Consider the following 114,098-nt stretch of genomic DNA (forward strand, 5'->3'; position numbering starts at 1 on the left):
CCACGTTCGCCGACCTCGGCGTTCCCTCTGACCTGCTCGCCGTCCTGACGGCCGACGGGATCACCATCCCCACCCCGATCCAGGCCGCGACGCTGCCGGACTCCCTGGCGGGACGCGACGTCCTCGGCCGCGGTCGTACCGGCTCCGGCAAGACCTACGCGTTCGGCCTCCCGCTCGTCGCCCGGCTCGCCTCCGCGAACCGCCGCCCGGCCCCCAAGAAGCCGCGTGCCCTGGTGCTCGCGCCGACCCGTGAGCTCGTCTCGCAGATCGCCGCGACCATCACCCCGCTCGCGAAGGCCTCCGGCCTGAGCGTCACGACCGTCTTCGGTGGCGTCGGCCAGGGCCCGCAGGTCAACGCCCTGCGCCAGGGCGTCGACATCGTCATCGCCTGCCCCGGCCGGCTCGAGGACCTGATCCAGCAGCGCGCCTGCGACCTCAGCGACATCCAGGTCACCGTGCTGGACGAGGCCGACCACATGGCCGACCTCGGCTTCCTTCCCGCCGTACGACGCCTGCTGGACCAGACGCCGAAGAACGGCCAGCGGATGCTGTTCTCCGCCACGCTCGACGGAGCGATCAACGTGCTCGTCAAGCGCTTCCTCGCCAACCCGGCCGTCCACGAGGCCGACTCGGCCCAGTCGCCGGTCGCCAAGATGGACCACCACGTACTGCACATCGAGCGCGAGCAGCGCCTCGCCGTGCTGATCGACCTGGTCAGCGCGCCGGGCCGCACGGTCGTCTTCACCCGCACCAAGCACGGCGCGAAGGGGCTGGCCCGCCAGCTCAACAGCAACGGCGTGCCCGCGGTCGACCTGCACGGCAACCTGAGCCAGGGCGCCCGCACCCGCAACATGGACGCCTTCCACAGCGGCACCGCGACCACCCTGGTGGCCACGGACATCGCTGCCCGAGGCATCCACGTCGACGACGTCTCGCTCGTCGTCCACGCCGACCCGCCGGCCGAGCACAAGGCCTACCTGCACCGTTCGGGCCGCACGGCGCGCGCCGGTGCCGCGGGCACCGTCATCACCCTGATGACCAGCGACCAGCGTCGTGACGTCAGCGACCTGACCCGGGCGGCCGGCATCAAGCCGACCACCACCCGGATCGACAACCCCAACCACCCGATGCTCAAGGAGCTCGCCCCCGGCGAGCGCTCGCGCCCCGGTGGCATCGACCTCGGCCCGGCCCCCTCGGCCGGTGGCGGCGGCAACGGTGGCGGCGGTCGGAACCGCGGCAAGTCCGGTGGTGGCCGTCCGGCAGCCAAGACGGGCACCAAGACGGGCGGCGGCCGCTCCGGCGGAGCCCCGCGCGGCAACGGTGGCGCCTCCGCTGGTGCCAAGTCCGGCCAGTCCAGCAAGACCGGCCAGTCGGCCGGCGGCAACCGCGGTCGACGCAGCGGTGGCGGCGGCGCGGCTCGCAGCGCCAGCAGCGCGGGTGGCAGCAGCCACAGCGCGGCGAACTTCAGCGGTCGCCGCTGACGCCCAGTCAGCACAGCGTCAGCACGACGACCAGCTGGAACTGGCCCGACTCGTCCAGACGAGTCGGGTCAGTTCGACTTTTGCCGCGGCGCCCGGGCGACGCGGCCCACGGCTGCTTCGTACGCGGTCACCAGTCCACCGACCGACAGCGGCTTGAGCCGCTCCATCACCTCGCGGAAGTGGTCGGACTTGGTCGCGTCGTCGTACAACGGGGCGAGCTTGGCGTTGATGACGTCGTAGAGCTCCTTGGCCATCTGCTCGCCGTGCTCCTGGTAGACCGCCGCCGCCGCAACGGCGACGTCGCGGGGGAAGCCGAGCTCGAGCAACCGGACGCCGATGGCCAGCTGGTTGCTCGCCACGAGGTACGACGTCCCGCGCAGCCGCAGCACGCCGAGCGCCTGCAGCGTGGCGATGTCCTCGGCCGAGAGTGCGCGCCCGGCACGGGTCTCCAGCTGCTCCAGGTCCATCTCGACCGGGAGGTCGGACTGCCAGGGCGCGAGCATCGTGCGGGCCAGCGAGATGTCCTCGGGGGTGGCGTCCTCGGGGATCCCGGCGACGTACCGCTCGATGGCCGACAGCGTGAAGCCGTGGCTCTGCAGCTCGAGGACCAGCTCGATCCGGGCGATGTGGATCGCGGAGTAGTAGCCGGACCTGCCGCGCCGGATCGGCGGCGGCAGGAGGCCGCGTGAGGTGTAGAACCGCACCGTCCGCACGCTCAGTCCGACCCGGGCCGTGAGCTCGTCGAGGGTCAGTGCCGCAGGCTCCGATGCGGCGTGTGTCACACGTCCGTCCTGACCGTCGCTCTTGACCATGACAGTAATAGTGTCACAATCGTCTGCAGGGACACCCCATTCCGGTACGGCGCGCCCGAACGGCGCCGTACCACCACCCGAGCAACGCCAAGCAACAAGGACGGTCATGGCAGAAGCATTCGTGTACGACCACATTCGCACTCCGCGAGGACGAGGCAAGGCCAACGGCTCCCTCCACGAGTCCAAGCCGGTCGACCTCGTCGTCGGGCTGCTCGACGCACTCCAGGAGCGCAACCCCGGTCTGGACCCGAACCGCATCGACGACGTCGTGCTCGGCGTCGTGTCCCCGGTCGGCGACCAGGGTGGCGACATCGCCAAGACCGCGGCGATCGCTGCCGGCCTGCCCGACACCGTTGCCGGCGTGCAGCTCAACCGCTTCTGCGCCTCGGGCCTCGAGGCCGTCAACCAGGCCGCGAGCCGCGTCCGCGGTGGCTTCGAGGACCTGATCGTCGCCGGTGGCGTCGAGTCGATGAGCCGTGTCGCCATGGGCTCCGACGGTGGCGCCTGGGCCTCTGACCCGGCCACCGCGTTCAAGGCCGGCTTCGTCCCGCAGGGCATCGGCGCCGACCTGATCGCGACGATCGAGGGCTGGTCGCGCGAGGACGTCGACGCGTACGCCGCCGAGTCGCACCACCGCGCCGCCAAGGCCTGGGCCAACGGCTACTACGACCGGCCCGTCGTGCCCGTCAAGGACATCAACGGCCTGGTCCTGCTCGACAAGGACGAGACCGTCCGCCCCGACACCTCGGTCGAGGGCCTGTCCGGCCTCAAGCCGAGCTTCGCCTCGCTCGGTGCCGACGCCGGCTTCGACGACGTCGCCCTCGAGAAGTACCACTGGCTCGAGAAGATCAACCACGTCCACCACGCCGGCAACTCGTCGGGCATCGTCGACGGCGCCGCGCTCACCCTGATCGGCACCGAGCAGGTCGGCAAGGACCTCGGCCTGACCCCGCGCGCGAAGATCATCGCGACCGCCGTCTCCGGCGCGGACCCGATCATCATGCTCACCGGTCCCGCTCCGGCCGCCCGCAAGGCGCTGGCCAAGGCCGGCCTCGAGGTCGGCGACATCGACCTGTTCGAGATCAACGAGGCGTTCGCCGCCGTCGCCATGCGCTTCATGCGCGACATGGGCATCAGCCACGACATCACCAACGTCAACGGCGGCGCGATCGCGATGGGTCACCCGCTGGGTGCGACCGGCGCGATCATCCTCGGCACCCTGATCGACGAGCTCGAGCGACGCGACCTGCGCCGCGGCCTCGCCACGCTCTGCGTCGGTGGCGGCATGGGCATCGCGACGATCGTCGAACTGGTCTGAGACCAGCTCGCCTCGAACCCTCTTACGAATCTCAGACTGAAGGACACACATTGAGCACCGAGACCCAGAGCGCGGTCCGCTACGACCGTGACGCCGACGGCATCGTCACCCTCACCCTCGACGACCCCAACCAGAGCGCGAACACGATGAACGAGCTCTACCGCGAGTCCATGGCGGCCGCGGTCGAGCGCCTGTACGCCGAGCAGGACGACATCACCGGTGTCGTCATCGCCTCCGCGAAGAAGACCTTCTTCGCCGGCGGCGACCTCAAGCTGATGGTCCAGACGACCAAGGAGAACGCGGGCGACGTGTTCGCCCAGTGCGAGAGCATCAAGCACGCGCTGCGTCGCCTCGAGCTCTTCCCCAAGCCGGTCGTCGCCGCGATCAACGGTGCCGCGCTCGGCGGTGGCTACGAGATCACCCTCGCCACCCAGCACCGGATCCTCGTCAACGACCCGAAGATCAAGGTCGGCCTCCCCGAGGCGACCCTGGGCCTGCTGCCCGGCGGTGGCGGCGTGACCCGCACCGTGCGCAAGTTCGGCCTGCAGAGCGCCCTCATGGACGTGCTGCTCCAGGGCACCCAGTTCAACCCCGAGACCGCGCTGAAGAAGGGCATCGTCGACGAGCTCGTCGCGACCCAGGACGAGCTGGTCCCCGCTGCGAAGGCGTGGATCAAGGCCAACCCCGACGCCGCGCTCAGCCCGTGGGACGCCCCCGGCTACAAGATGCCCGGCGGCACCCCGAAGTCCCCGGCCCTGGCCGGTTTCCTCCCGGCGTTCCCGGCCCTGCTGCGCAAGCAGGTCAAGGGAGCCGACTACCCCGCCCCGCGGGCGATCCTGTCGGCCGCCGTCGAGGGCGCGAGCGTCGACTTCGACACCGCGTCGCGGATCGAGTCGCGCTACCTGGCCAACCTGGTGGTCAACCAGGGCTCGAAGAACATGATCCAGGCGTTCTTCTTCGACCTGCAGGCCATCAACTCCGGCTCGCTCCGTCCGCAGGGCATCGAGCCGTGGAAGCCCACCAAGGTCGGCGTCCTCGGCGCGGGCATGATGGGTGCGGGCATTGCCTACGTCTGCGCGAAGGCCGGCTTCGAGGTCGTCCTCAAGGACGTCGCCGTCGAGAACGCCGAGAAGGGCAAGGCGTACTCCGAGGCCATCCTCGACAAGGCGATCTCCCGCGGCAAGTCCACCGAGGAGAAGAAGGCCGAGCTGCTCGGCCGGATCACCGCGACCGCCGACCCGGCCGACCTGACCGGTGTCGACCTCGTCATCGAGGCCGTGTTCGAGGACCCGGCCCTCAAGGCCAAGGTCTTCGCCGAGATCGCGCCGTTCATCAACAAGGACGCGCTGCTCTGCTCCAACACGTCCACCCTGCCGATCACCCAGCTCGCCGAGGGCGTCGACCGTCCGGCCGACTTCATCGGGCTGCACTTCTTCTCCCCCGTGGACAAGATGCCGCTGGTCGAGATCATCACCGGCAAGGAGACCAACGACGTCGCGCTGGCCAAGGCGTACGACGTCGTGCAGCTGATCCGCAAGACGCCGATCGTCGTCAACGACAGCCGCGGCTTCTACACCTCGCGGGTCATCGGCTACATGGTCAACGAGGGCATGGCGATGCTCGCCGAGGGCGTGGCGCCGTACTCCATCGAGCGGGCCACCACCTCGGCCGGCTACCCGGCCCCGGTGCTGCAGCTGTCCGACGAGCTCAACCTCGAGCTGATGGGCAAGATCGCCAAGGCCACCCGCGAGGGTGAGGAGGCGGCAGGCAACACGTACGTCGAGCACCCGGGCATCGCCGTCGTCCAGAAGATGCTGGACGCGGGTCGCCCCGGTCGCCTTCGTGGTGCCGGCTTCTACGACTACGTGGACGGCAAGCGCGGCTCGATCTCCGCCGAGCTCGCCACCCTGTTCCCCGTCGCCGAGGTGCAGCCGCCGATCGAGGACATCCGGGACCGGATGCTCTTCGCCGAGGCGCTCGAGACCGCGAAGTGCTTCGAGGAGAACGTCATCACCTCGGCTGCCGCCGCGAACATCGGCTCGATCATGGGCATCGGCTTCCCGCCGAACACCGGTGGTGCCGCGCAGTTCATGACCGGCTACGAGAACAAGGCGACCGGCGAGATCGGCCTCAACGCGTTCCTCGCGCGCGCCGACGAGCTGGCCGCGAAGTACGGCGACCGCTTCCAGGCCACCGCCTGGCTGCGTGACCTGGCCGCTTCGGGCGGTTCGTTCCCCGCCTGATCCTGCTGGATCAAACTACGGCGCGGTTCCCGTCAACCTGGTTGACGTGAACCGCGCCGTTGTCGTTGTCAGACGGCGACGACGGCCTCGGCAATCGCCGCGGCGACGTCGGCCGCGTCGTCGGGGGAGACCAGGCCGGTGGTGACGCGCACGAACGCCTCGCCCGGGGTCGTGGCGTCGCCGGCGAGGAAGGGTGTACCGCCCGCTGCCCGGATGCCCGAGGCGGACAGGTGCACCAGGGCAGCTCGCTCGTCACGGACGGCCAGCCACAGGTTGATGCCGTCGGGCGGCGGCATGTCGATGCCGTGGGCGGCCAGCTCGGTGACGATCGTGCGCTGGCGGGCGAAGTACTGGCGGCGGGCCTCGCCGACCTCGTCGAGCGACTGCGAGGACGTGAGCAGGTCGAGCAGGATCGTCTGCACCATGCGCGAGGTCCAGGCCGGACCGAGCATCCGGCGCGCGACGATCCGGTCGATGAGCTCCGCCGGACCGGACATGGCGGCGATCCGCAGGTCCGGTCCGTGGGACTTGGAGTAGGACCGGATGTGCACGACCTTCTCGGGCAGCAACGAGGCGAGGGTGACGTCCGGCGAGGTGCTGATGCCGGCCGAGTGATCGTCCTCGATCACCCACGGCACCCCGTGGGGGGCTCGCTGCAGCACGCGGGCCAGCTGCCCGACGCGGGTCGCATCCATCGCCACGCCGGTGGGATTGTGCGCCCGCGGCTGCAGGACGACGGCGACCGGACGAGACGCCAGGGCCTTGCGCAGGGCATCGGGCCGGATCCCGCGATCGTCGAGCTCGACCGGCACGATCTCGCCGCCCAGCGCCTCGACGAGGTCGAAGAAGGGCGGGAAGCTCGGTGACTCGAGCACGACCCGGTCGCCGTACTGCACGATCTGTTCCAGGGCCCGGGTGAGGCCGTCGGTGGCACCGTCGACGACGGTGAGGGCCTCGGCGGCGTACGGCCAGGATGCCGCCAGGACGGTCCGGAGCTCGGGGAGCACGGGCTCGTCCTGGTAGGTCAGCGTCCCTGCGCGCTGCGAGACCCGTTGCAGGGCGGGCGCGAGCGACGGCAGGAGCTGGGGGTCGGGCGTGCCGCGCGACAGGTCCAGGCGCAGCCCGTCCGGTCCGGCGCCGACCAGCTCGCGCTGTCGCGGTGAGAGCCACGGGGTCGGGATGTCGTGGACGTAGGTCCCGGCCCGGCCCCGCGAGACCACCGCGCCCGTACGACGAAGCGCCTGCCAGGCCGCGGACACGGTGGCCGGTGACACGCCCAGCTCGGCGGCGACGGCGCGCACGGTCGGGAGCCGGTCGCCGGGCAGCAGGTCGCCGGCGCGGATGGCCCGGCTGAACGCGCCCGCGATCCCGGACGGGGTCCGGTCCTCGAGGGAGGCCAGGTCGGGTGCGTGGGCCACGACGGCGACCTCCTCAGTGAGCCGGATTTGCAGGAGAACCTTGACAGAAGGGAAATGAAAGCGAAATGTTCAACCCGAAGGATAACGAAACATCCGAACTCCTGCTTGCCCCACCCGACCCCCCTTGGAGGTGGACGTTGACGATCGTGCGTGCAGCCATCAGCCAGACGACCTGGACCGGCGACAAGGACTCGATGCTGGACAAGCACGAGCAGTTCGCGCGGGACGCAGCCGCGCAGGGCGCCCAGGTGATGTGCTTCCAGGAGCTCTTCTACGGTCCCTACTTCGGCATCACCCAGGACCAGAAGTACTACCGCTACGCCGAGCCGGCCGACGGGCCGATCGTGCAGCGCTTCGCTGCCCTCGCCAAGGAGCTCGGCCAGGTCATGGTCCTCCCGATCTACGAGGAGGAGCAGACCGGCGTCTACTACAACACCACCGTGACGGTCGACGCCGACGGCACCATCCTCGGCAAGTACCGCAAGCACCACATCCCGCACCTCGACCGGTTCTGGGAGAAGTTCTACTTCCGGCCGGGCAACCTCGGCTACCCGGTCTTCGACACCGCCGTCGGCAAGGTCGGCACCTACATCTGCTACGACCGGCACTTCCCCGAGGGCTGGCGCGAGCTCGGCCTCAACGGCGCCCACATCGTGTTCAACCCGAACGCCACCAAGCCCGGGCTGAGCAACCGGCTGTGGGAGGTCGAGGGACCGTGCGCGGCGGTCGCGAACGGCTACTTCGTGCTGCAGCCGAACCGGGTCGGCCGCGAGGACAACGAGTACGGCGACCTCGCCGTCGACTTCTACGGCACCAGCCAGGTGATCGACCCGCGCGGCAACTTCGTCGGCGAGCGGGGGTCGGCCGAGAAGGAGGAGCTCCTCGTGCGCGACCTCGACCTCGGCATGGTCCAGCAGATGCGCGACGACTGGCAGTTCTACCGGGATCGTCGCCCGGACTCCTACACCCACATCGCGCAGGCGTGAGGGGGCGACGATGACCATCCTGATCCAGGGCGGCACGGTCGTGAACGCCACCGGCACCGTCGCCGCCGACGTGCTCGTCGACGGCGAGAAGATCGTGGCGCTGCTGACCCCGGGGGACCGGACTCTCGGCACGATCAACGCCGACAAGGTCATCGACGCGACCGGGAAGTACGTCATCCCCGGTGGTATCGACGCCCACACCCACATGCAGCTCCCGTTCGGCGGCACGGAGGCGAGCGACACCTTCGAGAGCGGTACGACGGCCGCCGCATGGGGCGGTACGACGTCGATCATCGACTTCGCGGTCCAGAAGTACGGCGAGCGCGTCGAGGACGGGCTCGCCGCATGGCACGAGAAGGCGCGCGGCAACTGCTCGATCGACTACGGCTTCCACCAGATCATCGGCGGTGTCGACGAGGAGTCGTTGAAGGCGATGGAGGGCCTGATCGACGAGGGCATCACGTCGTACAAGCTCTTCATGGCCTACCCCGGTGTCTTCTACAGCGACGACGCGCAGATCCTGCGCGCGATGCAGAAGGCCCGGGAGCTCGGGCTCCTGACGATGATGCACGCCGAGAACGGCCCGGCGATCGACGTCCTCGCGGCGCAGCTGGCGGAGTCGGGCAAGACGGGTCCGTACTTCCACGGCATCGCGCGCGCCTGGCAGATGGAGGAGGAGGCCACGCACCGGGCGATCATGCTCAGCGACCTCACCGGGGCGCCGCTCTACATCGTGCACATGAGCGCGAAGCAGGCCGTCGAGCAGGTGGCGTGGGCGCGCGACAAGGGCCGCAACGTGTTCGGCGAGACCTGTCCGCAGTACCTCTATCTCTCGCTGGAGAAGCAGCTCGGCGCCCGCAGCGAGGAGTGGGGCGACTTCGAGGGCGCGAAGTGGGTCTGCTCGACGCCGCTGCGCTCCGAGGAGGAGGGCCACCTCGAGGCGATGTGGCAGGGGTTGCGCACCAACGACCTCCAGATGGTGTCCACCGACCACTGCCCGTTCTGCATGAAGGACCAGAAGGAGCTCGGCAAGGACGACTTCCGGGCGATCCCCAACGGCATCGGCTCGATCGAGCACCGCGTCGACCTGCTCTACCAGGGCGTCGTCGACGGCCGGATCACGTTGTCGCGATGGGTGGAGCTGATCGCGACCACGCCGGCGCGGATGTTCGGCCTCTACGGCAAGAAGGGCGTCATCCAGCCGGGAGCGGACGCCGACATCGTCGTCTACGACCCGAACGGCCACACGTCCATCGGCCTCGGTGAGGGCAAGACCCACCACATGAACATGGACCACTCCGCCTGGGAGGGCTTCGAGATCGACGGCCACGTCGACGTCACGATCTCCCGCGGCACCGTCCTCGTCGAGGACGGCCAGTTCAAGGGGACCAAGGGCCACGGCCAGTTCCTCAAGCGCGACCTCACGCAGTACCTGGTCTGACCGGCGTCTCGGTCACTCGACGAACTCAGGGAGTGAACATGGATTTTGGTGTGGTGCTGCAGACCAACCCGCCGGCCTGGCGGACGGTCGGCCTTGCGAAGCAGGCCGAGGAGCACGGGTTCGACTACGTCTGGACCTTCGACTCGCACCTGCTCTGGCAGGAGCCCTACGTCATCTACTCGGCCATCCTCGCCGCGACGAGGCGGATCATCGTCGGGCCGATGGTCACCAACCCCGCGACGCGGGACTGGACCGTGACCGCGTCGGTCTACGCGACGCTCAACGAGATGTACGGCAACCGCACGGTGTGCGGCATCGGCCGGGGCGACTCCGCCGTACGGGTGCTCAACGGCAAGCCGACCACGCTCAAGGAGGTCCGTGACGCGACGCACGTGATCCGTGAGCTGGCCAACTGCCGCCCGGTCGAGCACAACGGCTCGACGCTGCAGTTCCCATGGGCCCGGACCTCCTCGCTCGAGGTGTGGGTGGCGGCGTACGGCCCGCTGGCGCTGAAGACGGCCGGCGAGGTGGGCGACGGCTTCATCCTCCAGCTGGGCGATCTCGACGTCGCGAAGTGGATGATCGATCAGGTCAGGACGGCGGCGTCGAACGCCGGCCGCGATCCCGATGCGCTGACGTTCTGCGTGGCCGCGCCGGCGTACGTCGGCAGCGAGGACGAGATCGACCACATGCGTTCCCAGACGCGCTGGTTCGGCGGCATGGTGGGCAACCACATCGCCGACATCGTCGCCAAGTACGGCGAGGACGCGGAGTTCCCGAAGGTGCTCGTCGACTACATCAAGGGCCGCACCGGCTACGACTACAACACCCACGGCAAGGCCGACAACGACCACGTCGACTTCGTGCCCGACGAGATCGTCGACCGGTTCTGCATCCTCGGCACGCCCGAGCAGCACATCGAGAAGCTCAAGGCGCTGAAGGAGATCGGCGTCGACCAGTTCGCGGTCTACCTCCAGCACGACAACAAGGAGGAGACCCTCCGGGTCTACGGCGAGTCGATCATGCCGGCCCTGCGCGAGCACGTGACGGCGAAGGCCTGAGGACTTGGCGCAGATCTGGAGGCGCTCTCGCGCCGTGGTCCTGGGGATCCTCGGCGTCGCTGCCGTCGTCGCGACGTGGGACCTCTACAAGGCGCTCGGGCCCGAGCAGGGCGTGTTGCTGGGCGACACGCGGATCCTGCCGCGCACCACCGACCTGGCGATGCCGCACTCGTGGGAGATGGTGCAGCGCTTCACCGAACCGGTGACCTCGCTCGCCGGAGCGCCCGACGCCTTCTCCGCGGTGTACGACGCCAGCATGTTCTCGCTCGGACTGGCGGCCCGCGGCTGGCTGATCGGCGTGGTGGTCGGGCTCCTGCTGGCCCTGGTGATGAGCCGGTTCCGCATCGTCGAGTCTGCGCTGCTGCCGTGGGTGGTGCTGAGCCAGACGGTGCCGCTGATCGCGATCGCCCCGCTCGTGCGGCGCTGGGGGTCGGAGATCGAGATCGGCAGCCACGTGTGGACCAGCCAGGACTCGGTGGCGGTGATCGCGGCGTACCTCGCGTTCTTCCCCGTCGCGGTGGGGGCGCTGCGCGGACTGAAGTCGCCCGAGGCCACCCATCTGGACCTGATGCGCGCCTTCGGCATCGGCTGGTGGCGCACCCTGCTGACCCTGCGGATCCCGGCGAGTGTTCCCTACTTGCTGCCGGCGCTGCGGCTGGGGGCCGCCAGTGCGGTGATCGGTGCCGTCGTCGCCGAGGTGTCGATCGGGCTCAAGGGTGGCCTGGGCCGGATGGTCATCGACTACGCCGTGGCCGCCAGCGGCGACCCGGCCAAGCCGTGGGCGCCCATCTTCGGCGCCGTGGCGATCGGGCTCCTGGCCGCCGGCGCCGTCGGCCTGCTGGGCCTGGCCCTCCGACCCTTCCGACTGACAGGAGTCGCCCGATGATCAACCCGATGAGCGAGCTGGTGCACGACCCGGCGATCCGGGCCCGCAGTGTGAACCGCGTGTTCGGCAAGGGCCGCAAGCAGGTCGACGCCCTCAGCGACGTCGACCTGACCGTGGCCGACGGCGAGTTCGTCTCGCTCATCGGCCCCAGCGGCTGCGGCAAGAGCACGCTGTTGCGTCTCGTCGCCGACCTGGACGCCGCGACGTCGGGGGAGATCACGGTGTTCGGCAAGACGGCCCGCCAGGCGCGTCTCGACCAGGAGTACGGCATCGCCTTCCAGCAGTCGGGCCTGCTGCCGTGGCGCACGGTCGCCGGCAACGTCGAGCTGCCGCTCAAGCTGCACGGTGTCCCTTCCGAGGTACGACGCAGTCGGGTCGCCGAGCTGCTCGAGCTGGTGGGCCTGAGTGACTTCGCGAAGAGCCACCCCGACCAGCTCTCCGGCGGCATGCAGCAGCGGGTCGCGATCGCCCGGGCGCTGGCCGAGAGCCCGCGACTCCTGCTGATGGACGAGCCGTTCGGTGCGCTCGACGAGATCACCCGCGAGCGGATGCAGAACGAGCTGGTCCGGATCTGCGCGGAGACGGGGGCCGCTGTCCTGTTCGTGACCCACTCGATCCCCGAGGCGGTGTTCCTCTCCGACCGGGTGGTCGTGATGTCGCCACGACCCGGTCGCATCACCGGCATCGTCGACGTACGCGCCGACGGCATGGCGCCTGCCCATGACCGTTCCGCCGGCGCCCGGGACGAGGAGGGCTTCTTCCACGCCGTCAGCGATGTCCGCAGCCTGTTGCACGGCACGCCCGAGGCAGCCGTCACCGCACGCGGGGTCGACTCACGATGACGACGGTCGCCGATGCGTCGCCCGCCAAGGACACCCGTGCCCGGCTGCCCATCGCCGAGGTGCGGTGGAGCACGGTGCTGGCACCGCTGGTGGTCGGCGTCCTGGCGATCGCCGCGTGGGAGTGGCTGGTCGACTCCCACGAGATCGAGCCCTTCGTCCTGCCGGCACCCAGCGCGATCTGGGACCAGGTCACCGCGAACTTCGACAGCATCGTCAAGGGCGCCGGCGTCACCGGTCGCAACGCCCTGATCGGGACGGTGGCCGGTGCGCTGATCGGTGTCGCGGGGGCGATGCTGGCCGGCACCTTCCGGTTCCTCGACCAGATGGCAGCACCCGTGGTCGCCGCGCTCGCGGTGATCCCGATCGTCGCGCTGGCGCCGGTGCTCTACTCGATGTACGGCGCGGCCGTCGACACCGGCCGGATCATCGTGGCGGGGCTGTCGGTCTCGATCCCGGTCTACCTGAACACCCTTCGCGGACTGCGCCAGGTGCGCGCCGTGCACCGCGACCTGATGACCGCCTACGCCGCGGGGCCGTTCCAGGTGATCCGCAGCGTCACGTTGCCGACCGCGACGCCGTACGTCTTCACCGGGCTGCGGGTCGCCTCGTCGCTGGCCGTGATCGCTGCCCTGATCGCGGAGTACTTCGGCGGCCCGATCGGCGGCCTCGGCAAGTCGATCACGTCGTCGGCCGCCAGCAGCAACTATCCACTCGCCTGGGCCTACGTCTCCGGCGCCATCGTGCTCGGGCTGTTGTTCTACGTCGTCACCCTGCTCGTCGAGCTGTGGTTCTCACGGCACCACCGAACCCCCTGAGGAAACAGGAGATCCAATGAAGACAACACTGAAACTGGGCGCCGCCGCTGCCGTCCTCGCACTGATCACGTCCGGATGTGGGAGCGACGACGGGAAGAACTCCTCGGAGGTCGACGTCGCGGCCAACAAGGACTGCGCGGAGCGCACCCAGGAGGCGCGGGACGCGGGGAAGCTGGACGAGGTGTCGTTGCAGCTCCAGTGGGTCTCGCAGGCCCAGTTCGCGGGGTACTACGCCGCGGTCGCGGAGTGCTACTACGTCGACGAAGGCCTCGACGTGAAGATCGTCGAGGGTGGCGTCGACATCGTCCCGCAGGACGTGCTCGCCTCCGGCGACGTCGACTACGCGATCTCGTGGGTCCCGAAGGTGCTCGGTTCGATCGAGCAGGGCGCGAAGATCACCAACGTCGCCCAGATCTTCGAGCGCAGCGCGACCACCCAGATCTCCTTCAAGGACAAGGGCATCACCAAGCCCGCGGACCTCAAGGGCAAGGCGGTCGGCAGCTGGGGGTTCGGCAACGAGTGGGAGCTCTTCGCCGGCATGCAGGAGGCCGGAGTCGGCGTCGGTGACATCAACCTGGTCCAGCAGGCGTTCGACATGAACGCCTTCCTCGCCGGCGACATCGATGCCGCCCAGGCGATGACCTACAACGAGTACGCGCAGGTGCTGGAGACCGTGAACCCGGACACGGGCAAGCTCTACACCCCCGAGGACCTCAACGTCATCGACTGGAACGACGTCGGTTCGGCCATGCTCCAGGACGCGATCTGGGCCCAGACGGAGAAGCTCTCCGACGCCGCCTACGAGGAGCAGACCGTTGCCTTCATCAAGGCATCCATCAAGGGCTGGGCGTTCGTCCGCGACAACCCCGAGGACGGCGCGCGGATCGTGGCGGAGTCCGGGTCCGAGCTCGGCACCAGCCACCAGCTCTGGATGACGAACGAGGTCAACAAGCTCCTGTGGCCCTCCACCAACGGTGTCGGGATCATCGACGACGCTGCCTGGAAGCAGACCGTCGACATCGCGCTCAACACGAAGAACGAGACGGGCGCGTCGATCATCAGCAAGGAGCCGCCGGCCTCGTCGCACACCAACGAGTACGTCGAGAAGGCACTCGCCGAGCTCGAGGCGGACGGCGTGGACACGAAGGGCGCGGGCTTCAAGCCGATCGACGTGGAGCTCAAGGAAGGCGGCAAGTAGCCATGTCCCAGGACCGAGACACCCTCACGACGGAGCTCGATCGGGAGCACGTCTTCCACTCGTGGAGCGCGCAGGCCGCGCTCGCGCCGCTTGTCGTCGCGGGGGGTCTCGGTTCCCGGGTCTGGGACCACTCCGGTCGTTCCTACCTCGACTTCGCCAGCCAACTGGTCAACGTCAACATCGGGCACCAGCACCCGCGCGTGGTGGCTGCGATCCAGGAGCAGGCCGCCACCCTGGCCACGATCGGACCGGCGACCGCCAACCTGGCCCGGGGGGAGGCGGCGCGCCGGATCACGGCGCACGCGCCCGACGGGTTCAACAAGGTGTTCTTCACCAACGGCGGCGCGGACGCCAACGAGAACGCCATCCGGATGGCCCGGCTCCACACCGGGCGCGACAAGGTCGTGTCGACGTACCGCTCCTATCACGGCAACACCGGCGCGGCGGTCGTCTCGACGGGGGACTGGCGGCGGCTGCCCAACGAGTACGCCCGAGGTCACGTCCACGTGTTCGGTCCGTACCTCTACCGCTCGGAGTTCTGGTCCACGACGCCGGAGGAGGAGGCTGAGCGCGCACTGCAGCACCTGCGTCGGGTGATCGAGTGCGAGGGCCCCGGCGACGTGGCCGCGATCCTCCTGGAGACCGTGCCGGGTACGGCGGGCGTGCTCGTGCCGCCGCCGGGCTACCTCGCCGGCGTGCGCGCGCTCGCCGACCAGCACGGCATCGTCCTGATCCTCGACGAGGTGATGGCCGGCTTCGGGCGGACCGGGGAGTGGTTCGCGTTCGACGCCCACGACGTCACGCCGGACCTGATCGTGTTCGCCAAGGGGGTCAACTCCGGCTACGTGCCGGTCGGCGGCGTGGTCATCAGTGACCCGATCGCGAAGACCTTCGACGACCGGGTCTTCCCGGGCGGACTCACCTACAGCGGCCACCCCCTCGCGGCCGCGTCCATCGTCGCGTCGATCGATGCCATGCAGGACGAAGGCATCGTCGACCACGCCAGGAAGATCGGGTCGGAGTCGATCGGACCCGGTCTCGCCCTCCTGGCCGAGAAGCACCCGGTCGTCGGGGAGGTCCGTGGCACCGGAGTCTTCTGGGCCGTCGAGCTCGTGGCCGACCGGGCCACCCGCGCACCGCTGCCCCCCGCACTGGTGGGGCGGGCGAAGACCGCACTGCTCGAGCGCGGCCTGATCCCCTTCATTGCCGACAACCGCATCCATGTCGTACCGCCCTGTGTCGTGACCGCCGACGAGGTGGCCGAGGCCCTGGCGGCGTACGACGCCGTACTCACCCTGCTCGACGAGGAGCTCTGAACACGATGACTGCCATCGACCCGACCCTGCCTGTTCTCGACCACTGGATCGCCGGAGGACCCGACGCCGGCGTCTCGCCCCGCACGGGGGAGGTGTTCGACCCGGCCCTGGGCCAGGTCTCCAAGCATGTCCGCTACGGCAGCGCCGAGGACGTCGCCCATGCGGTCGCCGTGGCGAAGGAGGCGTTCGCGACCTGGGGGCAGGCGTCGATCACGCGCCGCCAGCAGGTGATGTTCGGCTTCCGTGAGCTGCTCAACGCCCGCAAGGACGAGCTCGCCGCGATCCTGACCTCCGAGCACGGCAAGGTGCTGTCGGACGCCGCGGGCGAGGTGGCCCGCGGCCTCGAGGTCGTCGAGTTCGCGTGCGCGATGCCGCAGCTGGCCAAGGGCGCGTTCTCGCAGAACGTCTCGACGGATGTCGACGTGTACTCGCTCAAGGAACCCCTCGGCGTCGTCGGCATCATCAGCCCGTTCAACTTCCCGGCGATGGTGCCGCTGTGGTTCTTCCCGATCGCGATCGCGACGGGCAACACGGTCGTCCTGAAGCCGAGCGAGAAGGACCCGAGCGTCGCGAACTGGATGGCCGGACTGCTCAAGGAAGCGGGCCTTCCCGACGGTGTCTTCAACATCGTGCACGGCGACAAGGAGGCCGTGGACGCGCTGCTCACCCACCCCGACGTCGCATCGATCTCGTTCGTCGGGTCGACCCCGATCGCACGCTACGTCTACGAGACCGCGACCTCCCACGGCAAGCGGGTGCAGGCGCTCGGCGGTGCGAAGAACCACATGCTGGTGCTGCCCGACGCCGACCTCGATCTGGTCGCGGACTCCGCGGTCAACGCCGGTTTCGGCTCGGCCGGTGAGCGCTGCATGGCCATCTCCGTCGTGGTCGCCGTCGAGCCGATCGCCGACGACCTGATCAGCCGGATCAGCGACCGGATGGGCAAGCTCGTCATCGGTGACGGCCGCCGCTCCTGCGACATGGGCCCGCTCATCACCCGTGAGCACCGCGACAAGGTGGCGGGCTACCTCGACGTCGCCGCGACCGACGGCGCCACGGTCGTCGTCGATGGGCGCGAGGTCGAGATCGACGGTGCGGCCGAGGGGTTCTGGCTCGGCCCCACGCTGATCGACAAGGTGCCGACGACCTCCACCGTCTACACCGACGAGATCTTCGGGCCGGTCCTGTCCGTGGTGCGGGTGGCGTCGTACGCCGACGGGGTGGCGTTGATCAACGCCGGGCCCTACGGCAACGGCACCGCCATCTTCACCAACGACGGCGGCGCGGCCCGACGGTTCCAGCGGGAGGTCGAGGTCGGGATGGTCGGCATCAACGTCCCGATCCCGGTGCCCGTCGCCTATCACTCGTTCGGTGGCTGGAAGGCGTCCATCTTCGGCGACGCCAAGGCCTACGGACCGCAGGGTGTCGAGTTCTTCACCCGCGAGAAGGCCGTCACCTCGCGCTGGCTGGACCCCTCGCACGGCGGGCTGAACCTGGGCTTCCCGCAACACACCTGATCGGTCGCCGGGACCGGCCCGAACGGACTACCCGGGCAGGACGCTCGGCCCGATTTGGTCCCGGCCTCTGGTCTTCTGGCCGAATCGGCCGGACAGTGGACTCGTGATGGGGAGGGAGACCCACACCGCGATCGAGGTGTCCGGCCTGCGGGTGCAGTTCGGCACGGTAGAAGCGGTGACGGGCGTGGATCTGAACGTCGAGCCGGGCCAGGCGATGGCGCTGCTCGGCCGCAACGGCGCGGGCAAGTCCACGACGATGCGCGTGCTGGCCGGCGTGGTGCCGCCGACCGAGGGCACTGCCTTCGTCGGTGGGTACGACGTCCGCGACGCGACGCTCGAGGCGAAGCGTGTCGTCGGGTACTGCCCGGATGTCGGCGGCCTGGTGCCGCGCGCGACGCCGTGGGAGCACCTGCAGCTGAGCGCGCGACTGCGCAACCTCGAGGGCTGGGAGTCGCGGGCGAAGGCGCTGCTCGAGCGCTTCGACCTCGGGCTGGTGGCCCACCGGGTGACCGCGGGCTTCAGCCACGGCATGTCGCGACGCCTGAGCGTGGTGCTCGCCGCCCTGCACGAGCCGTCGGTGCTGCTGCTCGACGAACCGTTCGACGGGGTCGACCCGGTCGGTGTCAAGGCCACGTTCGAGGTGATCGAGGACGCCCGCGCCCGTGGTGCCGGTGTGCTCGTCTCCACGCACCTGCGCGACCTCGCGGTCCAGGTGTGCGGCGAGGTCGCCGTCCTCCGTGGCGGGACGCGGATGGCGACCATCTCGTCCGGCTTCATGGCGGGCGAGGACGGGGCGCGTGCGTACCGCGCTCTCCTCGCCTGATCGTGTCGGGCCCGATCGCTGGGGGCCCGATCGCTGGGGGCCTGATCGCTTGAGCGACGTCAGCCGTGCCGTCGCGGACGTGCGGCACCTGCTGTGGTTCCGGGCCGCGACCCTGCGTCGCCCACGGGCCGTCGTGGTGGCGCTGGCCGTCTTCGCCGTGGTGACCGTGCTGTCGGCGACCGTGCCCGCGTGGGTCACCCTCGACCCGGACACGATCTCCCGGGCCGCGCGCGCCCTGCCGGCTGCCCTCGGCGCCGTGGTGGCGATCAGTGTGGCGAGCGCGGTCGCCGGTGGCGGGGGACGCGAGCTGCTCGCCCGCGACCCGGCCTCGATCCACCCGATCAGCCCGGTCACCGACCACCTCGGCGCCCTGGTGCTGGCGCCCCTCAACACGGGGTGGCTGCTGCAGACCTGGCTGCTGCTGGGGTTCACGGCGGTCGTCGCCGGTCCGTCGCGGCTCCTCGGCGTCCAGCTGCTGACACTGGCCTGGGTGGTGGCGGCCACCGCCCTCGGCCAGGCGGTGGCGTGGGGCGTCGAGTGGGCCCGGCGTGGTCCTCGCGGCGTTCGGCTGGTGCGCTTCGGCATCGTCGTGGCGCTCGCGGTGCTCGCGGGCGTCGGCGCGACCCCGGACGTCCGCCAGGTCCTCGTCTCCGGCCCGGCCCGGATCACGGCCACCGCCATCGAACGCGGCGGCGCGACGTCCCTCGCCCTGCTCGCTGGCGTCGTGCTGGTCGGCGGGGTGGCGCTGGTGGTCCTTGGCGCCCGGCTCGCCACCCTGGCCGCCACCCGGATGCCGCGCGACGAGGGCCAGCAGGAGACCCGCATCCATGCCGCGCGGACGACGCCTCGGTCCGGACTCGTCACGTTGATCCGGATCGACCGCGCCTCGGTGTGGCGGAGTGTTCCCCTGCGTCGCGGGACCCTGCTGCTCGCCGTCGCCCCGGGCCTGGTGGCCCTCGCTGGTGGTCTCCTGTGGGAGACGCTGATCCTGCTGCCCGGCCTCGTGGCATCCGGCTGCGTGCTGCTGTTCGGCGTGAACCTGTGGTGCCTCGACGGCCGCGGGATGCTGTGGCGCGAGACGTTGCCGGTCGCGCCCCGCACCGTGCTGGTCGCGAGGGCCTGGGTGCTCGCCGAGGTGCTGCTCGGCGCTGCCCTGATCACGATCGCCCTCGGCGCCGTCCGCGCCGGGAAGCCGACACCGCCCGAGGCACTGGCCGTCGTGCTCGCCCTGCTCACGGTGGTCGGCCAGGCCCTCTCGGCCGGCCTGCGGTGGTCGGCGAAGTCGCCGCACGCCGTCGACCTCCGTTCGGCGCGCGCGACGCCGGCTCCGCCGCTGACGATGGTCGGCTACTCGCTCCGGCTCGCCCTGACCACCACGTTCACGGGACTCTTCTTCGCCACGCTCGCTGCCATCGAGCGGCCGCGCCCGATGCTCGCGGTCGCCGCCGTCCTGCTGGTCGTCTCCACCGTCCGGATCGTGCGCGCCGCCCGCCGCTGGTCGGATCCGGAGCACCGGGCCGCGGTCGTGGCGGTCGTCGCTGCCTGATCGCAGCGACGGCGGAATTCGAATCGTCCGGCCGCAGGCCCTTGACGCGGCGGATCTTCGCCGCTTGGGTGACGGAGGCGGAACGATCTCCGCCTCACGACAGGACCCCCACCCTGTCGCATCCCTCTCGGACCCGGAGGACCCCCATGCACGTCCTGCGCACGCGCGACCGCGCACGCCGCCTTCCCCCGCTCCTCGTGCTCGCCCTCGCGGCGACGCTCGGACTCACCGTCGCCCTCGGCGCACCGGCGCTGGCCGATCCCAGCGACCCGGGCCCCGGTGCCGCTGACGGTGAGGGCCAGTCAGCAGCCAAGGCCGACCTGACCCGCTACAAGGCCGGGCGCTACGTCGTGATGCTCGCGGCTCCACCCGCGTCCACGGCCAACCCGACCCGCGCCGCCGCGGGCGAACAGTTCGATGCGAAGGGCGCCGGCGTGGCGTCGTACACGAAGAAGCTGAGGGCCACCCACGACAAGCTGGGCACGGACCTCGGCTTCGACGTCAAGGTGCACTACACGATCTCGGCCAACGGCTTCGTCGCCGACCTGACGGCCAAGCAGGCGACCGAGCTCGCCACGGACCGTCGGGTACTGACGGTCCAGAAGGACTCGATCGTCTACGCCGACACGTGGAACACCCCCGACTTCCTCGGCCTCTCCGGCAAGAAAGGCGTCTGGAAGCAGACCGGCGGCCAGGACAAGGCAGGCGAAGGCGTCGTCGTCGGCGTGATCGACAGCGGCATCTGGCCCGAGTCGAAGTCGTTCAAGGGCAGCCCCCTGACCGCCGACCCGCAGGGCAGGTGGGGCACGAAGATCACCGGTTCGATCACGTCGATGAAGAAGTCCGACGGCAACCTGTTCCGCGGTGAGTGCGAGACCGGCGAGGAGTTCACCCTCGCCAACTGCAACACCAAGCTGATCTCGGCCCGCTCCTTCGTCGAGGGGTACGGCGAGAGCCGCACCATCGAGGAGGACTACATCTCGGCGCGCGACGGCAACGGCCACGGCTCGCACACGGCGTCGACCTCCGCGGGCAACCCGGTCAAGGACGTCTCCACCGAGGGCGTGGACTTCGGCAGCATCAGCGGTGTCGCCCCGGCGGCCAAGATCGCCGTCTACAAGGCCCTGTGGGCCACCCCCGACGGTCGCGCGTCCGGTACGACGTCCGACCTCGTCGCCGCGATCGAGCAGGCCGTGACCGACGGTGTCGACGTCCTCAACTACTCGATCTCCGGTCCGACCGGCACCGTCCTGGAAGCCGCCGAGATCGCCTTCGAAGGCGCGGCCGAGGCAGGCGTCTTCGTGGCTGCCTCTGCCGGCAACGAGGGCCCGGGTGCCTCGACCGTCGCGCACAACAGCCCGTGGGTGACCACGGTCGCGGCGAGCACGCACACCAGCTTCGAGAACACCGTCGTCCTGGGCGACGGCCAGGAGCTCGTCGGTGCCTCGATCAGCCGGACCGCGCTGCCGGCCACCAAGCTGGTCGACGCCGCCGAGGTCGGCAACGGCTCGGCGCCCGACACGGCGCTGTGCCCGCCGAACAGCCTGGACCCGGCCAAGGTCGCCGGCACCATCGTGGTCTGCCAGCGCGGCGTCTACGACCGGGTCGTGAAGAGCGAGGAGGTGAAGCGCGCCGGTGGCGTGGGCGTCGTCCTCGCCAACATCACCGAGGGCAGCCTGGACGCCGACTTCCACGCCGTGCCGACGATCCACGTCTCGCACGTCGACGCTCCGAAGGTCTACGACTACCTCGAGTCCGCCGGTGCCGGTGCGACCGCGCGGTTCGAGCTCGGCAACCTGACCGGCACCGTGACGCCCGTGCCGCAGATCGCCGGCTTCTCCTCGCGTGGCCCGGCCGCGTCCGACGACAGCGACCTGCTGAAGCCGGACATCTCCGCGCCCGGAGTCAGCGTGCTGGCCGCCGTCGCGCCGCCGTCCAACCATGGCCGCGACTACGACCTCTACTCCGGTACGTCGATGTCGGCTCCGCACATCGCCGGGCTCGCTGCGCTCATCCAGGGCGAGCACCCGAAGTGGTCGCCGATGCAGATCAAGTCGGCCATGATGACGACCGCGACCGACCTGAAGACCGCGTCGGGAGGCAGGTCGAACGACCTGTTCGCGCAGGGCGCCGGCCACGTCAACGCCAAGGCCTTCCTCGACCCGGGCCTGTTCGTCCTGTCGGACTGGGAGCAGTGGTACGGCTACATCACCGGCCTGGGCCTCGACACCGGCGTGCCGGCGATCGAGCCGAACGCCGTCAACCTGCCCTCGCTCGCCGAGGGCCACGTGATGACCGAGGTCACCCTGAAGCGGACCTTCACGGCCGCCCGCAAGGGCACCTGGAAGGTGAAGGTCGAGGTGCCCGGCTTCAAGAGCACCGCCAGCCGCTCCTCGGTGAGTGCGAAGAAGGCCGGCCAGGAGACCACGGTCGGGTTCAGGTTCGAACGCACCACGGCGCCGCTCAGCCAGTGGGCCTTCGGCCACGTGACGCTGACCGGACCGACCACCGTCCGCCTGCCCGTGGCCCTGCGCCCGGTGTCGGTGAAGGCGCCGACGTCGATCGCCGGCACCGGCACCGACGGCTCCACGAACGTGCCGATCACCGGCGGGTTCACCGGTGACCTGCAGGTGTCGACGGCCGGCCTCGTGAAGGGCCAGGTCGCCGAGGGCGCCCTGGCCGTCGGGGACTACGCCCTGGAGTGCGTCACGATCGGTTACGGCAACGACCTGGCCCAGTTCGACCTCGTCGCTCCCGACCAGACCAGCGACCTCGACATGTTCGTGTACGCCGCCGCGTCCTGCGACCCGGGCACGATCTTCGCGGTCGCCGGCGAGGCAGCCACGCCGTCCCCGGGCGAGACGTTCTCGCTCGAGGGCGCACCGGCCGGCACCTACATCGTCGAGGTCGATGCGTTCGCCGCCGGCGACCAGGGTGCTCCGGTGTCCTACTCGTTGCGGGTCTACGATCTCGGCGGCAGTCCGTCGGTCGGCAACCTGGCTGTCGACCCCAACCCGGTGCCGGTCACGACCGGGGGCGACACGTCCTTCGACGTGTCGTGGACCGGCCTCGACCCGGACGCCCACTACTTCGGGTTGCTCGGGTACGACGGCGCACCGAACTCGACGTTCGTGTACGTCGACACGGCCACTCCGTAGCGGTCTCGCTCGGCCGGAGGTCGAGGAGGGCCGTCTGACGGCCCGTCTCGAGACCAACCTCCTCGACCAACGATGAGGAAGGGTCGGTCCCGCACGGGGCCGACCCTTCGTCGTACGGAGGTGACATCCTGTTGTGCATGGGCTTCGAAGCACGCGATCACGCCGATCACGCCGAGGTTGACGACGTCGCCGACGTGGTCCGTGTCGCCCACGCGGCGGGTGACCACTGGGCGTCCACCTCCGTGGCCGAGCGGGTCCGGCTGCTCCGTGCCTGGCGTGGCCGCCTGTGGCGCGCCTCGGACGACCTCGCCGGATCGCTCCATCATGAGAGTGGGTTGTCGATCGACGAAGCGATGCTCGAGGTGCTCCAGAGCATCGAGCACCTGAAGTGGGTCGAGGCGAATGCTGCCCGCGTGCTCAGCGCGACGGCACAGGGCGCCGGGCTGCTGAACCCGGAGCTGGCCACCCGGACCAGCTACGCGGCTGAGGGTGTCGTCGCGGTGATCGCGTCGTCGTATGCCCCGCTCTACGGCCCGTCGAGCGCGGTGGTCAACGCCCTCGCCTCGGGCAATGCGGTCGTCCTCAAGCCGGCGTTCGGCCACGAGTCGGCGCTGCTCGCCTATGCCGATCTCCTCCGCGCCGACTTCCCCCTGCTCCAGGTGGTGACCGGCGACGACGCCACGACGTCGGCGCTCGCGGCGGCTCCCGTGGACCGGGTCTGTGTCTTCGGCACCGCGGCGGCCGCCGCGCGGATCAGCGCCGTGAGCGCGCGCTCGCTGGTGCCGGTCACGGTCGTGCCGGTGGGACCCGCGGTCACGGTGGTCGCACCCGACGCCGACCTGCGGGCTGCCGCAGCCAGCGTCGCGCGCGCCGTCGGACGGGCGGGGACGGTCGAGACCGGTGCCGTTCCGGAGGTGTTCGTTGCGCCCGACGTCAGCGCCGATTTCGATGTCGAGCTGCGCGAGGCCCTGGCCGGCGACGGCACTGCGCCGCTCGGCCTCGGCAGTGGGCTGGCGCGGGCACTGGGCGTACGACGACCGCGCGTGCCCGCCAGGGAGCTGCCCGCCGGCCCCACGGCCTCCGACCCGCGGCTGCGGGTGCACGGCCAGGCGGAGTTCGGCGACGTTCTCGCCCGCCTGCGTGATCGCCCCTACGCCCACGTGGCCGTCTTCTCCCGCGAGAAGGGAGCACAGATCGGCGAGGCGCTGCGAGCCGCCCAGGTGAGTGTCAACGTCGGCGTCGCCTCCGTCGCCGGCGCCCTGCCGCGCCAGGTGGTCGGGGCTCGCGGGTACGGGCCCCTCTCGGGCGATCACGGGCTGCGCACCTTCGGGCGGGCCGTGTCGCTGACCACGCGGCGCCGGCTCGCGGTTCCCCTGCCGGGCAACCCGGCCGACGTACTCCTGGCGACACCGGCGGGCAAGCTCGCGGCCCGGCTGGCCTTCCACCTGCGCCACTCACTGGGCTGACCTCGCCTGGCCACCGGGCCCTGGACGTCATACGAGACGGAGGCGAGAGCCCACGTTCCGTGTGACGTCCCGAGCCCTCGACACCTGGTGCATATCGGGTATACAGTCCGGTATACCGAGTATGTAGGCCACCCGAGGGGGCACGATGTCCGTCAAGCACGCACTACTGGCACTGCTGGAGCAGGAGCCGATGTACGGCTACCAGCTGCGCGCCGAGTTCGAGCAGCGCACCGGGGAGACCTGGCCGCTGAACGTCGGGCAGGTCTACACGACGCTCACCCGCCTCGAGCGCGACGGCTTCGCCGAGGCCGAGGCCGAGAACGCCGAGGGGCACGTGGTCTACCGGATCACCGCGGCCGGGCGCGAGGAGGTCGCCGCGTGGTTCACGACGCCCGTGGCCCGCACCCAGCCCCCGCGCGACGAGCTCGCGATCAAGCTGGCGCTGGCGGTGACGGTGCCCGGCGTCGACATCGGCACGGTCATCCAGCAGCAGCGCAGCGCGACGATGGCCGCGCTCCAGGACTACACCCGGTTGAAGCGGCGCGCGGTCGGCGCCGACCCGCGCGAGCTGGCCTGGAGCCTGGTGCTCGACTCGCTGGTCTTCGGTGCCGAGGCGGAGATCCGCTGGCTCGACCACTGCGAGGCGCGACTGCGACGAGCTGCCCGCGAGCCGGCGCCGGGTGCCGCGGCTCCGATCGCGCAACCGACTCAGGACCAGCGGGCGCACGACGAGAGGGCGCCGCGATGAGCGACACGGTGCACGACCCCGCGAGCCGGCTGGCCCGCGCCGAGCGCCGTTGGCTGCTCGATGCCCGGGCGCGGCTGCGGAGCACGGCCGCCGTACGCCCGGCCCCGGCCGTGACGAAGCCGGACCAGACCGAGGAGTCGCGATGAATCCGATCCTGAAGCTCACCGACGTCACCCGGGTCCACGGTGACGGCGCCACCCAGGTCCATGCGCTGCGGGGCGTCTCGTTCACCGCGCACGCCGGCGAGCTCGTCGCCGTGATGGGCCCGTCCGGCTCCGGCAAGTCCACCCTGCTGACCATTGCAGGGGGCCTCGACCAGCCGACCGCCGGCACGGTCCAGGTGGAAGGCACCAGCCTGGGCGGCCTGGACCTCCAGGGCCGGGCGCGGATGCGTCGTACGTCGATCGGGTACGTCTTCCAGGGCTTCAACCTGATCCCGGCGCTCACCGCCGCGGAGAACGTCGCCCTGCCGCGCGAGCTCGACGGTGTCAGCGCCCGGACCGCACGCCAGGAGGCGCGCACGGCGCTGGCCGAGGTCGGCATCGGCGAGCTCGCCGACCGGTTCCCCGACGACATGTCCGGGGGCCAGCAGCAGCGGGTCGCGATCGCGCGCGCCATCATCGGCGAGCGGCGCCTGATCCTCGCCGACGAGCCGACCGGCGCCCTCGACACCGAGACCGGCGAGGAGATCCTGCAGCTGCTGCGTGCGCGCTGCGACGCGGGCGCTGCCGGCGTCCTGGTCACCCACGAGGCGCGCCACGCTGCCTGGGCCGACCGGGTCGTGTTCCTCCGTGACGGTGTCGTGGTCGACGAGACCGGCGCCGACCGGGTCGACGTCCTCACCGAGCACGCCGCGCGATGAGCCAGAGCCTGTCGACCAGCGGAGGCTGGCGGGTGGCCCTGCGCCTGGCCCGCCGCGAGGCGCTGCGCCGCAAGGGCCAGACCGCGCTGATGCTGGTGCTGATCTGCCTGCCCGTGCTCGCCGTCAGCGCCGCCGCGATCGTGTGGCGGACCGCCGACGTGTCCAGCATCGAGGGCATCGACCGGCGGATGGGCTCGGCGCAAGCTCTCATCGAGACGAGCTGGAGCGACAACATCGTCCAGAGCCCCGACCCCGAGGCCGGCGGCTACGGGAGTGCCGACAACGAGGACAACGAGGAGGCCATCCTCGACGGGACCGACCTCGCTGCGGTGCGCAAGGCCGTGGGCCGCGATCGCCCGATCACCACCTTCGGGCAGGAATCGCTCGGCTTCCGGACCGACAAGGGCATCGGCGACTTCGAGGCGTTCACGACCGATCTCGCCAACCCGCTCACCGACGGCCTGTTCCAGCCGATCAGCGGCACGTACCCGCCCGGCCCCGGCGAGGTCGTCGTCAACCAGGCCCTCGCCGAGCGTGGGTCCGGCGTCGGCGACACACTGACCGCGGTCCGCAAGCTCATGGACGGGACCGAGCAGACCTTCGAGCTCAAGGTCGTCGGTATCGCGGAGAGCGCCGGATCCAGGGGGTATCCCCTCGCAGCGGCCCTGCCCGGAGCGTTCGGAACGGGCGACAGCACGATGGGCCGCTGGCTGGTGGGCGGTGCCCCGGTGAGCTGGGACGACGTCAAGGAGCTCAACAGGATCGGCCTGCTGATCACCTCCAGGGCCGTCCTGACGGACCCGCCGGATTCCACCGGTCCCGATGGCGTCCCTGCAGAGGACGGCATCGACGACATCACGATGACCGTGCTCGCGCTGGTCGTGGCGATGGTGCTCCTCGAAGTGGTGCTGCTGGCCGGCCCCGCGTTCGCCGTACGGGCCAAGGCGCAGGCGCACACGCTGGCCCTCGTCGCTGCGGCCGGGGGCACCCCGCGCCAGGCGCGTCGCACCGTCCTCGCCTCGGGGGTGGTGATCGGTTCGATCGGCGGCGTCCTCGGTGTCGTGCTCGGCGTGGTCGTCGGGGCCCTTGCGGTGCCCGTGGCCCAGCGGTTCGACACGACGCGGTTCGGACCGTTCGAGATCCCGTGGCTGTTGCTGCTCGTGGTCGCTGCCTTCGGCCTGATCTCGGCCCTGCTCGCTGCCGTCGTGCCGGCCTTCTCGGCGTCCCGGCACGACGTGGTCGCGGTCCTGGCCGGACGTCGCGGTGAGGGCAGCCCGTCGGTTCGCTCGCCGATCCTCGGGCTCGCCCTGCTGGGTGGCGGGATCGTCAGCGCCGTCCTGGGCTCCGGCGGAGGACGGGACACGGCGCCGCTGTTGATCGCGGGATCCGCGATCGTGTCCGTGTTCGGAATGATCCTGCTGGTGCCCATGGCCGTCGCGCTGGTCTCACGCCTGGCCGCGCGGTGGCCGCTCGCGCTGCGGTTCGCCGCCCGCGACGCCGCTCGCCACCGGACCCGCACCGTGCCCGCCGTGGCCGCCGTCGGCGCCACCGTCGCCGGCGTGGTGGCGCTCGGGATCGCCGTCAGCAGCCAGGAGGCCGCCAACAAGGACGCGTACGCCCCGCAGCTCCCCATCGGCCAGGCATCGGTCGCCTACGGCTTCGACGCGGACAAGGACGCTGTCGACGAGACCCTCGCGCGCTACCTGCCCGGCCAGGGTGCCGAGCAGGTCACGGGGGTGCAGACGTCGGGCGAGGCCGGTGAGCTGGAGATCGAGTTCAGCGCTGACGGCGAGGCGCTGATGCTGGAGTACTGGTCCTCGATCGGCTCGCCGTACCTCGTCGGCACGGAGGTGCCCGACTTCATCGAGATGGACGCCGCGGACAGGGAGCGGGCCAACGCCCTGCTCGGCGACGGTGGACTCGTGCTGCTTCGCGGCGCCGACGACAACGGTGCCGACGCGAGCAAGGTCCGTGTCGACGTACGGCAGTACGTCGCGACGGAGGAGCTGCCGCAGCCCATCGCCTCGGCAACCGCGAAGGCCGACGTCATCCAGGTGCAGCGGCCCACGCCACCGGCTCCGGCGCTGATGTCGCCCGAGGTCGTCAAGGAGCTCGGTCTCAAGGTCGAGACGGTCGGCGTGGTGCTGGCCGGGCCGATCAGCGAGAACACGGAGAAGGACATCCAGGAGGCGTTCGGTGCGCTGCCGGTCCAGCCCTACTTCTACGTCGAGCGCGGCTACCAGGCTGACTCGGCCGTCCGGATCATCCAGTTCGTCCTCGGTGCCCTCGGCGCGATCCTGATGCTCGGCGGCACGCTCACGGCGACCTTCCTGGCCCTGTCCGACGCCCGACCCGACCTCGCCACGATGGCGGCCGTCGGAGCGCGCCCCCGCGAACGGCGTCGGGTCGCAGCCGGCTACGCGCTGTTCGTCGGCGGCATCGGCGCCCTGTTGGGAGCGCCGGTCGGCTTCATCCCGGGACTGGCGATCAGCCAGCCGCTGACCCGGCAGTTCGAGACCGGCGCCACCAGCATGGACGTGCCGTGGTTGCTCATCGTGTCCGTCGTGGTCGGGTTGCCCCTGCTCACGGCGGCGGCCGTCGGGGCGTGCGCGCGAGGCCGCCTGCCGCTGACCGCCCGGGTGGAGTGATCCGGTGGGCCCAAGCGGAACGCTGGGCCCACCGGGCCGGTCACTTGCTGGTGGTGAGGCGGTACTGCCGCACCGCGAGCGGGGCGAAGACGACCAGGATGATCGCTACCCAGATCAGCGTGTAGAGCACGGGGTTCTGCATGGACCACGCATCGGTGGGCTCGAATCCGCCGGTGTTGCCGAACAGCTCGCGCGACGACTGCGTCAGCGTCGACACCGGGTTCCACTCGACGATGGTGCGCAGCACGCCGTCGAACGACTCGGTGGGGACGAAGGCGTTCGACACGAACGTCAGCGGCATGATCACGATGAACGAGGCGTTGTTGATGACCTCGACGCTCGGTACCAGCATCCCGACGAACGCCATCACCCAGCTCACCGCATAGGCGAAGAGCAGCAGGAGGGCGAAGCCGAGCATCGCGTCGACGAAGCCCTCGCGGATCCGCCAGCCGACCAGGAGGCCGGTCAGCGCCATGATGATCAGCGACAGGATGTTGTAGACGACGTCGGACGTCGTACGACCGACCAGGACCGCGGAGCTGGACATCGGCAGCGACCGGAACCGGTCGATGATGCCCTTCTGCATGTCCTCGGCGAGGCCGGCGCCGGTGAACGTCGCACCGAAGACGACGGTCTGGGCAAAGATGCCCGCGATCAGCCATTCCTTGTAGTTGACCGATCCCGGCGGGTCGATCGCTCCGCCGAACACGAAGGCGAAGAGCAGCACGAACATGATCGGGCTGATCAGCACGAACACGAGCACCTCGGGCACGCGCTTGATCTTGATCAGGTTGCGCTGGGCGACGACCCAGCCGTCGGTGAGGGCCTGGACTGCGGTGCTCATCGGGCGACCTCCTTGGTGTCGGCGGGGGCGTCGGCTGTGGTGTCGGCCTCTTCGGCCGCGTGACCGGTGAGGGAGAGGAAGACGTCGTCGAGGGTCGGCCGGCGCAGGCCGACGTCGAGGACGGTGACGGCGTCGCGCTCGAACCCCTGCAGGACGTGCAGCAGGTGGCCGGCACCGCGCCCGGAGACGGCGGCACTGAGCTCGCGCCCGTTGTCGCTGACCCGGACGTCACCGACCGCCACCTCGGCGACGGTGCGGACCGCGGCCTCGCGGTCCTCGACGTCGGCGAGGACGACCTCGATCCGCTCGCCACCAGTCGTCGCCTTGAGCTCGTCGGCCGTGCCGTGCGCGATCGCGCGGCCGTGGTCGATCACGACGATGTCGTCGGCGAGGCGATCGGCCTCCTCGAGGTACTGCGTCGTCAGCAGCAGTGTCGCCCCACTGGCGACGAGCTCGCGGATGACGTCCCACATCTGCTGGCGGCTGCGCACGTCGAGCCCGGTGGTGGGCTCGTCGAGGATCAGTACCGGCGGCTCAGCGACCAGTGCACCGGCGAGGTCGAGCCGGCGGCGCATGCCGCCGGAGTAGGTCTTGGAGGGTCGGTCGCCGGCCTCGGTGAGGTCGAAGCGCTCGAGCAGCTCGCGGGCGCGGGCCTGCGCCCGGGCCTTCCCGAGGTGGTAGAGCCGGCCGACCATGACGAGGTTCTCGTAGCCGGTGAGGTGTTCGTCGACAGCGGCGTACTGCCCCGAGAGTCCGATCTTGGCGCGTGCGCCGGCCGGGTCGGCCAGCACGTCGACGCCGGCGACCGTCGCCGAGCCGGAGTCCGGCTTCAACAGCGTCGTCAGGCAGCGGACCGCGGTCGTCTTGCCGGCACCGTTGGGGCCCAGCAGCGCGAGGACCTTGCCCTCGGGGACGGCCAGGTCGAGCCCGCCCAGGGCCTGCACCGTCTTGTAGCTCTTCGTCAGTCCGCTGGCGCGGATCATTGCTTCGCTCATGGTTCGCGTGTTCTTTCTCGTCGTTGCGGGTGCCCTGCCTCGAAGACTAGAGACCGCCACCGACAGCCGGACTCATCGCGACGGCACTGGACAGATTCCCCGATCTGTCTCATCATCGACACATGTCAAACCAGACGTCCAGCGTTGCGTACCGCCCCGGAGGTGGTGAGGCGTGGCGCGACCCGTGGTCGTCGTACGCCGTGCTGCGGGAGCAGGATCCGGTCCACCACGTCGTGCCGCCGGATCGCCCGGAGGCGGACCACTACGTGCTGTCCCGCCATGCCGATGTGCTCGCGGCGGCCGTCGACGTGGCCACCTTCTCCAGCGCGCAGGGCCTGACGGTGGAGTACGACGAGCTCGAGCGGATCGGGCTCGTCGACAACCCGCCGTTCGTGATGACCGACCCGCCCGTCCACACCGCCTTCCGGCGCCTGGTCGCCCGCGGCTTCACGCCCCGGCAGGTGCGCGACATCGAGGCGGAAGTGCGGGCGTTCGTCGTCGAGCGGGTCGAGGGGCTGCGCGCCGCGGGAGGTGGTGACATCGTCGCCGGGCTCTTCAAGCCGTTGCCGAGCCTCGTGGTCGGGCACTACCTCGGTGTCCCCGAAGCGGACCGGGCCCGGTTCGACGAGTGGAGCACCGCGATCGTCGGCGCCAATGTCGGCATTGTGGGCACCGATGCGGCGAGCGCGACCGTCGAGCTGATGGGCTACTTCTCCGAACTGATCGAGCGACGCCGTCGCGAACCCGGCGACGACACCGTCTCCCAGCTCGTTGCCGCAGGCGTGGCCGACGGGCCGGACGCCGACGCCGGCCTGCTCTCGATCCTGGCGTTCGTCTTCACCATGGTGGCCGGGGGAAACGACACGACCACCGGTGCGCTGGGCGGTGCGGTGCAGCTGCTGTCGTCGCGTCCGGACCAGCGCGCCCTGCTCGTCGCCGACCCGTCGCTGCTGCCGGACGCCGTGGAGGAGTTCCTCCGCCTCACCTCGCCGGTCCAGGCCCTCGCCCGGACGGCGGTTCGCGACGTCGTACTCCACGACACGGTCATCCCCGCGGGTCGCAAGGTGCTCCTCTTGTACGGCGCCGCGAACCGCGACCCGCGTCGCTACGGGCCGGACGCCGACGAGCTCGACGTACGCCGCCGTCCGTCGCAGATCCTGAGCTTCAGCCAGGGCCACCACCACTGCCTCGGCGCCGCGGCCGCGCGGATGCAGATCCTGGTGGCGCTCGAGGAACTGCTGGCGCGGATCCCCGACTTCACCGTCGACGACGCGGCGATCACCTGGGCTCCCGGCCCCTATGTACGACGCCCGCTGGGCGTCCCGCTGGAGGCGAGATGAGCGACTGGGTGGATCGGCGGGCGCCCGCTGTCGAACGGATCCTCGACGCGGCCGGTGGCCTGTTCGCGGAGCGCGGCGTCGACGTGGTCGCGATGTCCGACATCGCCACCGCCGCGGGGTGCTCGCGCGCGACGCTCTACCGCTACTTCCCCGACCGGCCGGCTCTGCAGGCGGCGTTCGTGCAGCGGGAGGCGATCCGGGTGGGTGGCCTGGTGGCAGCGGACCTGGCTGCCCTGCCTGGCAGCAGGGACGTGGTGACGGAGGCAGTGCTGTCGTCGCTGCGCCACGTGCGCGAAGCGCCCGCGCTGGCGGCGTGGTTCGGCGGCGGTGACGCCGGCCGTACCGCCGACCGGGCCATCGAGTCCGAGGTGATCGAGGCGCTCGGCCTGACCATGGCGCCCGATCCCGACGCCGCGCGCTGGCTGGTCCGTGCGATCGTCTCGCTCCTCACCGTTCCCGGTCGCGACGCCGCGGAGGAGCGGGCGATGGTGGCGCGGTTCGTGGCGCCGGTGGTGCGGGTTCATCAAGGTATGTAGCCGAGTTGTCACTTCCCACGGTGGGCACGCCGTGGGAAGTGCCGGGCCGCCGACATACCTTGATGAACCCGCAGCCGCTCCGAAGACGAGGCGAGCGAAACCCGGTCGACGCCGCCGTCGGCGATGCGGTTCGATCGGGGCATGATCCTTTCCCACGACGACGAGGGCTCCGGCCCGGCAGTCGTCCTCCTGCACTCCGGCGTCTGCGACCGACGGATGTGGGCGGACCAGGTCGCTGCACTCGCGCCCTCGCACCGCGTCATTCGTCCGGACCTGCGGGGGTTCGGGGAGACCCCGTTGCCGGCGGAGCGGTTCTCGTTCGCCGCCGACGTGGTCGCACTGCTCGACCACCTGCAGGTCGACCGCGCCGCGATCGTCGGGTCCTCCTTCGGCGGACGCGTGGCGCTCGAGGTTGCGGTCACGGCTCCAGAGCGAGTCGCGTCGCTGGCCCTGCTGTGCCCGGCGCTCCGGGGAGTCCCGAGCACCCCGCGCGCCGATGCCTTCGACGAGGAGGAGGACCGGCTGCTGAACAGCGGGGACGTGGCGGGGGCGGTGGAGCTGAACGTCGCCACGTGGCTGGGGCCGGAGGCCTCGGCAGCGACGCGTGACCTCGTCCGCGCGATGCAGGCACACGCCTTCGAGGTCCAACTGGCCGCCGACGAGCTCGATCCGGGCCCCGAGGCGACGCGGGTCGACGTGGACCTGGCGCTGGTGTCCGCACCCACGCTGGTCGTCAGCGGTGGCCTCGACGTGGACCACTTCCAGGACGTGGCCCAGCACGTGGCCGACTCCGTCGCGGGTGCGCGACTGGAGAAGCTGGCATGGGCCGGACACCTCCCCAGCCTCGAACGGCCGGCCGAGGTCAACGCGTTGCTGGCTGGCTTCCTAGCGTGACCCGGTAGCGCACGAACGACGGCACCGCGAGCGCGGCCACCACGGTCAGCACGACGACGAGCACGCCGCCACCGGCAGCCGCGGTCGCCGTACCCACCATGGCGGCGGTGGCGCCGTGGGCGACGTCCGCGATGCGTGGTCCACCGGCGACGACGACGATGAAGATGCCCTGCAGCCGGCCGCGGACCTCGTCGGCCGCGGCGCTCTGGAGCATGGACGTGCGGAACGCGGCCGAGGCCATGTCGGCTGCGCCGCCGATCACGAGCATGAGGACAGCGAGCCCGAGCCACAGGTGCGGCGAGCCCGGGAGCTCGTCGGCACCGAACACCGCCAGGCCGAACCCGACCATCGCCAGGCCCCACACCACGATGCACCAGATCACGGCGCGCCCCTGGCCGGTGACGCGCGAGACCCAACCCGAGAACACGCCGCCGATCACCGCACCTGCGGGGATTCCGGCGAAGAGCAGTGCGAACGCGAGTCCGCCCTCCTCCGGTCCGAGGAAGCTCTCGTGCGCGATCTGCGGGAACAGCGCGCGCGGCATGCCGAAGACCATCGCGATGATGTCGACGACGAAGGACATCATCAGCACCGGCTGGGTGCGCAGGTAGGTGATCCCCTCGATCACCGAGCGCAGGCCGGGGGTGCCGGTCACGCCCTGGATCGGCAGGGACGGCAGGCGGATGACCGCGAACAGGGTCGCGAAGAGACAGACCGCGTCGGCGAGGTAGAGCCACGAGAACCCGACGAACGGGATCAGGATGCCCGCCACGAGGGGGCCGCCGATCGCACCGGCCTGCATCACCGTCATGTTCAGCGAGTTCGCCGCCGGCAGTTCGTCGGGCTCGAGGAGGCGCGGCAGGACGGCCGAGCGGGTGGGCTGGTTGACCGCGAAGAACGCCTGCTGCACGGCGAACAGGCACAGCAGCAACCAGACGTTCTCCAGTCCCAGAGCGGCCTGCAGCCAGAACAGCACCGCCGTGCCGATCAGCCCGGTCGTGGTCACCAGCAGCAGCGTGCGCCGGTCGAAGTGGTCCGCGAGCGCCCCGCCCCAGAGGCCGAACACGACCAGCGGCACCAGGCCGAAGAGCCCGGTCAGGCCGACGTACGCCGACGAGCCGGTCTGCGCGTAGATCTGGGCCGGGACGGCGACGACCGTCAGCTGCGCGCCGACGACCGTGATGATGTTCGCGGTCCACAGCCGCCGGAAGTGCTGGTTGCGCAGGGGCCGGGTGTCGGCCAGCAGTCCGCGCATCCTCACCCGGCAAGGCTACGGACCCGTTGGTCGACCTACTGAACCGGAGGCCAGCAGTACCGGTAGTGCGGGATCTTGTCGAAGTCGGTGCTCACCCAGCCGTAGCCGCTGACGACGTCGCCGACGACCTCGGCCGTGCGCACCAGTGCCCCGAGGACCCCGCGGTCCAGGGCGCTCTGCCTGTCGACCGGAGCCCGAACCGCCGTACCCACGGACAACTGGGCCTGCAGGACGTCGCGTTCGTACGACGCCCAGCGCTCCCGCCCGGCGACGTACTCCGGCGCGTCGCGGTAGGCGACGACCACCCGGCTGCCGCCGCGGAACCGCTTGCGCAGCTCGCCGTCGGCCGCCGGTTCCTTCTCGGCGCCGGTGGTGACGGTGTGGGCGCTGCGGCCGATGAGATTGCCGGGCTGGTCCTGGGTGACCTGCGCGCTGTAGCAGTCGCGCGGCTTGATGCCGACGATCGACAGGTAGGCCTGGAGCAGCTCGGCCGCGGTGCCCGGCAGGTACGGGAAGGGCGAGGGAACGAGTGGCCGCTTGTCGGGGCGCGGCATCACGACCCGCCGGATCTCCAGCCAGTTCAGGACGGCGACCTGCAGGTCGGGCGGCGGGACCACCTGCAGTGGCCGGGCCGCCCGCATCCGGTCGACCGCCCCGACGGCGAGTCCGGCGGGATGCAGGACCACGACACCCGTGACCCCGGCCAGGACGTAGGGATCACTCCCGCCACCGTCCTCGCCACCGCTCCCTCCGCTGGCGTCGACCGCCACCCGGCGCGCGATGCCCAGGCACTGCTCGGGTCCGAGGTCCCCGGCCCGGAGGTACTCCACACCGAGGTCCTCGTCGAGCACCGACGGCTCTCCGGGACGACGGGCGGCCCACGTCTCGCGGGCGTCGAAGGAGACGGCGGTCGGGGGTGGCGCGGGAGGCAGTGCCGCCACGGAGGCGTGGGTGATCTCCCACTCGACGATCGCCGCCCGCCCGATCCCGAGCTTGCCGGGGACGTGGTCGGGTACGCGCGCGACGCCGTACACGAGGTCGGGCCGGCCGGCCAGGCCCGACGTACCGAGCCAGGCGCACAGGTCGTCGAGGGGCTTCTTGCGGTCGGCGGCGATCCGTGTGAACACGACGGGGCTGCGATCGGCGGCCAGGTACGGCGTCCGTGCCTCGTCGCGCATCGCTCGCTCGGCGGCGGATTGCTCGGCCGGGTCGTTGCTGACCGGGGGGAGCGGCGGCGGGGGGATGGGGCGTCCCTTGACCGTGTCGCGCAGGGCCTGCTTGAAGCCGTCCCTGGCCTGCGCGATGTGTGCGCCGATGTCGGTCGACGTCATCTGCTCGCGGTCGGGCATCGGCCCGTAGTGGTAGTCGCCGGCCGGGCCGAGCAGGACGCGTCGGGCACGCTCGTTGGCGATCGTGTCGTCCACCGACTGCTGGGCCCGTGCCATCGCCTCTTCGTACTGCGCCCGTTGTTCGGGCGGCAGCGCGGCCAGCTGTTCGGGCGTGAGGCGCCCGCCGTTGGCCATGGCCTCGCGGCTGGCGGCGAGTCCCTGCCTGATGGCGTCGGGGCTGAGGGCCTGCCCGATCTGCTTCAGCTTGTTGAACACAAGCCGAGCGTCCTCCCGTCGCCGCCCGCTGTCATCGAATCGCGTTGAAAAGTTTCGTGGCAGGGTGTCGTATCGGCACCACCCCCTTCGTGGTGAGGGTGAGAGGCGGTCATCGGGCCGTCCTGGACACACCGGCTCAAGGAGTTCGCGATGACGCAGTACCTCATGTCCGTCCACGGCAGCGAAGAGGAGTACGCCAAGGTCCCCGAGGACCAGTGGCCCGTGATGTTCGAGGCCGTGGACAGGTTCAACAAGCAGCTCGAGGCCGACGGGGTGTGGGTGTTCGGCGGTGGGCTCGAGGGTGCGGAGACGGCGACCGTCGTCGACGCCTCGGGTGACGCCCCGGTGTTCGCCGACGGCCCCTACCTGGAGACCAAGGAGCACATCGGTGGCTTCTGGATCATCGAGGTGCCCGACCTGGACGCCGCGCTGAAGTACGCCGCCGCGGGCTCGAAGGCATGCCAGGGCAAGGTCGAGGTCCGTCCGTTCCAGGCCGAGCCCCCGACCGAGTGACCGGTTTCGATGGTCGAGGAGGGCCGTCCGACGGCCCGTCTCGAGACCCAGTCGAGCGGATCTTCCGTGAGGAGTACGGCCGCCTGATCGCCTCCCTGGTCCGCCGCTTCGGTGACATCGACATCGCCGAGGACGCGGCCGGGGAGGCGCTGGTGACCGCCCTTGAGAAGTGGCCGGAGAGCGGCGTGCCGCCGAACCCCGGTGCGTGGTTGACGACCACCGCCGGCAACCGGGCGATCGACCGACTCCGTCGCGAGAAGCTCCGCGAGAGCAAGCACCAGGCGGCCGAGATGATGCATGACGACACCCCCCACGAGCCGACCGGCGTCATCACCGACGACCGGCTCCGGTTGATCTTCACCTGCTGTCACCCGGCCCTGGCGCCGGAAGCGCGGATCGCGCTGACGCTGCGCCTGATGGGCGGTCTGACGGTGGCCGAGATCGCGAGCGCCTTCCTCGTCCAGGAGACGACGATGGGCCAGCGGATCACCCGCGCCAAGGCCAAGATCAAGGGCGCGAAGATCCCGTACCGCGTCCCCGCGGCCGAGGACCTGCCCGAGCGGATCGGCGCCGTGCTCGCCGTACTCCTGTTGATCTTCAACGAGGGCTACCTCTCCAACAGCGACGGTGACCCCATCCGTGCCGACCTGACGGGCGAGGCGATCCGGCTGGCCCGGATCCTGCACGAGCTGCTGCCCGAGGACCGCGAGACGACCGGCCTGCTGGCGATGCTGCTCCTGACGGAGTCGCGGCGCGCGGCACGGGTCCGCCACGGTGAGCTGGTTCCGCTCGACGAGCAGGACCGCGGTGGCTGGGACCGGGCGCTGATCACCGAGGGACATGCGCTGGTCCGCGAGTGCCTGGCCGCCAACCGCCCCGGCCGCTACCAGATCCTCGCGGCCGTCAACGCCGTCCACACCGATGCGCCGTCCGCCGCCGACACCGACTGGTCACAGGTCGCGGCGCTGTACGACCAGCTGGTCCGTCTGGACCCCTCGCCCATCGTGGCCCTCAACCGGGCCGTGGCGATCGCCGAGCTCGACGGCCCCGAGGTCGCCCTCGCCCAGGTCGACCGGCTGCCCCTGTCCGGCTACCACGCCTGGCACGCCACCCGCGCCGACCTCTTCCGTCGCCTGGGTCGCAGCGCCGAGGCGCGTCAGGAGTACGACGCCGCGCTCGCCTGCTGCGACAACACCGCCGAGATCGCCTACCTCACTCGCAAGCGCGGAGAGCTGGTCTGATTGCGCGAGCGCCGCAGTTGCCTTCCGTAGGACCTCGGCCGGTCTGGCGGCAAGCCGACAGTGTCGGTCGAGCGGTGCTCCTAGGCTGTGCCCCATGACCACGGAGCCTCTCGCCCTGCCGACCTCGCCCGACGCCTGGCCGGCGTGGATCCGCGATCGGGCAGCGTCCGAGCTGGCGCTGGCGACCGGGCTGGTCGAGGGACTGCGCACCGACCCGCCGGCCGATCCGGTCGCGGTGCTGCGGCAGTGGGACCGGGCGGGTGGGCACCTCGGCAACGTCGCGGCGGTCGGCTCGCTGTTCGGCAACGTGCACCCCTCCGAGGAGGTGCGGGAGCTGGCGGACAACGCCGAGCAGGAGGCCTCGCGGGTCGGGACCCGGTGGAGCCTGGACCGAGAGTTGTACGACGTCTTCGCCGCCATCGAGGACAGCGCGGTCGCCGACGACCCGCTGGCCGCGCGGCTGCTCGCGAAGGTGCGCGCCGACTTCCGCCGCTCCGGCGTCGACAAGGACGAGGCGACGCGCGACCGGATCTCGGCCATCCGTGAACGGATCACCGAGCTCGACCAAGAGTTCAGCCGCGTCATCCGCGACGACGTGCGCACCATCCAGGTCGCGCCGGACCAGCTCGACGGGATGCCGGCGGACTGGCTCGAGGCGCACCCGGCCGACGAGGAAGGCCTCGTCACGGTCACCACCGACTACCCCGACTCCGTGCCGGTGCGGATGTTCGCGCACGACCAGGACGTCCGCCGCGACATCACCATCGCGTTCCAGGAGCGTGGCTGGCCGACGACCGAAGCGCTCCTCGACGAGCTGTTCAGCCTGCGCCACGAGCTCGCCACCACCGTCGGCTACGCCGACTGGCCGTCGTACGACGCCGACGTGAAGATGATCCGCACGGGACCGGCGATCCCGGAGTTCATCGACAAGATCGCCGCCGCTGCCGAGGAGCCGATGCAGCGCGACCTCGGGCAGTTGCTCGAGCGGTACCGCCGAGACTTCCCCGACGCCACCGTCGTCCCCGGCTACGACTACAACTACTACGCCGAGCTCGTCCGGGCCGAGAAGTACGACGTCGACTCCCAGCGGGTGCGCACCTACTTCGACTTCGGCAAGGTCCGCCAGGGGCTGCTCGACGTGACCGGCCGGCTCTTCGGGCTGCGCTACGAGCAGGTCGACGTACCCGTGTGGCACGAGGAGGTGACGGCGTACGACGTCTCCACCTCGACCGCCGGGGAGCCCATCGGGCGGATCTACCTCGACCTCCACCCGCGCGACGGCAAGTACAAGCATGCGGCGCAGTTCACCCTCGTCGACGGCGTGGAAGGGGAACAGGCGCCCGAGGGCGTCCTGGTCTGCAACTTCGCGCGCGGCCTGATGGAGCACGACCACGTCGTCACCCTCTTCCACGAGTTCGGCCACCTGCTGCACCACGTGCTGGCAGGCCACGGTGACTGGTTCCGGTTCGCCGGCGTGGCGACCGAGTGGGACTTCGTCGAGGCGCCGAGCCAGATGCTGGAGGAGTGGGCGTGGCACGCCGACGTCCTGCAGACGTTCGCGACCAGTGCCGACGGTGAGCCGATCCCGGCGGACCTCGTCACCGCGATGCGCGACGCCGACGACTACGGCAAGGGGATCTTCGCGCGCACGCAGATGTTCTACGCCGCGATGTCGTACTGGTTCCACGCCGACCGGGCCCGCGCCGAGGTCCCCGACCTCACCGCCCGGATGGTCGAGCTGCAGGAGAAGTACGCCGCCCTGCCGTACCTCCCCGGCACCCACATGTTCGCGAGCTTCGGCCACCTCGGCGGCTACAGCTCGGGCTACTACACATACATGTGGTCGCTGGTGATCGCGAAGGACATGTTCAGCGCGTTCGACGAGACCGACGTGTTCGCGACCGGGGCCGCCACCCGCTACCGCGACCGGATCCTCGTCCCGGGCGGGACCGGCGATGCCGCCGACCTGGTCGCCGACTTCCTCGGTCGGCCGTTCTCGTTCGACACGTACGCCGCCTGGCTGGCGCGCTGACGCAAGGGGGTCTTGTGCTCCGGGTTTCGTCGGCGTACGCTTGCGATATATCGCGATAGCAACACGAACCATCACGCGATATTCACGAACCAGGGGCCGATCGCCCCGCCCGATACAGAGGAGGTCCCCACCATGGGACGCCACAACTTTCAGCAGAACTTCGATTCATCCGATGACCGCGACCCGTTCGGACGCGGAGAACCCCGCGGCTTCCAGCGTCGCGGTCGGGGCAGCTTCGGCCCCGGCGGCGGTCCCTGGGGCGGTCCCTGGGGTGGCTGGGCCCAGTGGGGCGAGCCCGGACGCGGTGGCCACAGCCACGGCCCGGGCGTGCCCCCTCCGTGGCTGGCCGGTCTCTTCGGCCAGGGTCGCCCCGAGGGCGCCCGCGGTCCGCGGGTCCGCCGCGGCGACGTCCGCTCCGCGATCCTCGACGTGCTCCGCACCGCGAACGAGCGGGAGGAGTCGCCCAACGGCTACCAGGTGATCCAGCAGATCACCGAGCGCAGCGGTGGCGCGTGGAAGCCGAGCCCCGGCTCGGTCTACCCCCACGTGCAGCAGCTCCAGGACGAGGAGCTCGTCGAGCTCGACGACGCCCAGGGCCGCCGCTCGCTGCGGCTGACCGCCAAGGGAGCGGCCTGGTGTGCCGAGCACGCCGATGAGCTCGCCGCGGTCTGGGTGCCCTTCGACCGGAGCCGGGAACGTGCCGAGGGTGCTCGCGCCGCGGGCACCGGCGGCCACGCCGACCTCAAGTCCGAGATCGGACAGGTCATGGGTGCGGTCTGGCAGATCGTCAGCGCCGGTTCCGACGCCCAGCGCCGGGCCGCCGTCGACGTACTCGTCGAGGCCCGCAAGGGGCTCTACGGCATCCTCGCCGCCGGTCCCGAGGCCGACCTCGGGGACAACGCCGGGGACGACGCCGAGGACGACGACACCGACGCCTGAGCATCACCCTCACGCAATCCCCCGCCGGGATCACTCGGCGGGGGATTGCGCATGCCTCGGCGCGGATAGGCTCCCTCCGTGTTCTCCCGTCGACTTCCCGCCGCCTTCGTCGGCGTCGTGTGCCTGTCCTGGCTGACGCTGACGACCGGGTACGGCGCCGCGTCGGCCCTGGCGCCGTCCGATCCCGTCGACCTGGGTGGCGCGAAGCTGTCCGGCACGCCGAGCACCAGCCCCGCCGAGCCGACCCCGCTCGCACCCGGCCTGTGGAAGGCCACGCTCGCACCGGAGTTCCCGCAGTACTTCAGCTACCAGCGGCGGATCAACGAGAGCACCGTCCACGTCGGCGTGCTCGGTGCGCCGCAGGGCACGACCAGCGACGGCATCCGCGTCAACGCGGGCGTCCGGACCGAGGGCAGCACCGACCTCACCAGCTGCGGCGACGAGACCGACTCGACCGACTACGCCTTTCCGCACGCCGTGGTCGGCAACCGGGTGACCATTGGCGACGAGGACAGCAGCACGGGCGACACCTGCCGCGCCGCCGACACGGTCGTCATCGCCGTGAGCCGCTCCTCGAGCAGCCCCGACGACCTGCCGTACGTCATCAAGGTCGTCGAGGAGGCGCCGGTCTCCGACGCCGGCGGCATCGAGCCCGACGAGAAGCCGGCGTACGACGTCCCCGAGCCGGTCGGCACCACCGACGAGCCGGGCGCAGCGTCCTTCGACGACGCACCCCGGGTCGACGCGCGCTCGGGCACGGTCACGATCGAGACGACCATCAAGGAGGGGACCGAGCTGCTCTGGCGGGTCCCCCTCACCTGGGGCGACCTTCCGGTGGTCCGCGTCGACGTACCGGCTGCCTCGAAGGAGCACGCCGAGGACTTCGCCTACAGCGGCCCGGACCTGACCCTGCACTTCATCGACCCGCTGCGTGGTCGGTTCCGCTACGTCAACACCGAGCGCGAGGACTCCGCCACCGGCGAGTACAAGGCCAGCGAGACAGGCGAGACCGACCAGCTCCTCGCCGCCGGCTTCCCCGTCCGGCGCGCGAACGGCCGCCTCCCCGGCGACTACTGGATCTCGCTGGCGACCGAGGCAGCCGCCGAGGGCCGCGACCCCGTCGACATCCCGGTGACGATCACGTTCGTCGTCGAGAGCAGCGGTGCCGATGCGCCGACGTACGACGGTGTGGCGGTCTCCCACGACAAGTCGACCAACGTCGACGGCTACTCCCCGGACAAGCCGTTCCTCGTCGCTGACGACACGTTCTCCGCTGCCGCCTCGGGCAACCCGGTGGTCGACGGCGACGACTCCGACAGCTGGCTCAACGGCCGCCACCTGGCCGGACTCGGCCTGGGCGCAGCGAGCCTCGCCTGCCTGGCTGGCGGTCTGCTGCGCCTCCGCTCCCGCCGCTGACGTCAGCCCAGCAGCAGGATCAGCGCGACGACCAGGCCCACGAGACCGAGACCGAGCAGCACGAACGCGTCGACCGGCGGACCCGTCCGGGCGCCGTGCTGCGGGCGGGGCGCGTCGAGCCGGGTGGGCGCTGCGGCCGGGTGCGGCGGCAGCACCGCGGTGCCGATCGGCGGCGTAGAAGGCGGCGTAGAGGGCGGCGTCGAGGGCGGCGGGCTGTAGCCCGGCGGCGGGGGCGGCGGTGGGTACGACGTCGTGGGCAGGTTGGTCGCGGAGATGTCCGGCGTGGGCGTCGGGTACTCGTCCGGCACCTCCAGGTCGTCCAGCAACGCCGGGTCGTCCCAGCGCGCGGCGAGGGACTGGAGGGCCGGGTGGGCGCGCAGTGCCGCCGCGCTCGGGCGGGCCAGGGCGTCGTACGACGTCGCGGCCTCGACCACGTCGAGGATCGCATCGTGCTCGGGGTTGCCGTTGCGGAGCGCACCCACGTCGATCGCCGGCGGCTCGCCGTCGCTCGGCGGGCGGTGTCCGGTGAGCATCTCGAGGACCACGACACCGAGGGCGTAGATGTCGGCGCTCGGGTCGGGGTCCGAGCCGCGGTACTGCTCGGGCGCCATGTAGCCCGGCGTGCCGATCACCATCGCGACGTGGGTCAGTCGCGGTTCGTCGCTGGGGACGGCGATGCCGAAGTCGGTCAGGCGCAGGTGCGGCCGGGTGCGTCCGGTGGGTTCGAGCAGCAGGTTGCCGGGCTTGATGTCGCGGTGCACGATGCCCGCGGCATGCACGGCCTCGAGGGCCTGCAGGGTCTGGTCGGTGAGCACGGCGATCCAGCGCGGGGGCAGGCGGCCGCCGTTGCGCCGGGTCAGGTTCGAGACCGAGCCGCCACGGACCAGCGGCATCGTGAAGAGCACCCGGTCGTCGACGCCGGCCCACGACTGCGGGGTCACGACGTGCGTGTGGTCGATCCGCACGGACTGCTCGCGCACGAATCGCAGCAGCATCGCGGCGTCGGTCTGGCGCAGCATCTTGGCGGCCTTGACCTCACCGGCCGTGCGGTCCAGGACGCGCCACACCGTTCCCATGCCACCGGTGGCGATGGGGTCGAGCAGCTCGTAGCGTCCCGCGAAGACCTCACCCATGGCAGGGAGCCTATCCAGCGCGGAGCGCGTTCACTCCTCGCCGAGCGGGATCGCCCGGTGCAGCCACACGGACGCCGGTCGCATGCCGACCTTCTCGTACAACGACAGCGCCCCGGTGCGGGAGTCCGTGGAGAGGCTGGACGACGTCGCGCCGCGTTCCCGCCCGGCAGCGAAGACGGCCACCAGGAGTGCCTGCGCCAGGCCCAGGTTGCGGTGCGAGGCGGCCACGGCCAGCTTCGACACGTAGGTGTCGACGCCGTCGTCGGTCGGCGCGTTCCACGCGTTGGCCACGGCCACGACCTGCTCGTCCGGAGCAGTGACGACCTGCAGGTGCCACGGTTCGAAGCCGGGCCGCTGCCAGACCCGCGCCGCGAAGTCCTCGAAGGACGTACGTGCGCGGACCGCCCATTCGAGGAAGGCGTCCTCGGTCACGGTCCACACCTGCTCGTGATCAGCCGGCGTCGCCTCCCGCAGCACGTAGCCGTCAGGCAACGGGCGCTCCCCGACACTCGCCCCCTCGGGCAGTCGCAGCACCCAGCTGGTCCACCGGACGTCGTACCCGAGAGCGGTGAGGAGGTGGTCGCCCGCCGAGCCCTGCGGCACGGGCATGCCGAGCATCGCGGCGCCGCGGCTGCGGGCCAGGTCCTGCACCCACGCGGCGAGCCAGGTGCCGATCCCGCGTCCGCGGTGGGACGGCAGTACGGCGGCGTCGTACCGCTCCTCGCCCATGTACTCGACGTACGCGACGACCTGCTCGCCGTCGAGGACGCCGATCGAGTTGCCGGCGAGGTCGTACGACGGTTGCTGCCACTCGCTGACGAGGTCGTCCTCCTCGATCTCGGCGACGCCGACGTCGGCGCGTTCCTGCTCGGCGATCAGCTCGAAGACGGCGCGGGCGTCACTCGGGACCAGCGGGCGGGTGGTGAGGCCGGGAGGGAGAGCAGGTTCTGGCACCCCGGGAGTCTCGCCGATCCGTCGCCGGAGGCGCACCGCATTTCCCGCACCAGGTCAGGCCGGAGCCAGCTCGAGGACCAGGTCGCCGCCGTCGACCGGCTTCGTGCCGGTGAAGGCGAGCCGCTGGACGACTCCGCTGACCGGTGCGGTGATCGAGGCCTCCATCTTCATCGCCTCGATCGTCGCGACGACCTCGCCTGCCTGCACCGTGTCGCCGACTGCGACGGTCGGGGTCACTGCTCCCTGGAAGGGGGCCGCGACGTGGCCGGCCTTCGTGCTGTCCGCCTTCTCGGCGGTGGCGACCTCGGCGGCGACGGACCGGTCGCGCACGCTGACCGGCCGCAGCTGTCCGTTGATGGTGCACATGACGGTGCGGAAGCCACGCTCGTCGGGTTCGCCGATGGCTTCGAGCCCGAGGAGCAGCTTGACGCCCTCGCCGAGGACGACTTCGTGCTCCTCGCCCTGGCTGAGCCCGTAGAGGTAGTCGCGGGTCGGCAGCACCGACACGTCGCCGTGGGCCTGGCGTGACTCGTCGAAGTCGCGGGTCGGGCCGGGGAACAACAGCTGGTTGAGGGTACGACGGCGACCGAAGTGATCGCCGGTCGCGAGCGCGTCCTGCTGCTGGAACGTGAGGGTCGGCTCGGACGCCTTCCACGTGCGTCCCGCCAGCGCCTTCGTGCGGAACGGCTCGGGCCAGCCGCCGGGCGGGTCGCCGAGCTCGCCGTTGAGGAACCCGATGACGGAGTCGGGGATGTCGAACTTCCCGGGATCTGCCTCGAAGGCGTCGGGGCTGGCGCCGGCGCCGACGAGGGCGAGGGCGAGGTCGCCGATGACCTTGGACGACGGGGTGACCTTCGGGACGTTGCCGAGGATCCGGTTGGCGGCGGCGTACATGTCCTCGACCTGTTCGAACTTCTCGCCGAGGCCGAGCGCGATCGCCTGCTGGCGCAGGTTGGAGAGCTGGCCGCCGGGGATCTCGTGCGTGTAGACGCGGCCGGTGGGCGCCGGCAGCCCCGACTCGAACGGGGCGTAGAGCCGGCGGGTGGCCTCCCAGTAGGGCTCGAGGGCGTTGACGTTGTCCAGGGACAGCCCGGTCTCGCGGTCGGAGTGGTCGGTGGTGGCGACCAGGGCGGAGAGCGCCGGTTGCGAGGTCGTGCCCGACATGGAGGCGCAGGCCGCGTCGACCGCGTCGACACCGGCCTCGATGGCGGCGAGCAGGGTGGCCAGCTGGCCGCCCGGGGTGTCGTGGGTGTGCAGGTGCACGGGCAGGTCGAACTCGTTGCGCAGGGCGGTGACCAGGGTCCGGGCAGCGGGAGCGCGGAGCAGGCCGGCCATGTCCTTGATCGCCAGCACGTGCGCGCCGGCGTCGACGATCTGTTCGGCCAGGCGCAGGTAGTAGTCGAGCGTGTAGAGCTTCTCGTCCGGCGAGGACAGGTCGCCGGTGTAGCAGAGGGCGACTTCGGCGACCGTGGTGCCGGTTGCGCGTACCGCCTCGATCGCGGGGCGCATCTGGTCGACATCGTTGAGGGCGTCGAAGATCCGGAAGACGTCGATGCCGGTCTCGGCGGCCTCGGTCACGAACGCCTGCGTCACTGCCTCCGGGTACGGCGTGTAGCCGACCGTGTTGCGGCCGCGGAGCAGCATCTGCAGGCAGATGTTGGGCACCGTCTCGCGCAGGGCGGCCAGCCGCTCCCACGGGTCCTCGGCGAGGAAGCGCAGCGCGACGTCGTACGTCGCCCCGCCCCAGCACTCGAGCGACCACAGCTCGGGCGTCAACCGGGCGACGTGCCCGCCGACACCGAGCAGGTCGATGGTCCGCACCCGGGTGGCGAGCAGGGACTGGTGGGCGTCGCGGAAGGTCGTGTCGGTGACCGCGACGGTGGTGCGGGCCCGCAGGTCGCGGGCGAACTGCTCCGGACCCGCGGCGAGCAGCTGCTGCCGGCTGCCAGCGGGCGGCGGGGTCGACAGGTCGATCGCCGGGAGCTTGGCGACCGGGTCGACCCAGTCGTCGGAGGAGGCCCGCGCTGCGCCGTACGGCTGGTTGACGGTGACGTCCGCGAGATAGGCGAGCAGCTTGCTGCCCTGGTCGCCCGACGCACGGGTCGCCAGCAGCCACGGGTGGGTCTCGATGAACGAGGTGGTGACGTGCCCGGACGCGAAGTCCGGGTCCCGCAGCACGGCCTCGAGGAAGGCGATGTTGGTGGAGACGCCGCTGATCTTGAACTCCGCCAGCGCGCGCCGGGCCTTCTCGACGGCCTTCTCGAAGGTGCGTCCACGACACGTCAGCTTGGCGAGCATCGAGTCGAAGTGGGCGGACACCTCGGCACCGGTGTAGGTCGTACCGCCGTCGAGCCGCACGCCCGGTCCGCCCGGTGAGCGGTAGGTCGTGATCTTGCCGGTGTCGGGACGGAACCCGTTGGCGGGGTCCTCGGTGGTGATCCGGCACTGCAGGGCCGCGCCGCGCAGCCGGATGGAGTCCTGGGTGAGCCCGAGGTCGGCGAGCGTCGCGCCTGCCGCGATCCGCAGCTGGGACTGGACCAGGTCGACGTCGGTGACCTCCTCGGTCACCGTGTGCTCGACCTGGATGCGCGGGTTCATCTCGATGAACACGTAGTTGCCGTCGGGGTCGAGGAGGAACTCGACCGTGCCGGCGTTCCGGTAGCCGATCTCGCGGGCGAACCGGACGGCATCGGCACACATCCGGTCACGGATCGCGGGGTCGAGGTTCGGCGCCGGCGCGATCTCGACGACCTTCTGGTGGCGTCGCTGCACCGAGCAGTCGCGTTCGAAGAGGTGGATCACCCCGTCGGCGCTGCCCGTCCCGTCGGCGAGGACCTGCACCTCGATGTGGCGCGGATCGACCACGGCCTGCTCGATGAACACGGTCGGGTCACCGAAGGCGCCCTCGCCCTCGCGCATGCACGTCTCGATCGCCTCGCGCAGCTGTGCCCGGTCGTCGACCCGACGCATGCCGCGCCCGCCACCACCAGCGACGGCCTTGACGAACAGCGGCGCCGGGATCGCCTCGGCGGCCGCCAGGAGTGCGTCGACATCGGTCGACGGGTCGACCGACTGCAGGGTCGGCACCCCCGCCGCCCTTGCCGCCGCGATCGCCCGCGCCTTGTTGCCGGTCAGGGTCAGGACCTCGGCCGAAGGCCCCACGAAGGTGATGCCGGCGTCCACACATGCCTCGGCCAGGGCCGGGTTCTCCGACAGGAAGCCGTAGCCCGGGTAGATGGCGTCGGCGCCACAGGCCAGCGCCGCCGCGACGATGGCGTCGGGATCCAGGTACGTGCGGACCGGATGGCCGCGCTCGCCGATCTCGTAGGCCTCGTCCGCGCGGAGCCGGTGCTCACTCCACCGGTCCTCGTGCGGGAACACGGCGACCGTACGGGCGCCGATCTCGTGGGCGGCGCGGAAGGCGCGGATCGCGATTTCGCCGCGGTTGGCAACGAGGACCTTGGTGAACATGGGACTCCCGTGGTGAGGAAGAGGCGCCCGGGCGCAGGGTGGTCCCGGACGGCGCAAGATTATTCGCGCGTGCCGTCACCGCGTGGGGCTGTCCGTACTCCGGAGCAGCAAAAACCCACCGGGGCAGGTCCTTGCGGACTCGCCCCGGTGGGTTGGGCTGCAGCTGTGCTCAGGCGTTCTTGATCGCCGAGATGTCGAACTCGAGCTTGATCTTCTCGGAGACGAGCACGCCGCCGGTCTCGAGCGCGGCGTTCCAGGTCAGGCCCCAGTCCTTGCGGTTGACGGTGACGTCGCCCTCGAAGCCCACGCGGATGTTGCCGAACGGGTCCTTGGCCGAGCCGTTCTCCTCGAAGTTGATGGTGACCGGCTTGGTGACGTCCTTGATGGTCAGGTCGCCGGTGACGGCCCAGTCGGTGCCGTCGCGGGAGACGTCGGTCGAGACGAACTTCCACTCGGGGAACGTGGCGACGTCGAAGAAGTCGGGGGAGGAGAGGTGGCCGTCGCGGTCGGCGTTGCCGGTGCTGACGCTGCCGGCGTTGATGGTGACCGTCACCGAGGAGTTGGCCGGCGTCGCGGTGTCGATGTGGGCGGTGGCGGACCAGTCGCCGAACTGGCCGCGGACCTTGGTGACGACAGCGTGGCGGGCCACGAAGCCGAGGCGGCTGTGCGCCGGGTCGAGCGTGTAGTCGCCGGTGATGTCGGAGAGGGCTGCGTTGTCGGTCATGTAGGGCTCCTGGGGTCGAGTAGTTGAAGTATCAATGACTTGAACCAATGGTGACATGTCAACCATTCCCCCGCAAGGGGTGACCTGGGTCACGTTGCCACAAGCGCCGCCCTCGATCAGCCCACAAAAAGCAGGAAGCCGCCCCCTGGGCGGGGGCGGCTTCCTCGGGTCTGGGTCAGGCGGCAGCGTGACTGTGCGCGATGGCGGGCTGGCCGACCTCGATCCACACCGCTTCCATGCGGGTGCGGCCGTCGGCTGCCGTCACGGGTACCCAGCGCATCTCGAGCCTGGACGTCGTCTCGGTGTTGGTCATGGGACACCTCCTGTTCACCTTGTGTTCACCAAGATAGCACGTCCTCCACCTTGAACCCGGAAAACGCAGGAAATGGACCCGACCTGCTCCACCCGAGGGCCGGATCGCTCGTTCCAGCGGGCGTCGACCCTCCATTTCCCGAGCCAGTGACGGTGGTCACTCAGGCCAAGGAGCCAGTTCCTGCCCAAATTCGGGCAGGAACTTGAGATTTGGTGGACACGGCTGCACTCTCAACCTTGTGTACGTCGACCCGCGGCTGCTGCGCCACGTCCAGGAGTCCAGCGGGCTGGCCCCCTCGGAGGCCGAGCGCCTGGTGGAGGACGTCCTGTCCTTCCATGCCGAGGCGGTGGAGGACCTGGTCCGCCGCCGGCACGCCGAGCTGAAGACCAACGGCTCGAAGAACGCCGAGATCTTCGCCCGACTCCGCGACGAACTCAGCGGCCGCGTGGTGGCCGCCCCCGACCTCTCCGAGCGCCAGCTGCGCCGGATCATCTACGGATAGGTGTCTCGAGACGGTCGCTGCGCGACCTCCTCGACAACCGAAAGGAACCACACATGTGCGGCATCGTCGGATACATCGGCACCCAGCAGGCGGCCCCGCTGCTCCTCGAAGGGCTGACCCGACTCGAGCACCGCGGCTACGACTCCGCCGGCGTGGCGGTGGTCAGCGGTAGCGGGGTGAAGGTGGCCAAGCGGGCCGGCCGGGTCCGTGACCTCTCGGACGGACTGCCCAAGCGGTTCTCCGGGAAGGTCGGCATCGGCCACACCCGCTGGGCGACCCACGGGCCGGCCAACGACGTCAACGCCCACCCGCACACGAGCGTCGACGGCCGCGTCGCCGTCGTCCACAACGGGATCATCGACAACGCCTCGGCCCTGCGTGCGGAGCTGGGGGACCAGGGCATCGAGCTGGCCTCCGACACCGACACCGAGGTGCTCGCCCACCTGATCGGCCGTTCCACCGCGTCGACCCTGGAGGCCCGGGTCGCCGAGGCGTTGAGCCGGATCGACGGCACCTACGGCATCGCCGTGACGCACGCCGACTTCCCCGACCGCATCGTCGTGGCGCGCAACGGCAGCCCGCTGCTCATCGGCGTCGGCGACCACGAGATGCACGTCGCCTCCGACCTGGCCGCGTTGATCCGCTACACCACGACGGTGGCCCACCTCGAGGACGGCGAGATGGCCACGGTCACCGCCGGCGGTTTCAAGACCTATCGTCTCGACGCATCCGGCCTGTCCGCCACGAACCGCAGCGCCAACGAGGTCGACGTCGACCCCGAGTCCTACGAGGCCGGCGACCACGACTCCTTCATGCACAAGGAGATGCTCGAGCAGCCCGCCCGCGCGGAGGCCGTGCTCCGGGGCCGGATGGACGAGCGCTTCGGGACCGGCCACCTCGGCGGCCTCAACATGGACGCCCGCCAGCTGCGCGCGATCCGGCGGGTCAAGATCCTCGGGTGCGGGTCGGCGTACTACGTCGGCCAGATGGGCGCGGCCCTCATCGAGGAGCTGGCGCGGATCCCTGCCGACGCCGAGGCGGCCAGTGAGTTCCGCTACCGCAACCCGATCATCGAGCCGGACACCCTCTACGTCGTCGTCAGCCAGTCGGGCGAGACCATCGACTCGTTGCTCGCCGTCCAGGAGGTACGACGCAAGGGCGGCCGCGTGATCGGTCTGGTCAACGTCGTCGGCTCGGCCATCGCCCGTGAGGTCGACGGCGGCATCTACCTGCACGCCGGGCCGGAGGTGGCCGTCGCGTCGACGAAGGCGCTCACCAACATGTACCTCGCGTTCGCCCTGCTCGCCGTCCAGCTCGGGCGGGTGCGCGACCTTTCGATCTCCGACGGCCAGCGCCTGATCGCCGCGCTGAAGGCCATCCCCGGCCAGATCGAGGAGATCCTCGCGAGCGAGGACCAGCTGGCGAAGGTGGCCCACTCGCTGGCGCGGGCCGAGAGCCTGTTCTTCATCGGCCGGGTGCGCGGCTTCCCGGTCGCCCGCGAGGGCGCCCAGAAGTTCAAGGAGATCAGCTACCGGCACGCGGAGGCCTACCAGACCAGCGAGCTCAAGCACGGTCCGCTGGCACTCATCTCGACGTCCCTGCCGACGGTCGCGATCGTGCCCGACGACGAGCTCGTCGAGCGCAACGTCGCTGCCCTGCACGAGATCAATGCCCGCGGTGGCCCGCTCACGGTGGTCACCCACGCCAGCGTGGACCTCGGTGACCTGTCGGGCGTGGTCGAGCGGATCGACGTACCGCGCAGCGAGCGCGAGCTGGACCCGATCCTGCTGACGATCCCGCTGCAGCTGCTGTCGTACCACGCAGCGCTGGAGCTGGGTCACGACATCGACAAGCCCCGCAACCTGGCGAAGTCCGTCACTGTCGAGTGATGAGGAGCGAGACCAGGACCGGATGGTGGTCCGAGGGCAGCGGCGCGAGGTAGCGGGAGCCGTCCATCCGGTAGTCGACCTCCCAGGTGGCCACGTGCGTGCGGGCCGGCGCGAACACCCGATCGATGTGGTTGCCCCACCTCCACGACGTGCGGGGCGTCGTGCTCGTCCCGCAGGCGGAGTTGCGGTACGGCCGGGACAGGTAGCGAGCCGCCTGGTCGTAGGCGTCGTCCTGGCCGTCGGAGTGCATCCGGTTCAGCGGGGTGTCCCTGGCGCGGCTGCGGGTCGAGTTGAAGTCGCCGGCATAGACGATGGGCGAGTCGGGGAAGGTCGCCTTGACCGTGTCCGCCAACAGGTCGGTCTCGAGGCCTCGTCGCGTGTCGCCCGCTGTGTCGTCGCCGTTCCAGAGGTGCGCGCTGACCACGACGACCTCCTGCTGGGAGGCCTTGTCGCGCACCTTCACCCAGCACGCGCCGTGGACGGGGTCGTCGTACTGCGCGAAGAGAAGACCGCCGGCGGTGCCCGGCACGACCTCGTACGTGGCGTAGCGGACGAACAGGGACTGCAGGTCGTGGGACGGGTGGCCGGTGCCGTCACCGGTCTGGCAACCGCGGGTGAAGGTGCCGTCGAGCGCGCTGGTCAGGTAGGGCGTGGCCAGGTTGCCCTCCTGGATGGCGACGATGTCGGCACGTCGGCCGTTGGCGCCGATGTTCATCTGGAGGACCCTGTCGCGCACCCGGGGGCCGCGGGCGCTCCACGCGCCCAGCGTGCTGGTGCAGGCGCTGCTGCAGGTGTTGTAGGTCGCGATCGCCATCGGGATCGGGCTCGGCGGCACTGGCCGGTTCGCTCGAACCGTGACCTTGCAATGGAGGCCTCCGCGATGGCCGAAGCCACTGCGGTTGCGAGCGCGGATCTGGAAGCAGTACGTCGACCCGGGGCGGAGTCCGGTGGCAACGCCCCTCTGGACGCTGCTGCTGGTCCCGCGGACCGTCACGGTCCGCTTGGTGCTCGAGCCCTGGACCTCGGTGCTCGAGATCGCCCCGGACGAGAGGGCGAGCTCGATCTGGTACGACGTCGCGCCGCGCACGCGCGGCCACTGCACCTCGACGGCCACCGACGGTCCCCGGTTGAGGATCTGCGCGTTCACCCACGAGATGCCGGCCCGGCCCGGCCTGGCAGCGAGGGCGGGAGCAGCGCTCAGGCCGACCAGTGGCAGAGCACAGAGGAGCGCAACGAGGGCACCCGCCCAGCGATGTGTCCGGTGGGTTCGCCTGCCGATCGTGGTGCGCATCGAGTCCTTCTCCCTGCCTCTCCCTGCCAGTCGGCGCCGGGGATGGCGACCTGAGAATTCCGGCCGCCGGGGGCGCCGCCGGGGAGGGTGACCCATCGCACCGCGCTGACGATCGCCCGTGATAAGCCTCACGGCCCTAGGCTGAGGGGGTGAGTGAGCCCGCAGAGCACGAGACCGCCACGTTTGCCGACCTCGGTCTCGGCGAGCGGATCCTGAAGTCCTTGTCGGACGTCGGCTATGAATCGCCGTCCGCCATCCAGGCGCAGACCATCCCGCACCTCCTCGCAGGTCGCGACGTGATGGGCCTGGCGCAGACCGGAACCGGCAAGACGGCCGCCTTCGCGCTGCCGATCCTGGACCGCCTCGACCTGAGCCAGAAGACCCCCCAGGCGCTGATCCTGGCCCCGACCCGTGAGCTCGCGCTCCAGGTCTGCGAGGCCTTCGAGAAGTACGCCGCCACCATGCGCGGCGTCCACGTCCTCCCCGTGTACGGCGGCCAGGGCTACGGCACGCAGCTGTCCGCGCTCCGCCGTGGCGTCCACATCGTCGTCGGCACCCCCGGCCGGATCATGGACCACCTCGAGAAGGGCACGCTCGACCTCACGCAGCTGCGCTTCCTGGTCCTCGACGAGGCCGACGAGATGCTCAACATGGGCTTCGCCGAGGACGTCGAGACGATCCTCGCCGACACCCCGGACACCAAGCAGGTCGCCCTGTTCTCCGCGACCATGCCGAAGACCATCAAGTCGCTGTCGGCGAAGTACCTCAACGACCCGGTCTCCATCTCGATCGAGCGCAAGACCCGCACGGCCGAGAACATCACCCAGCGCTACCTGATCGTCAGCTACCCGCAGAAGGTCGACGCCCTCACCCGCATCCTCGAGGTCGAGAACTTCGAGGGGATGATCGTCTTCGTCCGCACCAAGAGCGAGACCGAGCTCCTCGCCGAGAAGCTGCGCGCCCGGGGCTACAGCGCCGCCGCGATCAGCGGTGACGTCCAGCAGGCCCAGCGCGAGCGGACCGTCAACCAGCTCAAGAGCGGCAAGCTCGACATCCTCGTCGCCACCGACGTCGCGGCCCGCGGCCTCGACGTCGAGCGGATCAGCCACGTCGTCAACTACGACATCCCGACCGACACCGAGGCCTACGTGCACCGGATCGGCCGCACCGGCCGCGCCGGCCGCAGCGGTGACGCGATCTCGTTCGTCACCCCGCGCGAGCGCTACCTGCTCAAGCACATCGAGAAGGCGACCCGGTCGACCCTCGAGCAGATGCAGCTCCCCACGGTCGAGGCCGTGAACGTGACCCGCCTGGCCCGTTTCGACGACCAGATCACCGCCGCCCTCGAGTCGCCGAGCATCTCGTTCTTCCGCGACGTGGTCAGCCACTACATCCGCGAGCACGACGTCCCCGAGGTCGACGTGGCCGCCGCCCTGGCGATCGCGATGCAGGGCGACACCCCGCTGCTGCTCGACCCGGCCGCCGAACGCACCGTGCGCGCCAAGTCGTTCGACCGCCCCGACAGCTCTGACCGCGGCGATCACCGCAAGCGCGACGGCTACGGCTCCGACCGTGGCGGTTCGCGTGGAGACCGCCCGCGCCCCGACCGGAGCGACCGTCCGCCGGCGGCCGGCCTGGCGGCGTACAAGATCCAGGTGGGCAAGCGCCACAAGGTGGAGCCGCGCCAGATCGTCGGCGCGCTCGCCAACGAGGGAGGCCTCGACCGTCGGGACTTCGGCCGGATCACCATCCGCCCGGACTACTCCGTCGTCGAGCTGCCCAAGGACCTCTCCGCCGAGACGTGGGCGAAGCTCAAGACCACGCGGATCAGCGGCAAGCTGATCGAGCTGCAGGTCGACCAGGGTCCGCCGAAGCGCTGATCGGTCTGGCTGTGGAGCAATGGTCGCGTCGCGCGAGGGCAACCGCCCTCGTTGCGGTCGCGACCACTGCTGTCTCGTGGGCCGCAGGGTGCGCGGCCACGACGGCCGAACCCGAGGCCGTGGCGTCGCCGAGCGGTGCGAGTACGACGACCACGGCACCTGCCGCGACGCCGACCTCCCCGACCTCCCCGGCCGCGCCGTCCGCACCGGCCACGTCGGCCGTCCCGGCGAAGGCGGGTGGCGCCCGCGCCGACGTACCGCTGGTCGAGATCATGGCCCAGCTGGCCCGCCGGGCCGAGCGGATCGCCAAGAAGCTGCCCAAGGTCGTCATCCCGACCGACGTCGACAGCGGCAGCAACCGGGCGCTCGGCTACCAGCTGATGATCGAGTTCGGCTTCCCTGAGGACCAGTGGCCCTACCTCGACGCGCTGTGGCACCGCGAGTCCGGCTGGAACCAGTTCGCCGACAACCCCACCTCCAGTGCCTACGGCATCCCGCAGTCCCTGCCCGGCACCAAGATGGCCGTCGTCGGCGCGGACTGGCAGACCAACCCGGAGACCCAGATCCGCTGGGGCCTGGCCTACATCGCCGCGCGCTACGGGAACGCCCAGCGGGCGTGGGCCCACTCGGAACGCGTGGGTTGGTACTAGGCCGTTTCGGATGAGCCCTGGTGGACGTCGAGGTGGAGCGCTCGCGCGATCAGGTCGACGAGCGGGCCGAGCAGCACGATGACGGCGAGCGTGCCGACGCCGACGGTGGCGCCGAGCAGCCACCCGATCAGCGCGCCGCCACCCTGCACCGCGCTGTAGGTCCACCGGAACGGGACCGGCGGGTCCCACGCGAGTGCCGCGGCCTCGGCCGGCCCGGCGCCGGTCTGGCTGCCGAGGTAGGTCGCGATGCCGATCGCCAGCACCGGGAACGCGACGGCCAGGAACACGATCCGCAGCGCCAGGTCGTCCGGTCGGGAGAGCAGGTCGAGGGCGACGGACACGGTCACGCCGACGAGGAGCACCTGGACCACGGTCCCGACGCCGGGGAACACCTTGCGTGTCGCGGCGAGTGCCACGAACAGCACGCCGATGCCGAGGTTCGCGATCCAGAACTCGACGTCGAGCGCCATCGCGACGCCGTTGACGAGCGTCGAGTAGCCGTCGGAGCCGAGGTCCGCGCGGAGCAGGAAGCCCACGCCGATGCCGAGGACGACGCAACCGCCGAGGAGCAGGCCGTAGCGGCGGAGGAGGGGGGCCACGGCCCCCACCCTGTCAGGTGGCGGGTACGACGGCCGCGAGGTCGGCCATCGCCAGGTCCCGGTCGCACGCCGCGCCCGCGACCAGGCCCGTCGCCGCAGCGGTGAGCACCGAGGCCATCGGCATCGGCAGGTCGCGGTGGTGCGCGAGGTCGCCGGCGGCGTACACGCCCGGACGGCTGGTGGCGCCCATGATGTCGACGTGGATGCCGCCGAGGTCGCCGCTCTCCAGGCCCAGCTGCTCGGCGAAGGGCGCAGCCTGGCGCCAGGTCGGTGCGACGAACATCCCGCCCAGCTCGACGGAGTGCTCGTGGCCGAGCAGCGCGCGCAGCCCGTCGCCCGAAGCCTCGACACCGAGGACCGGACCGGTGTGCACCTCCAGGCGCAGCGCCTTGATCGCGGCCAGCACCTCGGGTTCCGGCTCCGCCCCGTTGGTGAGTACGACGACCTCGCTCGCCAGGCGCGACATCAGCTGCGCGAGCATCGGGATGTGCGGCCCGGCGCCGAGCAGGCCGACGCGGCCGTCGGCGAGCTCGTGGCCGTGGCAGTACGGGCAGTGCGCGACGACGGTGCCGAACAGGTCGGTCAGTCCGGGGACGTCGGGCAGCTCGTCGGTGAGACCGGTGGCGAGCAGCACCCGCCGAGCGGTCACGTCAGGCGCGTCATCGACCGAGACCACGAACGCGTCGGGCTCGCCGCTGATCTCCGTCACGGCCTGCTCCACGAACGAGACCGTGTCGTAGCGCTCGATGTCCTTGCGGGCCGCGAGGCGCAGCTCGGCGGGCGGGGCGCCGTCGTGGCCGAGGAAGTTCTGCATGTGCTCGGCCGGGTCGTTGCGGAACCGGTCGGTGCTGAACACCACCACCGAGCGCCGCATCCGGCCGAGGGTCAGGGCGGCCTGGAGGCCGGCGGAGCCGGCGCCGATCACCGCGACGTCGTACTGCTCTGTCTTCTGTGATTGCTTCATGGCCTCATCGTGTGAGTTCATGTTCACATGAAGTCAAGCCCGCAGGACGTGCGCTGGTCGATCGGTGATCTCGCGAGCCGGTTCGAGCTCGAGACGCACGTGCTGCGGCACTGGGAGGACAAGGGCCTGCTGCATCCGGCGCGCGACTCCGCGGGCCGGCGGTACTACGGCGAGGACGACGCCTACCGGGTCGCCGCGATCATCGCGAGCAAGGAGTCGGGGATGAGCCTCGACCAGATCCGCACCCTGGTCGACGCGTCGGCGGACGGCCGTCGGCAGGCGCTGAAGCAGCATCTCGTCGAGCTCGACCGGCGTGAGGCCGAGCTCGCCCGGTCGCGTCACATGACCGAGCACGCGCTCGAGTGCCGGGCCCACGACATCACCACCTGCCCGTCCTTCCAGTCGCACGTCGCCGACATCGTCGAGGGCACCCGTCGCGGTCTGCCGTGGGTGAACGGGCACGGCACCCACTCTTCATGAAGGAGGGGAGTGACCGGACGGCCCTCCTCGTGGTCTAGTGACCCAGATCACATTCCTCGGCAGAAGGTGTCGCTCCATGTCCCGGTCACTGCGTCTCGTCCTCTCCTCCCTCAGCGGCCTCGCGGCCGCGCTCGTCACCCTCGTCGGCGTGCCCGCACCGGCCCAGGCCGCCGCGGCGCCGTACGTCGCCCTCGGTGACTCGTACTCCTCCGGCGTCGGCACCCGCAGCTACATCAGCGACGGGACCAGCTGCCAGCGCTCCAACTACGCCTATCCCAAGCTGGTGGCGGCGCAGAAGGGCTACGCGCTGAACTTCAAGGCCTGCTCGGGCGCCACCACGAGCACGGTCACCAACAGCCAGCTGAGCGCGCTGAACACGGGCACGGAGTACGTCACCATCTCGGTCGGCGGCAACGACGCCGGCTTCAGCAGCGTGCTCACCGAGTGCGCCCAGCCGGGCTGGATGTCCAACTGCGACGGGGCGATCAACACCGCCCAGTCCTTCATCAACAACACGCTGCCCGGACGGCTGAACACCCTCTACGCCTCGATCAAGTCCAAGGCGCCCAACGCCGTGGTGGTCGTCGTGGGCTACCCGCGGATCTTCCAGGGCGAGGACTGCAACGCCGCCACCTGGTTCTCCCCGGCCGAGGAGACGCGGCTGAACGCGACCGCCGACCTGCTCAACGGCAAGCTCTCCGCAGCCGCCAGCGCCAAGGGCTTCAAGTGGGCCAACCCGACGTCGCGGTTCATCGGGCACGCGGTCTGCGACGACGTCGAGTGGCTCAACGGCCTGTCCAACCCGGTGAGCGAGAGCTACCACCCGAACAAGCTGGGCCACTCGTCCGGCTACCAGCCGCTGGTGGCGGGCCTGCTCGTCGGCTGACGGGAACCGCGGTGGGTGCGTGCTGGTAGAACCATCGGCATGCGTCGGATCTCGGTGACCCTCGGCTTCCTCCTGCTCGTGACCGGCGGGCTCACCGCATGCAGCGGCCAGGAGGACGAGAAGGCAGGGCGATCGATGGCCGACGACCTGGCGTCGGCGCTGGAGGCAGCGGCCGCGCCGGACGGGGCCGACGCCGGGAAGCCGCAGCCGGCAGCGTTCGACGCCGTCGACTTCGGTGACGTGAAGGCGGCCGCCGTGGCGGAGGAGTACGCCGCGATCATCGACGACATGGACGGCATCGCCCCCGCCGTCGAGGTGCAGGAGTTCAGTGCCGACGACGGCAAGGGCACCGCGACGCTCGCGTGGTCCTGGCCCGAGAGCAAGGACGCGGCCTGGACCTACGAGACCGAGGTCGCGCTCGCCGAGGTGGACGACAGGTGGAGCGTCGCCTGGGCGCCGTCGGTCGTCGAGTCGACGCTGAAGCCGGGTGACATCCTCGACGCCGTCACCCAGCCGACGGACCGCGGCGACATCCTCGGCGCCGGCGACGAGGTCCTGGTGACCGAGCGCCCCGTCATCCGGATCGGCATCGACCGCACCCGCGTGGAGGCAGCCCAGGCTCCGGCCTCCGCCAGGGCACTGGCCGAGCTCGTCGACATCGACGTGGCGCCGTACGTCAAGGCGGTGAAGAACGCCGGCCAGCGGGCCTTCATCGAGGCGATCACCTACCGCGAGGGCGAGGTCCCGGGCGCCGTCCAGACCGGCGTGCGCACCATCGACGGTGCCCACCAGGTCAGCGACGAGGTCGCGCTGGCGCCCACCCGCAGCTTCGCGGCACCGATCCTCGGCCGTGTCGGCCCGGTCACCGGCGAGATGGTCGAGAAGGACCCGGACAAGTACCGCACCGGCGACATTGCCGGCCTCTCCGGCCTGCAGGCGCGGTACGACGACCAGTTCCGCGGCAACCCCGGCCGGATCGTGTACGCCGTCCCCGAGGCCGCCGACGCGAAGAAGCGCACCCTCTACGACCGCGCCGCCACGGCGGGCCGGCCGCTCTCGCTGACCCTCGACGCATCGACCCAGAAGATCGCGGAGAGCGTGCTGGCGGAGGTCGAGGGCGTGACCGCGCTGGTCGCGATCCGGCCCAGTACCGGAGCCATCGTGGCCGCCGCCTCGCCCGAGCAGAACTACGCCGCGTACGGGCAGTTCGCGCCCGGCTCGACGTTCAAGATCGTCACGTCGCTGGCCCTGCTCCGCGCCGGTCTGACGCCCGAGTCGCCGGTGGAGTGCACGCCGACCACGACCGTCAACGGCAAGCGGTTCAAGAACTACTCCGACTACCCGTCCTCGGGGCTCGGCACCATCCCGCTCAGCAAGGCGATCGCGAACTCCTGCAACACCGCGTTGATCAACGCCCGCGCCAAGGTCGACGACGGCGACCTCGCCGCGGCCGCCGCCAGCCTCGGGCTCGGCATCGACCACGACCTCGGCTTCCCCGCGTTCTTCGGCGAGGTGCCCGAGCCCGCCAGCGACACCGAGGCTGCCGCCGATCTGATCGGACAGGGCAAGGTGCTCGCCTCGCCCATGGCGATGGCCGCGGTGATCGCGAGCGTGCAGGCAGGAAGGACCGTCGTACCGCGGCTGCTGGAGCAGGTCGACGTGAGCGTGCCCAAGGAGGCCGCGCCGCTGACCGCCGAGGAAGCCGCGGCGCTGAAGAAGATGCTGCGCGGCGTGGTCACCGACGGCAGCGGCCGCGGCCTCGCGGACGTGCCCGGCGCCCCGGTGATCGCCAAGACCGGCACGGCGGAGTACGCCGACGGCGGCACCATCAGGACCCACGCGTGGATGGTGGCCGCCCAGGGCGACCTCGCCGTCGCCGTGTTCGTGCAGACCGGGGTGTCCGGTTCGCAGACCGCGGGTCCGCTGATCGAGCAGTTCCTCCGCCGCGCCCGGTGAGGCCATGCCACCCGGGACCTTGGTCCCGGGTCGAAATGGTCGATCGGTGGGACCTTGCCCCACGCCCTATGGCGGCCACCAGCCCCGCGCTATCGTGGAGGAAGTCGTACATCGGAGGGAGCACCGATTCCGACAAGAGCCCGTCGTTGACCCCATGCAATGACGGGCTCGCTCCTTTTTCGCCCGGGACTGGCAGGGTGGGGGCATGAGCTTTCGTGAGCGCCTGACCCACCTGCTTCCGGAGGGGCGACGCCAGCTCCTGATCGACGGCGCCTGGACTCCGGCCGGCAACGGTGCCCGGCTCGACGTCATCGACCCGGCCGACGGATCGGTCCTCACCGACGTCGCCGACGGCACCCTGGACGACGCCCGCGCGGCCCTCGATGCGGCGGCCGCCGCTCAGCCGGGCTGGGCCGCCACGGCGCCGCGTGAGCGCGGCGAGATCCTGCGCCGGGCGTTCGGCCTGGTCACGGCCCACGCCGACGACCTCGCGCTCGTGATGAGCCTCGAGATGGGCAAGCCGATCGCCGAGGCCAAGGGCGAGGTCACCTACGGCGCGGAGTTCCTGCGCTGGTTCTCCGAGGAGGCGGTGCGCATCCACGGACGCTGGATGCACAACCCCGCGGGCGGCAGCCGGCTGCTGACCGTGCGCAAGCCGGTCGGTCCCTGCCTGTTCATCACCCCGTGGAACTTCCCGCTCGCCATGGGCACGCGCAAGATCGGGCCGGCCATCGCGGCCGGCTGCACGATGGTGGTCAAGCCGGCCGCGCAGACGCCGCTGACGATGCTGCTGCTCGGTGGGTTGCTGGCCGAAGCAGGCCTGCCTGCGGGGGTCCTGAACATCGTCACGACCGACGACGCGGCCGGGCTCAGCACCACCCTGATGGCCGACCCACGGCTGCGGAAGGTGAGCTTCACCGGCTCGACCCCCGTCGGGAAGCGACTGGTCGAACAGTCCGCCGGACAGCTGCAGCGGGTGTCGATGGAGCTCGGCGGCAACGCCCCGTTCCTCGTCTTCGCCGACGCGGACCTCGACGCAGCCGTCGACGGCGCGATGCTCGCCAAGATGCGCAACATGGGGGAGGCCTGCACGTCGGCCAACCGGTTCCTCGTCGAGGCGTCGGTCGCAGACGAGTTCGCCGCCCGCCTCTCCGAGCGGATGGGAGGACTCCGGGTCGGCCGCGGCCAGGACGTCGGCATCCAGGTCGGGCCGCTCATCGACGAGAAGGCGGTCACGTCGGTCGCCGCGGTCGTGGACGACGCCCTGGCGCGGGGAGCACGAGCGCTCACGGGTGGACAGCGGGTCGACGGTGCCGGGTTCTTCTACCCTCCGACGGTCCTGGTCGACGTACCCGCGGACGCGGACGCGGTCACCACCGAGATCTTCGGCCCGGTCGCGCCGATCACGACCTTCACCACCGAGGACGAGGCGATCACGCTGGCCAACGCGACGGAGTACGGCCTGGCGGCGTACGCCTTCACCCGGGACCTCGCGCGCACCCTGCGGCTGGCCGAGCGCCTCGAGACCGGGATGCTCGGGATCAACACCGGCATCGTGTCCAACCCGGCCGCGCCGTTCGGTGGCGTGAAGGCCAGCGGGTTCGGGCGTGAGGGCGGCTTCGAGGGCATCGAGGAGTACCTCGACACGACGTACGTCGCGTTGCCTGCTCCGTAGGTCGCTTGACCTCAAGGATGCTTGAGGTTGTTGTGTGGTCTCGAGACGGTTGCTGCGCAACCTCCTCGACCAACGGGGCGCTGGGTGTGCCGATGAATTCGGTGGCCGATGTCGGTCCTCACGTGCAGACTCGAAGGACCACCATGACTGATCAGATCACCCCCCTCGCACCGCCTCCCGAGGATTCCGGCCTCGAGCCCTCCGGGCGGCGGTTGCCGCGCGCACTGACGCCGTTCCGCCATGCCGCCTACCGACGGCTCGGCACGGCCCTGGTGCTGCAGACGTTCGCGAGCGGGGTGTGGGTGGTCGCGCTGGTCTGGGAGGTCATCCGGATCGACGGTGGCCCCGGGCAGCTCTCGGTGGTGTCGACCGCCGGTGCCGTCGGCGTCCTGCTCCCCGCCCTGCTCGGCGGTGTCGTGGCCGACCGGATCCCGCAGAAGCTGATCCTGCTCGTCGTCGCGGCCGTCGAGCTGGCTGGCATGACCGTCGTCGCGCTGCTGTCGTGGGCCGACCTCACCCAGCTCTGGCACCTCGCGGCCGTGTCGTTCAGCACCGGTGTCGCGATGGCGTTCTACTACCCGGCCTACTCCGCCTGGCTGCCCGCGCTGGTTCCCGAGGAGGACCTGATGGCGGTCAACGGGTTCGAGGGGATGGTCCGCCCGACCGTCGGCCAGGCGATCGGCCCGGGTGTCGCGGGTGTCGTCGTCGGCGCCGCGTCCTCATCGGCGGCGCTCGGCGTCGCGGCGACGTTCAGCCTGATCGGGCTGCTGGCGCTGACCACGGTTCCGCTCACCGCCGTACGACGCGAGATCGCCGCCGACCCGGAGTCGGGCCCGGCAGGCGCGGTGGCGACGGCCTTCGCCGACATCCGCGAGGGCTTCGTCTACATGATGAGGACGCCGTGGCTGCTGGCCACGCTGCTGTTCGCATCGATCATGATCCTGGTCCTGATGGGGCCGCTCGAGGTGCTGGTCCCGTTCCTCATCAAGGACAAGCTCGATGGCGGTCCGGGTGACCACGCGATCGTGCTGGCCTGCTTCGGTATCGGTGGCGCGGTGGGCTCCATGGCAATGGCCTCGATCCGGATGCCGCGGCGCTACCTCACCTGGATGAACCTGATGTGGGGCCTGGGCTGCCTGCCCTTCCTGCTGATCGGCTTCGCGCAGGACGTGTGGGTGATCGCGGCGTCCGCGTTCGTGATCGGCGCCTTCTTCTCCGCGCCGATGGTGATCTGGGGGACGTTGCTGCAGCGCCGCGTTCCGCCGCACCTGCTGGGCCGCGTCGCCTCGCTCGACTTCTTCGTCTCGGTCAGCCTGATGCCCGTCTCGATGGCGATCGCCGGCCCGGTGGCCGAGCTGATCGGCCTCGAGGCGACGTTCGCGATCGCGGCGATCGTGCCGGGCATCGCGGCGATCGTGGCGGTCACGTGGGCGAAGCTGCCGGCCGACGAGCTGGCGAACCCGCTCAGCGACTGAGGCGGGCCACCGCCGCCGCGACGTGGCGGTGACCGACCGCCTCGTAGCCGGCGACCGTGACCCACGGGGCGAGCGACAGCACGACCAGGCACCAGGTGAGGTCGACCTCGGCGGCAGCCATCAGCACCGGCGCGACCAGCGGGATGATGGTCAAGGCCAGCAGGAGCAGGTGGAACGCGTCGGCCGAGTGCGTGATCGCCGAGTAGAGCAGGTAGTAGCCGATGATCACGATCGCCACCGGCACCACCACGGTCAGCACCGATCCGGTGAGCCCCAGCTTGCTGTGGTGCTCCAGGTAGTACGCCGCGACATGCAGGCCGGCGCCGATGGCGACGATGCCGCCGAACAGCACCATGTGGCCGTAGCCCCAGACGAACGAACGGTCGCGCCGGGCGTGCAGGATCTCGCCGTGGGGTACGCCGAAGTACATCCACCAGATCCCGAACGTCAGCGCGGTGCCGGCGAATGCCAGCAGCGCCACGTCAACGGTGACGCCGCCCTCGGAGAGCGCGGTCAGCGACACCATCGTGCCGATCATCCCCTCGCCGAGGGTGATGATGACCATCAGGCCGTAGCGCTCGGCGACGTGGTGGGCGTGCCAGGGCGTGCCGCCGCGTCGGGTCTCGGCGTACGCCGGGCCGCCGATCTCGATCAGGAACGGGATCACCATGAGCGCGAACGTCGTCCCGACGGGGAGGTCGACAAGGGCGAGCACGCACCAGCACACCTGGGCGACCAGGATCGAGACGATGTAGGTCCGGCACGCCGGCCCCCGGGATGCGTCGTGCCGACCGGCCCGCCACCACTGGAACACCATGGCCACGCGCATCACGACGTAGCCCCAGACCATCACGTCGTTGTCGAGGGTGTCGCCGTCGTGGACCGACGTGAACATCGCATGCAGGCCGAGCGCGAAGACGAGGACGCCGACCATCTGCAGCATGGTGGTCAGCCGGTAGATCCAGTCGTCGGTGTCGTACGCCGAGGCAAACCAGGTGAAGTTGATCCAGGCCCACGAGATGCCGAACGTCGCGAAGCCGAACGCCACGATCCCCGCGCCGATGTGGTCCTGGGACAGACCGTGCGCGAGCTCGTTGGCGGCCGTGCCGAAGGCGACGACGAAGGTCAGGTCGAACAGCAGCTCCAGCGGTGTCGCCACCCGGTGCGCCTCGTGCGGGTCGCGCCCGGACATGCGTTGCTTGCGGTGTGCCACCGCCGACTCAGCCATGGCGGCGAGTCTAGGCGTCTCGGTACGCCTCGCCTGGCGGCTCGGCTACGCGACGACCATCCGACGGCCCAGCAGGCCGAGCAGTCGTCGCGCCGGTCCGGCGTCCGCGCTGACGGGCACGGGCGGCCCGAACTCGCCATGCTGTTCCAGCGCCACCGCGAGGGCCGTCGGCAACAGGCCCTCGGCGAGCTCGTCGGGGAGTACGGCGTCGTACCCGGTCGTGCGTGCGACGTCCCAGCCGTGGGTCGCGATCTCCAGGGCAGCGAGGCGGGAGATGGTGCCGACCGGCACCGGGCGCCCGCCGACCTCGACGAGGGGCGTGGTGGCCGACGCCCAGGCGCCGAGCAGGCCGCACGCCTTGGACTGCAGGGCCGCGATCTGGTCGCCGACCGGCGCGGGTGCCGCACTGTGCAGGCTGATCACCCCCGTCGCACCCTCCGCGAAGGCATCGAGGGAGTCCTCCATGTGGGCGAGCAGGTCGACCAGTCGCCACTGCGTGCAGGGCGTGCGCAGGCCCAGGTGCGCGGGCGTGATCGTGACGAGGGCGCCCCGCGTGTAGGCGAGTGCGCGCTCGAGCAGCTCCACCCCCGGGTCCGTGGGCACCGGCGGGAGGCCGGGAACCGCGGACATCGCTCAGCCGGCCGGGGCGAGGTCCGGCACGTAGTCGGCCGGCAGTCGTTCGGGGAGCCCGAACCGGGCGAACAGCGCCGTGTCGAAGAAGGCCGTCACGTGCTCGACGCGGAGGTCGTCACCGCTGCCGACCATCTGCAGCACCTGCAGGTGGAACGGCTCGAAATGACCCTCGGGCTGGCGCATGTAGAGCCCGAACGCCGGCTGGCCGTTGGCGGTCGTGGCCACCATCGGCATGTCGGCGACCCCGCCGGGGCACTTGGTGCCGATCAGCTCGCCGATGTTCTCGGGGCCGCGGTAGTGGTTGAGGAACGGCGGCATGTCCCAGGTGGCGTCGTACGTCAGGAGCTGGACGATGCGGTCGATGTCCTTGCGCCAGAACGCCTCGAGGTAGGCGTCGAGCAGGCCCTTCTGGGCCGCGTCGAGGTCGGCCTCGACCGTCTCGGGCGTCAGGCCGCGTTCGGCGAGCTGGGCGTGCGCGCGCTGCAGTGCGGAGTTCACCGCCGCGGTCGTGGTGTCGAGGGCGGTCGCCGTCTCGGCAGCCGACCAGCGCAGCACGTCGCGCAGGATCAGGACGGCGCGCTGCCGCGCCGGCAGGTGCTGCAGCGCCGCGATGAAGGCGAGGCGGATCGTGTCGCGCTCGGCGACTTCCACCGCAGCGTCCGGGATCGGCTCCAGCCACGGGACCTCGTGGTCCTCGAGCAGCTCGTCGGCAGGAGCGGAGTCCGCCGTACCGAGGCCCGTCGGGAGGGGCCGGCGGGGCTTGCTCTCCAGGTTCGTCAGGCAGACGTTCGTGGCGATCTTGTAGAGCCACGTGCGCACCGACGAGCGGCCCTGGAAGTTCGCCGACGCCTTCCACGCGCGCAGGAACGTCTCCTGCACGAGGTCCTCGGCCTCGTGCACCGACCCGCTCATCCGGTAGCAGTGCGCCATCAGCTCCCGCTGATAACGCCCGGTCAGGGTGTCGAAGTCAGCGAGCTCCTCGCTGCCTGCCACTGCCGTCTCGATCTCGGTCACCGTCGCGCTTCCCATCGCTACCCCTGTGTGTCGCCAGTGTGCCTGACGGGTTGACCGGGGTCGACCGGAAAACTCATCGGACCCCGGTGGGTGAGGTGCGAGCGAAGCGAGCCTCGATGCCCCGGATCAGGAAAATGACCAGATCAGCATCTCTGTCGGCACCGCTGCCGTGACGTCGTACGACGGCTGGTCGGTGAGGCTGAACGCGTCGCCCGCCGACAGCGGCTCGGCCAGGGAGAACCGCAGCAGTGCGCCGGTGGTGAGGTAGCCGTGCACCTGGTGGGCGGCCGGGAGCGTGAGGACCTCGCCCGCCTCGAGCCGGACCACGTCGAGGGTCGCCCCGGCGACGCCGACGCCGAGCGGGCCGCCGTCGCCGACGACGCGCACGAGCCCGGCGCCGGGCGCGGCCGCCACGGGGGCGTGGGTGTGGGCCGGCGCCGCATCGGGGTCGTCCGCGGTCAGCCAGACCTGCACGAAGCGGACCGGTCCGTCGGGGCCGGCGAACTCCGAGTGCCGCACGCCCGCACCCGCGCTCAGCACCCCGCACTCACCGGCGCCCAGCGTCACCGACGCCCCGGTCCCGTCGGTGTGCACCACGGAACCGGAGACGACCCACGTGACGATCTCGAGCGCCTGGTGGGTGTGCTCCTCGAAACCGAGGCCGGGACCGAGCACGTGGTCGTCGTGGCAGACCATCGGCCCGAACGACAGCCGTTCGGGGTCGAAGTGCGGCCCGAACGAGAACCCGTGCCTGCTCAGGCGTCCGCGCTCGCGCTCGACGAACCTGACCGAACCCCTGCGGATCTCCACGTTCACATGTCAGATTGTGCCGGTGCCCGATGCCGACCTCGCAGCGCGGTTCCCTGCGGGCTTCCGGTTCGGCACGGTGAGCGCCGCGGCCCAGATCGAGGGCGCCGCCGCCATCGATGGCCGCGGGCCCAGCATCCTCGACACCTTCGCCGGTGAACCCGGTCGCGTCCTCGACGGATCCACGCCCGCGATCGCCTGCGACCACTACCACCGCTTCGGCGAGGACGTCGCGCTGCTGGGGCGGCTCGGGGCGCCGGGCTACCGGTTCAGCATCTCGTGGTCGCGGGTCCAGCCGACCGGTCGCGGCGCGGTCAACACCCAGGGCCTCGACTTCTACGACCGGTTGGTCGACTGCCTGCTCGAGGCGGGCATCGAGCCGATGGCCACGTTGCTCCACGGCGACCTGCCCCAGGGCCTCGAGGACGATGGTGGCTGGCTGAACCGCGAGACGTCGGAGCGCTTCGGCGAGTACGCGGCCATCGTCGGGGCACGCTTCGCCGACCGGGTGAAGGAATGGATCCCGGTCGCGGAGCCGGCGGTCACCGCCTTCCTCGGCTACGGCACCGGCGAGCGGGCGCCCGGCCGTCGCCTGCTCTTCGACGCGCTGCCCGCTGCCCACCACCTGCTGCTCGGCCACGGACGTGCTGCGGGTGCATTGCGCGCCGCCGGCGCCGAACGGGTCGGGTGCGCGAACAACCACGCACCGGTGTGGCCTGCCTCGGACGACCCCGCCGACGTGGGCGCGACCAAGCTGTTCGACGCCCTGTGGAACGGACTGTTCCTCGAGGCGATGGTGCTCGGACGGCATCCCCAGGACATCGGACCGTTGCTGCAGGAGCTCGTGCTCCCCGGTGACCTGATGGCGATCCGCCAGCCGCTCGACTTCTACGGCGTCAACTACTACTCGCCGCTGCGCGTCGGTGCCGCGTTCGACGAGTCGGGCGACGAGGTCAACGAGTACGACGAGGCCGACGGGGACGACGGGGAGTCGCCCTTCCGCTTCCTCGACATCCTCGGTCGGCCGAAGACCGAGACCGGCTGGGCCGTCGTACCCGAGGCTCTGCAGGAGTGGCTGATCATGACGCGGGCCCGCTACCGGGCAGCGCTGCCGCCGCTGGTCATCACCGAGGCCGGCGCCGCGTACTCCGTGCCGCCCGGGCCGGACGGGACCATCGACGACGCCGAGCGGATCGCGTACCTGACCCGCCACCTCGAGGCCGTGTCCAACGCGATCGTCCAGGGGGTCGACGTCCGTGGTTTCTACGTCTGGTCGCTCCTCGACACCTGGGAGGGCACCGACGGTTTCGTGCCCCGCTACGGCTTCGTCGACGTCGACCACGTGACCCAGGAACGGACCCCCAAGCGGTCCTTCGGCTGGTACGCCGATTTGGTGGCTGCTCACCGAAAGCTCCGCCCCTGAGACGACCTGTCCGATCGGCTGACGCCCACCCGTGGACGTGGGAAAGTGACGCTCATGGCGGACCGGGAGAGGGACCTGGCCGACCGGCTCCCGAAGGACTTCGTCTTCGGCACCAGCACGGCGGCCTATCAGATCGAGGGCGCCGTCCACGAGGGCGGGCGCGGCCGATCGGTGTGGGACACGTTCGCTGCCGAGCCCGGCCGGATCGTGGACGGTTCCACCGGTGCGGAAGCCTGCGACCACTACCACCGTTTCCCCGAGGACATCGCCCTCATGAAGGAGCTCGGTGCCCCGGGGTACCGCTTCTCCGTCGCCTGGCCGCGCATCCAGCCGACGGGTAGCGGGCCCGCCAATGCTGCGGGCCTGGACTTCTACGACCGCCTGGTCGACGGGCTGCTCGAGGCCGGCATCCGGCCGATGGCGACGCTGTTCCACTGGGACCTTCCGCAGGCGCTGGAGGACGACGGCGGCTGGCTCAACCGCGCCACGATCGACCGCTTCGCCGACTACGCCTCGATCGTCGGCGAGCGCCTCGGCGACCGGGTCGCCGACTGGGTGCCCGTCAACGAGCCGAACGTCGTCACCCTGATGGGGTACGGCGTCGGGATCCATGCGCCGGGCAAGGAGCTGATGTTCGACGCGATGGGCGTCGGCCACCACCTGCTGGTCGCGCACGGGCGCGCCGCCATCGCCCTGCGGGCGACCGGCGCGACGAGTGTCGGCTGTGCCAACAACCATGCGCCGATCTGGCCGGCGAGCGACGACCCGGCCGACGTCGGCGCCGCCAAGATCTTCGACCTGATCTGGAACGGGCACTACCTCGAGGGCATGCTGCTCGGCCGGTACTCCGACGACCTGATGATGCTGTGCGAGGAGTACGTGCGCGACGGCGACTTCGCGACCATGCGCCAGCCGCTCGACTTCTACGGCATCAACTACTACAACCCGATGCGGATCGGTGCGGCCGCCGAGGACGCGGAACTCCCGTTCGACTTCCGCGAGGTGCTCGGGTACCCCGTCACCGACTTCGGCTGGCCGGTCGTGCCGGACGCCCTGCGCGAGTGGCTGATCATGTTCCGGGCACGGCTCCGCGCCGCCGTACCCCCGATCGTGATCACGGAGTCGGGGTGCGCCTACAACATGGGCCCCGACGACCAGGGCGTGATCGACGACCAGCTGCGCATCGACTACCACCAGGCCCACCTCACCGCCGTCGCCGAGGCGGCGGAGCGCGGGGTCGACGTGCGCGGCTACTACGCCTGGTCGACCATCGACAACTTCGAATGGGCAGAGGGCTACACCAAGCGGTTCGGCTTCGTGCACGTCGACTACGAGACCCAGGTGCGCACCCCCAAGCGGTCCTTCAGTTGGTACGCCGACCTGGTGGCCCGGCACGCACAGCGGACCTGACCGGCACCGGGCGCGGCTCAGACGCGTTGCTGCAACCCGTCCCGGACTGCCGCCAGGTGCTCCTGCGCAGCGGCCGCTGCCGTCACTCCGCGGGCCTTGTCCGCCTGGAGCGTCTCGGCCGCGATCACGATGCTGCGCTCCGTGGACCGGAGGCTCCGCTCCTGCTCCTCGGCGAGCTCGGTCCGCTCGCGGTGGGCGGCGAACAGGGTGCCCGCGCCGCCGAGGATCCCGGCGATGGCCAGAACCAGCCAGCCCTGTGCCACGAACGTCAATCCGGCGAAGACCATGCCCACCACGATCAGGCCTGCCCCGATCGGTACCAGGAGCTTGTTGACCGGGTTGCGGGTCGCGACACCCGAGAGGACGCTCGACTGCCATTCTGCGGTGGCTCCCGTGGTGTCGACCGTGACGATCCCGCCGACGACCTTGAGCGCGCGGGTGTCCTCGACCGGTACGGCTGCCTGGCGACCGAGGTGGTCGGCGAGGGGGAGCAGGGTCGGGGCGAGGACCTGGCACGCGACGGCGAAGCGCGGCGAGTCGGCGTCCTCCAGGTCGGACAGGAGCAGGGCGAGGACGTCGCCCACCGGGGAGGACCAGTCCGCAGCCATGGTCGCGGTGCGTTCGTCGAGGAATCCGAGGTCGACACGCACGGTCGCCATCCGGTCGAGGATGTCGCCCTCGGCTGGTGACCCTTCGTCGACGAGCGAGCGCAGGCAGTCGGCCAGCGGATCCTCCGATGTGTGGACGGGCGGCGGGTCCGTGTCGGCCGAGCGGTCGGCCGAGCGGTCGGCGTGCAGGACCGCGGCGATCGTCGGGTCGTGGGACACGTCGGCGCGCGCGCCGGAGGCCAGCACCCGTCGCAGGGCATTCAGCTGGGCAGCGGCCTGCTCGCCGTGCAACGCGTCCCGGTCGGTGCCGGTCTTGTCCCGCAGCCACGCCGCCACCTGCTCGGCAGCGTCGCCGTCGGCGGCGACCAGGTTCGTCAGCGCAGACACGAGCTCGGCAACGGCGTCGGTGTGGGTGGGCGCGAGCCGCCCGTCGGCGATCGCGAGCCAGACCTCGCGCTGGGCGACCGAGACGGAGGGCTGGTCGGGCAGGATCCGCTCGAGCGGGCTCGTCGCCCAGCGCGGGTCACGGGTCTGCGCGCTCAGGAGGCTCAGGAACAGGGCGGTGCGCTGGGGGTCGCGGTGCCCGGCCTCGGTCAGCAGTGCTTCGCCGCCGGCGTCCCCGCGGGCGATCGCCGCCACGCCCCGCGCTGCGGCCGCGAGCCAGTATCCGGGCACGTCGGCCGGGTCGACCGCGCCCCGCAGGGCAGCGCCTCCGGTCACGACCACGGTCGACACGACCTCGCGCGCGTAGCGGCGGCAGCCGGCCGCGTCGGCGTACTGGCCCAGCTCGGCCCGGATGTCCTCGTGCTCGACCAGGGCCACCAGGGCGCGCGTGAGCCGGTCGATCTGTCCCTGCAGGTTGCCCTGCTGGGTGCGCATCTGTTCGACGAGGCGGTTGCGGGCGCGGCGTTCGGCGGCGAGTTGTTCCTCGGCGGCGTCGATCCGCTTGTTCTGCTGCCAGTCGGCCCAGTAGTTGTTGCTCACCGGGGTGATGTGCCCGCACCCGCGTGACGCAAACGCCGGTGGGTCGCGCCGGCACCGGGCGCTAGCCTGCCGGTCATGCGCGCCATCCAGGTCATCACCACCACGGGTCCCGCCGACGTCACCGTCCGCGAGGTCGCCGAGCCCACGCCCGGTCCGGACGACGTCCTCGTCGAGGTGCACACGGTCGGGGTGTCGTTCCCGGACCTGCTGCTGAGCCGCGGCGAGTACCAGCTGCGCCCCGAACCGCCCTTCTCCCTCGGTGTCGACTACGCCGGAGTCGTGGTCTCCGGGCCCGGCTTCGAACCGGGCCAGCGCGTCGTCGGCGTCGGAGGGTACGGCGGCGCGGCGGAGCTCGTGGCCGGACCGCGTGAGGCGACGTTCGCGCTCCCTGACGGCGTCAGCTTCGAGGAGGCCGTCGCACTGCCGATGAACTACCTCACCGCCCTGTTCGCACTCGACGAGCGCGGTGGCCTGAAGGCAGGCGAGACGGTGCTCGTGCACGGCGCTGCCGGTGGCGTGGGCACGGCCACGATCCAGGTGGCCCGGGCTCTGGGTGCCCGCACCATCGCGGTGGTCAGCACCGAGGAGAAGGCAGCGTTCGCGCGGGCCGCCGGTGCCGACGAGACCGTTCTCGTCGAGGGTTTCCGGGACGCCGTACACACCCTCACGGAGGGCAAGGGAGTCGACGTCGTGCTCGACGTCGTCGGCGGCTCGCTGTTCACCGACTCGCTGCGCTCCCTCGCCCCGCAGGGCCGGGTCCTCGTGGTGGGCTTCGCCGCCGGCGAGGGCATCCCCGAGGTGAAGGTCAACCGGCTGCTGCTCAACAACGTCGACGTGCGCGGTGTCGGCTGGGGCGCCTACGCGTTCTTCAAGCCGGGCTACCTGCAGCAGCAGTGGACCCAGCTCGTGCCGATGATCGAGTCAGGCGTGGTGAAGCCGCCCATCGGCAAGGTCTACGCGATCGACGAGTTCGGCCAGGCCCTCGTCGACATGGACGCCCGCGCGACGCTCGGGAAGTCCGTCGTGCGCCTGCGCTGACCTGCTGGCTGTCCGACCGGCGCTCGCTCAGCGTCGACCCAGGTCGATGGTCCACCAACGGGTGCCGTCACTGCTGAGGGCGTACCCGGCACCGACCGCGCGGAACCGGCAGTCGAGCAGCAGCGCGCGGTGGGCCGAGCTGTTCATCCACCGCGTCACGGCCCCTGATGCCGTCGTCGGTCCGACCGCGAGCACCTCGCCGAGCAGCTTGGCGTTGGTGTAGCCCGCGGTCGCCACTCGCGTCCGCAGCGTGGCCTCGCCCGGCAGCTGGTGCGACAGTCGCCGGGCACGTGCCATCAGCGCGTCGTGCCGGCCCGAGGCGGTCTGCAGCGAGGAGCGGACCAGCAGGGCGACGCAGCCCCTGCGGGCTCGTGCCCGGTTGATGAGCGTGACGACGTCACGCTCCATCAGGTCGGCGGTGCTGGCGCGGGCCGGTCCGGGAACGACGAACGCCGCTCCCGTGGGAGCGGCGCTGACGGACGGTCCGACCAGCAGTCCCGCGAGGACGGCCGCCGTACCGATCAAGGTAAAGAGTGGGCGCACGCGCACATCATGGTGGCGCGAGGTGCCCTTTCGGGCAACAACGGTAAAATTCAGCGTCGGCCGAAGTCCTGGGTCCACCACACGCGGCCGCCGTAGGGCACGACGCCGATGCCGATCTCCCGCAGCGTGCAGTCGGTGATGTTGCGGCGGTGCGACGCGCTGTTCCACCACGCCCGGACGACGAGGCGCGCGGTGCTGTAGCCGGCCGCGATGTTCTCGGCAACCTTGCGCCAACCGGTGTAGCCGGCCAGCGTCACCCGTCGGCCCAGGCGGTACTCGCCGGGCAGCTGGTGCGACATGACCCCGTTGCGGGCCATGACGTACGAGTGCTTGCGGGCGGCCTGGCGCAGGTCGAGGTTGAGCCGCAGCGGCCGGCAGCCGACCGCGGCCCGCTTGATGTTGGTGAGCGTCAGGACGGCGCCCTCGAGCACGGCGTTGACGGTGAAGCGGCCGGCGAGCGGCGCGCTCATGACGCTCGTGGTCGTCGGTGTGGCAGCGGTTGCTGCCGTGGCTCCGGACGTAGAAGTGAAGGCCGCTCCGATGACGACGAGCAGGCCGATGACAATGTTTTTGATCCCCCAGTGACGCATGTGTCAATGGTCACTTCGGGCAGGGGGCGAACACACCGGTGGCGCGTTCGGTCCGCGCTAGTCCTATCGGACTAGCGTTACCCGGCGGACGGCCATCCCTGCGGTATGTCAGGTCAGCCGGGCAAGCGGCGATCGGCGGGAGTCAGCGCCGTCCGAAGTTCTGGGTCCACCACAGCTGGCCGTTCTGCAGGACCACGCCGACACCGAGGTCGCGCAACCGGCAGTTGAGCATGTTGCGGCGGTGGCTGGGGCTCTTCATCCAGGCCCGTACGACGGCGTCCGGACCACTGAATCCGCGGGCGACGTTCTCGGCGACCAGGCGCCACCGGGTGTAGCCGGCGCGGGTGATCCGGGTCGAGAACCTCGGCTCGCCCGGGAGCTGGTGCGACATCACGCCGCGCGTCGCCATGGTCACCGTGTGGCCACGAGCCGACTTGCGCAGCGACAGTGAACTGCGGAGTGCACCGCAGCCGTGGGCGCGACGCTGGCGGTTGGTCAGGGCCAGGACCCGGTCCTCGAGCACTCGCTGGATGAGGCCCGCGGCGACCGCGCCGTGGAGGGGGCCCGGTGTCAGCCGGGCAGTGGCGGCGGCCGTTGGTCCGGGCGAGGCGTCGGCAGGTGCGGCAGCAAGGCTGAGCAGCAGCCCCAGCACGATGCAGGGCACGAGTCCGATCTTCTTCGCCATGAACCCCACATCGGCCCCGCGCCGTCCGGCCTGAGGCTGGTGCGACGAATCAGGACGATGTCCTGCCCGCCCGTCGTTGCGGCGAGGTCCTAGGCTCAGTCCCGTGAGCATCCTTGATGACGCCCGTCCGGGCATGGACCTCGGAACCCGCCCCCAGGACGACCTCTTCGGTCACGTCAACGGGGCCTGGCTGGCGGAGACGGAGATCCCCGCCGACCGGTCGAGCTGGGGACCGTTCGTCCAGCTGGCCGACCAGGCCGAGGAGGACGTGCGCGCGATCATCACCGAGCTCGCCACCGGCGCGCCCGCCAACGAGGACGCCCGCAAGATCGCCGACCTCTACAACTCCTTCATGGCCACCGACCGGGTCGAGGCGGCTGGCCTCGCGCCGGTGCAGCACCTCGTCGACGCCGTCGCCGGCCTGCGCGACGTGCGGGACGTCGCGGCCTTCCTCGGCGAGTTCGAGCGGATCGGCGGCTACGGCCTGTTCGGTTCCTACGTCGACACCGACGACCGCCAGTCGGACCGCTACCTGTTCCACCTGGTCCAGGGCGGCCTCGGCCTGCCGGACGAGTCCTACTACCGCGAGGACAAGTTCGCCGAGATCCGCGAGGCCTACCTCGCCTACCTCGACCGGCTGCTCACCCTCGGCGGCCACGCCGACGCCGCCGGTGCCGCGCAGCGGATCCTCGACCTCGACACCGCGCTGGCCCTGGGCCACTGGGAGCGTTCCGAGACGCGCGACGTCCAGAAGACCTACAACCGGTTGACCGGCGACGAGCTCCGCGCCCTGTGCCCCGCGTTCGACTGGAACGCCTACATCACCAACCTCGGTGGCCAGCTCACCGGCCCGCAGTCGACGATCGCCGAGGTCGTGGTCCGCCAGCCGTCGTACCTCGAGCACCTCTCGAAGGTCCTCGACGAGACCCCGATCGAGACCTGGCGCGACTGGTTCACCTCGCGCGTGCTGCGGTCGGCGGCGCCGTACCTCTCCGACGACTTCGTGCAGACCAACTTCGACTTCTACGGGCGGACCCTGTCCGGCACGCCCGAGCTGCGCGCGCGCTGGAAGCGTGCCGTGTCGTTCGTCGAGGGCGCGATGGGCGAGGCCGTCGGCAAGGAGTACGTCGACCGGCACTTCCCGCCGACGTCGAAGGCGATGATGGACGACCTCGTCGCCAACCTGCTCGCCGCCTACCGCACGTCCATCGGCAAGCTCGACTGGATGACGGAGGAGACCAAGCAGAAGGCGTACGACAAGATCGCGACCTTCCGTCCGAAGATCGGCTACCCGACGAAGTTCCGCGACTACAGCGCGCTGACCGTGGTGGGCGACGACCTGGTCGCCAACGCCCAGGCCTCGGCGGGCTTCGAGACCGACCGCCAGCTCGCGAAGATCGGTGCGCCGGTCGACCGCGACGAGTGGTTCATGCTGCCGCAGACCGTCAACGCGTACTACAACCCCGGCACCAACGAGATCTGCTTCCCGGCCGGCATCCTGCAGAAGCCGTTCTTCAGCCCCGACGCCCTGCCGGCCGAGAACTACGGCGGCATCGGTGCCGTGATCGGCCACGAGGTCGGCCACGGCTTCGACGACCAGGGTGCGCAGTACGACGGCGAGGGCAACCTCAACGACTGGTGGACCGCCGACGACAAGGCCGCGTTCGAGGTGAAGTCGAAGGCGCTCATCGAGCAGTACGACGCCTTCTCCCCGCGCAACCTGCCCGACGAGAAGGTCAACGGCGCGCTCACGGTCGGCGAGAACATCGGCGACCTCGGTGGCCTGACCATCGCGCACACCGCTTTCCTGATCGCGGCCGAGGCCGCCGGCACCGAGGCGACGCTGGAGGACCGCAAGACGCTGTTCTTCAACTGGGCCTACGTGTGGCGCACCAAGCGCCGCATCGAGCAGGAGACGCAGTACCTCACCATCGACCCGCACAGCCCGCCGGAGTTCCGCGCCAACATCGTGCGCAACCTCGATGAGTTCCACGAGGTCTTCGCGACCACGCCGGGTGACGGGCTGTGGCTGGACCCCGAGGCGCGCGTCCGGATCTGGTGACCGGCGAGGACCACGGCCCGGTGGGACGTTCGGAGAGGTGGCCTCGCTACCTCCGGCCCGGCCCGGACGAGGTGCTGGACGAGCATCTCGACGGGGATGGCCTGCCGCTGCCGGTCGAGGGCGAGATCGACCCGGTTGCCGAAGAGGCCGCGCGTCGCGGGGAGGAGCGACGTACGCGGAGCAAGTGGATCCGGCTGGGCGTCATCCTTGCGGCCGTCTCGGTCTGGGCTGCGGTGGACCGTCCCGGTGGCGAGGACCCTCCCGACCGGCTGCCGGCGGAGCAGCGGTACGAGCCGATCGCGACCGACCAGGGGCTCGCCGACCTCCGGGCAGCCCTGTCGGACGCGACGGGTTCCACACAGGTCCTCATGCTGCGCACGTACGGCGTCGACGAAGCCCAGGTGACGGTGCCGCCCGCCGTGCCGGGTGATCTCGCCGAGCTGTGGCGGTGGGACGGCGACGTCCTGGAGAAGTGGATGGGCGAGGTGGTCCGTGACCGCGTCGCCTTCGACCTGGCCCAGGTGGACGCGGACGTGCTGGTGGCCGTCGACGAGGAGGCTCGACGGCGCAGCCACGGCCGCATCAGCGACAGCCGGATCAGCGTCACGAGGCCGGCGGACGGCGACTCCTGGCTGCAGGCGCACGTCGACGAGGTCGACCACGGCGGCGTGACGCTGTGGTCGGACCTCGACGGCAGGATCGAGTCGGAGCTGGTCAACAAGAGCTGGCGCGACGACTGAGGAGTGCGCGTCGGTCCTGCCCTGCTCCGCTAGCGTCGGCTCGACCTGCCCGGACACTGCACACCCAGGAGTCGCGATGCGCCGCACCCTCACTGCCTCGTTGACGATCCTCGTCATCACGCTGTCGGGCTGTTCGGGTGGGGATGACGAGGACGACGACGGAGTCGAGGTGGCCGGCGCGATCGGCGGAGCCGATTCCACGTGCCCGCTGCCGGTGACCTTCGACCGTGAGCGGGGCTGGGTGCCGGAGCGGATCGTCGACACCGACGACAAGGGCGAGGCGGCCCTGGGCGCCCTCCTGACCCCCGGCCCGTTCCGGGTGGCCTGCGAGCTCGAGTCACCGGTGAACGTCGGCTACCTCCGCGTCTACGTCGGCCCGCAACGGCTGGCGTCGCAGGACCCCGAACGCCTGCTGCGCACCTTTGTCGCGGAGCTCGACGAAGGAGTCGAGCTCACCTTCAGCACCTCCGAGTCGGACGACGGCCTGGCCGTCACCGAGGTCTCCTACGTCGAGGTCCGCGAGGTCCTCGAGGAGCGAGCGAAGCGTCGCGCGTTCCTGGTGGCCGGCAAGGACGGTGTCGTCGTGGTCCACGTCGGTGGCCTCGACGACGAGGAGCACGCGGGCATGCTGCCCACCTTCGAGCTGGCCAAGGAGTCCGTCCGCGTCTCCGGCTGATCGCCGAGGCGCTCGGTGCTCAGCCGGCGTCGACGAGGAGCGTCAGCAGCTTCTCGCTGATCGCGACCAGCTCGGCCTCGCTCATGCCGGTCGCCTGCGACAGGTTCACGGTGTAGACGGAGCCGCCGACGAGCGCCCCGCCGGCCGCCTGGAGGCTGGAACCGCCGCCGAAGGTGCCGGTGGTGACGAACGCCTGCTCGCCGATGCCGTCCAGTGGGTGCGCGGCGGAGTCCTCGAGGGAACCGCCGGCGCCGGAGACGTAGGCGTCGTACCCGCCGTTGCCGGTGTCGACCTCGACCGCGCCCACCGACCCGCTCAGCGCCCGGGGGTCGTCCTGGTCGAACTCGCAGGCGTCGAACGGGCCGGTGCTCAGGTTGACCGCAGCCCCCACAGCTGCGGACACCTGATCGGCTGTGAGGAGGTCACAGAACTTCGGCAGCCCGGCAGGCTCGTCGCCCTCCGGGTCGACGTCGTTCGATTCCACGGCGCTGGTGTCGCCGGTGTCCCCGGAGTCGTTGCTGTCGCCGTCGTCACCGCATCCAGATGCGAGTGCACCGACGACCAACAGGCCGGCAAGCCATGCGCGCTTCATCCTCGTCCCCTCACAGGTCAACGCCCGACTGTCCCGTTTCGCGGCGGCCCTCGGTAGTAGGGGATCGGCGTAATCGCCGGATCGACTACGTTGCGTCCATGGATCGGGCCGGCCGGGTGGGCGAGGTGCTCACCCACCTCGCGCACGGCACCGCGTCCGTCGCGGCCACCGAGTGCGCAGCCGCCTGGGACGCGGACCGTGATCCCGTGGCTGCCGCCCTCGCCGCCGTCTGTGGGTTCTGGCAGGGCGACTTCACCGGGGCGACCGCCTGGGCCGGCCGCGCCGCGGAATCGGCCACGGACGACGAGACCCGGGCCCTGGCGCTGGTGGCGGAGGCGCTCGCCGCAGCTGGCGACCCGTGCGCCTGCGCCGAGCCGGCCTGGAGCACGACGAGCGCACTCCTCGCGGCGGCCCCGGATCCGGACTCGGCCTGGTGGACGGCGATCCGGTACCTGCTGGCCGAGTCCGCGCTCGTCGGTGCCCGGCTCGCCGACGCGCAGCGGGTCGTCGCCTCCGGTCCCTTGCCGGGCACGTGGACCGGCCATCCGTTCGCCGCGGTGATGGCGGCGTGCGTCGTACGGACGGCTGCGTTCTCGGGGCAGATCGACCGGGCGACCGCCCTGCTCGAACCGATGCGCGCCGCGGCCGAATCCGGGTCGCGCCTCGAGGGCGTCGTGGAAGCGGTGGCCGGGCTGGTGCTCGGCAACGCGGACGACGCCGGAGGGGTGTCGCGCAGTCGCGAGCTGACGCCCGTCGCGGGAGACGGGGACCGGGACTTCATCGACCGGGGCGTGCTGCTGCTCCTGGCCTTCGGCGCCATCGCGATCGGGGACGTACCGACGGCCGCGCGCCTGGTCTTCCAGGCCGGCGACGACGGCGACCTCGGTGCCTGCACGATCATCGACCGGGCCCTCGGGCTCGAGATGCTCGTCGTCGCTGCGCTCGCCGAGGAGGACCTGCCCGCGGCGGAGACCTGGCTCGCGAGCCTGATGACTCTCGCTGACCATCCCACGGCGGCACCGACCGTCGACCGCGTACGCAGCCGGTACCTGCTCGTCGTCGGTGACGTCGAGGCGGCCGTGGCCGCGGCCACCGCGAGCATCGAGGCCTGCAGCGCGCAGGGCCGGGGAGTCGAGGCAGCCGAGGGCGAGATCGTCCTCGCGCGGGCCCGGATCGCCGGGAACGACATCGCCGGGGCGAGCCGCGACCTGCGCGCCCTGGTCAACGCCGCGGACGCCAGCGGCCACCGCGCCGTACGACGATCGGCCGCCTCGACCCTGCAGCCGGCCCGCCGTCGCCTTCCTCCCGTCGCCGGTGGTGGCTGGAAGGCGTTGTCCGAGCGCGAGCGGGAGATCGCCCGGTGCGTGCTGGACGGCCTCGAGGTCGACCAGATGGCCGCGGCACTGTTCCTCTCACCCGCCACGGTGCGGACCCACGTCTCGCGGGTGCTCTGCGCCTTCGGCGTACCGACCCGGATCGGGCTGTTGGCCGCCGTGGGCGAGGGCCGGGTGGCACCCGCGACCGTCCCGACGCCGCTGTCCCCGCGCCAGTCAGAGGTGGCGCGCCTGGTGGCAGCCGGCGCGACCAACCAGCAGGTGGCCGACGAGCTGGGCATCTCGGTCAAGGGTGTCGAGAAGCACGTCGGCGACATCCTGGAGCGGTGGAACGCCGGGACGCGGTTCGAGGTGGCCCGGATCTGGTGGGGCTCCGGCGCCGGCCAGCGCGGCGCCTGACCCCGGACGAAGGGGGCGGTCGGTCCCGGGGGGTGAACCACCGCAACCCCCACGACTGCGGCACCCGGAGACGCAACCGGCCCCCTCAACTATCCCGGGTCCGACCAGCGGTAACGATGGGGTTTTGGCGTAATTGGACCGTCGGGCCAGGCCCTCTGGCACGCTGCTCGCCATGGACCGGGGGGCCTTGATGGCGGACGTGCTCGATCACCTGGCTGCGGGCACCGCCGAGGTGGCGATGGAGGACTGCGTCGCGGCCTGGGAGGCCCATGGAGACCCAGCCGCGCTCGGCCTGGCCGGCCTCGCCGGGTTCTGGCGGGGTGACTTCGCCGATGCGACCGCTCGCGCGGCGGAGGGGTTGGCCGCGGCACGCGATGCCGAGGCCCGGGCGGCGTGTGCCGCTGCGCTGTCGCTCGCGGCCACCGGTGACGTGTTCACCGACCCGGGTGACGCCTGGTCGCTCGCCCGTGACCTGGTCGTCGCGGCTGCGGATCCGGGGTCGCGCTGGTGGTCCTGTGTCCGTTACGTCGTCGCGGAGGCCGCCATGGTCAGTGTGCGCATCGACGACACCGCTGCGGTCCACCGGAGCGGCCCGGCGCCGGCCGCGGCCTGGGCGGGGCATCCGTTCGCTCCGCTGATGGTGATCTGTCAGGTCCGGGAAGCGACCTTCTCCGGCCGCGTGGACGAGGCCCTCGGGTTGCTCGGCCCGATGATGGCCTCGGTGGTTCCGGGCACGCGCGTCGAGAGCGTCATCGGATCGGTCGCGGCACTCGTCCACGGCTTCGCCGGGGACAACGCGGGCGTCGAGGGCTCGCTCCCGGTGGCTCGGCACGTGCCCGAGACGCCCCACGACTACATCGACCGCGGCGCCCTGATGCTGCTGGCCTACGGGGCGATGGCGGTGGGCGACGCGGCCACGGCGGCCGCGATGACCTTCCGGGCCGGGGCCGACGAGGACCTCAGCCGGTGCACGATCATCGACCGCGCCCTCGGCCTGGAGATACTGCTCGTCGCCGCCCTCGAGGAGGGGGACGACGAGGCGGCCGCCGCGTGGCTCGTCGGGCTCAGGCGCCTCGCGGGACACCCGATCGCCGACACCGTGGTGCTGCGCGGAGAGGCCCGACACGCCCTGGCCACGGGCGCCCCGGAGGCAGCGATCGAGCTGGCGAAGCGCAGCGTCGCGCTGTCGGTGGCTGCTGGTCGGCAGTTCGAGGTGGCCGACGGAGATCTCCTGGTCGCCCGTGCGCAGCTGGCCCTGAGTGACGCGGGAGCCGCCTCGCGCACCCTGCGGAACCTGGTCGTCGAGAGCGACCGCACCGGCCATGCCGCCGTACGGCGCTCCGCAACTGCGGCGCTGGCCGCCTCCGGTCGCCGGCTTCCCCCGATCGCTGGTGGCGGCTGGTCGGTCCTGTCAGCGCGTGAGGCGGAGGTGGCACGGGCGATCCTCGCCGGCCAGGGCGTCGACGAGATCGCCGGCTCGCTGCACCTCTCGCCCGGCACCGTGCGGGTGCACATCTCCCGGGTGTTGTGTGCGTTCGGCGTCGCGACCCGGGTAGGCCTGCTCGCGGTCGTCGGCGCGATCGAAGGTGCCGCGCCACCACCCGTCCCGGCACTGAGCCCTCGCCAAGCCGAGGTGGCAGGCCTCGTCGCCGCTGGTCGCACGAACAAGCAGGTCGCCGAGGAGCTCGGCATCGCCCTCAAGAGCGTGGAGAAGCACGTCGCCGACATCCTGCTCCGTTGGGGCGCCGGCTCGCGGTTCGACGTCGCCCGGATCTGGTGGGGCGCAGGCGCGGGCGAGCGCGGCGCCTGACGGGAAGCGAGCGGCCCCTCAGGCAAGCGCGAAGCGTCTTGCCGCCAGACCAAGGCAAGCGGAGCGAAAGACAACTGCGCGCGCGGCAGCGGGGCGAGAGCCGTTCGACGGCGAGCTTGCTCGCCCTCAGTTTCGGCGAAGACCCGCTCGCGCCAAACAAAAAAGGTGCAGCCGCAAGAGTCTCGGGTCTCCTGCGGCTGCAAACAGAAGACTAGCCGTCGGGTGGGTGGCTGTCTGGGGAATGTCCAGATTCGTCGAGGAAATTGTGTGGTCGGCGGCCGCTGGTAGACACGACTCATGACGTCACCGACCGCGGCCGTGCCCGGGACCGACCCGCGGGAGCGGGCCGAGGAGCACCTGCGCGCGCTGGTGGGGCGCCCCGACGCCACCTTGTACGACGACCAGTGGGCCGCGATCGCGGCCCTGGTCGAGGACCGGCGGCGTGCCCTGGTCGTGCAGCGCACGGGCTGGGGGAAGTCGGCGGTCTACTTCGTCGCGACGCTGCTGCTGCGCGAACGGGGTGCTGGTCCGACGGTGATCATCTCGCCGCTGCTGGCCCTGATGCGCAACCAGATCGCCGCGGCGGAGCGGGCCGGGATCCGGGCGGTCACGGTCAACTCCACCAACGTGGAGCAGTGGGACCAGGTGCACCAGGCGATCCAGGCCGGGGAGATCGACGTACTGCTGGTGAGCCCGGAGCGGCTCAACAACCCGGGTTTCCGCGACGAGGTGCTGCCGCGGCTGGCGGCGACGTGCGGCCTGCTGGTGATCGACGAGGCGCACTGCATCTCCGACTGGGGCCACGACTTCCGCCCCGACTACCGCCGGATCCGCACCCTGCTGCAGGACCTGCCGACCGGCATCCCGGTGCTCGCCACCACCGCGACCGCCAACCAGCGCGTGACCGACGACGTCTCCGAGCAGCTCGGTGAGAAGACCCTGGTGCTGCGCGGCAGTCTCGACCGCGAGTCGCTCCGGCTCGGCGTCGTACGCCTCAAGACCGCCGAGCAGCGACTCGCGTGGCTGGCCGACCACCTCTCCGAGCAGCCCGGCAGCGGGATCGTCTATACGCTGACGGTGGCTGCGACCCAGGAGGTGGCGGACTATCTCCGTTCGCGCGGGCACAACGTGGCGGCGTACTCCGGACAGACCGAACAGACCGAGCGCCTGGCGCTGGAGCAGGCGCTGCTCGACGGCGAGGTGAAGGCGCTGGTCGCGACCAGCGCCCTCGGCATGGGCTTCGACGCGTCGCTGGGCTTCGTGGTCAACCTCGGTGCGCCGAGCAGTCCGGTCGCCTACTACCAGCAGGTCGGCCGTGCCGGTCGTGGCGTGAACCTGCCGCCCGAGGGCGCGTCCGTGGTGTTGCTGCCGGCGATCGAGGACCGCGACATCTGGGCGTACTTCGCCTCGCTGGCCTTCCCGCGGGAGGAGCTCGTGCGCGAGACCCTCGCGGTCCTCGCCGAGTCATCGGGGGAAGGGCGGGCGCTGAGCACCGCCGCCATCGAGCCGCGGGTCGACCTGTCCCGTACCCGGCTGGAGACGATGCTCAAGGTGCTCGACGTCGATGGCGCCGTGCGCCGCGTCCGGGGTGGCTGGGAGTCGACCGGCCGGGAGTGGTCGTACGACGCCGACCGCTACGCCCGGGTCGCCGCTTCCCGGGCTGCCGAGCAGCAGGCGATGCTGGACTACCTCGGCTCGGACGAGTGCCGGATGCGGTTCCTGCGGTCCCAGCTCGACGACCCGGCGGTGCTCGCTGACCCCGCCTGGCGCTGCGGACGTTGCGACAACTGCGGCGGCCTGACCCTGTCGACCGACGTGTCCGAGGCTGCCGTCGAAGAGGCTGCCGATCGGCTGGCCCGTCCGGGTGTTCCGCTCGAGCCGCGCAAGCTGTGGCCCACGGGATTGTCGGCCGTCGGGGTCAGCCTCTCGGGCAAGATCCGCCAGCCCGCCGAGACCGGCCGTGCGATCGCGCGGGCGACCGACCTGGGCCACGGCGCCGCACTGCGGGGCCTGTTCGCGATCGACGCCGAGGACGGCCCGGTCCCCGTCTCGCTGGCTCGCGCCATGGTCGCGATGCTGCAGGACTGGCAGCCCAAGGTCGACGCGATCGTCGTCAGCGAGTCGGAGCGGCGTTCGCAGCTGACCATGGACCTGGCCAGCGGGCTCTCCCGCTTCCTCCAGGTCCCCGTCGTCGGCCGCTGGGCGATCGTCGACCTCTCGGTCGGCCCCGACCGCGGCGCCACGAACTCGGCCCAGCGGGTGGCCGCGGTGTCCCGGCGCTGCGCGCTGCAGCTCGACGACCCCGCCGCGGTGCGCGACGCCCGGGTGCTGCTCGTCGACGACCGCAGCGTGACCGGGTGGTCGCTCACTCTCGGCGCGGCGGCGTTGTACGACGCCGGTGCGGCTGCCGTCGTACCGCTGGTGCTGGGGCTGACGAACTAGCGGTCGCGGGCTGCATGAATACCCGCTTCAGCGGGGATTCCTGCGCTCCCTGGCCGTTGCAACGGCCAGGGAGCGCCAGCAAAGGTCAGGGAGTACGACGGTCGAGGGGCCACGCGCGCCCACCCCTCGACAGAAACTAGAACGCGTTCTACTCTCGCGCCATGAGTGCGCCCCGCTTCGACCGCCCCCTCAGGGTCATCCAGTGGACGACCGGCAACATCGGCCGGCGGTCGGCGCACGCCATCCTGGCCAGGCCCGATTTCGAGCTGGTCGGCGTCTACGCGCACGGCGCGGACAAGGTCGGCAAGGACGCCGCCGAGCTGTGCGGGTGGCCGGAGCCGACGGGTGTGGTCGCCACCAACGACGTTGCCGCCCTCCTCGCCCTGCAGCCCGACGCCTGTTGCTACAACCCGCTGTGGCCTGACGTCGACGAACTGGTCGCGCTCCTCGAGAGCGGGGTGAACGTGTGCACCAGTGCCGCCTGGATCACCGGCGGCAAGCAGTCGCCCGAGGACCGGGCGCGGATCGAGAAGGCGTGCGTCGAGGGCAACGCCACGATCTTCGGCAGCGGTGCGCACCCGGGCATGACCAACGTCATCGCGATGACCCTGAGCGGATCCTGCGAGCGGGTCGACGAGGTCCGGATCACCGAGTCCGTGGACTGCTCGACCTATGAGTCGGCCGAGACGCAGACCGCGATGGGCTTCTCGCAGGACCCGGCGACGCCCGGGCTCGCCGAGAACGTACGCCGCGAGAGCGAGGTGTTCGCCGAGTCCGCCGCGATGATGGCCGACGCCATGGGCGTGACCCTGGACCGGATGACCTTCGACGTCACCTTCACCCCAGCGACCGGTGACTCCGACCTCGGCTTCATGCAGATCCCCGAGGGAACCGTCGCCGGCGTCCTCGGGTACCACCGCGGCTGGGTCGGCGACCGCAACGTCGTGAGCGTCGGCTTCAACTGGACGATGGGCAGCCACGTCGCGCCGCCCAAGCCGCTCGCCCACGGCCACGTGATCCAGGTGTTCGGCGTCCCCAACATGCGTACCGTCCTGCACTGCCTGCCGCCGGAGGGCTGGACCGAGCCCGGGTTCATGGGGCTCGGCATGATCTACACCGCGCTCCCCGTCACCAACGCCGTGCCGTACGTCGTCGCCGCCGAACCCGGCATCGTCACGCTCGCCGACCTGCCGCCGATCACCGGGCGGATGCTGGCCTGATCGTCCGGGGCGCAGCATCCCCCGATCGACGCCTCGCCCCGCCTAGATTGGCGAGCATGAACGACGACGCTCCCACTCCTGGCACGCCGGATCCCGCAGCGGACTCGGGCGACGCGCCGCCGCCTCCGCCGCCGGTGCCGCCCGTCCCTCCGCAGTTCCAGCCCGACAAAACCGTGATGCGTCCGGCCGACCCGCAGCCGGCCGACCCGCAGCCGGCCGACCCGCAGCCGGCCGACCCGCAGCCCCCCGAGACCGTGATGACGTCACCCGGCGCGCACGGCGGCGCGCACGCCGGCCCGCCCGCTCCCGAGTCGCCCGACGACGGCCTGCTTCCGTTCGGCGCGTTCGAGGGTCCGGAGTCGGCGGTCCAGCCCGGCCCGATCCACCCCGAGTTCCCGACCAAGGCCTCGAAGGCCGGGACCACCGGTGCCCTGATCGCCGTCGGCACCGGCCTGCTCGGCGCGGCCGTCGGCATCTCCGCCCTCCGCAGCCGCGACACGAGCGACGGCGACCTCGACTGGTCGAACTTCGCCGGCGGCCTCGGGGCCACCGCGGTGCTGCTGCTCGTGGCGTTGCTGGGCGCGTTCGTCGCCCGCCGTCGTACCGGCGGACGGGCGCGGGAGGAGGTCGTCACCTGGCCCGGCGTGGTCGGCATCCTCGCGACCGCGGTGGTCCTCAACGTCGGCATCGACAGCGACGAGAACTGGATGGGCTACCTCACGGGTGCCGTGCTCGTGGTGCTCGGGGCCATCGGGTACGTCGCCGCGAGGCGGGCCGCGTTCGTGGTCGTCGCCATCGCGGGTCTCGCGATCATCTACGCCCTGGCCTTCGACGACTTCGTCGCGGACAGCATCGACGGCAACGAGCAGATCACGGGCGCCGTCCTCGTCGCCCTCTTCGTCGTGGTCGTCACGCTGCTCGGCTGGGCGCTCCCGAGCCGGGCGGTCAGTGGGGTCGCCGTCGGCGTCGCCGGCCTGGTCGGCTTCGTCGGGATCATGGCCACGTTCCTGATCGCGCGCCTCCTCGGTTCGGTCTTCGGCGGCATGCTCGGTGGGCCCGCCATGTTCGGCGACGAGGAGTCCTCCGACAGCTTCCAGGTGGTGCCCGAGGAGCTCGGCTTCAAGGAGTCCGACGTCTGGGTCGTCCTCGGCCTGGCTGCCGTGCTCACCCTCCTCTGGGCGCTGGCCGCGGCCATCTCGAACCACGCCGGGTTCTCGATCCTGGCGATCGCCATGCCGACCGTCCTGGTGCCGATGGCCAGCATCGCGCTGGCCGCCGAGCACCCGAGCCAGTGGTCGGGCGCGCTGGCGATTGCGGGCGCCGTACTCCTCCTCGGCGGGGTCGCGCTGGCCCGCCTCCGAGGCAAGAAGGTCGCGAACGCGATGTGACCGTGGGCGCCGCCCTCGTCACGGACGGGGCGGCGCCAGCACGGCCAGGGCGTCCAGCGCCCGGGCCAGTCCGAAGTCCCACGCCAGTGACGGGCTCGAGGCCGCACCCATCGCCTCGCCCGCCGCGGCGCCGACGCTCTGGGCCAGGGGGTAGTCCTCGCCCAGGTAGGCGCCGAGCCGGATGCTCCACTCCGGCCAGTGCTCGGCCATCTCGCCGGCCCGCGGGTCCGGCCGCAATGCCCTGGCCGAGGCGCCGACGAAGTCGAGGACGAAGGTGAGGGCGGCGTCGCAGGTCACCGGCTCGAGTCCGAGCGGCACCAGGGCGGCGAGCTCGTGGTCGTACTTCGCGATGGTCCCGGGGCCGAGCGCCGTCCGGTCGTCGTCGATGTCGTGCAGCCACGGGTGGGCCTGGAGCAGGGCCAGGTTCGCCTCGGCCACCCGTTGGACCCTGCTCCGCCAGCCGAGCCGCCCGTAGGCGGGCCGCTCCATCCGGGCGTACGCCGCGTCGGCCATCAGGACGAGCAGGTCGTCGCGGCCGTTGACGTGCGTGTAGATCGACATGGTCGACACGTCGAGGGCCTCGGCGAGCCGCCGGATCGTGACCGACGCCAGTCCGGAGGCGTCGGCCAGCCGCATCGCGGCCTCCACGACGTCGCCGGTGGAGACCCGCGCCCGCGGACCGCGACTGCCCCCGGTCGGGGCGTCGGGGTGGTCCCGCCAGAGCAGGTCGATCAGTGAACGCGGCAACTTTCCTCCCAGGTGGGGAATCATCCTATGACACTGTACGTTGTACGGCGTACAAGGTTGAGTACACAGAGGAGTTCCTATGCAGGTCACGTCCACCGCCATCTCCCTCAACGTCGCCGACGTCGAGGCCTCGGCCCGCTTCGCCGTCGACCACTTCGGATTCATCGAGGCGATGTCGGCCGACGGGTTCGTCTCCCTCGAGCACCCGTCCGCCGCGATCAACGTGATCTTCCTGCGCACCGGACTGGAGACCTTCCGGCCGCCGGAGGTCGCCGGGTCCGCCGGCCAGGGCCTGCTCCTGGTGTTCGTCGTCGACGACCTCGACGACCAGTTCACCCGGATCTCCGCCGCCGGGGCGCAGGTCGCAACACCGCCCGAGACCGAGCCCTGGGGCGAGCGGTACTGCCAGTTCGTCGACCCGAACGGCCTCGTGTGGCAGCTCGTGCAGTGGATGGTCACGCCGTCGCCCGGAACTGCGTGACCGCCGCCGTCCACGTGTCGGGGCCGGGGATTACTGTCGCTCCGGTGAGCTTCGTTCCCGTCACCGGCCCGGCGACATTCCGGGCCGGCGACCCACCGACGATCGAGTTCACCGACAAGGTCCCCGGTGCCCGCACCATCGCGCTCCCGGTCAACGCCGCTCTGCCCGTGCTCAGTCGGGCGCACACGCGCGACGACGCCCATCCCAGCGTCGCCCTGCTGAGCGGCGCGGCCCTGCTCGCGCTGCGCTTCGTCGCCGCAGGGAAGGTCGCTCCGGCTCCCGAGGGAGCCACCGGGTGGCGGGTGGACGGCCTCGACGAACGCGACCACGACGCCGTACGACGCCTCGCCGAGGCCCGGTCGTACGACGACCTGCCGCCTGCCGACGCCGTCGGACTCGTGCGCCAGGTGCTCGACGCCGTCGCCGACACGATGCCGCGCGCGGCGCCCGCGGTGCGGGTCCGATCGACCTCCGGCGAGACCGCGCCGCGCGAACCGGAGGCCTTTGCCGAGCGGGTGCGGCAACGCCTGGCCGAGCGCACGGCACGCCAGCGGACCGCCAACGCCGAGGCGGGACTGGACGACGACGGACGTCCGCTGCCCGAGCTGGTGCGGATCTCGTTGCGGGTCGAGGCGGCCGAGGAGGAGCTCGTTGCAGGGGCGGTCCGGGTGGTCCTGCAGGTCCACGACGAACGCGATCCGCTGCACGTCGCCGACGCCGCACTGCTGTGGACCACCGGTGCTGCCGAGCACGGCTTCGGTGCCCGGGCGCGGATCCACGCGAGCATCGCGCTCCGGGCGGCGGCCGACGTCTGGCCGACGCTCGACCGGCTGCTCGCCCTGTCGGTGCCCGACCAGCTCACGCTCGATGGCGACGAGATCTCGAGCCTGCTCGAGCACGTCGGGCCGCTGCGCAACGCCCGCGTCGACGTCCACTGGCCGCGCGCCCTCGGCCCCGAGCTGACCGCGCGTGCCGTGCTCGACCGCCGTCCGGGCGCTGCAGAGAAGCGGGGCAAGGCTGAGCGCAACCCCGAGCTGCCCCTGCAGGACAGCCCGTTCTCGACCGAGGGGCTGTTCTCGTTCTCGTGGCAGATCGCCCTGCACGGCGACCCGCTCACCGAGGACGAGATGGCGGAGCTGGCCGCTGCGGCGAGCCCGATCATCAAGCTCCGCGGGGCGTGGACGGTGGTCGACCCGACGACCGCGCAACGTGCCCGCAAGCGGCTGATCCGCAAGGCCACCGGCGCCCAGGCGCTGGCCGCCGCGCTCACCGGCGTCACCGACCTGCCCGCCACCGAGGGCACGGCCACCCAGGATGCCGAGCCCGCGACCGCGCAGGTGATCGTCGGCGCCTCGCTGCTCAAGGTGCGCGAGCAGGTGCTGGCGGCGGCCACCCGCGACCCCCTGGCCGCGCCCGAGGGCCTCGACGCGACCCTGCGTGACTACCAGCGCCACGGGCTGACCTGGCTCGCCGACCTGACCGGCCTGGGCCTGGGCGCCTGCCTCGCCGACGACATGGGCCTCGGCAAGACGATCACCCTGATCTCCCTGCACCTGCACCGCCTCCAGAGCGGCGCCTCCGGCGGCGGCCCGACGCTCGTCGTGTGTCCGGCCAGCCTGCTCGGCAACTGGGAGAGCGAGATCCAGCGGTTTGCGCCCGGCCTGGCCGTACGACGGTTCCACGGGGGAGCGCGGTCCCTGGAGGGCCTGGGGGAGACGGGCGGGTTCGTGCTGACGACGTACGGCACGCTGCGTAGCGACCCGGCGACCCTGGCCGCGATCGACTGGGACCTGGTCGTCGCGGACGAGGCCCAGCACGTGAAGAACTCGCGCACCTCGACCGCCCGCGCACTGCGCCAGGTGCCGAGCCGGGCCCGCGTCGCGCTGACCGGCACGCCCGTCGAGAACGACCTCACCGAGCTCTGGTCGATCCTCGACTGGTGCGTCCCCGGCCTGCTCGGGAGCCGCCAGGCGTTCCGGCGTGTGTGGGCGGCACCGATCGAGTCGGGCGCGGAGCCGACGAAGGCGCGCCAGTTCGCCGACCTGATCGGCCCGTTCCTGCTGCGGCGCCGCAAGTCCGACCCCGGGATCGCGCCGGAGCTGCCGCCGAAGACCGAGACCGACCACCTGCTCGGACTGACCCGCGAGCAGGTCGTCCTCTACGAAGCCTTCGTGAAGGACTCGATGGAGCGGATCGAGCGCGCCGACGAGGAGACCCGCCGTGGGCTGGTGCTCGCCCTGCTCACCGGCCTCAAGCAGATCTGCAACCATCCGGCCCAGTTCCTCAAGCAGGGTGCCGGCGCCCGCCTGGCGGGCCGGTCGGAGAAGTTCGAGCTGCTCGACGAGCTCGTCGCCACGGTCCTCGCCGAGGACGGTGCCGTCCTCATCTTCACGCAGTACGTCGCCATGGCCCGGCTGATCGAGCAGCACCTCACCGCTGCCGGAGTCCCGCACCAGTTCCTCCACGGCGGCACGCCGGTCAGCGCGCGCGAGGCGATGGTCCGCCGGTTCCAGGGCGGTCAGTGGGGGGACGAGCAGGGCGTCCCGGTGTTCCTGCTCTCGCTCAAGGCCGGCGGCACTGGCCTCAACCTCACCCGAGCCGACCACGTCATCCACGTCGACCGCTGGTGGAACCCGGCCGTCGAGGACCAGGCCACCGACCGGGCCTACCGGATCGGCCAGACCAAGCCGGTCCAGGTGCACCGGATGGTCACCCGCGGCACCATCGAGGAGCGCGTCGCGGCCCTGCTCGACCGCAAGCGCCACCTCGCCGACGCCGTGCTCGCCCGCGGCGACGCGGCGCTGACCGAGCTCGACAACGAGGAGCTCCGCGACCTCGTGACCTTGCGGAAGGAGCAGCGCCGCGAGGCCCTGCTGTCCGCCGACGAGCGGGACGACTGATGCGCACGACCTTCGTCCGACAGACGCTGCCCCGGCGCGGGGTGCGGTCGTGGTGGGGCAAGGCGTGGCAGCGGGCTGTCGAGGAGGCTGCCTACTCCGACGCCGAGCTGCGCCCCGGCCGGGCCAGCGCGCGCCGCGGTGACGTCGGCGGCATCAGCGTCGACGCGGGCACCCTGCTGGCCGCGGTCCGGGCCGGCGACGACGCGTGGACGGTCGAGGTCGTCGTACCCACGCTGGAAGCGGGCGCGCGCCGCGCGCTGGTCGACGTGGTGGCGGCGGAGTCCGGCCGGATCGCCGAGCTGCTCGCGGGCAACCTGCCGCACGACTTCGTCGAGCACGTCGAGGAGGTGGGCGTCGAGCTGCTGCCGTACGGCGGCGAGTTCTCCGCGACCTGCACGTGCCCGCACTACCTCGACCCGTGTGCCCACGCGCTGGCGGTGCTGTTGCAGGTCGGGTGGCTCGTCGACGCCGATCCGCTGGTGCTGTTCGCGCTGCGCGGCCTGGATCGCGAGTCCCTGCTGTCCGAGCTGCACGAGCGCGACACCGAGCGCGACGCACGCGACCCCGCACGCGGCGGTTCGGTCGAGGAGCGACCGACGGCCGAGCTCGCCGACGACGTCGAGATCGTGGTGGATGCCGCGATGCGGGCCCAGCGGGCGCTCGAGCTGTTCGAGTCCGGCGAGGACCTGCCCGAAGGCCTCGTCTGAGACCAGCTCACTCAGGCAGCGCGAGGACGCGCAGCTCCGACTGGTAGGCGGCGTACGTCTGGCGCATCTCGTCCGCCGGCCAGTTGCGGGGCAGCAGCTCGGCCGGGAGCAGCGGGTCGCTGGCGAGGTGCCGCACCAGGGCTGCCGCCACTGCCAGCCGCGCTGCCGGAGCGGCGGCCCGGGCCAGCATCCGCAACAGGGTGCGCCCGTCCTTCGCCCAGCCGGTCAGGTCCCACAGGTCTGCGGCGAGGTTCGCCGGGTCGCCGTCGGGTCGAGCGGAGAAGGTGGTGAGGACGACGTCGTCGGCGTACCCGCGCGGTCGGCTCAGGTTGGCCGGGCGCGTCCAGACGCCCTCGCGGACCTCGGAGAGGCGATGCGCGGTCAACAGGTCGCGCAGGGCGGCACGCTCGGGTCCGGAGCGGCCGGACACGACCACGACGGCCATCTCCCACGTGCCGTCCCACTCGATCTCGGCGTCGAGGACGGCCTCGTCCTGGTGCTGCTGGCGCCGGGCCAGTCGCTTGCCGAGGGCGTAGTCGCCGTCGGCCCGACGCAGGTCGCCGGCCGCCACCGCACGGGTCAGCGCGACCCGCACGGTCGAGGCCGGGATGTCGAAGTGTTCGCCCGCGCGGACCAGTGCTGAGGGACTCATCCGGTCCGGGTGCGAGCCGAGCAGCAGGCTGAGCAGCACCGACCGTGCCGACAGGTGCGGCAGCGACGTGGGATCGGGAGGCACGTCGTCACCCTCCCACGGGCCCGTGTCTGTTACAAGTATGGACACAGTTGTTCGTGCGGTTGTAACGTGGACGGCATGACCGATGAGGCCGGCTGGCGCCGCTCCGCGTACGACGGACCCGGGTCGCCCTACCGCGACGCTCCTGCGCCGCGTGAGGACGGGCCGTCGTACCGGACGCTCACCTACGAGGTCGACGGCCGGGTGGCGCGCCTGGTCTTCAATCGCCCCGAGCAGGGCAACTCGATCACCCCGGACACGCCTGTCGAGCTCGCGGACGCCGTCGAGCGCGCCGACCTCGACCCGCGCGTGCACGTGATCGTGCTGAGCGGGCGCGGCAAGGGCTTCTGCGGCGGCTACGACCTGGCCGCCTCGGCCGAGCGGATCCTCGACGGAGGGATGGTGGGCTCGGCCCCGCAGGAAGGCACCGTGCTCGACCCGACCGTCCAGATGCACAACCACGACCCTGCGGGGACGTGGGACCCGATGGTCGACTACGCCATGATGAGCCGCTTCACGCGGGGCTTCGCGAGCCTGCTCCACGCGAACAAGCCGACCGTCGCGAGCATCCACGGCTTCTGCGTGGCGGGCGGCACCGACATCGCGCTGCACTGCGACCAGATCGTGATCGCGGCGGACGCCAAGATCGGTTACCCGCCCACCCGGGTCTGGGGAGTCCCGTCGGCCGGGCTGTGGGCCCACCGCCTCGGCGACCAGCGCGCCAAGCGCCTGCTGTTCACCGGTGACTGCCTCTCCGGTCGTGAAGCCGCGGAGTGGGGCCTCGCCATCGAGGCCCCCGAACCCGAGGACCTCGAGGAACGCACCGAGAACCTGGTCCAGCGGATCGCCGCAATGCCGCTCAACCAGCTGATGATGGTGAAGCTGGCCCTGAACTCCGCACTGCTCGCCCAGGGCGTCGAGAACAGCCGCATGATCAGCACCGTCTTCGACGGCGTCTCGCGCCACACCCGCGAGGGCTACGCCTTCCAGCAACGGGCCGCCGAGGCCGGTTTCCGGCAGGCCGTCCGCGAGCGGGACGCGGCGCCGTACGACGACTTCGGACCTTCGACGAACAAGGGATGATCCAGATGAGCACGCACGAAGTCTTCAACCAGGTCCCCCCGCTCGTCGGGCACGACACCGCTGCCGACCCGGCCCTCCTCGAGGGCATCGAGCGCGAGGGCGCCGGCTGGGCGCTCGAGGAGATCCACGAGGTCGGCCGGCTGGCCGGCACCGCCGAGGCCCGCGACTGGGGCCGGCTCGCGGAGCGCGTCCCGCCACGCCTGCTCACCCACGACCGCTACGGCCATCGCATCGACGAGGTCGAGTACGTGCCGTCGTACCACCGGTTGATGGAGACCGCCGTCTCCCACGGCATCCACGCGGCTCCGTGGGCCGACGACCGGGCGGGTGCCCACGTCGCCCGCGCCGCGAAGTTCTACGCCTGGAACGTCGACGCCGGCCACGGGTGCCCCATCTCGATGACGTACGCCGTCGTCCCGGCCCTGCGTGCGAACCCGGAGCTCGCGGCCCGGTTCGAGCCGCTGCTCACCAACCGCTCCTACGACTTCGGCCTGCGCGACCCGGAGACCAAGACCGGCCTGATCGCGGGCATGTCGATGACCGAGAAGCAGGGCGGCTCCGACGTCCGCGCCAACACGACCACCGCGGTCGCGCAGCCGGACGGCACCTACCGGATCGTCGGGCACAAGTGGTTCACGTCGGCGCCGATGTCCGACATGTTCCTGACCCTCGCCCAGGCGCCCGGCGGGCTCTCCTGCTTCCTGCTCCCGCGGGTGCTGCCGGGTGGCGAGGCCAACCCGATCCGCTTCCTGCGGCTCAAGGACAAGCTCGGCAACAAGTCCAACGCGTCGTCGGAGATCGAGTACGACAACGCCGTCGGCTGGCTGGTCGGCGAGGAGGGCAAGGGCGTCAAGACCATCGTCGAGATGGTCAACATGACCCGCCTCGACTGCGTGATCGGGAGCGCCTCGGGCATGCGGGCGGCTCTCGTCCAGGCCACCCACCACGCGCAGCACCGCTCCGCGTTCGGCAAGCACCTGATCGACCAGCCGCTGATGCGCAACGTGCTGGCCGATCTCGCCCTCGAGTCCGAGGCAGCGACGACCGCGATGATGCGGCTGGCCGGCGCCAACGACCGCGCGATCCGGGGCGACGAGGGGGAGGCCGCGTTGCGCCGGCTCGCGCTCGCCGCGACGAAGTACTACGTCTGCAAGCGTGGCCCGGCCGTCGCCGGCGAGGCGCTCGAATGCCTCGGTGGCAACGGCTACATCGAGGACTTCGACCTGGCCCGCATCTACCGCGAGCTCCCGCTGCTCTCCATCTGGGAGGGCTCGGGCAACGTCGCCGCGCTCGACGCGCTGCGCGCGATCGGCCGCGAGCCGCTGGCCCTGGACGCGTTCTTCACCGAGGCCGACCTGGCCGCCGGTGCCGACCCGCGGTACGACGACGCCGTGTCGTCGCTCAAGAAGGAGCTCACCAGCTTCGATGACATCGAGCTGCGCGCCCGTCGGATCGTCGAGCAGATCGCGGTGGTGTTCCAGGCAGGCCTGCTGCTGCGGCACGCACCGTCCGCGGTCTCGGACGCGTTCTGCGCGAGCCGGCTGTCGCGCGACTGGGGCAGCGCCTTCGGCACCCTGCCCGCCGGCCTCGACCTCGCCCCGATCCTGGAGCGGGCGGCGCCCGGATCCTGAGCGAGGGGCCCGTTACTGCAGCTCGGCCGGGTCGCTGGTCAGGGTCTCGATGAGCCGCTGGGTCTCGGCAGCCACGGCTGACGGGTTCTCCCCGTCGTAGACGACCGCGACCTCGGCGACCCCTGAGGCGGGGATCGAGCGCGCGACCTGTGCGACGTCACCGGTGGGCTCGCGGAGGCTGCAGCCGTTGTCGTCGGTCGTCAGCTCCGCCGACGCGCTCGCGGCGAGGGAGAGGTCGGCGCACGCCAGGTCCAGCTGGTTCGTCATCTCGGACCGGGCACCCTTGCGGTCCTCGCCCCCGAACGAGGTCAGCTGCAGGAGCAGGGTCAGGGGGGACCCGAGGTAGCGACCCGTGAAGGCGCAACCAGCCGTCGTCGCGTTGATCAGGGCCGAGGTGTCGTGCGTCTTCTCGGCGAGCCCCCACTGCTCCCGCAGGTGGGCGGGTACGACGTCGCAGAGGTTCTCCGGCAGGGCGGCCGGCTCGACTGCCGGGGCCGGGTCGTCCTCCTTCGAACAGCCCGAGGCCAGGGGTCCGAGGAGCAGCAGGGCGCACACGAGAACACGCATCGACGTCACCTCCTGAGCCTGCCACGAGCCGTCTGGCCGAAACACGACAGGTTTGCCGTGGGTGAGTTCGGGCAGGCGGAGTCCGTCACCATCGCCCACGACCGAGGAACGACATGACCCACCTGGATCCCGCCGGCGAGCGTCTTCTGCAGGTCCTTGCCCAGGACCGGCCGGATGCCTTCGTCGAGGTTGCGCCCACCTCCGGAACGAACCGCGCGCAGACGCTGACCGTCACGGTCGACGCCGCCAAGCGCGTCATCGACGTGCAGGTGCTCGACATCGGCGGTCTCCGCCACCCGGAGCCCTTCGAGACCGCACTGTCCGAGGCCTTCTTCGCCGCGGACGGCGAGCGGTTGTACGCCGTTCTCCAGCTCAACGGGCAGGCCGACGAGTGGATCGCCCGCGCCGACCGCTCGCTGGCCGGCGGGGGCGGGCTCAAGGTCCGCAACCGCGGCCCGGAGATCGTCACCCGTGCGGCGTCGCGCGAGCGTCGCGCGGCGCGCGGGGCTCGTCCCGCGCCACGTCGCTGGCCCGCAGCAGGGCACTCCGACAACGGCTTCCTCACCGTGCAGCGCTCGGCGCGCGGTGACCTCGCCGAGATCCAGGTGGACGCGGACTGGCTCGGCGGCGCGCGCTCCGAGCACCTCGAGCTCGCGATCCTGCAGGCAACCCGCTACTCGCTAGGAGACTGATCATGGTCATGAAGGCCAGCCTCAAGGCCCTCGTCGATGCCGCTGCCGGCTGGGACGGCATCGGCCTCGAGCTCCACAACGCCTACTCCGACATCGTCGGCTACGAGTCGAACGGCTCGAAGTTCGGCTGGTACGCCGACCGGGCGGGCATTCCCGCCCAGCACGACACGTTCATCGCCGCCATGGCGGATGCGCTCCTCGCCGGACAGAAGGTGATGAACGACGTGGGCACCGCCCTGCGTGACGTCGCCAAGGACTTCGGCGCCACCGACCTGGACGTCAAGGACCAGTTCCACAAGCTCGACGGGACACCGGCATGACCGAGTACGACTACTACTCCGACTACACCGATGACACCGAGCTCAAGCTCGAGGACATCCAGAAGAAGATCGAGGAGGGCGTCCAGAAGGTCATCGACACCTGGAACGACTCGATCATCGCCAAGGGTCTCGACAGCCGGTGGGCCTGGGTCGTCAGCCCCGGTCTCAAGGCCGCCTACGAGTGGGCCAAGGGCAACCTCGAGGACGAGATCGAGAAGCTGTGGGACGACTTCGAGAAGTTCTGCGAGGACCTCTGGGACACGGTCTCCGACATCACCGGCGACCCGTGGGTGCTGATGCAGATGAACCAGGCCTACATCACCGCGGCCGGCCGGATCCGCGACGAGAAGCGCGTCGTCAACGACATCACTGCCCGGTTGGCCAACAGCTGGTCGGGCGACGCGTTCACGTCGTACGACGCCGTGGTCAAGGAGCAGGTCGCCGCCATCAACGGCGTGGACCTCGGCCTGAAGTCGGCGGCCACGGCGTGTGCCGAGGGTGCGCTCCAGATCCGCAAGACCTGGCGCGACTGCATCGACGTGCTCCTCGACGTCGTCGACACCGTGCTCGACGGCATCAAGGACGGCACCGACGCGGGCCAGTGGGTCACCTTCGACGCCGGCCCCGCGATCAAGGTGATCGGCAAGGCGCTCACCGCGACGATCGGCTACGCCAACACGCTCGAGGGCTACTTCGACGAGAACGTCACGGTGAAGCTGAGCATGTGGACCACACTCAACTCCGGTCTCGACGGCCTGGACGCCAACAACGACTGGCCCACGATCAGCGGTCGCGAGATCGGCGACATCAGCGACTCGGGCGGGTACACCGAGAAGGACTGACCCCCCAGGACTGGTCCTACGAAACGCCGAGTGCCGCCAGCGCCATCGACCCCAGCAGCTTCCGCAGCTCGTCGTCCGGGATGTCGTGGCCGGCGCGCGGCGTGGAGTTGAGCAGGCCGAAGGCGGCCTGGGCTGCGGCGTGCGCGGCCGGGCGGCCCAGCTCGGGCCGCAGGGTCTGCAGCTGGTCGGCCCACAGGTTGATGTAGGAGCGCTGGAGGCGTCGTACCTGCTCCCGCGCGTCCTCGGGCAGCGACTCCCAGTCCCGGTCCTGTACGACGATGAGCGGGCGGTGCGACGTCGCGAATTCGACGTGCCAGTCGACCAGCCCGCGCAGGGCCGCGGCGGCGTCCCCGCGGCCCGCGTCGACCCGCTCGCGGCCGACGTCGAGCAGTCGCTCGCTGATCGAGGTGAGCATCTCGGCGAGCATCGCCTGCTTGGACGTGAAGTGCTTGTAGAGCGCTGGACCGGAGATGCCGCAGGCGGCGCCGAGGTCGGCGACGGAGACGCCGTGGAAGCCGCGGGCAGCGAAGAGATCGGCCGCGGTGGCCAGGATCTGCTCCCGCCGACTGATCTCGCTCATGTCCGCAGGCTAGTGGTCATCCCCGCAGGTTCATCGGTCGTCCTGCATCCCGACGGGCGGCAGAGGGCTTTACATCCGAGGTTAATGATCGTTAACCTCGGACTCGTGTCCGAGACCTCCAGCAGTGACCCCACCCTCGGGGAGCTGACCGCCGAGCTGCGCGAGCGGCTGGCCCGCGTCCGCCTCGGCGGCAGCGAAGCGGCCCGCACCAAGCACACCGATCGCGGCAAGCTCCTCGCGCGGGACCGCGTCGATGGCCTCCTCGACCCGGGGAGCCCGTTCCTGGAGATCGCCCCGCTGGCCGGCTTCGGCATGTACGGCAAGGACGGTGACGACTACGCCGTTCCCTCGGCCGGCATGGTTGCCGGCGTCGGCCGCGTGCAGGGCCGCAACGCCCTCGTCATCGCCAACGACGCCACCGTCAAGGGCGGCACCTACTACCCGATCTCGGTGAAGAAGCACCTGCGTGCGCAGGCGGTCGCCGCCGAGAACAACCTGCCCTGCCTCTACCTCGTCGACTCCGGCGGCGCCTTCCTGCCCAAGCAGGACGAGGTCTTCCCCGACCGCGAGCACTTCGGGCGGATCTTCTTCAACCAGGCCAACATGTCGGCCCGCGGCATCCCGCAGCTGGCTGCGGTGATGGGTTCGTGCACCGCCGGTGGCGCCTACGTCCCGGCGATGTCGGATGAGACCGTGATCGTGAAGAACCAGGGCACGATCTTCCTCGGCGGCCCGCCGCTGGTGAAGGCCGCGACCGGCGAGATCGTCACGGCCGAGGACCTCGGTGGCGGCGACGTGCACGCCCGCAAGAGCGGGGTCGTGGACCACCTGGCCGACGACGACGCCCATGCGCTCCAGATTCTCCGCGGCATCGTCAGCACGCTGCCGAACCCCACGACGCCGACCGACCTCGAGCCGGTCGAGGACCCGCTCGAGCCGCCGGAGAGCCTGTACGACGTCGTCCCGAGCAGCACCCGGACGCCGTACGACGTCCGCGAGGTGATCCGTCGCCTCGTCGACGGCAGCCGCCTGGCGGAGTTCAAGCAGCTGTACGGCGAGACGCTGGTCTGCGGCTTCGCCCGCATCCACGGGCACCGGGTCGGGATCGTCGCCAACAACGGCATCCTGTTCAGCGAGTCGGCCCTCAAGGGCGCGCACTTCGTGGAGCTCTGCAACCAGCGCGGCATCCCGCTGCTGTTCCTGCAGAACATCTCCGGCTTCATGGTCGGTCGCGAGTACGAGAACCGCGGCATCGCCCGCGACGGCGCCAAGCTCGTCACCGCGGTCGCCTGCTCGGTCGTCCCGAAGTTCACCGTCGTGATCGGCGGCTCGTTCGGCGCCGGCAACTACGGCATGTGCGGGCGCGCCTACGACCCGCGCTTCCTGTGGATGTGGCCCAACTCCCGGATCTCGGTGATGGGCGGCGAGCAGGCCGCCGGCGTGCTGGCGACCGTCGCCGGGCGCGAGGACGACCCCGACGTCGACGCGTTCAAGCAGCCGATCCGCGACCAGTTCGAGCTCCAGGGTTCGCCGTACTACGCCACCGCGCGGCTCTGGGACGACGGCGTGATCGACCCCGCCGACACCCGACGCGTCCTCGGCATGGCGCTCGACATCACCTCGGCCGTGCCGACGCCCGCGCCCAACTACGGCATCTTCCGGATGTGATGACGATGACCGACATGAAGATGGGCACAGTGATCAGCACCGTCCTGGTCGCCAACCGCGGCGAGATCGCCCGCCGCGTGTTCCGCACCTGCAAGGACCTCGGCATCCGCACCGTCGCGATCCACACCGACGTCGACGTCACCGCCCTGCACGTGCGCGATGCCGATGTCGCGATCCGGATCCCGAGCTACCTCGACGCCGACGCCGTCCTGGCGGCCGCGAAGGAGGCCGGCGCCGACGCGATCCACCCCGGCTACGGCTTCCTGTCCGAGAACGCCGGGTTCGCCCGCGCCGTCACCGACACGGGCATCGCCTGGGTCGGCCCGTCCCCGACCGTCATCGAGCAGATGGGCCGCAAGGACGCGGCCCGCGACCTCGCGGTCGCGGCCGGTGTCCCGGTCGTGCCGTCGTTCGTGCTGGACGCGAACGGTTCGCTGGTCGAGGAGGTTGCTCAGCAACCGTCTCGAGACCCCTACCCCGTGCTGGTCAAGGCCGCTGCCGGTGGTGGCGGCAAGGGAATGCGCGTCGTCCGCTCGGCCGCCGAGCTCGAGCCCGCCATCGCCGCTGCGAAGCGCGAAGCCGCCAGCGCGTTCGGTGACGACACGATGATCATCGAGAAGTACGTCGAGCGCGGCCGCCACATCGAGGTCCAGGTGCTCGGCGACGCGCACGGCCACGTGGTCCACCTCGGCACCCGCGAGTGCTCCGTGCAGCGCCGGCACCAGAAGGTCATCGAGGAGGCGCCCGCGCCGGCGCTCGCCGACGAGCTGCGTGCCCGCATCCACGACGCGGCCGTCGCCCTCTCGGCCGCGGTCTCCTACAGCAATGCCGGCACCATCGAGTTCCTGCTCGACGCGTCCACGGGCGACTTCTACTTCCTCGAGATGAACACGCGCCTCCAGGTCGAGCACCCGGTGACCGAGATCCACAGCGGCACCGACCTCGTCGCCCTCCAGCTGGCCGTAGCGGCCGGGGAGCCGCTGCCGTTCGACCAGGCAGGGGTCGCCTTCGGCGACCATGCGCTGGAGGCCCGGATCTACGCCGAGGACGCGTTCGGCGGCTTCCTGCCGCAGGCCGGTACGGCGACGACGGTGCACTGGCCCACTGCGGCCCGCGTCGACCACGCCCTCGAGTCCGGGCAGGTCGTCAGTACGTCCTACGACCCGATGCTGGGCAAGGTGATCGTCCGGGGCAAGGACCGGGAGGCGGCTCGCCGTCGCCTCGTCGCAGCGCTCGACGACACCGCGGTCCTCGGCCTGACCACCAACACCGGGTTCCTGCGGGCGCTGGCGGACAGCCCGGAGTTCGCCGAGCCCGGCGGGATCGACACCGCGTGGCTCGACCGCCACGAAGTGCCGCGCCCGGACCCGACGCCGGCGCGCGAGATCGCCGCCCGGCTGTGGCTCGACGCACACAGTGCGTCCGCCGGCCCGTTCGCCGGCGACGGCTTCCGCATGGGCGCCGCACCGGCGACTCCGATGGTTGAGTTCGACGAACGGGCGACGCCCGTCGCCCGGGTTCCGGAGGGGACCGTCGCCCGTGTGGACCTCCATGGCGTCGAGCTCGCGCACCACGGCCAGCGCTACGTGTTCGTCCGTCCCGACGCGACGACCGACCACGGCGCCGCGGCCAGTGACGGCACCATCCTCTCCCCGATGCCCGGCACCGTCCTCGACGTCCGGGTCGCCGCGGGGGAGCGCGTCACCGAGGGCACCGTGCTCGGTGTCATCGAGGCGATGAAGATGGAGCTCGCGCTCAAGGCGCCGTACGACGGCACGGTGGCCAGCGTCGCTGCGGCGACCGGTCAGCAGGTGGCCCTGGGTGCGGTCCTGTTCGTGGTCGACCCGGAGGAGGTTTCGTGACCGCCCTCCCGATGGTGGTCCACGAACCCGGCCTGCCGCCGAAGGTCACCATCTACGAGGTCGGCCCGCGCGACGGCCTGCAGAACGAGAAGGCGATCGTGCCGACGGAGGTGAAGGCGGCGTTCGTGCAGCGCCTGCTCGCAGCTGGCCTGCCGATCGTCGAGGCGACCAGCTTCGTCCACCCCAAGTGGGTGCCCCAGCTCGCTGACGCGGCCGACCTGATGACCGGGCTGAAGGCCGAGCTCGGTGACGCTGCCCTGCAGCTCCCCGTCCTGGTCCCCAACGAGCGCGGCCTCGACCGCGCCGTCGAGCTCGGGCTCCGCCATGTCGCCGTCTTCGCCTCGGCCACCGAGACGTTCGCGCAGAAGAACCTCAACCGCACGCTCGAGACCCAGTTCGAGATGTTCGACCCCACCATCGGCCGTGCCCTCGCGTCCGGGATGGACGTCCGCGGCTACGTCTCGATGTGCTTCGGCGACCCGTGGGAGGGCGCAGTTCCGGTGGAACAGGTCGTCGCCGTGGGCCAGCGCCTGCTGGACCTCGGGGTCGGCCAGCTCAGCCTCGGGGACACGATCGGTGTCGCCACGGCCGGTCACGTCCGCACGCTCGTCAACGCGTTCACCGACGCGGGCGTCGACCCCGACCGGCTCGCCCTGCACTTCCACGACACCTACGGCCAGGCACTCACCAACGTGCACGCGGGCCTCCAGGCCGGCGTGACGACGTACGACGCCAGCGCTGGTGGCCTCGGCGGGTGCCCGTATGCCAAGAGCGCGACGGGCAACCTCGCCACCGAGGACCTGGTCTGGTTCCTCACCGGTCTCGGCATCGAGCACGGCGTCGATCTCGACGCCGTCGTGCAGACCAGTGGCTGGATGGCCCAGCAATTGGGGCGTCCGAGCCCGTCCGCCGTCGTACGGGCGCTCCTCTGAAATGGCCGAGCGCGTCTCCAGCGCAGTGGAGGCAGCAAGCTGCCGCCGACGCTTCTCGCCGCGCTGCCGGCTTGTTGGGACCGCTTGAGCCAGCGCTACGGTTGGACCATGAGTGGTCAACGGCGCGCCTGGGGGTGGGCCGCTGCGCTGCGCAACGGGAGCACCACGCCGTGGCAGGACTGGCTGAACACGACGGACCCCGGCGAGGCCGACCCCTTCGCGGCGTACCTGCCGGGAGCCCAGCAGCTCGGCCTGTTGCGCCGCGCGAACCTGGCTGCCGAGGCGGCCGGCCGGAAGCTTCCGCGCGCCACTGCCGACCGGATCCTGGCCGCGGGCGTCACCGGCCGCGGCCGCGGTGACCTGCCCGTCGCCGGCGACGGTGAGCCGCAGCGGTTCGGGCCGCGACCGGTCGACCCGGACACGCTGCCCGAGCACGAGTTCCTCCGTGTCGCGGCCGGACTGATCGCCGACGACATCGCCGCCATCGAGGAGGCCCCGCCGCAGCGACGCGGTCTCGTCGACCGGGTTCGTGACGCGCGCCGCCCGCAGGACACGCCCTTCGTGATCGTCGGGGTCCCGTGGCGGGCCCGCGCGATGAGTGCCGCCCTGGCCGCGCAGGGCCGGCGCCCCGGCGGGCGCGGCGCCACGGCGTACCTCCTCGCCGACGACCTCGGCACCGTGGTCGCCGACGCCTGGACCGCTCGCGCGTTCGACCAGGGTGGTCCGACCTGGCCGGAGTTCGTGGAGATCTTCGCGACCGCCGGCCGGTTGCCTCCGCGGGCCGACCTGCCACGGATGGCCAACGCCGCCACGCAGCGGTACGGCGCCGAACAGGTCCGGATCGTCCTCGACCCCTCCGCGCTGGCTGCCGAGCTCGGCGTCCCGTCGGTCCCCGAGCCGCCCCGGCTCGGCGCGAACGGCGTCGACCTGGTCCGTCGTGTCGGCCAGCCCCTCGGCGGACTGGTCCCGTCCGAAGCACGTCCACGCCTGCTCCGCGCGGCCCTGGCCGACCGGCTCGACGGCCGCGGCGGACCGGCGTTGACGGTGCCGGCCGTGTGGGAGACCTGGCTCGCGACACAGGCCGAACGCACCCATCACGAGATGGCCGCTGCTGGCTACCCTGTGCTCGGCGATCTCGACCGACTGCTGCCGGGTCCCCTCCTGCACGACTCCGTCGAGCCCGTCGCCGCCGAGGTCCTGGCGCTCGCGCTGGACCTGCTGATCGATCCTGTGCGCCCGCCCGTGAAGGAGGCATCGTGAACTCACCCCACGACGTTCTCGTCCTCCTCCGCTCCGCTTCACCCCACGCGCCTTTGCTCTCCCCCGCTTCGCTCCTCCGATGCAAAGCCGCGCGGGGACCCCAAGCGGCTCCTCCGAACGACAACGTCGCAGGGACCCCGAAATGAGTCGCCGGGTCCTCCTCCACGTCGGGACGCCCAAGACGGGGACGTCGTACCTCCAGGAGGTGCTGTTCCAGAACCGCGAACGGCTCCTCGAGCAGGGCGTGAACTACCCGGCCGACCGCTTCGACGCCCACTTCCTGGCCGCACTGGACCTGATGCGTCTGCCCTGGGGCGGGCTCGAGCAGGAGGCCGTCGGCGCGTGGGACCGGCTGGCCGAGAACGTGCGCGACCACGACGGCATCTCGATCATCAGCCACGAGATCCTCGCCACCGCTTCGCGTACCCAGGTCGAGCGGGCGTTGTCCTCGCTCGGCCACGAGCCCGACGGCAGCGGCGCCGAGGTGCACCTGATCGTCTCGGCCCGCGACCTGGTGCGCCAGATCCCGGCCGAGTGGCAGGAGAACATCAAGCACCGCGCGAAGTTCCGGTTCGCCCGCTTCCTCGAGCTGATCCGTGATCCTGAGCGCAGCGACCGCGTCGGGTCGTGGTTCTGGGGCGTCCAGGAGATCCCCGACATCCTCGCCCGGTGGGGCGCGACGATCCCGCCCGAGCGGATCCACATCGTCACCGTGCCGCGTCCGGGTGGGGCACCGGAGGTGCTGTGGCAGCGCTTCAGCGCCACCTTCGGCCTCGACGACCTGGACATCGACCTCGGCGCGGACCGCGCCAACGTCAGCCTCGGCGTGCCCGAGACGGCACTGGTCCGACGCATCAACCGGGCGGCAGCAGGCGACCTGCGGGCCCACCACTACCGCTACCTGGTCCGCGAGCTGCTCGCCCACCGGACCCTGTCGGCCCGCACCGATTCGCCGCGACTGGCCCTGCCCCCGGACCAGTTCGACTGGATCGCCGAGCTCACCGAGGAATGGATCGCCGAGCTCGCCGACAAGAAGTACGACGTCGTGGGGGACCTCGCCGACCTGCGGGGCACCCGACCGAAGGCCGAGAAGTGGTCCGACCCGGACCGGCCCTCCGAGCGCCAGGTCGCCAGTGCGGCGGTGGACGCGCTGCGCACGCTGCTGGTCGAGTCGGTCCAGCGGGAGAACGAGCTCGACCGGCTCCGCGGTGAGATCGACGACCTGCAGCGCGAGCTGGCCGAGGCGCGGGTCTCCAGGACGCGGCGCTCGATGGAGCGCACCGTGCAGCGGCTCGAGAGCAGCCGCAGCGGCAGCAAGGTCCTCGGGGCCTACCGGACGGTGCGGGGCAGGAACTCCCGGCTGGCGTAGCGCCCGACCTTCCAGGTGCTCCAGCCATCGGTGGCGGCACCGACGGCGCCGCCGACGACCGGCACCCGCTTGCCGATCGTGGTCGCCATCCGCTTGCCGATCACGCGCGTGATCATCTCGGTGGCCAGCGCCGAGGACACGGTGCGGTCGAGCTCGGGGTCGTGGTGGGGCGCGGTCGCGATCGCCATCGGCGGGGCCGGCAGCTTCTTCGCCTTGACCATCTTGACCACGGTGTCGTCACCGAGGATCGCCACCAGGATCGCGTTGCGCACGCGCGGGTCGGCGAGGTCGTAGCCGCGCAGGTGGGCAATGCCCGCGACCATCCGGCACTGGATGAGGGCGAGTCCGGCGATGCTGGCCGGGGCCACGATCGTGGCGGTGATGAGGCCGCCGAGGTTGGTGGTCAGGCCTTCGACGCCGGCGTACGCGACGTGGTTCTGGATCAGCTCGCGGATCGCCTTGTCGACGTTCCCGTCCTGCTCGCGCAGCTGGGTCTCGGCGGCCTGGGCTGCGGGAGGCAGTGGTCCGGCGCCGGCGATCGCGCGGTTCAGCGCCTCGCGGACGAACGACTGGGTCAGTCCCGGTGCCATGTGGGTGATCCTGGGCGCGACCCTCCGCGCTGCCTCGACAGCGAGACCCTTCTTGAGACCGGATGCCATGGTTCGATCCTAGTGGGGGTGCATCGCTCCGCCGTCGGGCCGCACGGGCTCGTAGGGTGACACGCGTGCCCGTCGAACCGCCGCCGACCCCGTGGGAGTTCCCGAGTCGCGCGGACCTGGCGGCGCTCCCCGCCCAGGGCCCGGTCGACGGGTACGACGACGACGGATCTGCCGACGCCAGCGACCTCGTCGGAATGGGGGCCGACCTGGAGCCCGGCACCCTGCTCGCCGCCTATCGGACCGGTCTGTTCCCGATGCCCGAGGGCCGCAGTGTCGGCTGGTGGAGCCCGGCCCGGCGCGGTGTCCTCCCGCTCGACGGCCTGCGCGTCTCGCGGTCGATGCGCCGCTCGGCGCGCCACTTCGAGATCCGCGTCGACACCGCCTTCGACGACGTCGTCGCGGCCTGCGCCGACCCGCGTCGACCCCACGGCTGGATCAACGACCGCATCGCCCGGGCCTACGGCGCCCTGCACCGGCTCGGCTGGGCCCACTCCGTCGAGACGTGGCGCGACGGCCGCCTCGTCGGGGGCCTGTACGGCGTCGCGGTCGGCGGCCTGTTCGCCGGCGAGTCGATGTTCCACCACGAGACCGACGCGTCGAAGGTGGCGCTGATGGGACTGGTCGAGGGGCTGGCCGCCGATCCGGCCGGTGCGGCGGGTGAACGCCTGATCGACGTCCAGTGGGCCACTCCGCACCTGCAGGGCCTCGGCGTGCGCGAGATCTCCCGGGCGTCGTACGTCGGAAGGCTCGAGGGGTTGCTCAACGTGGCGTGGCCTGACATGTTCGCGCCATGACTTCCATCAAGCGCCCGCTGGGCACCCTCGGTGCCGGTGTCCTCCTCGCCCTCTCCCTCACGGCCTGCGGCGGCGGCTACCCGACCGACGCCTCCTCGAAGGACTTCTGTGACGGCATCACGGACGTCGTGACGAAGTCCAGCGACCTGGCCGGCGAGGAGCCGACGAAGGACGAGTGGAAGGACATCCAGGCCGCCTACGAGGACCTGGGGGAGATCGGCACGCCCGAGAAGATCAGCGACGACGAGCGTGAGGGCTTCGAGATCGTGGTCGACGTCGTGACCGACCTCGACTACGACGAGGCCGAGAAGGAGTTCGGCGACAAGGGCGGCGAGGACAACCTGCCCGGCGTCTCGGACGACGACAACAAGAAGGTCGAGAAGTTCTTCGTGTACGCCCAGAAGGAATGTGCCGACCAGGTCGCCGAGTGAGCTCCTGAACCGCGCGCAGCACCCTTCGCAGCACCCTCGCAGATGGCCGGCCAACCACCGGCCATCTGCCGTTTTCCTTTCCTGTGAATAGTCTGAGACTGACAGGGCAGGGTGTGGTGGGCAGTTGGCTCACAGCCGCTGCCCTGTCCGCGGGCACAGCTCGGTGACCCGTGACTCCAGGAAAGGAATCACCCTGATGACCTCGATCAAGCGCCCCGTGGCTGCCGCAGGTGCCGCTGTCCTGCTTGCCCTCTCGCTCACTGCATGTGGTGGCGGTGCTCCCGCCGACGCCTCCAAGGAGGACTACTGCAAGGCGGTCGGAGACGCCGGCAGCGAGGAGTTCGGCAAGGCGATCACCGACAAGGACTACGACAAGGCGGCCGACCTGATCAAGGAGAGCGCCGAGAAGATCGAAGAGGTCGGCACCCCCGAGGACATCTCGGACGAGGAGCGCGAGGGCTTCGAGATCCAGCTCGACGCGGTCAAGAAGCTCAACGGCGACGACCTCAAGGAGGCCTTCGAGGCCGAGGACGGCGAGGACCCGTTCGAGGCTGACCTGTCCGACGACGAGAAGGACAAGGTCGAGGCGTACAACAAGTACGAGAACGAGACCTGCTCCGACACCGAGGACAGCTCGGACGAGGGTTCGGACGACGGCGCGGGCAGCGACCCGGGCACCGAGGAGAGCCCGACGGGTCTCCCGTCCGACCTCCCGTCGGACCTCCCGACGGACCTGTCGCCCGAGGACCTCGCCAGCCTTCAGGAGGAGCTGGAGAACCTCACCGAGGGCGTCCCGACCCAGTGACCCTGGTCAGATGACGGTGGGCGGCTGGCCGGTGTCCGCAACCATGGCCCGGCCAGCCCGCTCCCACCCGATCATCCCGTCGATCAGGTTCACGACGTCGTACCCCTGCTGACCGAGATAGGCGCCCGCCCGCGCGGACCTGCCTCCGGCCTTGCACACGATGAGCGTCTGCTCCGGCTCGAGCTCCACGAACTCGCCCAGACGCGTCGGCAGGTCTCCGAGCGGGATGTGCACCGCACCCTCGATGTGTCCGGCGGCCCACTCGTCGTCCTCGCGGACGTCGAGGACCAGGAGGCCCTCGGGGATCGGGTGCGGCACGCCATCGGTCTCGACTGAGGGGATCATGGTTCCAGTATCCCGCTACTTCAAGAGCCGGCTCATCCGTCGGTCGGCGAGTGGCTTCCCGCCCGTCTGGCACGTCGCGCAGTACTGCAGGCTCGAGTCGGCGAAGGACACCTCGCGGACGATGTCGCCGCACACCGGGCACGGCTTGCCCGTCTGGCCGTGGACGGCGAGGTTCGACTTCTTCTCGGCCTTCAGCTCGCTGGCGTGCAACCCCCGCGAGCGTTCGACTGCGTCGCCGAGGGTGGTGCGGACGGCGGCGTACAGCGTCGCCAGTTCGTCGTCGGTCAGGCCGTCGGCCGGCTTGAACGGCGACATCCGCGCGGCGTGCAGGATCTCGTCGGAGTAGGCGTTGCCGATGCCGGCGATGGTGCCCTGCTGGCGCAGCACTCCCTTGAGCTGCTTGCGCCCGGCGTCCCTGAGGATCCCGGCCAGTCGCTCGATGGTGAACTCGTCGTCGAGCGGGTCCGGGCCGAGGGACGCGACGCGGGGGACGTCGAGCGGGTCGCGCACCAGGAACAGGGCCAGGGACTTCTTGGTGCCGGCCTCGGTGATGTCGAGGCCGGGGGTCTGGCCGTCCTGTTCGTCCAGGACCACCCGGACGGCGAGCGGCGACTTCGCGTTCGGTCGTGGCGGCAACGGCGGGACGTCGTCCTTCCAGCGGATCCAGCCGGCACGTGCCAGGTGCAGCACGAGATGCAGGCCGCTGGCTTCGATGTCGAGGAACTTGCCGTGGCGTCGTACGTCGTCGACAAGGGCGCCCTCGATCGCGGCCAGCGGGGGGTCGTAGGTCTTGAGGGCGCTGAACGCGGCGATGTGGACGCGAGTGATGGCGCGCCCCGCGAGCCGGCTCCTCAGGTCCAGGGCCAGCGCCTCGACTTCGGGCAGCTCGGGCACGACACCAGCCTAGATCCCCGTCCGGACAGCACCCGGGACCTTGGTCCTGATTGTGGCCGGACGCAGTGACCCGGCCGGTTCGGCCCGGTTGGTCGGTCATTCGCACTCGGGCGCGAACCACCCCCCAAGGAACCAGAGGTCCCCCATGAACAAGCGCCTGATCGCACCGCTCTCCCTCGCTGCTGCCGCCGTCCTCGGCTTCGCACCGTCCGCCGCCCAGGCCGCCGAGGACGCAGCCTGTGGCCTGCCCGCCATCCCCGCCGTCTATGCGCAGGTCGACCACCCGGCCGTCGTGACCACGATCGGCGAGGTCACCCACGTCGAGTGGTTGTGGCAGCGCTCGGTCCCGACGACCGAGTTCGAGTTCACCCGGACCGTGAGCCCGGCCCGGGGCACCTGGTCGTGGAGCCGCCAGGTCGACGCCCTCGAGCGGGCCTGGGTCCGGACCGTGATCGACCGGGCCTTCGTGCCGGCGGTCCCCGAGGTCGGCCACCACGAGACCCAGGTCGTCACCCCGGCCGTGACCCGCACGGAGGCCGAGTTCGTCCACCAGCAGAGCGGTCGCACCCGGTGGGAGGTCGCCGGATGGAACGCCGACGAAGGCGGCAAGGGCTGGTCGCCGACCGGCGCGACGCGCGACGTCGAGGTGACCCCGGCCGTGACCACGACCGTGTGGATCGTCGACCAGGCCGCCGTACCGGCCGTCTCCGAGCTCTCCCACGAGGAGACCACCTGGGTCGCCGACGGTGCTGCCGGCCCGGCCGGATCGACGTCCACCTCCTCGACCCGGGTCGCGAGTACGACGACCGAGACGGCCGAGCTCGCCGATGGTGACGAGCCGGCCGGTGCCGGCTGGGTCAAGGGCGCCTTCACGCAGACCGCTCCCGCCGCCACCGAGGAGATCTGGGCCGCCTCGGCGCCGGACGGGTACGCCCCGACGGGTGCCGAGCGCGCCGGTACGCCGAGCGTGGAGAAGACGGACGCTGCCTCCGCGACCGCGCCCGCCGGTGACGGCTGGTCGCAGGTCGACGGGTCCGGCGTGACCGTGGTCGACGCGGCTGCGCAGGACGTCGAGACCGCTGCCGCGTGGACCGAGATGGTCCTGGTGAGCCCCGAGGTCCCGGCCACCGCGGACTGCGTCGACGAGACCGACGACCCGGACGAGACCGACGAGGGCATCGACGACGGGGAAGACATCGAGAACGTCGTGGACACCGGCGACGACCTGGGTGAGGTCGACGGCCTCGGTGACGAGGTGCCCGGTGAGGTGTTGGGCCTGGTCGAGCAGTCCGACGCCGTGCTGCCCGCCACCGGAGCGGTGGTCGAGCCGTGGCTGCTGGCGCTGGGTGCAGGCAGTGTCCTCGCCGGTGTCGGCGTCCTCTCCCGGGGCCGTCACCGCAAGAGCTGACCTGCGGATCGACCGGGATCGACGGGGCATCGATCCGACACGCTAGCGGGATCTAAGGCTGAGGCTAGAGATCCCGATAGCGTCGGATCATGGATCCGATCCGCAACCCGTACGCCCCCGGCGCCGGCCAGCGTCCCCCCGAGCTGGCCGGCCGGGACGAGCAGCTCTCGGCGTTCGACGTGGTGCTGGAACGGGTCTCGCGCGGTCGCCCCGAGCGCTCGCTGGTGCTGACCGGGCTGCGCGGTGTCGGCAAGACGGTGCTCCTCAACGCGCTCCGGTCGGCAGCGGTCCGCAAGGGCTGGGGGACCGGCAAGCTGGAGGCGCGGCCCGACCAATCGCTGCGCCGCCCGCTGTCCTCGGCGCTGCACCAGGCGGTGCGGGAGCTCGGACATCCCGAGGCCTCCGAGGCCGACCACGTGCTCGGCGTGATCCGCTCGTTCGCCCAGCGTGACGCCGGTGTCGACGCCAAGCTGCGCGACCGCTGGAGTCCCGGGATCGATGCACCGGTGGTGCGTGGGCGGGCCGATTCCGGCGACATCGAGATCGACCTGGTCGAGCTGCTCACCGACGTCGGCGGGCTCGCGGCCGATGTCGGCAAGGGCGTCGGCATCTTCATCGACGAGATGCAGGACCTCGGCCCCGACGACATCTCCGCGCTGTGCGCGGCCTGCCACGAGCTGAGCCAGAACGGCCTGCCCGTCATCGTGGTCGGCGCGGGACTGCCGCACCTGCCGGCCGTGCTGTCGGCCAGCAAGTCCTACTCCGAGCGGTTGTTCTCCTACCAGCGCATCGACCGGCTCTCCCGCGACGCCGCCGACCGCGCGCTCGTCGCGCCGGCGTCCGAGGAGGAGGCCGGGTTCACGGCCGAGGCCCTGTCGGCGATGTACGACGCCACCCGCGGCTACCCCTACTTCATCCAGGCCTACGGCCGGTCGGTCTGGGACCTCGCTCCCCGCACCCCGATCACCGCCGAAGACGTGGCTGTCGCCAGTCCCGAGGCCGAGCGCGAGCTGGCCGTCGGCTTCTTCGGCTCCCGCTTCGAACGCGCCACCCCCGCCGAGCGCGACTACCTCCGCGCCATGGCCGACGCCGCCACCGAGGAGGCCGACGACCCGGTCGGATCGGTCGCGACGTCGGACGTGGCCGTCGTACTCGGGAAGAAGCCGCAGTCGCTCTCCCCGGCCCGCGACTCGTTGCTGAAGAAGGGGCTCATCTACTCCGGCGAGCGTGGCCGGATCGCGTTCACGGTGCCGCACTTCGGGCGGTACCTGCGGTCGCAGGCCTGACCAACACGCCGCCGAGTCCTACGCTGGCTCCGTGAGTCTCGCTCCCGAGGAAGCGCCGCGCCCCCCGTCCGTGCTCCGCGCCTACGTGCCGATCGTGCTGTTCATGTTCCTCTGCGGCATCGTCGGCCCGATCTTCCTGATCATGGGACTGGCCATCGATGACGAGCCCGGGAGCGGCTGGTTGCTGCCGACGGGCATCGGCATCACGATCCTGGACCTCGCCCTCGGCCTGCTGATCGGCACCACCCGCTACCGGTCGCAGATGAAGGTGTACCGGCTGAAGCTGAAGGGTCGCCCCGCCCAGGCGCAGGTGCTGTCCTTCGAGCAGACGGGCGTCGAGGTCAACGGCGAACCGCTGCTGTCACTGAAGCTGCGGATCCACGGCAACGACGTCGCGCCGTTCGAGGTGGAAGCCAAGAAGATCATCCCTGCGATGCGGATGCCGCTGCTGTACGTCGGCGAGATCCCCGTCCTCATCGACCCCGAGACGCAGGACTGGGAGTTCGACTGGTCCTCGGCGGGACCGGTCACGTCCCTGCCTGCGTCCCTGCCCGCGGCCCCTGCCACGCCGGCCGCACCGCGCGACACCCGCACGGCCGGCGAGCGGCTCGCCGAGCTCGACGACCTGCTGCGCCGCGACCTCGTCAGCCGCGACGAGTACGACGCCAGCCGGGCCCGCATCATCGCCGAGCTCTGAGGGGCTCAGTCGCTGAACGCGTAGTGGTCGAGCGGGAACCGCCGCGACGACCACATGGTCTCCAGGGTGGTGGCGGCCCGGAAGGGTACGTCGCCGTTGGCGTCGAAGTAGTAGCTGTTCGCCTGGCTGCAGGAGTCCTGGAAGAACACCTGGTGCTTGCGCCGTCCCAGGGCCTGCGTGAAGTAGTTCTCGTTGGCGGCGGCGGTCACCTCGACCCGGGTCGCGCCGTCGCGTCGGGCGCGACGGAGGCAGCGCAGGATGTGGGCGCTCTGCGTCTCGATCAGGTTGAAGTACGACGACCCGTTGTAGCCGTACGGGCCGAGGATGGTGAAGAAGTTCGGGAACCCGGGGACGCTGACGCCCTGGTAGGCCTGGAAGCGGTTCTCCTCCCACCACTTCTCCAGGTCGAGGCCGTTCGCCCCGCGCACGATGAACGGTGGCATGTTGCCCTTCTCGAACACCTTGAAGCCGGTGGCGAGGACCAGGGTGTCGACCTCGTGCTCGGTGCCGTCGTTCGTGCGGACACCGGTCGGCGTGACTGCAGCGATGCCGGCCGTCTCCAGGGTCACGTTCGACCGGTTGAACGCTGGCAGGTAGGCGTTGGAGAAGCTCGGGCGCTTGCAGCCCAGGGCGTAGCGAGGAGTGAGCTGGTCGCGCACCTCGGGATCGCGCACCGCCTGGCGCAGGTAGGCACGTCCGATCCGTTCGCCGAGGGCCGCCATCGGGACGATGCCTGCGAAGTGGGCAGCGACCGGGAAGGTCGCCTCGACGAACGACTGGCTCGCCAGCCGTGCGAGGCGCCCGGCGCCGGGGAGCACGCGGAGACCGGCGCGGGCCGGCCAGGGGAGCGCCGCGTCCGGCTTGGGCAGGCACCAGATGGGGGTGCGCTGGAAGACGGTGAGGTGCGCGGCCTGCTGGGCGATCTCCGGGATCGCCTGCACGGCGGAGGCTCCGGTGCCGATCACGGCCACCCGACGACCGGTGAGGTCGACGCCGTGGTCCCAGCGCGCCGTGTGCATCACGGTGCCCGTGAAGTCCGCAAGGCCTTCGATGTCGGGCAGCTTGGGCTGGGTCAGCACGCCGGTCGCGCTGACCACGTGGCGGGCCGTGATCACGTCGCCCGCGGCGGTGTCGAGGCGCCACGTGTGGTCGTCGTCGTCGAAGGTCGCCGCGACCACGGTGGTCCGCAAGCGGGTACGTCGCCGGACGTCGTACTTGTCGACGCAGTGCTCGGCGTACGCCTTCAGCTCGCTGCCGGGCGCGTAGACCCGGGACCAGCCGGCCATCTGCTCGAACGAGAACTGATAGCTGAAGGAGGGGATGTCCACCGCGACGCCCGGGTAGGTGTTCCAGTGCCACGCGCCGCCGAGGCCGTCGCCGGCCTCGAGCAGGAGGTAGTCGGAGAACCCTGCCTTGTCGAGCAGGATGGCGGCGCCGATGCCGGAGAAGCCGCCGCCGATGATCACGACCTCGTGGTCGGGGGTGGTGGTCATGCGTGGGCGTCCTCTCGGGAGCTGGTGCTGGCGAACGCGGACGACGTCCCCAGGATGATGCAGTCCACGTGGTGCTCGATGCCCTCGGCGCTGCGGACGCCGCCGGGCACGATCGCGTAGACCGGCCAGGTGATCAGGGTGCAGTGCGGCTGTTGGAGCGCGGCGTAGTAGCGCCCGTCGATGCGTGGGCGGTGCCTGTTGAAGCGGCCGTCCGGCGTGAGCCGGCGCCGGGTCCAGGGATCGCGGACGC

At 71.2% G+C, this 114,098-nt stretch carries 99 protein-coding genes (2 of these 99 only partly in view); 67 read left to right on the forward strand and 32 right to left on the reverse strand.

All coding sequences use genetic code 11. The annotated features are described in order from the left end of the window. Positions 1-1,481 carry the 3' portion of a DEAD/DEAH box helicase gene (locus tag ACOACQ_RS16170; protein ID WP_420288763.1) on the forward strand. The gene continues 7 nt to the left of window position 1, outside the view, so only the last 1,481 of its 1,488 coding nucleotides appear in the window; the start codon falls outside the window, past its left edge; it ends in the stop codon at positions 1,479-1,481. Positions 1,482-1,549: 68 nt separating this feature from the next. On the opposite strand, the gene ACOACQ_RS16175 is transcribed toward ACOACQ_RS16170, so the two are convergent. After that, on the reverse strand, positions 1,550-2,293 hold the full coding sequence (locus ACOACQ_RS16175; protein WP_378601561.1) for a MerR family transcriptional regulator: 744 nt from the start codon (positions 2,291-2,293) through the stop codon (positions 1,550-1,552). Positions 2,294-2,399: 106 nt separating this feature from the next. Between ACOACQ_RS16175 and ACOACQ_RS16180 the strand changes: the two genes are divergently transcribed. After that, positions 2,400-3,611, forward strand: coding sequence for an acetyl-CoA C-acetyltransferase (locus ACOACQ_RS16180; RefSeq protein ID WP_378601563.1), 1,212 nt, complete (start codon positions 2,400-2,402; stop codon positions 3,609-3,611). A gap of 50 nt (positions 3,612-3,661) precedes the next feature. After that, positions 3,662-5,854 carry a 3-hydroxyacyl-CoA dehydrogenase NAD-binding domain-containing protein gene (locus ACOACQ_RS16185; RefSeq protein ID WP_378601566.1) on the forward strand — a complete coding sequence of 731 codons (2,193 nt, stop codon included), beginning with the start codon at positions 3,662-3,664 and terminating at the stop codon, positions 5,852-5,854. 68 nt (positions 5,855-5,922) lie between these two features. Here ACOACQ_RS16185 and ACOACQ_RS16190 read toward each other — a convergent pair whose 3' ends face one another. Beyond that, on the reverse strand, positions 5,923-7,272 hold the full coding sequence (locus ACOACQ_RS16190) for a PLP-dependent aminotransferase family protein (protein WP_420288764.1): 1,350 nt from the start codon (positions 7,270-7,272) through the stop codon (positions 5,923-5,925). Positions 7,273-7,409: 137 nt separating this feature from the next. Between ACOACQ_RS16190 and ACOACQ_RS16195 the strand changes: the two genes are divergently transcribed. The 17 genes from ACOACQ_RS16195 to ACOACQ_RS16275 all read left to right on the forward strand — a co-directional run bounded on the left by ACOACQ_RS16195 (position 7,410) and on the right by ACOACQ_RS16275 (position 28,585). Continuing rightward, a complete protein-coding gene (locus ACOACQ_RS16195; RefSeq protein WP_378601573.1) occupies positions 7,410-8,258 on the forward strand; it encodes a nitrilase-related carbon-nitrogen hydrolase in 849 nt (282 codons plus the stop codon). A gap of 10 nt (positions 8,259-8,268) precedes the next feature. Beyond that, positions 8,269-9,699, forward strand: a complete 1,431-nt coding sequence (hydA, locus tag ACOACQ_RS16200; protein ID WP_420288765.1) for a dihydropyrimidinase — start codon at positions 8,269-8,271, stop codon at positions 9,697-9,699. A 38-nt stretch (positions 9,700-9,737) separates the two neighbouring features. Next, a complete protein-coding gene (locus tag ACOACQ_RS16205) occupies positions 9,738-10,760 on the forward strand; it encodes a TIGR03842 family LLM class F420-dependent oxidoreductase (protein WP_420288766.1) in 1,023 nt (340 codons plus the stop codon). A 4-nt stretch (positions 10,761-10,764) separates the two neighbouring features. Beyond that, complete coding sequence (locus tag ACOACQ_RS16210; RefSeq protein WP_420288767.1) at positions 10,765-11,646, forward strand: ABC transporter permease; 882 nt, start codon at positions 10,765-10,767, stop codon at positions 11,644-11,646. Continuing rightward, positions 11,643-12,488, forward strand: coding sequence for an ABC transporter ATP-binding protein (locus tag ACOACQ_RS16215; protein ID WP_420288768.1), 846 nt, complete (start codon positions 11,643-11,645; stop codon positions 12,486-12,488). The genes ACOACQ_RS16210 and ACOACQ_RS16215 overlap by 4 nt, the downstream gene beginning before the upstream one ends. Further along, positions 12,485-13,303 (forward strand): ABC transporter permease, encoded by an 819-nt coding sequence (locus tag ACOACQ_RS16220; RefSeq protein ID WP_420288769.1) that lies wholly within the window; start codon positions 12,485-12,487, stop codon positions 13,301-13,303. The genes ACOACQ_RS16215 and ACOACQ_RS16220 overlap by 4 nt, the downstream gene beginning before the upstream one ends. Positions 13,304-13,319: 16 nt before the next feature. Continuing rightward, the gene (locus ACOACQ_RS16225; RefSeq protein WP_378601588.1) at positions 13,320-14,501 is read left to right on the forward strand and encodes an ABC transporter substrate-binding protein; all 1,182 of its coding nucleotides are present in this window, start codon (positions 13,320-13,322) and stop codon (positions 14,499-14,501) included. Between the two features lie 2 nt (positions 14,502-14,503). Beyond that, positions 14,504-15,817: an aspartate aminotransferase family protein gene (locus ACOACQ_RS16230; RefSeq protein ID WP_378601589.1), complete on the forward strand. Its 1,314-nt coding sequence runs from the start codon at positions 14,504-14,506 to the stop codon at positions 15,815-15,817. 5 nt (positions 15,818-15,822) lie between these two features. Next, positions 15,823-17,334, forward strand: a complete 1,512-nt coding sequence (locus ACOACQ_RS16235; RefSeq protein WP_420288770.1) for a CoA-acylating methylmalonate-semialdehyde dehydrogenase — start codon at positions 15,823-15,825, stop codon at positions 17,332-17,334. A gap of 106 nt (positions 17,335-17,440) precedes the next feature. Further along, positions 17,441-18,157 carry an ABC transporter ATP-binding protein gene (locus tag ACOACQ_RS16240; RefSeq protein WP_378601593.1) on the forward strand — a complete coding sequence of 239 codons (717 nt, stop codon included), beginning with the start codon at positions 17,441-17,443 and terminating at the stop codon, positions 18,155-18,157. Positions 18,158-18,206: 49 nt separating this feature from the next. Further along, entirely contained in the window at positions 18,207-19,703 is a 1,497-nt protein-coding gene (locus ACOACQ_RS16245) for a hypothetical protein (RefSeq protein WP_420288771.1), read from the forward strand. 146 nt (positions 19,704-19,849) lie between these two features. Beyond that, positions 19,850-22,861 (forward strand): S8 family serine peptidase, encoded by a 3,012-nt coding sequence (locus ACOACQ_RS16250; protein ID WP_420288772.1) that lies wholly within the window; start codon positions 19,850-19,852, stop codon positions 22,859-22,861. A 137-nt stretch (positions 22,862-22,998) separates the two neighbouring features. Further along, positions 22,999-24,327: an aldehyde dehydrogenase family protein gene (locus ACOACQ_RS16255; protein ID WP_420288773.1), complete on the forward strand. Its 1,329-nt coding sequence runs from the start codon at positions 22,999-23,001 to the stop codon at positions 24,325-24,327. A 145-nt stretch (positions 24,328-24,472) separates the two neighbouring features. Further along, a complete protein-coding gene (locus ACOACQ_RS16260) occupies positions 24,473-25,075 on the forward strand; it encodes a PadR family transcriptional regulator (protein ID WP_378596649.1) in 603 nt (200 codons plus the stop codon). Further along, a complete protein-coding gene (locus tag ACOACQ_RS16265; protein WP_378596650.1) occupies positions 25,072-25,221 on the forward strand; it encodes a hypothetical protein in 150 nt (49 codons plus the stop codon). The genes ACOACQ_RS16260 and ACOACQ_RS16265 overlap by 4 nt, the downstream gene beginning before the upstream one ends. Further along, a complete protein-coding gene (locus tag ACOACQ_RS16270; RefSeq protein WP_420288774.1) occupies positions 25,218-25,937 on the forward strand; it encodes an ABC transporter ATP-binding protein in 720 nt (239 codons plus the stop codon). The genes ACOACQ_RS16265 and ACOACQ_RS16270 overlap by 4 nt, the downstream gene beginning before the upstream one ends. Then, positions 25,934-28,585 carry an FtsX-like permease family protein gene (locus ACOACQ_RS16275; RefSeq protein WP_420288775.1) on the forward strand — a complete coding sequence of 884 codons (2,652 nt, stop codon included), beginning with the start codon at positions 25,934-25,936 and terminating at the stop codon, positions 28,583-28,585. The genes ACOACQ_RS16270 and ACOACQ_RS16275 overlap by 4 nt, the downstream gene beginning before the upstream one ends. A gap of 40 nt (positions 28,586-28,625) precedes the next feature. On the opposite strand, the gene ACOACQ_RS16280 is transcribed toward ACOACQ_RS16275, so the two are convergent. Together ACOACQ_RS16280 and ACOACQ_RS16285 are read right to left on the reverse strand one after the other, a co-directional pair. Continuing rightward, positions 28,626-29,429 (reverse strand): ABC transporter permease, encoded by an 804-nt coding sequence (locus tag ACOACQ_RS16280; protein ID WP_420288776.1) that lies wholly within the window; start codon positions 29,427-29,429, stop codon positions 28,626-28,628. After that, the gene (locus ACOACQ_RS16285) at positions 29,426-30,424 is read right to left on the reverse strand and encodes an ATP-binding cassette domain-containing protein (RefSeq protein WP_420288777.1); all 999 of its coding nucleotides are present in this window, start codon (positions 30,422-30,424) and stop codon (positions 29,426-29,428) included. Before ACOACQ_RS16285 ends, ACOACQ_RS16280 begins: the two co-directional genes overlap by 4 nt. A 122-nt stretch (positions 30,425-30,546) precedes the next feature. On the opposite strand from ACOACQ_RS16285, the gene ACOACQ_RS16290 reads away from it, so the two are divergent. From ACOACQ_RS16290 to ACOACQ_RS16300, 3 genes are all read left to right on the forward strand, one after another. Further along, complete coding sequence (locus ACOACQ_RS16290; protein WP_378596218.1) at positions 30,547-31,764, forward strand: cytochrome P450; 1,218 nt, start codon at positions 30,547-30,549, stop codon at positions 31,762-31,764. Beyond that, positions 31,761-32,300 carry a TetR/AcrR family transcriptional regulator gene (locus tag ACOACQ_RS16295; protein ID WP_420288778.1) on the forward strand — a complete coding sequence of 180 codons (540 nt, stop codon included), beginning with the start codon at positions 31,761-31,763 and terminating at the stop codon, positions 32,298-32,300. The genes ACOACQ_RS16290 and ACOACQ_RS16295 overlap by 4 nt, the downstream gene beginning before the upstream one ends. Positions 32,301-32,441: 141 nt before the next feature. Beyond that, positions 32,442-33,194 (forward strand): alpha/beta fold hydrolase, encoded by a 753-nt coding sequence (locus ACOACQ_RS16300; RefSeq protein WP_420288779.1) that lies wholly within the window; start codon positions 32,442-32,444, stop codon positions 33,192-33,194. On the opposite strand, the gene ACOACQ_RS16305 is transcribed toward ACOACQ_RS16300, so the two are convergent. Beyond that, a complete protein-coding gene (locus ACOACQ_RS16305; RefSeq protein WP_420288823.1) occupies positions 33,163-34,449 on the reverse strand; it encodes an MFS transporter in 1,287 nt (428 codons plus the stop codon). The genes ACOACQ_RS16300 and ACOACQ_RS16305 overlap by 32 nt on opposite strands. 35 nt (positions 34,450-34,484) lie before the next feature. Next, entirely contained in the window at positions 34,485-36,053 is a 1,569-nt protein-coding gene (locus ACOACQ_RS16310) for a hypothetical protein (RefSeq protein ID WP_420288780.1), read from the reverse strand. Between the two features lie 150 nt (positions 36,054-36,203). On the opposite strand from ACOACQ_RS16310, the gene ACOACQ_RS16315 reads away from it, so the two are divergent. From ACOACQ_RS16315 to ACOACQ_RS16335, 5 genes are all read left to right on the forward strand, one after another. After that, positions 36,204-36,566 carry a YciI family protein gene (locus ACOACQ_RS16315; RefSeq protein WP_420288781.1) on the forward strand — a complete coding sequence of 121 codons (363 nt, stop codon included), beginning with the start codon at positions 36,204-36,206 and terminating at the stop codon, positions 36,564-36,566. Continuing rightward, positions 36,563-37,807: an RNA polymerase sigma factor gene (locus ACOACQ_RS16320; RefSeq protein WP_420288782.1), complete on the forward strand. Its 1,245-nt coding sequence runs from the start codon at positions 36,563-36,565 to the stop codon at positions 37,805-37,807. Before ACOACQ_RS16315 ends, ACOACQ_RS16320 begins: the two co-directional genes overlap by 4 nt. A gap of 94 nt (positions 37,808-37,901) precedes the next feature. Next, a complete protein-coding gene (locus ACOACQ_RS16325) occupies positions 37,902-39,839 on the forward strand; it encodes a M3 family metallopeptidase (RefSeq protein WP_420288783.1) in 1,938 nt (645 codons plus the stop codon). A 132-nt stretch (positions 39,840-39,971) separates the two neighbouring features. Continuing rightward, entirely contained in the window at positions 39,972-40,778 is an 807-nt protein-coding gene (locus tag ACOACQ_RS16330) for a PadR family transcriptional regulator (protein ID WP_420288784.1), read from the forward strand. A 78-nt stretch (positions 40,779-40,856) separates the two neighbouring features. Continuing rightward, a complete protein-coding gene (locus ACOACQ_RS16335) occupies positions 40,857-42,194 on the forward strand; it encodes a hypothetical protein (RefSeq protein ID WP_378601495.1) in 1,338 nt (445 codons plus the stop codon). A gap of 2 nt (positions 42,195-42,196) precedes the next feature. On the opposite strand, the gene ACOACQ_RS16340 is transcribed toward ACOACQ_RS16335, so the two are convergent. The 5 genes from ACOACQ_RS16340 to ACOACQ_RS16360 all read right to left on the reverse strand — a co-directional run bounded on the left by ACOACQ_RS16340 (position 42,197) and on the right by ACOACQ_RS16360 (position 48,789). Beyond that, complete coding sequence (locus tag ACOACQ_RS16340; protein ID WP_378601493.1) at positions 42,197-43,327, reverse strand: serine/threonine-protein kinase; 1,131 nt, start codon at positions 43,325-43,327, stop codon at positions 42,197-42,199. Positions 43,328-43,357: 30 nt separating this feature from the next. After that, entirely contained in the window at positions 43,358-44,281 is a 924-nt protein-coding gene (locus ACOACQ_RS16345) for a GNAT family N-acetyltransferase (RefSeq protein WP_420288785.1), read from the reverse strand. 54 nt (positions 44,282-44,335) lie between these two features. After that, entirely contained in the window at positions 44,336-47,752 is a 3,417-nt protein-coding gene (locus ACOACQ_RS16350; protein WP_420288786.1) for a pyruvate carboxylase, read from the reverse strand. 169 nt (positions 47,753-47,921) lie between these two features. Continuing rightward, a complete protein-coding gene (locus ACOACQ_RS16355) occupies positions 47,922-48,476 on the reverse strand; it encodes a YceI family protein (protein ID WP_378601487.1) in 555 nt (184 codons plus the stop codon). Positions 48,477-48,651: 175 nt separating this feature from the next. Continuing rightward, entirely contained in the window at positions 48,652-48,789 is a 138-nt protein-coding gene (locus ACOACQ_RS16360; RefSeq protein WP_378601485.1) for a hypothetical protein, read from the reverse strand. Positions 48,790-49,027: 238 nt separating this feature from the next. Here ACOACQ_RS16360 and ACOACQ_RS16365 point away from each other — a divergent pair, with 238 nt between their 5' ends. Beyond that, entirely contained in the window at positions 49,028-49,291 is a 264-nt protein-coding gene (locus ACOACQ_RS16365; RefSeq protein ID WP_378601483.1) for a hypothetical protein, read from the forward strand. Positions 49,292-49,344: 53 nt separating this feature from the next. After that, positions 49,345-51,180, forward strand: coding sequence for a glutamine--fructose-6-phosphate transaminase (isomerizing) (gene glmS / locus ACOACQ_RS16370; RefSeq protein ID WP_420288787.1), 1,836 nt, complete (start codon positions 49,345-49,347; stop codon positions 51,178-51,180). On the opposite strand, the gene ACOACQ_RS16375 is transcribed toward glmS, so the two are convergent. Continuing rightward, on the reverse strand, positions 51,167-52,471 hold the full coding sequence (locus ACOACQ_RS16375; protein WP_420288788.1) for an endonuclease/exonuclease/phosphatase family protein: 1,305 nt from the start codon (positions 52,469-52,471) through the stop codon (positions 51,167-51,169). The two genes, glmS and ACOACQ_RS16375, sit on opposite strands and share 14 nt — an antisense overlap. A gap of 149 nt (positions 52,472-52,620) precedes the next feature. On the opposite strand from ACOACQ_RS16375, the gene ACOACQ_RS16380 reads away from it, so the two are divergent. Further along, positions 52,621-54,351, forward strand: coding sequence for a DEAD/DEAH box helicase (locus ACOACQ_RS16380; RefSeq protein ID WP_378601473.1), 1,731 nt, complete (start codon positions 52,621-52,623; stop codon positions 54,349-54,351). Positions 54,352-54,470: 119 nt separating this feature from the next. Continuing rightward, on the forward strand, positions 54,471-55,001 hold the full coding sequence (locus tag ACOACQ_RS16385; protein ID WP_420288789.1) for a lytic transglycosylase domain-containing protein: 531 nt from the start codon (positions 54,471-54,473) through the stop codon (positions 54,999-55,001). On the opposite strand, the gene ACOACQ_RS16390 is transcribed toward ACOACQ_RS16385, so the two are convergent. Next, positions 54,998-55,600: a hypothetical protein gene (locus ACOACQ_RS16390; RefSeq protein ID WP_378601469.1), complete on the reverse strand. Its 603-nt coding sequence runs from the start codon at positions 55,598-55,600 to the stop codon at positions 54,998-55,000. The two genes, ACOACQ_RS16385 and ACOACQ_RS16390, sit on opposite strands and share 4 nt — an antisense overlap. 13 nt (positions 55,601-55,613) lie before the next feature. Continuing rightward, the gene (locus tag ACOACQ_RS16395; RefSeq protein WP_420288790.1) at positions 55,614-56,564 is read right to left on the reverse strand and encodes an NAD(P)/FAD-dependent oxidoreductase; all 951 of its coding nucleotides are present in this window, start codon (positions 56,562-56,564) and stop codon (positions 55,614-55,616) included. A 27-nt stretch (positions 56,565-56,591) separates the two neighbouring features. On the opposite strand from ACOACQ_RS16395, the gene ACOACQ_RS16400 reads away from it, so the two are divergent. From ACOACQ_RS16400 to ACOACQ_RS16420, 5 genes are all read left to right on the forward strand, one after another. Then, positions 56,592-57,044: a MerR family transcriptional regulator gene (locus ACOACQ_RS16400; protein WP_378601466.1), complete on the forward strand. Its 453-nt coding sequence runs from the start codon at positions 56,592-56,594 to the stop codon at positions 57,042-57,044. 76 nt (positions 57,045-57,120) lie between these two features. After that, positions 57,121-57,930: an SGNH/GDSL hydrolase family protein gene (locus ACOACQ_RS16405; protein ID WP_378601464.1), complete on the forward strand. Its 810-nt coding sequence runs from the start codon at positions 57,121-57,123 to the stop codon at positions 57,928-57,930. A gap of 39 nt (positions 57,931-57,969) precedes the next feature. Then, positions 57,970-59,886, forward strand: coding sequence for a penicillin-binding transpeptidase domain-containing protein (locus ACOACQ_RS16410; protein ID WP_420288791.1), 1,917 nt, complete (start codon positions 57,970-57,972; stop codon positions 59,884-59,886). 205 nt (positions 59,887-60,091) lie between these two features. After that, positions 60,092-61,561, forward strand: coding sequence for an NAD-dependent succinate-semialdehyde dehydrogenase (locus ACOACQ_RS16415; RefSeq protein ID WP_420288792.1), 1,470 nt, complete (start codon positions 60,092-60,094; stop codon positions 61,559-61,561). A 143-nt stretch (positions 61,562-61,704) separates the two neighbouring features. Beyond that, on the forward strand, positions 61,705-63,036 hold the full coding sequence (locus ACOACQ_RS16420) for an MFS transporter (protein ID WP_378601458.1): 1,332 nt from the start codon (positions 61,705-61,707) through the stop codon (positions 63,034-63,036). Here ACOACQ_RS16420 and ACOACQ_RS16425 read toward each other — a convergent pair. The 4 genes from ACOACQ_RS16425 to ACOACQ_RS16440 form a co-directional block, all read right to left on the reverse strand. Continuing rightward, positions 63,026-64,264, reverse strand: a complete 1,239-nt coding sequence (locus tag ACOACQ_RS16425; protein ID WP_420288793.1) for a low temperature requirement protein A — start codon at positions 64,262-64,264, stop codon at positions 63,026-63,028. The two genes, ACOACQ_RS16420 and ACOACQ_RS16425, sit on opposite strands and share 11 nt — an antisense overlap. Positions 64,265-64,309: 45 nt before the next feature. Next, positions 64,310-64,894, reverse strand: a complete 585-nt coding sequence (locus ACOACQ_RS16430) for a TIGR03086 family metal-binding protein (protein WP_420288794.1) — start codon at positions 64,892-64,894, stop codon at positions 64,310-64,312. Positions 64,895-64,897: 3 nt separating this feature from the next. Beyond that, positions 64,898-65,926, reverse strand: coding sequence for a sigma-70 family RNA polymerase sigma factor (locus ACOACQ_RS16435; protein WP_420288795.1), 1,029 nt, complete (start codon positions 65,924-65,926; stop codon positions 64,898-64,900). A 111-nt stretch (positions 65,927-66,037) separates the two neighbouring features. Next, positions 66,038-66,727, reverse strand: coding sequence for a pirin family protein (locus ACOACQ_RS16440; RefSeq protein WP_420288796.1), 690 nt, complete (start codon positions 66,725-66,727; stop codon positions 66,038-66,040). 16 nt (positions 66,728-66,743) lie between these two features. Here ACOACQ_RS16440 and ACOACQ_RS16445 point away from each other — a divergent pair, with 16 nt between their 5' ends. Beyond that, positions 66,744-68,141 carry a glycoside hydrolase family 1 protein gene (locus ACOACQ_RS16445; RefSeq protein WP_420288797.1) on the forward strand — a complete coding sequence of 466 codons (1,398 nt, stop codon included), beginning with the start codon at positions 66,744-66,746 and terminating at the stop codon, positions 68,139-68,141. Positions 68,142-68,195: 54 nt separating this feature from the next. Continuing rightward, positions 68,196-69,551 (forward strand): GH1 family beta-glucosidase, encoded by a 1,356-nt coding sequence (locus tag ACOACQ_RS16450; protein ID WP_420288798.1) that lies wholly within the window; start codon positions 68,196-68,198, stop codon positions 69,549-69,551. Positions 69,552-69,568: 17 nt separating this feature from the next. Here the strand turns inward: ACOACQ_RS16450 and ACOACQ_RS16455 are convergent, their stop codons facing one another. Then, complete coding sequence (locus ACOACQ_RS16455; protein ID WP_378601434.1) at positions 69,569-71,143, reverse strand: hypothetical protein; 1,575 nt, start codon at positions 71,141-71,143, stop codon at positions 69,569-69,571. A gap of 75 nt (positions 71,144-71,218) precedes the next feature. On the opposite strand from ACOACQ_RS16455, the gene ACOACQ_RS16460 reads away from it, so the two are divergent. Next, positions 71,219-72,181, forward strand: coding sequence for an NADPH:quinone oxidoreductase family protein (locus ACOACQ_RS16460; RefSeq protein WP_378601431.1), 963 nt, complete (start codon positions 71,219-71,221; stop codon positions 72,179-72,181). Positions 72,182-72,208: 27 nt separating this feature from the next. Here the strand turns inward: ACOACQ_RS16460 and ACOACQ_RS16465 are convergent, their stop codons facing one another. From ACOACQ_RS16465 to ACOACQ_RS16475, 3 genes are all read right to left on the reverse strand, one after another. Then, positions 72,209-72,724, reverse strand: coding sequence for a CAP domain-containing protein (locus ACOACQ_RS16465; RefSeq protein ID WP_378601429.1), 516 nt, complete (start codon positions 72,722-72,724; stop codon positions 72,209-72,211). A 50-nt stretch (positions 72,725-72,774) separates the two neighbouring features. Continuing rightward, on the reverse strand, positions 72,775-73,314 hold the full coding sequence (locus tag ACOACQ_RS16470) for a CAP domain-containing protein (RefSeq protein WP_378601426.1): 540 nt from the start codon (positions 73,312-73,314) through the stop codon (positions 72,775-72,777). 142 nt (positions 73,315-73,456) lie between these two features. Continuing rightward, entirely contained in the window at positions 73,457-73,999 is a 543-nt protein-coding gene (locus ACOACQ_RS16475; RefSeq protein ID WP_378601423.1) for a CAP domain-containing protein, read from the reverse strand. A 103-nt stretch (positions 74,000-74,102) separates the two neighbouring features. Between ACOACQ_RS16475 and ACOACQ_RS16480 the strand changes: the two genes are divergently transcribed. From ACOACQ_RS16480 to ACOACQ_RS16490, 3 genes are all read left to right on the forward strand, one after another. After that, positions 74,103-76,061, forward strand: coding sequence for a M13 family metallopeptidase (locus ACOACQ_RS16480; RefSeq protein ID WP_420288799.1), 1,959 nt, complete (start codon positions 74,103-74,105; stop codon positions 76,059-76,061). Next, the gene (locus tag ACOACQ_RS16485) at positions 76,058-76,801 is read left to right on the forward strand and encodes a hypothetical protein (protein WP_420288800.1); all 744 of its coding nucleotides are present in this window, start codon (positions 76,058-76,060) and stop codon (positions 76,799-76,801) included. Before ACOACQ_RS16480 ends, ACOACQ_RS16485 begins: the two co-directional genes overlap by 4 nt. Before the next feature lie 76 nt (positions 76,802-76,877). Beyond that, positions 76,878-77,477: a lipoprotein gene (locus tag ACOACQ_RS16490; protein ID WP_378601414.1), complete on the forward strand. Its 600-nt coding sequence runs from the start codon at positions 76,878-76,880 to the stop codon at positions 77,475-77,477. Between the two features lie 19 nt (positions 77,478-77,496). Here the strand turns inward: ACOACQ_RS16490 and ACOACQ_RS16495 are convergent, their stop codons facing one another. Continuing rightward, positions 77,497-78,069: a hypothetical protein gene (locus tag ACOACQ_RS16495; protein WP_420288801.1), complete on the reverse strand. Its 573-nt coding sequence runs from the start codon at positions 78,067-78,069 to the stop codon at positions 77,497-77,499. Between the two features lie 98 nt (positions 78,070-78,167). Between ACOACQ_RS16495 and ACOACQ_RS16500 the strand changes: the two genes are divergently transcribed. The 5 genes from ACOACQ_RS16500 to ACOACQ_RS16520 all read left to right on the forward strand — a co-directional run bounded on the left by ACOACQ_RS16500 (position 78,168) and on the right by ACOACQ_RS16520 (position 86,662). Beyond that, positions 78,168-79,802: a helix-turn-helix transcriptional regulator gene (locus ACOACQ_RS16500; RefSeq protein ID WP_420288802.1), complete on the forward strand. Its 1,635-nt coding sequence runs from the start codon at positions 78,168-78,170 to the stop codon at positions 79,800-79,802. A gap of 172 nt (positions 79,803-79,974) precedes the next feature. Then, entirely contained in the window at positions 79,975-81,612 is a 1,638-nt protein-coding gene (locus tag ACOACQ_RS16505) for a LuxR C-terminal-related transcriptional regulator (RefSeq protein ID WP_420288803.1), read from the forward strand. A gap of 297 nt (positions 81,613-81,909) precedes the next feature. Then, positions 81,910-84,054, forward strand: a complete 2,145-nt coding sequence (locus ACOACQ_RS16510) for a RecQ family ATP-dependent DNA helicase (RefSeq protein WP_378601403.1) — start codon at positions 81,910-81,912, stop codon at positions 84,052-84,054. A gap of 161 nt (positions 84,055-84,215) precedes the next feature. Then, positions 84,216-85,274, forward strand: coding sequence for a hypothetical protein (locus tag ACOACQ_RS16515; RefSeq protein WP_378601400.1), 1,059 nt, complete (start codon positions 84,216-84,218; stop codon positions 85,272-85,274). A gap of 56 nt (positions 85,275-85,330) precedes the next feature. Further along, positions 85,331-86,662: a hypothetical protein gene (locus tag ACOACQ_RS16520; protein WP_420288804.1), complete on the forward strand. Its 1,332-nt coding sequence runs from the start codon at positions 85,331-85,333 to the stop codon at positions 86,660-86,662. An 18-nt stretch (positions 86,663-86,680) separates the two neighbouring features. Here the strand turns inward: ACOACQ_RS16520 and ACOACQ_RS16525 are convergent, their stop codons facing one another. Then, positions 86,681-87,433 carry a TetR/AcrR family transcriptional regulator gene (locus tag ACOACQ_RS16525; RefSeq protein WP_378601394.1) on the reverse strand — a complete coding sequence of 251 codons (753 nt, stop codon included), beginning with the start codon at positions 87,431-87,433 and terminating at the stop codon, positions 86,681-86,683. A gap of 55 nt (positions 87,434-87,488) precedes the next feature. Here ACOACQ_RS16525 and ACOACQ_RS16530 point away from each other — a divergent pair, with 55 nt between their 5' ends. From ACOACQ_RS16530 to ACOACQ_RS16540, 3 genes are read left to right on the forward strand one after another with little or no spacing between them, the layout of a single operon-like run. Further along, positions 87,489-87,890 (forward strand): VOC family protein, encoded by a 402-nt coding sequence (locus ACOACQ_RS16530; RefSeq protein ID WP_378601391.1) that lies wholly within the window; start codon positions 87,489-87,491, stop codon positions 87,888-87,890. Between the two features lie 44 nt (positions 87,891-87,934). Further along, on the forward strand, positions 87,935-90,790 hold the full coding sequence (locus ACOACQ_RS16535) for a DEAD/DEAH box helicase (RefSeq protein ID WP_378601388.1): 2,856 nt from the start codon (positions 87,935-87,937) through the stop codon (positions 90,788-90,790). Then, on the forward strand, positions 90,790-91,497 hold the full coding sequence (locus ACOACQ_RS16540) for an SWIM zinc finger family protein (protein WP_378601385.1): 708 nt from the start codon (positions 90,790-90,792) through the stop codon (positions 91,495-91,497). Before ACOACQ_RS16535 ends, ACOACQ_RS16540 begins: the two co-directional genes overlap by 1 nt. Before the next feature lie 7 nt (positions 91,498-91,504). Here ACOACQ_RS16540 and ACOACQ_RS16545 read toward each other — a convergent pair whose 3' ends face one another. Beyond that, on the reverse strand, positions 91,505-92,233 hold the full coding sequence (locus ACOACQ_RS16545; RefSeq protein ID WP_378601382.1) for a PaaX family transcriptional regulator C-terminal domain-containing protein: 729 nt from the start codon (positions 92,231-92,233) through the stop codon (positions 91,505-91,507). A 75-nt stretch (positions 92,234-92,308) separates the two neighbouring features. Here ACOACQ_RS16545 and ACOACQ_RS16550 point away from each other — a divergent pair, with 75 nt between their 5' ends. Continuing rightward, entirely contained in the window at positions 92,309-93,313 is a 1,005-nt protein-coding gene (locus ACOACQ_RS16550) for a crotonase/enoyl-CoA hydratase family protein (protein WP_378601379.1), read from the forward strand. 5 nt (positions 93,314-93,318) lie between these two features. Next, complete coding sequence (locus tag ACOACQ_RS16555) at positions 93,319-94,944, forward strand: acyl-CoA dehydrogenase family protein (RefSeq protein WP_378601374.1); 1,626 nt, start codon at positions 93,319-93,321, stop codon at positions 94,942-94,944. Between the two features lie 12 nt (positions 94,945-94,956). Here the strand turns inward: ACOACQ_RS16555 and ACOACQ_RS16560 are convergent, their stop codons facing one another. Continuing rightward, on the reverse strand, positions 94,957-95,511 hold the full coding sequence (locus ACOACQ_RS16560) for a hypothetical protein (protein WP_378601371.1): 555 nt from the start codon (positions 95,509-95,511) through the stop codon (positions 94,957-94,959). Positions 95,512-95,624: 113 nt separating this feature from the next. Between ACOACQ_RS16560 and ACOACQ_RS16565 the strand changes: the two genes are divergently transcribed. Genes ACOACQ_RS16565 through ACOACQ_RS16575 form a run of 3 tightly spaced genes read left to right on the forward strand, consistent with a single transcriptional unit; the run spans position 95,625 to position 97,365 of the window. Beyond that, positions 95,625-96,203, forward strand: coding sequence for a hypothetical protein (locus tag ACOACQ_RS16565; protein ID WP_378601368.1), 579 nt, complete (start codon positions 95,625-95,627; stop codon positions 96,201-96,203). A gap of 2 nt (positions 96,204-96,205) precedes the next feature. After that, entirely contained in the window at positions 96,206-96,523 is a 318-nt protein-coding gene (locus ACOACQ_RS16570) for a hypothetical protein (RefSeq protein WP_378601365.1), read from the forward strand. Further along, positions 96,520-97,365 (forward strand): WXG100 family type VII secretion target, encoded by an 846-nt coding sequence (locus ACOACQ_RS16575; protein WP_378601362.1) that lies wholly within the window; start codon positions 96,520-96,522, stop codon positions 97,363-97,365. The genes ACOACQ_RS16570 and ACOACQ_RS16575 overlap by 4 nt, the downstream gene beginning before the upstream one ends. 16 nt (positions 97,366-97,381) lie before the next feature. On the opposite strand, the gene ACOACQ_RS16580 is transcribed toward ACOACQ_RS16575, so the two are convergent. Further along, positions 97,382-97,945 (reverse strand): TetR/AcrR family transcriptional regulator, encoded by a 564-nt coding sequence (locus tag ACOACQ_RS16580; RefSeq protein WP_420288805.1) that lies wholly within the window; start codon positions 97,943-97,945, stop codon positions 97,382-97,384. An 84-nt stretch (positions 97,946-98,029) separates the two neighbouring features. On the opposite strand from ACOACQ_RS16580, the gene ACOACQ_RS16585 reads away from it, so the two are divergent. From ACOACQ_RS16585 to ACOACQ_RS16605, 5 genes are all read left to right on the forward strand, one after another. Further along, complete coding sequence (locus ACOACQ_RS16585) at positions 98,030-99,613, forward strand: carboxyl transferase domain-containing protein (RefSeq protein ID WP_420288806.1); 1,584 nt, start codon at positions 98,030-98,032, stop codon at positions 99,611-99,613. 14 nt (positions 99,614-99,627) lie between these two features. Beyond that, entirely contained in the window at positions 99,628-101,475 is a 1,848-nt protein-coding gene (locus ACOACQ_RS16590; RefSeq protein ID WP_378601355.1) for an acetyl/propionyl/methylcrotonyl-CoA carboxylase subunit alpha, read from the forward strand. An 11-nt stretch (positions 101,476-101,486) separates the two neighbouring features. Continuing rightward, positions 101,487-102,407, forward strand: a complete 921-nt coding sequence (locus tag ACOACQ_RS16595; protein ID WP_378601517.1) for a hydroxymethylglutaryl-CoA lyase — start codon at positions 101,487-101,489, stop codon at positions 102,405-102,407. 108 nt (positions 102,408-102,515) lie between these two features. Next, positions 102,516-103,667, forward strand: coding sequence for a hypothetical protein (locus ACOACQ_RS16600; protein WP_378601353.1), 1,152 nt, complete (start codon positions 102,516-102,518; stop codon positions 103,665-103,667). Positions 103,668-103,809: 142 nt separating this feature from the next. Then, positions 103,810-105,036: a hypothetical protein gene (locus ACOACQ_RS16605; protein ID WP_378601351.1), complete on the forward strand. Its 1,227-nt coding sequence runs from the start codon at positions 103,810-103,812 to the stop codon at positions 105,034-105,036. On the opposite strand, the gene ACOACQ_RS16610 is transcribed toward ACOACQ_RS16605, so the two are convergent. Continuing rightward, positions 104,997-105,695, reverse strand: a complete 699-nt coding sequence (locus tag ACOACQ_RS16610; RefSeq protein ID WP_378601349.1) for an EcsC family protein — start codon at positions 105,693-105,695, stop codon at positions 104,997-104,999. The two genes, ACOACQ_RS16605 and ACOACQ_RS16610, sit on opposite strands and share 40 nt — an antisense overlap. A gap of 65 nt (positions 105,696-105,760) precedes the next feature. Between ACOACQ_RS16610 and aat the strand changes: the two genes are divergently transcribed. The 3 genes from aat (at position 105,761) to ACOACQ_RS16625 (ending at position 107,725) form a co-directional block, all read left to right on the forward strand. Further along, positions 105,761-106,489, forward strand: coding sequence for a leucyl/phenylalanyl-tRNA--protein transferase (gene aat / locus ACOACQ_RS16615; RefSeq protein ID WP_378601346.1), 729 nt, complete (start codon positions 105,761-105,763; stop codon positions 106,487-106,489). After that, entirely contained in the window at positions 106,486-106,920 is a 435-nt protein-coding gene (locus ACOACQ_RS16620; protein WP_378601343.1) for a hypothetical protein, read from the forward strand. Before aat ends, ACOACQ_RS16620 begins: the two co-directional genes overlap by 4 nt. Positions 106,921-107,116: 196 nt before the next feature. After that, positions 107,117-107,725, forward strand: coding sequence for a hypothetical protein (locus ACOACQ_RS16625; protein ID WP_378601340.1), 609 nt, complete (start codon positions 107,117-107,119; stop codon positions 107,723-107,725). Positions 107,726-107,731: 6 nt separating this feature from the next. On the opposite strand, the gene ACOACQ_RS16630 is transcribed toward ACOACQ_RS16625, so the two are convergent. Further along, positions 107,732-108,070: a rhodanese-like domain-containing protein gene (locus ACOACQ_RS16630; protein WP_378601338.1), complete on the reverse strand. Its 339-nt coding sequence runs from the start codon at positions 108,068-108,070 to the stop codon at positions 107,732-107,734. 15 nt (positions 108,071-108,085) lie between these two features. After that, positions 108,086-108,964, reverse strand: coding sequence for an Fpg/Nei family DNA glycosylase (locus ACOACQ_RS16635; RefSeq protein ID WP_378601336.1), 879 nt, complete (start codon positions 108,962-108,964; stop codon positions 108,086-108,088). Between the two features lie 145 nt (positions 108,965-109,109). Here ACOACQ_RS16635 and ACOACQ_RS16640 point away from each other — a divergent pair, with 145 nt between their 5' ends. From ACOACQ_RS16640 to ACOACQ_RS16650, 3 genes are all read left to right on the forward strand, one after another. After that, positions 109,110-110,372 carry an LPXTG cell wall anchor domain-containing protein gene (locus ACOACQ_RS16640; protein ID WP_378601334.1) on the forward strand — a complete coding sequence of 421 codons (1,263 nt, stop codon included), beginning with the start codon at positions 109,110-109,112 and terminating at the stop codon, positions 110,370-110,372. 89 nt (positions 110,373-110,461) lie between these two features. After that, entirely contained in the window at positions 110,462-111,658 is a 1,197-nt protein-coding gene (locus ACOACQ_RS16645) for an AAA family ATPase (RefSeq protein WP_378601332.1), read from the forward strand. Positions 111,659-111,689: 31 nt separating this feature from the next. Further along, positions 111,690-112,355, forward strand: a complete 666-nt coding sequence (locus ACOACQ_RS16650; RefSeq protein WP_420288807.1) for a hypothetical protein — start codon at positions 111,690-111,692, stop codon at positions 112,353-112,355. A gap of 5 nt (positions 112,356-112,360) precedes the next feature. Here the strand turns inward: ACOACQ_RS16650 and ACOACQ_RS16655 are convergent, their stop codons facing one another. Beyond that, positions 112,361-113,848, reverse strand: a complete 1,488-nt coding sequence (locus ACOACQ_RS16655) for a flavin-containing monooxygenase (protein ID WP_378601328.1) — start codon at positions 113,846-113,848, stop codon at positions 112,361-112,363. Then, positions 113,845-114,098: the 3' portion of a hypothetical protein gene (locus ACOACQ_RS16660; RefSeq protein ID WP_378601326.1), read on the reverse strand. 244 nt of this gene lie beyond the right edge of the window; the window shows 254 of its 498 coding nt (coding positions 245-498); its start codon lies beyond the right edge, outside the window; it ends in the stop codon at positions 113,845-113,847. Before ACOACQ_RS16660 ends, ACOACQ_RS16655 begins: the two co-directional genes overlap by 4 nt.

The organism is Nocardioides sp. CPCC 206347, assembly GCF_048654605.1.
Lineage (GTDB): Bacteria > Actinomycetota > Actinomycetes > Propionibacteriales > Nocardioidaceae > Nocardioides.

Coding starts and splice junctions, on each gene's coding strand:
- ACOACQ_RS16175 (WP_378601561.1), bottom strand. CDS start 2,293: ATGGTCAAGAGCGACGGTCAGGACGGACGTGTGACACACGCCGCATCG.
- ACOACQ_RS16180 (WP_378601563.1), top strand. CDS start 2,400: ATGGCAGAAGCATTCGTGTACGACCACATTCGCACTCCGCGAGGACGA.
- hydA (WP_420288765.1), top strand. CDS start 8,269: ATGACCATCCTGATCCAGGGCGGCACGGTCGTGAACGCCACCGGCACC.
- ACOACQ_RS16205 (WP_420288766.1), top strand. CDS start 9,738: ATGGATTTTGGTGTGGTGCTGCAGACCAACCCGCCGGCCTGGCGGACG.
- ACOACQ_RS16215 (WP_420288768.1), top strand. CDS start 11,643: ATGATCAACCCGATGAGCGAGCTGGTGCACGACCCGGCGATCCGGGCC.
- ACOACQ_RS16220 (WP_420288769.1), top strand. CDS start 12,485: ATGACGACGGTCGCCGATGCGTCGCCCGCCAAGGACACCCGTGCCCGG.
- ACOACQ_RS16225 (WP_378601588.1), top strand. CDS start 13,320: ATGAAGACAACACTGAAACTGGGCGCCGCCGCTGCCGTCCTCGCACTG.
- ACOACQ_RS16230 (WP_378601589.1), top strand. CDS start 14,504: ATGTCCCAGGACCGAGACACCCTCACGACGGAGCTCGATCGGGAGCAC.
- ACOACQ_RS16235 (WP_420288770.1), top strand. CDS start 15,823: ATGACTGCCATCGACCCGACCCTGCCTGTTCTCGACCACTGGATCGCC.
- ACOACQ_RS16240 (WP_378601593.1), top strand. CDS start 17,441: ATGGGGAGGGAGACCCACACCGCGATCGAGGTGTCCGGCCTGCGGGTG.
- ACOACQ_RS16250 (WP_420288772.1), top strand. CDS start 19,850: ATGCACGTCCTGCGCACGCGCGACCGCGCACGCCGCCTTCCCCCGCTC.
- ACOACQ_RS16255 (WP_420288773.1), top strand. CDS start 22,999: ATGGGCTTCGAAGCACGCGATCACGCCGATCACGCCGAGGTTGACGAC.
- ACOACQ_RS16260 (WP_378596649.1), top strand. CDS start 24,473: ATGTCCGTCAAGCACGCACTACTGGCACTGCTGGAGCAGGAGCCGATG.
- ACOACQ_RS16265 (WP_378596650.1), top strand. CDS start 25,072: ATGAGCGACACGGTGCACGACCCCGCGAGCCGGCTGGCCCGCGCCGAG.
- ACOACQ_RS16270 (WP_420288774.1), top strand. CDS start 25,218: ATGAATCCGATCCTGAAGCTCACCGACGTCACCCGGGTCCACGGTGAC.
- ACOACQ_RS16275 (WP_420288775.1), top strand. CDS start 25,934: ATGAGCCAGAGCCTGTCGACCAGCGGAGGCTGGCGGGTGGCCCTGCGC.
- ACOACQ_RS16280 (WP_420288776.1), bottom strand. CDS start 29,429: ATGAGCACCGCAGTCCAGGCCCTCACCGACGGCTGGGTCGTCGCCCAG.
- ACOACQ_RS16285 (WP_420288777.1), bottom strand. CDS start 30,424: ATGAGCGAAGCAATGATCCGCGCCAGCGGACTGACGAAGAGCTACAAG.
- ACOACQ_RS16290 (WP_378596218.1), top strand. CDS start 30,547: ATGTCAAACCAGACGTCCAGCGTTGCGTACCGCCCCGGAGGTGGTGAG.
- ACOACQ_RS16295 (WP_420288778.1), top strand. CDS start 31,761: ATGAGCGACTGGGTGGATCGGCGGGCGCCCGCTGTCGAACGGATCCTC.
- ACOACQ_RS16300 (WP_420288779.1), top strand. CDS start 32,442: ATGATCCTTTCCCACGACGACGAGGGCTCCGGCCCGGCAGTCGTCCTC.
- ACOACQ_RS16305 (WP_420288823.1), bottom strand. CDS start 34,449: ATGCGCGGACTGCTGGCCGACACCCGGCCCCTGCGCAACCAGCACTTC.
- ACOACQ_RS16315 (WP_420288781.1), top strand. CDS start 36,204: ATGACGCAGTACCTCATGTCCGTCCACGGCAGCGAAGAGGAGTACGCC.
- ACOACQ_RS16325 (WP_420288783.1), top strand. CDS start 37,902: ATGACCACGGAGCCTCTCGCCCTGCCGACCTCGCCCGACGCCTGGCCG.
- ACOACQ_RS16330 (WP_420288784.1), top strand. CDS start 39,972: ATGGGACGCCACAACTTTCAGCAGAACTTCGATTCATCCGATGACCGC.
- ACOACQ_RS16340 (WP_378601493.1), bottom strand. CDS start 43,327: ATGGGTGAGGTCTTCGCGGGACGCTACGAGCTGCTCGACCCCATCGCC.
- ACOACQ_RS16350 (WP_420288786.1), bottom strand. CDS start 47,752: ATGTTCACCAAGGTCCTCGTTGCCAACCGCGGCGAAATCGCGATCCGC.
- ACOACQ_RS16355 (WP_378601487.1), bottom strand. CDS start 48,476: ATGACCGACAACGCAGCCCTCTCCGACATCACCGGCGACTACACGCTC.
- ACOACQ_RS16360 (WP_378601485.1), bottom strand. CDS start 48,789: ATGACCAACACCGAGACGACGTCCAGGCTCGAGATGCGCTGGGTACCC.
- glmS (WP_420288787.1), top strand. CDS start 49,345: ATGTGCGGCATCGTCGGATACATCGGCACCCAGCAGGCGGCCCCGCTG.
- ACOACQ_RS16375 (WP_420288788.1), bottom strand. CDS start 52,471: ATGCGCACCACGATCGGCAGGCGAACCCACCGGACACATCGCTGGGCG.
- ACOACQ_RS16395 (WP_420288790.1), bottom strand. CDS start 56,564: ATGAAGCAATCACAGAAGACAGAGCAGTACGACGTCGCGGTGATCGGC.
- ACOACQ_RS16400 (WP_378601466.1), top strand. CDS start 56,592: ATGAAGTCAAGCCCGCAGGACGTGCGCTGGTCGATCGGTGATCTCGCG.
- ACOACQ_RS16405 (WP_378601464.1), top strand. CDS start 57,121: ATGTCCCGGTCACTGCGTCTCGTCCTCTCCTCCCTCAGCGGCCTCGCG.
- ACOACQ_RS16410 (WP_420288791.1), top strand. CDS start 57,970: ATGCGTCGGATCTCGGTGACCCTCGGCTTCCTCCTGCTCGTGACCGGC.
- ACOACQ_RS16415 (WP_420288792.1), top strand. CDS start 60,092: ATGAGCTTTCGTGAGCGCCTGACCCACCTGCTTCCGGAGGGGCGACGC.
- ACOACQ_RS16420 (WP_378601458.1), top strand. CDS start 61,705: ATGACTGATCAGATCACCCCCCTCGCACCGCCTCCCGAGGATTCCGGC.
- ACOACQ_RS16425 (WP_420288793.1), bottom strand. CDS start 64,264: ATGGCTGAGTCGGCGGTGGCACACCGCAAGCAACGCATGTCCGGGCGC.
- ACOACQ_RS16430 (WP_420288794.1), bottom strand. CDS start 64,894: ATGTCCGCGGTTCCCGGCCTCCCGCCGGTGCCCACGGACCCGGGGGTG.
- ACOACQ_RS16435 (WP_420288795.1), bottom strand. CDS start 65,926: ATGGGAAGCGCGACGGTGACCGAGATCGAGACGGCAGTGGCAGGCAGC.
- ACOACQ_RS16450 (WP_420288798.1), top strand. CDS start 68,196: ATGGCGGACCGGGAGAGGGACCTGGCCGACCGGCTCCCGAAGGACTTC.
- ACOACQ_RS16460 (WP_378601431.1), top strand. CDS start 71,219: ATGCGCGCCATCCAGGTCATCACCACCACGGGTCCCGCCGACGTCACC.
- ACOACQ_RS16470 (WP_378601426.1), bottom strand. CDS start 73,314: ATGCGTCACTGGGGGATCAAAAACATTGTCATCGGCCTGCTCGTCGTC.
- ACOACQ_RS16475 (WP_378601423.1), bottom strand. CDS start 73,999: ATGGCGAAGAAGATCGGACTCGTGCCCTGCATCGTGCTGGGGCTGCTG.
- ACOACQ_RS16490 (WP_378601414.1), top strand. CDS start 76,878: ATGCGCCGCACCCTCACTGCCTCGTTGACGATCCTCGTCATCACGCTG.
- ACOACQ_RS16495 (WP_420288801.1), bottom strand. CDS start 78,069: ATGAAGCGCGCATGGCTTGCCGGCCTGTTGGTCGTCGGTGCACTCGCA.
- ACOACQ_RS16500 (WP_420288802.1), top strand. CDS start 78,168: ATGGATCGGGCCGGCCGGGTGGGCGAGGTGCTCACCCACCTCGCGCAC.
- ACOACQ_RS16505 (WP_420288803.1), top strand. CDS start 79,975: ATGGACCGGGGGGCCTTGATGGCGGACGTGCTCGATCACCTGGCTGCG.
- ACOACQ_RS16510 (WP_378601403.1), top strand. CDS start 81,910: ATGACGTCACCGACCGCGGCCGTGCCCGGGACCGACCCGCGGGAGCGG.
- ACOACQ_RS16515 (WP_378601400.1), top strand. CDS start 84,216: ATGAGTGCGCCCCGCTTCGACCGCCCCCTCAGGGTCATCCAGTGGACG.
- ACOACQ_RS16520 (WP_420288804.1), top strand. CDS start 85,331: ATGAACGACGACGCTCCCACTCCTGGCACGCCGGATCCCGCAGCGGAC.
- ACOACQ_RS16525 (WP_378601394.1), bottom strand. CDS start 87,433: ATGATTCCCCACCTGGGAGGAAAGTTGCCGCGTTCACTGATCGACCTG.
- ACOACQ_RS16530 (WP_378601391.1), top strand. CDS start 87,489: ATGCAGGTCACGTCCACCGCCATCTCCCTCAACGTCGCCGACGTCGAG.
- ACOACQ_RS16540 (WP_378601385.1), top strand. CDS start 90,790: ATGCGCACGACCTTCGTCCGACAGACGCTGCCCCGGCGCGGGGTGCGG.
- ACOACQ_RS16550 (WP_378601379.1), top strand. CDS start 92,309: ATGACCGATGAGGCCGGCTGGCGCCGCTCCGCGTACGACGGACCCGGG.
- ACOACQ_RS16555 (WP_378601374.1), top strand. CDS start 93,319: ATGAGCACGCACGAAGTCTTCAACCAGGTCCCCCCGCTCGTCGGGCAC.
- ACOACQ_RS16560 (WP_378601371.1), bottom strand. CDS start 95,511: ATGCGTGTTCTCGTGTGCGCCCTGCTGCTCCTCGGACCCCTGGCCTCG.
- ACOACQ_RS16565 (WP_378601368.1), top strand. CDS start 95,625: ATGACCCACCTGGATCCCGCCGGCGAGCGTCTTCTGCAGGTCCTTGCC.
- ACOACQ_RS16570 (WP_378601365.1), top strand. CDS start 96,206: ATGGTCATGAAGGCCAGCCTCAAGGCCCTCGTCGATGCCGCTGCCGGC.
- ACOACQ_RS16575 (WP_378601362.1), top strand. CDS start 96,520: ATGACCGAGTACGACTACTACTCCGACTACACCGATGACACCGAGCTC.
- ACOACQ_RS16580 (WP_420288805.1), bottom strand. CDS start 97,945: ATGAGCGAGATCAGTCGGCGGGAGCAGATCCTGGCCACCGCGGCCGAT.
- ACOACQ_RS16585 (WP_420288806.1), top strand. CDS start 98,030: ATGATCGTTAACCTCGGACTCGTGTCCGAGACCTCCAGCAGTGACCCC.
- ACOACQ_RS16590 (WP_378601355.1), top strand. CDS start 99,628: ATGAAGATGGGCACAGTGATCAGCACCGTCCTGGTCGCCAACCGCGGC.
- ACOACQ_RS16595 (WP_378601517.1), top strand. CDS start 101,487: ATGGTGGTCCACGAACCCGGCCTGCCGCCGAAGGTCACCATCTACGAG.
- ACOACQ_RS16600 (WP_378601353.1), top strand. CDS start 102,516: ATGAGTGGTCAACGGCGCGCCTGGGGGTGGGCCGCTGCGCTGCGCAAC.
- ACOACQ_RS16605 (WP_378601351.1), top strand. CDS start 103,810: ATGAGTCGCCGGGTCCTCCTCCACGTCGGGACGCCCAAGACGGGGACG.
- ACOACQ_RS16610 (WP_378601349.1), bottom strand. CDS start 105,695: ATGGCATCCGGTCTCAAGAAGGGTCTCGCTGTCGAGGCAGCGCGGAGG.
- ACOACQ_RS16620 (WP_378601343.1), top strand. CDS start 106,486: ATGACTTCCATCAAGCGCCCGCTGGGCACCCTCGGTGCCGGTGTCCTC.
- ACOACQ_RS16625 (WP_378601340.1), top strand. CDS start 107,117: ATGACCTCGATCAAGCGCCCCGTGGCTGCCGCAGGTGCCGCTGTCCTG.
- ACOACQ_RS16630 (WP_378601338.1), bottom strand. CDS start 108,070: ATGATCCCCTCAGTCGAGACCGATGGCGTGCCGCACCCGATCCCCGAG.
- ACOACQ_RS16640 (WP_378601334.1), top strand. CDS start 109,110: ATGAACAAGCGCCTGATCGCACCGCTCTCCCTCGCTGCTGCCGCCGTC.
- ACOACQ_RS16645 (WP_378601332.1), top strand. CDS start 110,462: ATGGATCCGATCCGCAACCCGTACGCCCCCGGCGCCGGCCAGCGTCCC.
- ACOACQ_RS16655 (WP_378601328.1), bottom strand. CDS start 113,848: ATGACCACCACCCCCGACCACGAGGTCGTGATCATCGGCGGCGGCTTC.